The 113,599-nt window shown below is 41.1% G+C and carries 131 protein-coding genes and 2 pseudogenes (1 of these 133 cut by a window edge); 24 read left to right on the forward strand and 109 right to left on the reverse strand.

The window, feature by feature from the left end:
- Positions 1–188: 188 nt before the first annotated feature.
- The 4 genes from HCJ66_RS03930 to HCJ66_RS03945 form a co-directional block, all read right to left on the reverse strand.
- Positions 189–1,460 carry a UDP-N-acetylglucosamine 1-carboxyvinyltransferase gene (locus HCJ66_RS03930; RefSeq protein ID WP_187131990.1) on the reverse strand — a complete coding sequence of 424 codons (1,272 nt, stop codon included), beginning with the start codon at positions 1,458–1,460 and terminating at the stop codon, positions 189–191.
- Between the two features lie 429 nt (positions 1,461–1,889).
- On the reverse strand, positions 1,890–3,044 hold the full coding sequence (locus HCJ66_RS03935; protein WP_187131991.1) for an FAD-dependent monooxygenase: 1,155 nt from the start codon (positions 3,042–3,044) through the stop codon (positions 1,890–1,892).
- Positions 3,045–3,271: 227 nt separating this feature from the next.
- A complete protein-coding gene (gene fba, locus HCJ66_RS03940) occupies positions 3,272–4,126 on the reverse strand; it encodes a class II fructose-1,6-bisphosphate aldolase (protein WP_181676354.1) in 855 nt (284 codons plus the stop codon).
- A gap of 282 nt (positions 4,127–4,408) precedes the next feature.
- Complete coding sequence (locus tag HCJ66_RS03945; RefSeq protein ID WP_187131992.1) at positions 4,409–5,326, reverse strand: diacylglycerol kinase; 918 nt, start codon at positions 5,324–5,326, stop codon at positions 4,409–4,411.
- Positions 5,327–5,781: 455 nt separating this feature from the next.
- Between HCJ66_RS03945 and HCJ66_RS03950 the strand changes: the two genes are divergently transcribed.
- Positions 5,782–8,082 (forward strand): GW domain-containing glycosaminoglycan-binding protein, encoded by a 2,301-nt coding sequence (locus tag HCJ66_RS03950; protein WP_187131993.1) that lies wholly within the window; start codon positions 5,782–5,784, stop codon positions 8,080–8,082.
- 54 nt (positions 8,083–8,136) lie between these two features.
- Here HCJ66_RS03950 and HCJ66_RS03955 read toward each other — a convergent pair whose 3' ends face one another.
- The 14 genes from HCJ66_RS03955 to HCJ66_RS04020 form a co-directional block, all read right to left on the reverse strand.
- Positions 8,137–8,961, reverse strand: a complete 825-nt coding sequence (locus tag HCJ66_RS03955) for an aldo/keto reductase (protein ID WP_187131994.1) — start codon at positions 8,959–8,961, stop codon at positions 8,137–8,139.
- 273 nt (positions 8,962–9,234) lie between these two features.
- Positions 9,235–9,879: an ABC-2 transporter permease gene (locus tag HCJ66_RS03960; protein WP_187131995.1), complete on the reverse strand. Its 645-nt coding sequence runs from the start codon at positions 9,877–9,879 to the stop codon at positions 9,235–9,237.
- 13 nt (positions 9,880–9,892) lie between these two features.
- Entirely contained in the window at positions 9,893–10,528 is a 636-nt protein-coding gene (locus HCJ66_RS03965; protein WP_187131996.1) for an ABC-2 transporter permease, read from the reverse strand.
- A complete protein-coding gene (locus tag HCJ66_RS03970) occupies positions 10,529–11,401 on the reverse strand; it encodes an ATP-binding cassette domain-containing protein (protein WP_187132106.1) in 873 nt (290 codons plus the stop codon). It lies immediately after the preceding gene.
- A 12-nt stretch (positions 11,402–11,413) separates the two neighbouring features.
- Positions 11,414–11,788 (reverse strand): GntR family transcriptional regulator, encoded by a 375-nt coding sequence (locus tag HCJ66_RS03975; RefSeq protein WP_187131997.1) that lies wholly within the window; start codon positions 11,786–11,788, stop codon positions 11,414–11,416.
- A gap of 246 nt (positions 11,789–12,034) precedes the next feature.
- The gene (locus HCJ66_RS03980; RefSeq protein WP_187131998.1) at positions 12,035–12,844 is read right to left on the reverse strand and encodes an ABC transporter permease; all 810 of its coding nucleotides are present in this window, start codon (positions 12,842–12,844) and stop codon (positions 12,035–12,037) included.
- Positions 12,841–13,755, reverse strand: a complete 915-nt coding sequence (locus HCJ66_RS03985) for an ABC transporter ATP-binding protein (protein WP_246438548.1) — start codon at positions 13,753–13,755, stop codon at positions 12,841–12,843. Before HCJ66_RS03985 ends, HCJ66_RS03980 begins: the two co-directional genes overlap by 4 nt.
- Positions 13,752–13,946, reverse strand: a complete 195-nt coding sequence (locus HCJ66_RS03990; protein ID WP_425489610.1) for a PLDc N-terminal domain-containing protein — start codon at positions 13,944–13,946, stop codon at positions 13,752–13,754. Before HCJ66_RS03990 ends, HCJ66_RS03985 begins: the two co-directional genes overlap by 4 nt.
- A 112-nt stretch (positions 13,947–14,058) precedes the next feature.
- Entirely contained in the window at positions 14,059–15,654 is a 1,596-nt protein-coding gene (gene pyrG, locus HCJ66_RS03995) for a CTP synthase (RefSeq protein WP_187132000.1), read from the reverse strand.
- A 389-nt stretch (positions 15,655–16,043) separates the two neighbouring features.
- Complete coding sequence (gene rpoE, locus HCJ66_RS04000; protein ID WP_187132001.1) at positions 16,044–16,586, reverse strand: DNA-directed RNA polymerase subunit delta; 543 nt, start codon at positions 16,584–16,586, stop codon at positions 16,044–16,046.
- Between the two features lie 138 nt (positions 16,587–16,724).
- Positions 16,725–16,874 (reverse strand): hypothetical protein, encoded by a 150-nt coding sequence (locus HCJ66_RS04005; RefSeq protein ID WP_187132002.1) that lies wholly within the window; start codon positions 16,872–16,874, stop codon positions 16,725–16,727.
- 61 nt (positions 16,875–16,935) lie between these two features.
- Positions 16,936–18,606 (reverse strand): arginine--tRNA ligase, encoded by a 1,671-nt coding sequence (argS, locus tag HCJ66_RS04010; RefSeq protein ID WP_187132003.1) that lies wholly within the window; start codon positions 18,604–18,606, stop codon positions 16,936–16,938.
- Entirely contained in the window at positions 18,603–19,052 is a 450-nt protein-coding gene (locus HCJ66_RS04015) for a YwiB family protein (RefSeq protein WP_425489611.1), read from the reverse strand. The genes argS and HCJ66_RS04015 overlap by 4 nt, the downstream gene beginning before the upstream one ends.
- A 68-nt stretch (positions 19,053–19,120) precedes the next feature.
- Positions 19,121–19,774 carry a site-2 protease family protein gene (locus tag HCJ66_RS04020; protein ID WP_187132004.1) on the reverse strand — a complete coding sequence of 218 codons (654 nt, stop codon included), beginning with the start codon at positions 19,772–19,774 and terminating at the stop codon, positions 19,121–19,123.
- Between the two features lie 78 nt (positions 19,775–19,852).
- Between HCJ66_RS04020 and HCJ66_RS04025 the strand changes: the two genes are divergently transcribed.
- Entirely contained in the window at positions 19,853–20,038 is a 186-nt protein-coding gene (locus tag HCJ66_RS04025) for a 2-hydroxymuconate tautomerase (protein ID WP_036094230.1), read from the forward strand.
- A 75-nt stretch (positions 20,039–20,113) separates the two neighbouring features.
- Here the strand turns inward: HCJ66_RS04025 and HCJ66_RS04030 are convergent, their stop codons facing one another.
- From HCJ66_RS04030 to HCJ66_RS16305, 19 genes are all read right to left on the reverse strand, one after another.
- Entirely contained in the window at positions 20,114–21,442 is a 1,329-nt protein-coding gene (locus HCJ66_RS04030; protein WP_187132005.1) for an HD domain-containing protein, read from the reverse strand.
- 21 nt (positions 21,443–21,463) lie between these two features.
- Entirely contained in the window at positions 21,464–22,309 is an 846-nt protein-coding gene (gene lipL, locus HCJ66_RS04035; RefSeq protein ID WP_187132006.1) for a lipoyl-[GcvH]:protein N-lipoyltransferase, read from the reverse strand.
- Between the two features lie 238 nt (positions 22,310–22,547).
- On the reverse strand, positions 22,548–22,874 hold the full coding sequence (locus tag HCJ66_RS04040; RefSeq protein WP_187132007.1) for a hypothetical protein: 327 nt from the start codon (positions 22,872–22,874) through the stop codon (positions 22,548–22,550).
- A gap of 6 nt (positions 22,875–22,880) precedes the next feature.
- Positions 22,881–23,210: an Imm59 family immunity protein gene (locus HCJ66_RS04045; RefSeq protein ID WP_187132008.1), complete on the reverse strand. Its 330-nt coding sequence runs from the start codon at positions 23,208–23,210 to the stop codon at positions 22,881–22,883.
- A gap of 4 nt (positions 23,211–23,214) precedes the next feature.
- Positions 23,215–23,538, reverse strand: coding sequence for an Imm59 family immunity protein (locus HCJ66_RS04050; protein ID WP_187132009.1), 324 nt, complete (start codon positions 23,536–23,538; stop codon positions 23,215–23,217).
- Positions 23,538–25,046 carry a TNT domain-containing protein gene (locus HCJ66_RS16085; protein ID WP_246438550.1) on the reverse strand — a complete coding sequence of 503 codons (1,509 nt, stop codon included), beginning with the start codon at positions 25,044–25,046 and terminating at the stop codon, positions 23,538–23,540. Before HCJ66_RS16085 ends, HCJ66_RS04050 begins: the two co-directional genes overlap by 1 nt.
- Positions 25,046–25,336, reverse strand: coding sequence for a hypothetical protein (locus HCJ66_RS04060; RefSeq protein WP_187132010.1), 291 nt, complete (start codon positions 25,334–25,336; stop codon positions 25,046–25,048). Before HCJ66_RS04060 ends, HCJ66_RS16085 begins: the two co-directional genes overlap by 1 nt.
- A gap of 1 nt (position 25,337) precedes the next feature.
- On the reverse strand, positions 25,338–25,556 hold the full coding sequence (locus HCJ66_RS04065) for a hypothetical protein (RefSeq protein WP_187132011.1): 219 nt from the start codon (positions 25,554–25,556) through the stop codon (positions 25,338–25,340).
- A 196-nt stretch (positions 25,557–25,752) separates the two neighbouring features.
- Positions 25,753–26,583: a TIM barrel protein gene (locus HCJ66_RS04070; protein ID WP_187132012.1), complete on the reverse strand. Its 831-nt coding sequence runs from the start codon at positions 26,581–26,583 to the stop codon at positions 25,753–25,755.
- Positions 26,584–26,607: 24 nt separating this feature from the next.
- Positions 26,608–27,714, reverse strand: coding sequence for a beta-galactosidase BglB (gene bglB / locus HCJ66_RS04075; RefSeq protein ID WP_187132013.1), 1,107 nt, complete (start codon positions 27,712–27,714; stop codon positions 26,608–26,610).
- 25 nt (positions 27,715–27,739) lie between these two features.
- Positions 27,740–27,979 (reverse strand): hypothetical protein, encoded by a 240-nt coding sequence (locus tag HCJ66_RS04080; protein WP_187132014.1) that lies wholly within the window; start codon positions 27,977–27,979, stop codon positions 27,740–27,742.
- A gap of 23 nt (positions 27,980–28,002) precedes the next feature.
- Positions 28,003–29,445 (reverse strand): MFS transporter, encoded by a 1,443-nt coding sequence (locus HCJ66_RS04085; protein WP_246438552.1) that lies wholly within the window; start codon positions 29,443–29,445, stop codon positions 28,003–28,005.
- A 267-nt stretch (positions 29,446–29,712) separates the two neighbouring features.
- Positions 29,713–30,522 carry a gluconate 5-dehydrogenase gene (locus HCJ66_RS04090; protein WP_222717405.1) on the reverse strand — a complete coding sequence of 270 codons (810 nt, stop codon included), beginning with the start codon at positions 30,520–30,522 and terminating at the stop codon, positions 29,713–29,715.
- Positions 30,523–30,541: 19 nt separating this feature from the next.
- Positions 30,542–31,372 carry a 5-dehydro-4-deoxy-D-glucuronate isomerase gene (gene kduI / locus HCJ66_RS04095; RefSeq protein ID WP_222717408.1) on the reverse strand — a complete coding sequence of 277 codons (831 nt, stop codon included), beginning with the start codon at positions 31,370–31,372 and terminating at the stop codon, positions 30,542–30,544.
- A gap of 21 nt (positions 31,373–31,393) precedes the next feature.
- Positions 31,394–32,398 carry a sugar kinase gene (locus HCJ66_RS04100; protein WP_187132016.1) on the reverse strand — a complete coding sequence of 335 codons (1,005 nt, stop codon included), beginning with the start codon at positions 32,396–32,398 and terminating at the stop codon, positions 31,394–31,396.
- Between the two features lie 2 nt (positions 32,399–32,400).
- Entirely contained in the window at positions 32,401–33,048 is a 648-nt protein-coding gene (locus HCJ66_RS04105; protein WP_187132017.1) for a bifunctional 2-keto-4-hydroxyglutarate aldolase/2-keto-3-deoxy-6-phosphogluconate aldolase, read from the reverse strand.
- Between the two features lie 209 nt (positions 33,049–33,257).
- Complete coding sequence (locus tag HCJ66_RS04110; RefSeq protein WP_187132018.1) at positions 33,258–34,010, reverse strand: IclR family transcriptional regulator; 753 nt, start codon at positions 34,008–34,010, stop codon at positions 33,258–33,260.
- A 319-nt stretch (positions 34,011–34,329) separates the two neighbouring features.
- Positions 34,330–34,536 carry a hypothetical protein gene (locus HCJ66_RS04115; RefSeq protein ID WP_181676378.1) on the reverse strand — a complete coding sequence of 69 codons (207 nt, stop codon included), beginning with the start codon at positions 34,534–34,536 and terminating at the stop codon, positions 34,330–34,332.
- A gap of 82 nt (positions 34,537–34,618) precedes the next feature.
- A complete protein-coding gene (locus HCJ66_RS16305) occupies positions 34,619–34,753 on the reverse strand; it encodes a hypothetical protein (protein WP_281384385.1) in 135 nt (44 codons plus the stop codon).
- A 421-nt stretch (positions 34,754–35,174) separates the two neighbouring features.
- On the opposite strand from HCJ66_RS16305, the gene HCJ66_RS04125 reads away from it, so the two are divergent.
- Positions 35,175–35,840 (forward strand): CPBP family intramembrane glutamic endopeptidase, encoded by a 666-nt coding sequence (locus HCJ66_RS04125; protein ID WP_187132020.1) that lies wholly within the window; start codon positions 35,175–35,177, stop codon positions 35,838–35,840.
- Positions 35,841–35,882: 42 nt separating this feature from the next.
- Here the strand turns inward: HCJ66_RS04125 and HCJ66_RS04130 are convergent, their stop codons facing one another.
- The 9 genes from HCJ66_RS04130 to HCJ66_RS04170 all read right to left on the reverse strand — a co-directional run bounded on the left by HCJ66_RS04130 (position 35,883) and on the right by HCJ66_RS04170 (position 44,624).
- Positions 35,883–37,790 (reverse strand): beta-glucoside-specific PTS transporter subunit IIABC, encoded by a 1,908-nt coding sequence (locus HCJ66_RS04130; RefSeq protein ID WP_187132021.1) that lies wholly within the window; start codon positions 37,788–37,790, stop codon positions 35,883–35,885.
- 214 nt (positions 37,791–38,004) lie between these two features.
- Positions 38,005–38,376, reverse strand: a complete 372-nt coding sequence (locus tag HCJ66_RS04135) for a hypothetical protein (protein WP_187132022.1) — start codon at positions 38,374–38,376, stop codon at positions 38,005–38,007.
- Between the two features lie 5 nt (positions 38,377–38,381).
- On the reverse strand, positions 38,382–39,494 hold the full coding sequence (locus HCJ66_RS04140) for a right-handed parallel beta-helix repeat-containing protein (RefSeq protein ID WP_187132023.1): 1,113 nt from the start codon (positions 39,492–39,494) through the stop codon (positions 38,382–38,384).
- 107 nt (positions 39,495–39,601) lie between these two features.
- On the reverse strand, positions 39,602–41,239 hold the full coding sequence (locus tag HCJ66_RS04145) for a peptide ABC transporter substrate-binding protein (protein ID WP_425489616.1): 1,638 nt from the start codon (positions 41,237–41,239) through the stop codon (positions 39,602–39,604).
- Between the two features lie 131 nt (positions 41,240–41,370).
- Positions 41,371–41,985 (reverse strand): DUF1648 domain-containing protein, encoded by a 615-nt coding sequence (locus HCJ66_RS04150; RefSeq protein WP_187132024.1) that lies wholly within the window; start codon positions 41,983–41,985, stop codon positions 41,371–41,373.
- 22 nt (positions 41,986–42,007) lie between these two features.
- Positions 42,008–42,643 carry an isochorismatase family protein gene (locus HCJ66_RS04155; protein ID WP_187132025.1) on the reverse strand — a complete coding sequence of 212 codons (636 nt, stop codon included), beginning with the start codon at positions 42,641–42,643 and terminating at the stop codon, positions 42,008–42,010.
- 6 nt (positions 42,644–42,649) lie between these two features.
- Complete coding sequence (locus tag HCJ66_RS04160; RefSeq protein ID WP_187132026.1) at positions 42,650–43,168, reverse strand: dihydrofolate reductase family protein; 519 nt, start codon at positions 43,166–43,168, stop codon at positions 42,650–42,652.
- Between the two features lies 1 nt (position 43,169).
- Positions 43,170–44,183, reverse strand: coding sequence for a zinc-binding alcohol dehydrogenase family protein (locus HCJ66_RS04165; protein WP_187132027.1), 1,014 nt, complete (start codon positions 44,181–44,183; stop codon positions 43,170–43,172).
- Positions 44,184–44,354: 171 nt separating this feature from the next.
- Positions 44,355–44,624 carry a type IV toxin-antitoxin system AbiEi family antitoxin domain-containing protein gene (locus tag HCJ66_RS04170; RefSeq protein ID WP_187132028.1) on the reverse strand — a complete coding sequence of 90 codons (270 nt, stop codon included), beginning with the start codon at positions 44,622–44,624 and terminating at the stop codon, positions 44,355–44,357.
- A 221-nt stretch (positions 44,625–44,845) separates the two neighbouring features.
- Between HCJ66_RS04170 and ygjK the strand changes: the two genes are divergently transcribed.
- Positions 44,846–47,206 carry an alpha-glucosidase gene (gene ygjK, locus HCJ66_RS04175; RefSeq protein ID WP_187132029.1) on the forward strand — a complete coding sequence of 787 codons (2,361 nt, stop codon included), beginning with the start codon at positions 44,846–44,848 and terminating at the stop codon, positions 47,204–47,206.
- A 102-nt stretch (positions 47,207–47,308) separates the two neighbouring features.
- Here ygjK and msrA read toward each other — a convergent pair whose 3' ends face one another.
- From msrA to HCJ66_RS04190, 4 genes and pseudogenes are all read right to left on the reverse strand, one after another.
- Positions 47,309–47,911 carry a peptide-methionine (S)-S-oxide reductase MsrA gene (gene msrA / locus HCJ66_RS16310; RefSeq protein ID WP_343068959.1) on the reverse strand — a complete coding sequence of 201 codons (603 nt, stop codon included), beginning with the start codon at positions 47,909–47,911 and terminating at the stop codon, positions 47,309–47,311.
- A gap of 15 nt (positions 47,912–47,926) precedes the next feature.
- Positions 47,927–48,142, reverse strand: a pseudogene (locus HCJ66_RS16405) (bacteriocin immunity family protein); the annotation flags it as partial.
- Positions 48,143–48,610: 468 nt separating this feature from the next.
- A complete protein-coding gene (locus HCJ66_RS04185; protein ID WP_187132031.1) occupies positions 48,611–49,045 on the reverse strand; it encodes a hypothetical protein in 435 nt (144 codons plus the stop codon).
- A gap of 21 nt (positions 49,046–49,066) precedes the next feature.
- Positions 49,067–49,219: a hypothetical protein gene (locus HCJ66_RS04190; protein ID WP_187132032.1), complete on the reverse strand. Its 153-nt coding sequence runs from the start codon at positions 49,217–49,219 to the stop codon at positions 49,067–49,069.
- 413 nt (positions 49,220–49,632) lie between these two features.
- On the opposite strand from HCJ66_RS04190, the gene HCJ66_RS04195 reads away from it, so the two are divergent.
- The gene (locus tag HCJ66_RS04195; RefSeq protein ID WP_187132033.1) at positions 49,633–50,505 is read left to right on the forward strand and encodes a helix-turn-helix domain-containing protein; all 873 of its coding nucleotides are present in this window, start codon (positions 49,633–49,635) and stop codon (positions 50,503–50,505) included.
- Between the two features lie 105 nt (positions 50,506–50,610).
- Here the strand turns inward: HCJ66_RS04195 and HCJ66_RS04200 are convergent, their stop codons facing one another.
- Together HCJ66_RS04200 and HCJ66_RS04205 are read right to left on the reverse strand one after the other, a co-directional pair.
- Positions 50,611–51,168, reverse strand: coding sequence for a hypothetical protein (locus HCJ66_RS04200; RefSeq protein ID WP_187132034.1), 558 nt, complete (start codon positions 51,166–51,168; stop codon positions 50,611–50,613).
- A 3-nt stretch (positions 51,169–51,171) separates the two neighbouring features.
- The gene (locus tag HCJ66_RS04205; RefSeq protein WP_187132035.1) at positions 51,172–51,792 is read right to left on the reverse strand and encodes a hypothetical protein; all 621 of its coding nucleotides are present in this window, start codon (positions 51,790–51,792) and stop codon (positions 51,172–51,174) included.
- A 368-nt stretch (positions 51,793–52,160) separates the two neighbouring features.
- On the opposite strand from HCJ66_RS04205, the gene HCJ66_RS04210 reads away from it, so the two are divergent.
- Positions 52,161–53,033: a helix-turn-helix domain-containing protein gene (locus HCJ66_RS04210; protein ID WP_187132036.1), complete on the forward strand. Its 873-nt coding sequence runs from the start codon at positions 52,161–52,163 to the stop codon at positions 53,031–53,033.
- 449 nt (positions 53,034–53,482) lie between these two features.
- Here the strand turns inward: HCJ66_RS04210 and HCJ66_RS04215 are convergent, their stop codons facing one another.
- The 5 genes from HCJ66_RS04215 to HCJ66_RS04235 all read right to left on the reverse strand — a co-directional run bounded on the left by HCJ66_RS04215 (position 53,483) and on the right by HCJ66_RS04235 (position 56,398).
- A complete protein-coding gene (locus HCJ66_RS04215) occupies positions 53,483–55,084 on the reverse strand; it encodes a recombinase family protein (protein ID WP_187132037.1) in 1,602 nt (533 codons plus the stop codon).
- Positions 55,085–55,129: 45 nt separating this feature from the next.
- Positions 55,130–55,315: a hypothetical protein gene (locus HCJ66_RS04220; protein ID WP_187132038.1), complete on the reverse strand. Its 186-nt coding sequence runs from the start codon at positions 55,313–55,315 to the stop codon at positions 55,130–55,132.
- Between the two features lie 273 nt (positions 55,316–55,588).
- Positions 55,589–55,849 (reverse strand): hypothetical protein, encoded by a 261-nt coding sequence (locus HCJ66_RS04225; RefSeq protein WP_187132039.1) that lies wholly within the window; start codon positions 55,847–55,849, stop codon positions 55,589–55,591.
- On the reverse strand, positions 55,849–56,181 hold the full coding sequence (locus tag HCJ66_RS04230) for a hypothetical protein (RefSeq protein WP_246438554.1): 333 nt from the start codon (positions 56,179–56,181) through the stop codon (positions 55,849–55,851). Before HCJ66_RS04230 ends, HCJ66_RS04225 begins: the two co-directional genes overlap by 1 nt.
- Positions 56,135–56,398, reverse strand: a complete 264-nt coding sequence (locus tag HCJ66_RS04235) for a hypothetical protein (protein WP_187132119.1) — start codon at positions 56,396–56,398, stop codon at positions 56,135–56,137. Before HCJ66_RS04235 ends, HCJ66_RS04230 begins: the two co-directional genes overlap by 47 nt.
- A gap of 103 nt (positions 56,399–56,501) precedes the next feature.
- Between HCJ66_RS04235 and HCJ66_RS04240 the strand changes: the two genes are divergently transcribed.
- The 3 genes from HCJ66_RS04240 to HCJ66_RS04250 all read left to right on the forward strand — a co-directional run bounded on the left by HCJ66_RS04240 (position 56,502) and on the right by HCJ66_RS04250 (position 58,707).
- Positions 56,502–56,717 carry a helix-turn-helix domain-containing protein gene (locus HCJ66_RS04240; protein WP_425489614.1) on the forward strand — a complete coding sequence of 72 codons (216 nt, stop codon included), beginning with the start codon at positions 56,502–56,504 and terminating at the stop codon, positions 56,715–56,717.
- Positions 56,718–57,082: 365 nt separating this feature from the next.
- Positions 57,083–57,424, forward strand: a complete 342-nt coding sequence (locus HCJ66_RS04245; RefSeq protein WP_187132040.1) for a plasmid mobilization protein — start codon at positions 57,083–57,085, stop codon at positions 57,422–57,424.
- Positions 57,373–58,707 carry a relaxase/mobilization nuclease domain-containing protein gene (locus tag HCJ66_RS04250; RefSeq protein ID WP_187132041.1) on the forward strand — a complete coding sequence of 445 codons (1,335 nt, stop codon included), beginning with the start codon at positions 57,373–57,375 and terminating at the stop codon, positions 58,705–58,707. Before HCJ66_RS04245 ends, HCJ66_RS04250 begins: the two co-directional genes overlap by 52 nt.
- A gap of 186 nt (positions 58,708–58,893) precedes the next feature.
- Here HCJ66_RS04250 and HCJ66_RS04255 read toward each other — a convergent pair whose 3' ends face one another.
- Positions 58,894–59,295, reverse strand: a complete 402-nt coding sequence (locus HCJ66_RS04255; RefSeq protein ID WP_187132042.1) for a hypothetical protein — start codon at positions 59,293–59,295, stop codon at positions 58,894–58,896.
- Positions 59,296–59,558: 263 nt separating this feature from the next.
- On the opposite strand from HCJ66_RS04255, the gene HCJ66_RS04260 reads away from it, so the two are divergent.
- Genes HCJ66_RS04260 through HCJ66_RS04285 form a run of 6 tightly spaced genes read left to right on the forward strand, consistent with a single transcriptional unit; the run spans position 59,559 to position 62,990 of the window.
- On the forward strand, positions 59,559–59,891 hold the full coding sequence (locus HCJ66_RS04260) for a hypothetical protein (protein WP_187132043.1): 333 nt from the start codon (positions 59,559–59,561) through the stop codon (positions 59,889–59,891).
- Entirely contained in the window at positions 59,881–60,192 is a 312-nt protein-coding gene (locus HCJ66_RS04265; RefSeq protein ID WP_187132044.1) for a hypothetical protein, read from the forward strand. Before HCJ66_RS04260 ends, HCJ66_RS04265 begins: the two co-directional genes overlap by 11 nt.
- Positions 60,182–60,835 (forward strand): DUF5081 family protein, encoded by a 654-nt coding sequence (locus HCJ66_RS04270; RefSeq protein WP_187132045.1) that lies wholly within the window; start codon positions 60,182–60,184, stop codon positions 60,833–60,835. The genes HCJ66_RS04265 and HCJ66_RS04270 overlap by 11 nt, the downstream gene beginning before the upstream one ends.
- Entirely contained in the window at positions 60,832–61,191 is a 360-nt protein-coding gene (locus HCJ66_RS04275) for a hypothetical protein (RefSeq protein WP_185427703.1), read from the forward strand. The genes HCJ66_RS04270 and HCJ66_RS04275 overlap by 4 nt, the downstream gene beginning before the upstream one ends.
- The gene (locus tag HCJ66_RS04280) at positions 61,191–62,543 is read left to right on the forward strand and encodes an EndoU domain-containing protein (protein WP_187132046.1); all 1,353 of its coding nucleotides are present in this window, start codon (positions 61,191–61,193) and stop codon (positions 62,541–62,543) included. The genes HCJ66_RS04275 and HCJ66_RS04280 overlap by 1 nt, the downstream gene beginning before the upstream one ends.
- A 15-nt stretch (positions 62,544–62,558) precedes the next feature.
- Positions 62,559–62,990 carry a hypothetical protein gene (locus HCJ66_RS04285; protein ID WP_187132047.1) on the forward strand — a complete coding sequence of 144 codons (432 nt, stop codon included), beginning with the start codon at positions 62,559–62,561 and terminating at the stop codon, positions 62,988–62,990.
- Positions 62,991–63,133: 143 nt separating this feature from the next.
- On the opposite strand, the gene HCJ66_RS04290 is transcribed toward HCJ66_RS04285, so the two are convergent.
- From HCJ66_RS04290 to HCJ66_RS04305, 4 genes are all read right to left on the reverse strand, one after another.
- Entirely contained in the window at positions 63,134–65,584 is a 2,451-nt protein-coding gene (locus HCJ66_RS04290) for an AAA family ATPase (protein WP_187132048.1), read from the reverse strand.
- Between the two features lie 322 nt (positions 65,585–65,906).
- Positions 65,907–67,565: a sugar phosphorylase gene (locus HCJ66_RS04295; protein ID WP_187132049.1), complete on the reverse strand. Its 1,659-nt coding sequence runs from the start codon at positions 67,563–67,565 to the stop codon at positions 65,907–65,909.
- Positions 67,566–67,569: 4 nt separating this feature from the next.
- Entirely contained in the window at positions 67,570–70,146 is a 2,577-nt protein-coding gene (locus tag HCJ66_RS04300; RefSeq protein WP_187132050.1) for a glycoside hydrolase family 38 N-terminal domain-containing protein, read from the reverse strand.
- Between the two features lie 69 nt (positions 70,147–70,215).
- On the reverse strand, positions 70,216–72,219 hold the full coding sequence (locus HCJ66_RS04305) for a fructose-specific PTS transporter subunit EIIC (protein WP_187132051.1): 2,004 nt from the start codon (positions 72,217–72,219) through the stop codon (positions 70,216–70,218).
- A gap of 181 nt (positions 72,220–72,400) precedes the next feature.
- On the opposite strand from HCJ66_RS04305, the gene HCJ66_RS04310 reads away from it, so the two are divergent.
- Positions 72,401–73,156: a MurR/RpiR family transcriptional regulator gene (locus HCJ66_RS04310; protein WP_187132052.1), complete on the forward strand. Its 756-nt coding sequence runs from the start codon at positions 72,401–72,403 to the stop codon at positions 73,154–73,156.
- Positions 73,157–73,165: 9 nt separating this feature from the next.
- On the opposite strand, the gene HCJ66_RS04315 is transcribed toward HCJ66_RS04310, so the two are convergent.
- Complete coding sequence (locus HCJ66_RS04315; RefSeq protein WP_246438556.1) at positions 73,166–73,999, reverse strand: methyltransferase domain-containing protein; 834 nt, start codon at positions 73,997–73,999, stop codon at positions 73,166–73,168.
- 118 nt (positions 74,000–74,117) lie between these two features.
- Here HCJ66_RS04315 and HCJ66_RS04320 point away from each other — a divergent pair, with 118 nt between their 5' ends.
- Positions 74,118–75,011, forward strand: a complete 894-nt coding sequence (locus HCJ66_RS04320) for a tyrosine-protein phosphatase (RefSeq protein WP_187132053.1) — start codon at positions 74,118–74,120, stop codon at positions 75,009–75,011.
- A 62-nt stretch (positions 75,012–75,073) separates the two neighbouring features.
- Here the strand turns inward: HCJ66_RS04320 and HCJ66_RS04325 are convergent, their stop codons facing one another.
- The 4 genes from HCJ66_RS04325 to HCJ66_RS04340 all read right to left on the reverse strand — a co-directional run bounded on the left by HCJ66_RS04325 (position 75,074) and on the right by HCJ66_RS04340 (position 76,967).
- Positions 75,074–75,331, reverse strand: coding sequence for a hypothetical protein (locus HCJ66_RS04325; protein ID WP_187132054.1), 258 nt, complete (start codon positions 75,329–75,331; stop codon positions 75,074–75,076).
- 49 nt (positions 75,332–75,380) lie between these two features.
- On the reverse strand, positions 75,381–76,196 hold the full coding sequence (locus tag HCJ66_RS04330; RefSeq protein ID WP_246438559.1) for a Cof-type HAD-IIB family hydrolase: 816 nt from the start codon (positions 76,194–76,196) through the stop codon (positions 75,381–75,383).
- 193 nt (positions 76,197–76,389) lie between these two features.
- Entirely contained in the window at positions 76,390–76,731 is a 342-nt protein-coding gene (locus HCJ66_RS04335; RefSeq protein ID WP_187132056.1) for a type II toxin-antitoxin system PemK/MazF family toxin, read from the reverse strand.
- A complete protein-coding gene (locus tag HCJ66_RS04340) occupies positions 76,725–76,967 on the reverse strand; it encodes an AbrB/MazE/SpoVT family DNA-binding domain-containing protein (RefSeq protein WP_185424846.1) in 243 nt (80 codons plus the stop codon). Before HCJ66_RS04340 ends, HCJ66_RS04335 begins: the two co-directional genes overlap by 7 nt.
- A gap of 508 nt (positions 76,968–77,475) precedes the next feature.
- Between HCJ66_RS04340 and HCJ66_RS04345 the strand changes: the two genes are divergently transcribed.
- On the forward strand, positions 77,476–79,011 hold the full coding sequence (locus HCJ66_RS04345; RefSeq protein ID WP_187132114.1) for an LPXTG cell wall anchor domain-containing protein: 1,536 nt from the start codon (positions 77,476–77,478) through the stop codon (positions 79,009–79,011).
- Positions 79,012–79,059: 48 nt separating this feature from the next.
- Here the strand turns inward: HCJ66_RS04345 and HCJ66_RS04350 are convergent, their stop codons facing one another.
- Complete coding sequence (locus HCJ66_RS04350) at positions 79,060–79,563, reverse strand: hypothetical protein (RefSeq protein WP_187132057.1); 504 nt, start codon at positions 79,561–79,563, stop codon at positions 79,060–79,062.
- 167 nt (positions 79,564–79,730) lie between these two features.
- Between HCJ66_RS04350 and HCJ66_RS04355 the strand changes: the two genes are divergently transcribed.
- A complete protein-coding gene (locus HCJ66_RS04355; RefSeq protein ID WP_187132058.1) occupies positions 79,731–80,459 on the forward strand; it encodes a sunset domain-containing protein in 729 nt (242 codons plus the stop codon).
- Positions 80,460–80,551: 92 nt separating this feature from the next.
- Here the strand turns inward: HCJ66_RS04355 and fdhD are convergent, their stop codons facing one another.
- The 5 genes from fdhD to HCJ66_RS04380 form a co-directional block, all read right to left on the reverse strand.
- Positions 80,552–81,343, reverse strand: coding sequence for a formate dehydrogenase accessory sulfurtransferase FdhD (gene fdhD / locus HCJ66_RS04360; protein ID WP_187132059.1), 792 nt, complete (start codon positions 81,341–81,343; stop codon positions 80,552–80,554).
- A 300-nt stretch (positions 81,344–81,643) separates the two neighbouring features.
- Positions 81,644–82,120: a helical membrane plugin domain-containing protein gene (locus HCJ66_RS04365; RefSeq protein WP_187132060.1), complete on the reverse strand. Its 477-nt coding sequence runs from the start codon at positions 82,118–82,120 to the stop codon at positions 81,644–81,646.
- Entirely contained in the window at positions 82,120–85,107 is a 2,988-nt protein-coding gene (fdhF, locus tag HCJ66_RS04370) for a formate dehydrogenase subunit alpha (protein WP_187132061.1), read from the reverse strand. Before fdhF ends, HCJ66_RS04365 begins: the two co-directional genes overlap by 1 nt.
- Positions 85,108–85,487: 380 nt before the next feature.
- Positions 85,488–86,060 carry an NAD(P)H-dependent oxidoreductase gene (locus HCJ66_RS04375; protein ID WP_246438561.1) on the reverse strand — a complete coding sequence of 191 codons (573 nt, stop codon included), beginning with the start codon at positions 86,058–86,060 and terminating at the stop codon, positions 85,488–85,490.
- A gap of 145 nt (positions 86,061–86,205) precedes the next feature.
- Positions 86,206–86,718 (reverse strand): hypothetical protein, encoded by a 513-nt coding sequence (locus tag HCJ66_RS04380; protein WP_187132062.1) that lies wholly within the window; start codon positions 86,716–86,718, stop codon positions 86,206–86,208.
- A 338-nt stretch (positions 86,719–87,056) separates the two neighbouring features.
- Here HCJ66_RS04380 and HCJ66_RS16460 point away from each other — a divergent pair.
- A pseudogene (locus HCJ66_RS16460) lies at positions 87,057–87,197 on the forward strand (FtsW/RodA/SpoVE family cell cycle protein); the annotation flags it as partial.
- A 3-nt stretch (positions 87,198–87,200) separates the two neighbouring features.
- On the opposite strand, the gene HCJ66_RS04390 reads toward HCJ66_RS16460, so the two are convergent.
- The 36 genes from HCJ66_RS04390 to pplA all read right to left on the reverse strand — a co-directional run bounded on the left by HCJ66_RS04390 (position 87,201) and on the right by pplA (position 109,342).
- Positions 87,201–88,517: an MFS transporter gene (locus tag HCJ66_RS04390; RefSeq protein WP_187132064.1), complete on the reverse strand. Its 1,317-nt coding sequence runs from the start codon at positions 88,515–88,517 to the stop codon at positions 87,201–87,203.
- 69 nt (positions 88,518–88,586) lie between these two features.
- A complete protein-coding gene (aroD, locus tag HCJ66_RS04395; RefSeq protein ID WP_187132065.1) occupies positions 88,587–89,354 on the reverse strand; it encodes a type I 3-dehydroquinate dehydratase in 768 nt (255 codons plus the stop codon).
- 14 nt (positions 89,355–89,368) lie between these two features.
- Positions 89,369–90,232 carry a shikimate dehydrogenase gene (locus tag HCJ66_RS04400; protein ID WP_187132066.1) on the reverse strand — a complete coding sequence of 288 codons (864 nt, stop codon included), beginning with the start codon at positions 90,230–90,232 and terminating at the stop codon, positions 89,369–89,371.
- Positions 90,233–90,724: 492 nt separating this feature from the next.
- Complete coding sequence (gene rplQ, locus HCJ66_RS04405; protein ID WP_036060310.1) at positions 90,725–91,132, reverse strand: 50S ribosomal protein L17; 408 nt, start codon at positions 91,130–91,132, stop codon at positions 90,725–90,727.
- Between the two features lie 27 nt (positions 91,133–91,159).
- A complete protein-coding gene (locus HCJ66_RS04410) occupies positions 91,160–92,104 on the reverse strand; it encodes a DNA-directed RNA polymerase subunit alpha (RefSeq protein WP_036071402.1) in 945 nt (314 codons plus the stop codon).
- 94 nt (positions 92,105–92,198) lie between these two features.
- Positions 92,199–92,588 (reverse strand): 30S ribosomal protein S11, encoded by a 390-nt coding sequence (gene rpsK / locus HCJ66_RS04415; protein ID WP_036060306.1) that lies wholly within the window; start codon positions 92,586–92,588, stop codon positions 92,199–92,201.
- 30 nt (positions 92,589–92,618) lie between these two features.
- Positions 92,619–92,984 carry a 30S ribosomal protein S13 gene (gene rpsM, locus HCJ66_RS04420; protein WP_036060303.1) on the reverse strand — a complete coding sequence of 122 codons (366 nt, stop codon included), beginning with the start codon at positions 92,982–92,984 and terminating at the stop codon, positions 92,619–92,621.
- A gap of 18 nt (positions 92,985–93,002) precedes the next feature.
- Complete coding sequence (gene rpmJ / locus HCJ66_RS04425; protein WP_003156543.1) at positions 93,003–93,116, reverse strand: 50S ribosomal protein L36; 114 nt, start codon at positions 93,114–93,116, stop codon at positions 93,003–93,005.
- A gap of 101 nt (positions 93,117–93,217) precedes the next feature.
- A complete protein-coding gene (gene infA, locus HCJ66_RS04430) occupies positions 93,218–93,436 on the reverse strand; it encodes a translation initiation factor IF-1 (protein ID WP_036060296.1) in 219 nt (72 codons plus the stop codon).
- Positions 93,437–93,818: 382 nt separating this feature from the next.
- On the reverse strand, positions 93,819–94,466 hold the full coding sequence (locus HCJ66_RS04435; protein ID WP_187132067.1) for an adenylate kinase: 648 nt from the start codon (positions 94,464–94,466) through the stop codon (positions 93,819–93,821).
- A 67-nt stretch (positions 94,467–94,533) separates the two neighbouring features.
- Positions 94,534–95,835 (reverse strand): preprotein translocase subunit SecY, encoded by a 1,302-nt coding sequence (gene secY / locus HCJ66_RS04440; RefSeq protein WP_187132068.1) that lies wholly within the window; start codon positions 95,833–95,835, stop codon positions 94,534–94,536.
- Positions 95,835–96,275, reverse strand: a complete 441-nt coding sequence (rplO, locus tag HCJ66_RS04445) for a 50S ribosomal protein L15 (protein ID WP_036060290.1) — start codon at positions 96,273–96,275, stop codon at positions 95,835–95,837. The genes secY and rplO overlap by 1 nt, the downstream gene beginning before the upstream one ends.
- Before the next feature lie 51 nt (positions 96,276–96,326).
- On the reverse strand, positions 96,327–96,506 hold the full coding sequence (gene rpmD, locus HCJ66_RS04450; protein WP_003720933.1) for a 50S ribosomal protein L30: 180 nt from the start codon (positions 96,504–96,506) through the stop codon (positions 96,327–96,329).
- Between the two features lie 16 nt (positions 96,507–96,522).
- Entirely contained in the window at positions 96,523–97,026 is a 504-nt protein-coding gene (gene rpsE, locus HCJ66_RS04455) for a 30S ribosomal protein S5 (RefSeq protein WP_036060286.1), read from the reverse strand.
- 21 nt (positions 97,027–97,047) lie between these two features.
- Positions 97,048–97,407 (reverse strand): 50S ribosomal protein L18, encoded by a 360-nt coding sequence (rplR, locus tag HCJ66_RS04460; RefSeq protein WP_036065516.1) that lies wholly within the window; start codon positions 97,405–97,407, stop codon positions 97,048–97,050.
- Positions 97,408–97,440: 33 nt separating this feature from the next.
- Positions 97,441–97,977 carry a 50S ribosomal protein L6 gene (gene rplF / locus HCJ66_RS04465; protein WP_181676463.1) on the reverse strand — a complete coding sequence of 179 codons (537 nt, stop codon included), beginning with the start codon at positions 97,975–97,977 and terminating at the stop codon, positions 97,441–97,443.
- Between the two features lie 29 nt (positions 97,978–98,006).
- Positions 98,007–98,405 (reverse strand): 30S ribosomal protein S8, encoded by a 399-nt coding sequence (rpsH, locus tag HCJ66_RS04470; protein ID WP_036065514.1) that lies wholly within the window; start codon positions 98,403–98,405, stop codon positions 98,007–98,009.
- A 32-nt stretch (positions 98,406–98,437) separates the two neighbouring features.
- Entirely contained in the window at positions 98,438–98,623 is a 186-nt protein-coding gene (locus HCJ66_RS04475) for a type Z 30S ribosomal protein S14 (RefSeq protein ID WP_077912491.1), read from the reverse strand.
- A 39-nt stretch (positions 98,624–98,662) separates the two neighbouring features.
- Positions 98,663–99,202, reverse strand: coding sequence for a 50S ribosomal protein L5 (rplE, locus tag HCJ66_RS04480; protein WP_036065509.1), 540 nt, complete (start codon positions 99,200–99,202; stop codon positions 98,663–98,665).
- A gap of 28 nt (positions 99,203–99,230) precedes the next feature.
- Positions 99,231–99,551, reverse strand: a complete 321-nt coding sequence (gene rplX / locus HCJ66_RS04485) for a 50S ribosomal protein L24 (protein ID WP_036080307.1) — start codon at positions 99,549–99,551, stop codon at positions 99,231–99,233.
- Positions 99,552–99,588: 37 nt separating this feature from the next.
- The gene (gene rplN / locus HCJ66_RS04490) at positions 99,589–99,957 is read right to left on the reverse strand and encodes a 50S ribosomal protein L14 (protein WP_036071388.1); all 369 of its coding nucleotides are present in this window, start codon (positions 99,955–99,957) and stop codon (positions 99,589–99,591) included.
- Positions 99,958–100,031: 74 nt separating this feature from the next.
- Positions 100,032–100,295 (reverse strand): 30S ribosomal protein S17, encoded by a 264-nt coding sequence (gene rpsQ, locus HCJ66_RS04495; protein WP_036080303.1) that lies wholly within the window; start codon positions 100,293–100,295, stop codon positions 100,032–100,034.
- A gap of 27 nt (positions 100,296–100,322) precedes the next feature.
- Entirely contained in the window at positions 100,323–100,514 is a 192-nt protein-coding gene (gene rpmC / locus HCJ66_RS04500) for a 50S ribosomal protein L29 (RefSeq protein WP_036060270.1), read from the reverse strand.
- A complete protein-coding gene (rplP, locus tag HCJ66_RS04505; protein ID WP_036060267.1) occupies positions 100,501–100,938 on the reverse strand; it encodes a 50S ribosomal protein L16 in 438 nt (145 codons plus the stop codon). The genes rpmC and rplP overlap by 14 nt, the downstream gene beginning before the upstream one ends.
- 2 nt (positions 100,939–100,940) lie before the next feature.
- Positions 100,941–101,597: a 30S ribosomal protein S3 gene (gene rpsC, locus HCJ66_RS04510; RefSeq protein ID WP_036071385.1), complete on the reverse strand. Its 657-nt coding sequence runs from the start codon at positions 101,595–101,597 to the stop codon at positions 100,941–100,943.
- A gap of 3 nt (positions 101,598–101,600) precedes the next feature.
- A complete protein-coding gene (rplV, locus tag HCJ66_RS04515; RefSeq protein WP_181676464.1) occupies positions 101,601–101,945 on the reverse strand; it encodes a 50S ribosomal protein L22 in 345 nt (114 codons plus the stop codon).
- 19 nt (positions 101,946–101,964) lie between these two features.
- Positions 101,965–102,243 carry a 30S ribosomal protein S19 gene (gene rpsS, locus HCJ66_RS04520; RefSeq protein WP_036065502.1) on the reverse strand — a complete coding sequence of 93 codons (279 nt, stop codon included), beginning with the start codon at positions 102,241–102,243 and terminating at the stop codon, positions 101,965–101,967.
- A gap of 90 nt (positions 102,244–102,333) precedes the next feature.
- Entirely contained in the window at positions 102,334–103,167 is an 834-nt protein-coding gene (rplB, locus tag HCJ66_RS04525) for a 50S ribosomal protein L2 (RefSeq protein WP_036060259.1), read from the reverse strand.
- A gap of 38 nt (positions 103,168–103,205) precedes the next feature.
- Complete coding sequence (gene rplW, locus HCJ66_RS04530) at positions 103,206–103,490, reverse strand: 50S ribosomal protein L23 (protein ID WP_036094361.1); 285 nt, start codon at positions 103,488–103,490, stop codon at positions 103,206–103,208.
- Positions 103,490–104,113 carry a 50S ribosomal protein L4 gene (gene rplD / locus HCJ66_RS04535; protein ID WP_036080294.1) on the reverse strand — a complete coding sequence of 208 codons (624 nt, stop codon included), beginning with the start codon at positions 104,111–104,113 and terminating at the stop codon, positions 103,490–103,492. Before rplD ends, rplW begins: the two co-directional genes overlap by 1 nt.
- 26 nt (positions 104,114–104,139) lie before the next feature.
- The gene (gene rplC, locus HCJ66_RS04540; protein WP_181676465.1) at positions 104,140–104,769 is read right to left on the reverse strand and encodes a 50S ribosomal protein L3; all 630 of its coding nucleotides are present in this window, start codon (positions 104,767–104,769) and stop codon (positions 104,140–104,142) included.
- 31 nt (positions 104,770–104,800) lie between these two features.
- Positions 104,801–105,109: a 30S ribosomal protein S10 gene (rpsJ, locus tag HCJ66_RS04545; protein ID WP_036065498.1), complete on the reverse strand. Its 309-nt coding sequence runs from the start codon at positions 105,107–105,109 to the stop codon at positions 104,801–104,803.
- A gap of 306 nt (positions 105,110–105,415) precedes the next feature.
- The gene (gene fmnA, locus HCJ66_RS04550) at positions 105,416–106,216 is read right to left on the reverse strand and encodes an FAD export ECF transporter transmembrane subunit FmnA (RefSeq protein WP_187132069.1); all 801 of its coding nucleotides are present in this window, start codon (positions 106,214–106,216) and stop codon (positions 105,416–105,418) included.
- 21 nt (positions 106,217–106,237) lie between these two features.
- Positions 106,238–107,194, reverse strand: a complete 957-nt coding sequence (menA, locus tag HCJ66_RS04555; protein ID WP_187132070.1) for a 1,4-dihydroxy-2-naphthoate polyprenyltransferase — start codon at positions 107,192–107,194, stop codon at positions 106,238–106,240.
- A gap of 15 nt (positions 107,195–107,209) precedes the next feature.
- Positions 107,210–108,286 (reverse strand): FAD:protein FMN transferase, encoded by a 1,077-nt coding sequence (locus HCJ66_RS04560; protein WP_187132071.1) that lies wholly within the window; start codon positions 108,284–108,286, stop codon positions 107,210–107,212.
- Between the two features lie 153 nt (positions 108,287–108,439).
- Positions 108,440–109,342, reverse strand: coding sequence for an extracellular electron transfer flavoprotein PplA (gene pplA / locus HCJ66_RS04565; RefSeq protein WP_187132072.1), 903 nt, complete (start codon positions 109,340–109,342; stop codon positions 108,440–108,442).
- A gap of 396 nt (positions 109,343–109,738) precedes the next feature.
- On the opposite strand from pplA, the gene HCJ66_RS04570 reads away from it, so the two are divergent.
- The 4 genes from HCJ66_RS04570 to HCJ66_RS04585 all read left to right on the forward strand — a co-directional run.
- Positions 109,739–111,622, forward strand: a complete 1,884-nt coding sequence (locus tag HCJ66_RS04570; RefSeq protein ID WP_187132073.1) for an FAD-dependent oxidoreductase — start codon at positions 109,739–109,741, stop codon at positions 111,620–111,622.
- A 112-nt stretch (positions 111,623–111,734) separates the two neighbouring features.
- On the forward strand, positions 111,735–112,172 hold the full coding sequence (locus tag HCJ66_RS04575; RefSeq protein ID WP_181676471.1) for a NusG domain II-containing protein: 438 nt from the start codon (positions 111,735–111,737) through the stop codon (positions 112,170–112,172).
- A gap of 21 nt (positions 112,173–112,193) precedes the next feature.
- Positions 112,194–112,730, forward strand: a complete 537-nt coding sequence (gene eetB, locus HCJ66_RS04580) for a flavinylation system FAD exporter subunit EetB (protein ID WP_036060247.1) — start codon at positions 112,194–112,196, stop codon at positions 112,728–112,730.
- Between the two features lie 18 nt (positions 112,731–112,748).
- Positions 112,749–113,599 carry the 5' portion of a polyprenyl synthetase family protein gene (locus HCJ66_RS04585; protein WP_187132074.1) on the forward strand. The gene runs 130 nt beyond the window's last position, so 851 of the gene's 981 nt are visible here — the first part of the coding sequence; it begins with the start codon at positions 112,749–112,751; its stop codon lies off the right edge, out of view.

Genomic DNA, 113,599 nt, shown 5'->3' on the forward strand with positions numbered 1-113,599 from the left:
AGGGGAGTGCTTTACCACCCAACTGGTGTTTCAACGCTATCTCACGATTCCCCTCCAAATCTCAGCGGAGCGACAAGCGCTCAGATTCTAGGCAAAGCCGCGCACCGGAGCGGAATGTACTAAAGTACATGAGCACTGGAGCACAGGCTTTAACGACGAAGGTGAGTGCTTGTCGCTCCGCTGAATGACTAGACGATTTCGGAGGCCTGCGACACCTTACAAATATCAGCACCTATACCTTCTAATTTTTCGATAATGCGACCGTAGCCTCGTTCAATATGTTCAACGCCATGGATTTCCGTAACACCATCTGCAGCAAGACCCGCGATAACAAGTGAGGCTCCCGCGCGTAAATCTGATGCGGTTACTGTAGCGCCCCTAAGCTGCGTTGGACCTGTGACTATGGCTGCACGGCTTTGAAGTTTGAAGCGGCCACCCATGCGTTTTAGCTCATCGATATGTTTAAAACGGCTTGGATAAATAGTGTCTGTTACAACGCTACTTCCGTGGGCACCGGCTAATAACGCAGTCATCGGTTGTTGTAAATCGGTTGGAAAACCTGGATAGGCATAGGTTTTGATATCTACTTTTTTCAGGGAACCACTCTTCCCGATGTAGGCAGAATCTTCATCCATTTCAATGGATACGCCGGCTTCGACGAGTTTCGCTTTCACTGCTTCCATATGAGCTGGAATAATGTTTTCGACCTTGATTCCAGAGCCCGCTGCTGCTGCTAAAATCATAAAAGTTCCTGCTTCGATGCGATCAGGAATAATCGTGTGACGGCATCCGTGGAGTGTTTCAACGCCTTCAATACGGATAGTATCTGTGCCAGCACCTTTTATTTTTGCTCCCATGCTAGTAAGGAGAGTCGCGACATCGATAATTTCTGGTTCCTTGGCTGCGTTTTCGATAACTGTTTTTCCGGTCGCTTTTACAGCGGCAAGCATGATATTAATGGTCGCGCCAACGCTAACAACGTCTAGATAGATCCGGGCACCTTTTAGTTCATCCGCACGTAAATAGATGGCTCCTTGCTCATTTGTGACCGTAGCTCCCAATGCCTCGAATCCTTTAATATGTTGATCGATTGGACGCGGGCCTAAATAACACCCACCAGGAAGCCCGATAACCGCTTTTTTGAAACGGCCTAGCATCGCACCCATGAGATAATAGGAAGCGCGTAATTTTTTTACATTGCCGTTTGGTAGTGGCATATCCATTAAATGAGACGGGTCAATTGTGACTGCATCTGTGTCAGCATGAATCGTTCCGCCAAGTTCTTCTAAAATTGCATATAATGTGTGTACATCGGATATATCGGGTAAGCCTTCAATGGTAACATCTGAATCAGCCAGAATTGTAGCAGGAATAAGCGCCACAGCACTATTCTTAGCACCATCCACACGCAACGTCCCAGATAATTCTCTTCCACCTTTTATTACTAATTTCTCAATCATACCGTTCCTTCTTTCTAATTAAAAAGATTTCACTTGTTGCTAATTATCCCTGATATTGAGGAAATTTGCAAATATTGAAAAGCTGAAGAAGCCCGTTAGACCCGAAAAAGCTTGGAGCGACCGCAATGAAAACCCACTCTTGGTTTTTATGGAGGGCGCGAAAGCTTCGAGGGGCTGGCTTCTGAAGCTGGATCCGGAAGCGCTGGTCTTGACGCAGCACATGGATTACATGCTCACTTTCGTTCTCATGCATATTGGGCTTCTAATTCAGCTCAATACGCTTCTTAAGAATCCCAACAAAGCTGAAACGGCCCGTTCAGCTCCGACAAAAACTGGAGCGGCTACCAGAAAAAGCTGGTCTTGACGCAGCGCATGGATTACATGCTCACTTTCGTTCTCATGCATATTGGGGTTCTAATTCTCCATTCCTCAAACCCCTCCACTATCCAAATCCACATCATATATATAATCCAATTGTTTCCGCTGTGCTGAGACTGGTGCTAAGCGCATCCCCATATTCCGCACCTTACATACAAACGGCGCCTCCAATTGCGCAACTTTTCCGATCAGCCGTGAGCGCTCTGTGATTTTCTTTATTCTGCCGACCCTCGCTTGGCTGAATGCCTCGAAAGCTAGCTCCACATTATCGATTTTTTTCAAATAATTGCGCAAAATAATCGCGTCTTCCATCGCCTGACAGCCACCCTGTCCCAAATTAGGTGTCATCGCATGTGCCGCGTCTCCAATCAAAACTACACGCCCTTTTGCAAAACTTTTCATAGGCTCCAAATCAAAAATATCTCCACGTATCAGCTTATCTGGATTTGTAGCTTCCAGTATGTCCCGAATCGGCTGATGATAGGAACCAAAACGCTCTACGAGATGCGATAATTCATATGCTTGATGCGCAATGCTGTTCTCAGAAGCCCCAACTACCGCAAACCAATATGTTTCCTGGTTTGCCAGAGGGACAATTCCTACGCGTCCTTTTGTACCCCAAGTTTCTGTGAATAGCTTTGTATCTGCATCTTTCGGCCAGGTTTTAGCAACGCCGCGCCAACAGGTGTAGCCCGCATAACGAAGCGGCTGTTTGCCAAAAATACGACTCCTCGCAACAGAATGAATCCCGTCTGCAACGATTGCGTAATCCCCGCGAACCTCAGAGCCATCTTCCATTTGTAACGCAACTCCTGAAGCGTTCTGCACCAAATCTCGACATCTGCTCCCTAATCTTAGCGTACCTTCTTTCAAAGCATGTAACAAAATTCCCTGCAAATCGCCTCTATGTATCGCATAAATCGAGAAAGCAGACTTCTCATCATCTAATTTCGTAATAGCTTTTCCAGCCTCATCCACAATTGCTATTCCTTTCGAGCTGACATTTCCCATCGCCTTTACTTGGTCGGCCAAGCCTAGTATCTCTAACGCTGACATCCCATTTGGCGCCATTGTGATACCTGCCCCAACTCGTTTTATTTCCTCAGCCTGCTCATAAATTTCTACAGAAAAACCGGATTGTTGTAGTGCTATACCTGTCATCAAACCGGCAATTCCACCACCTATAATTAAAAATTTATCTGCCATTTCTCGCACTCCATTCTTTGTATGCGTTCTCTTTTTAAGTGTATCAAGCTTTGGGAAAATTGGATATCCGACTTTTGGTATATGTATTTGGGTTCGGCTGTCTTGACTTGGTGCATAAAAGGATTACTTACTCTCATGCATATTGGTACTGTCATTCACTTCATTTAAACAGTACCCACAAAAATAACGAGCCGAAATTTGGCTCGTTATCATCATTTAGTATAAAATTATGCTTTGCCGTTTGAACCAAATTCTTGGATCTTAGCAACAACCGTTTTAACAATCGCAGCTTGGCCAGGTCCGATAACTTTACGTGGATCGTAAACTTTATCGTCTGTAGCTAATTTTTCGCGAACAGCGGCTGTCCAAACAATTTGGCATTCCGTGTTAACGTTGATTTTGCTGTGACCGTGTTCGATTGCTTGTTTGATTTGGTGTTCAGGAATTCCAGAACCACCGTGTAGTACTAGAGGAGCACCAGTTAATTTCGAGATTTCTTCCATTTCTTTGAATCCTAGAACTGGTTCGCCGTGGTAAGGACCGTGTACAGAACCTAGTGCTGCAGCAAGTGCATCAATGTTAGCTTCTTTAACAACACGTAAACATTCAGCAGGATCAGCGTAGTTGATTCCACCTGTTACGCCGTCTTCTTCGCCACCAACAGTTCCAACTTCGGCTTCAACAGAAACGCCTTTTGGATGTGCGTAGTCAACAACTTTTTTAGTCATTTCAACGTTTTCATCGATTGGGTGATGAGAACCATCGATCATAACTGATGAGAATCCTGCATCGATTGCAGCTTTACAAGAATCAAAAGATGAACCATGATCCAAGTGAATTGCAACTGGTACAGTGATTTTTAGGTCATGCATAAGTCCTTCAGTCATTTTAACTACTGTAGTAAATCCGCCCATGTATTTTGCTGCTCCTTCAGAAACACCAAGGATTACAGGGGATTTTTCTTGTTCTGCAGCTTCTAAAATAGCGCGAGTCCATTCAAGGTTGTTGATATTGAATTGACCAACAGCATATTTACCAGCTAACGCTTTGTTCAACATTTCAGTCATACTAACGATAGGCATAATACATTTTCCTCCTCAGGAATATAAGAGGTCTCGAGCATACATCGGGTAAATCGGCGGAATACAAACGCTTTCGCTCGATTTGTGTAAAGCCACGTTTACGTCCTACCCAATTTCCATGGTTTGGCGGTCTTCGGCTTTATTCGAGTTTGCTTTAGACTCTTACAAAATTTGATTTTCTGCTGTGAAAAATAACGGTTGCTATTTTTCCTAACACTGTAATAATACCAGATTTGTGAGTAGTTTACCATAGTGAAGGTCGATATTTTTGATGTAATCGTTTTATTTCTGTAAGCGATGCTCGATTCGGGTTGCATCTGCCAAAATTGCCAATTTTTCTGGTAAAACTTCCAAGCTGTATGGCGTTTCGCCTCCGTATACCCCGTCATAACTTATATTCAAACTCGTATCGCATTCGATTTCTACGTGTTTTGTTTTAACGTATACCACATCTTCGCTTTCGAGATGGGAACCGTTCTTAATAGAAGCAAGCAACTTGAGTAGTTTTATTGGTGAAACCTTTTCCAAAATTAGTAAATCCAGATATCCGTCGTTCAATAAGGCTGGTGGGCACAGTTTTTCCATGCCTCCAACACTGTTTGTTAGCGCGCCAAATAACAACAGGATTTCGCCTTCGAATACGCCTTTATCGTGTGTTATTTTTACTTGTTTTGGTGCTAATTTCGGTAATAGTGATATTCCGCTTACTAGGTAGGCTAGGCGTCCGATTTTATTTTTCATCGATTCTTTGACAGCATACGTGATTTCGGTGATTTTCCCGCCGGCTGCATTATTGATGAAATACTGATCGTTTGCTTGCCCCACATCCACTTTTATCGTCGCACCGGCTGCAATAATATGCAAAGCTTCCACTGGGTCTTTCGCCATCCCAAGTGCGCGCGCGAAATCATTTGTTGTTCCCACTGGTAAAACGCCAAAAACAGGTTGCGTCGGCGCTTGCATTAGCCCATTAACAACATCGTTTACCGTGCCATCTCCACCCGCCGCAACAATAAATGCAAAACCGTCTAATACACCTTGCTTCGCGATTTTAGTCGCACTTTTTGCTTGTTCTGTTGTTGGAATCAAGGTGACGTCGAACCCCGCCGCTTCCAAAACTTGTTCTGCAACTGGCATCAGCTTGTGAAACTTGCGCTGCCCAGCAACTGGATTATAAATAATTAACATCCGCTTTAACATCTGTTTTCCCCTTCTCCCATGCAGTGATAGTCTTAGTTTCTTATTTTCCTTCTTTCTTGTCAAACTGGGCGCCTCGAAGAAATATTTTTCATGTAAAAAATTTGACGCAATATGTTCCATTTTTTTATATTTAAGAGCATATTGGTCACTATTAATGCAATATATTTTTCTAAATGACTTTTTTGACGTTATTTCGACATGAAATTGTAGGTAATTTGTCAATTTTTGAGTTGGATCTCCTAAAACTGTTGGTATCACTCGCCATTACGGTCCTAATCAGTAGTTACATTCGCTCAAATTGGACACAAGATAGGGAAACTCTATTGACTCTCTTCTTGATTTTCTACATAATAGGAGTATTCTTTGTATACGTGGGGAATATACTGAAAGCATCCAAGTTTATGCTGTATAGTTTTTATTACCAAAGGGGACTTTTTTAGAATGGAGATGGACAATTGAAGACTTTATTAAAATCAGTTATTGTGACTGTCGGGCTGACAACTGTTGTTTTACCGATATCAGTCCTAGCTGATGAACAACAACCTGCTGATAATAGCGCGGTCACTGCAAAAGATGGATCACAAACGATTCAAGATGATTCAATCTATGTACCAAAAGCAGAACGAGAAGGCACGTTCACCGGAGATTTACATGCCGATGAGGAGCAGGAAGCACCAATCCCTGATCGTAGCCGAGTTTTAAACGCAAAAGCTGCCTATCCAAATGTGAACAACTATATCAAATCAAATAATTTTGCAAACGCAAAGTTAAGTAGCCAGATTCAATCGCAGTTCACGAAATTCAACTATCGCAATGGTTACGGTAAGCCAGAAGGTGTTGTCTTGCATGAAACGGCTAATCCGAATTCAACGATTCAGAACGAAGTTGACTACATGAGTCATAACTGGGAGAACGCTTTTGTGCATAGTTTTGTCGATAAAGGCAATATTATTCAAATTCACCCAACCGATTATGGTGTTTGGGGCGCAGGACGTTTTGCCAATGCTCGCTTTGTTCAGTACGAACTGGTGGAGCACAATACATTTGATGAATTTGCACGTTCGATTAATAATTATGCCTATTACACGGCCTACATCCTAGATAAATATAAATTACCGATTGATAGCGCTGAAACAGATGGTGTTGGAACGGTTTGGACGCATAATGCTGTCAGTAAATATCTTGGTGGCACAACGCATACCGATCCAATTGGCTATTTCAACAAATGGGGCTACAGCTACAATGAGTTCCTGGCACTTGTAACTGAGAAATCCAAAACGTTTAGTAAAGATACCATTCTTTCTAACGTTCCTTTTGCAGCGACAACTTACGCCAATGTCAAATCTGCGGCTGGAAACACGGTTTGGTCGGCACCTTTTAATACAGCAGGAGCCAAAGAAGTAAATCCACTTTCCACTTATACTGGCAAAAATTTAAAACTGTTACGCACAGCAAAAACGCAAAGTGGTACGTGGTATCAATTTAGCATTGACGGTCGGACAATCGGCTGGGTGGAAGATAAAGCGGTAACTGCTTTTTACACACCTAGTATGGAAAAAACCGCGAATCTAACGCGCTATGTCAACGTTCCTACAGAATCCATTTATTACTTCCCAGTTATAGATAGCTCGATGCGTAAAGGAACATTAGCTTCTTATACGAATAAACCGTTGCTTGCAAATAAGCAAATCACACTAAACGGCACATTATGGTATCGCCTAATGAATGGATCCGAAGCAGTCGGCTGGGTTCGCGCTTCAAGCCTGACAACAACCACTTTCGATCAAATTGCTTACGATAAAGTAATGGGTGCTACGACTTATGCGAGCGTTAAAACAGCGACCGGCAATAATGTCTGGACCGTACCAAACGGAACACTTGGAGCTAAAGTTGTCAATCCACTTTCTAGCTACAACGGTAAAAACCTAAAACTTGTTCGTGAAGCCAAAACAAGCAAAGGTATCTGGTACCAATTTGCCATCGATGGTAAGACAATTGGTTGGGTAGACAGCAAAGCCGTATCTATTTTCTACACACCAAGTATGGAACAAACGGCTAATCTACCGCGTTATGTCGCACTTCCGAAAGATTCTATTTATTACTTCCCAGTAGTTGATAGTTCCATGCGAAAAGGTGATTTGACGAAATATCTGAACTTGAAGCTAACGGTTCATAAACAAATCAAGGTTAACGGTACGCTCTGGTATCGCCTAATAAATGGCTCCGAGTCGATTGGTTGGGTTCGCGCAATGAGCGTTACGCCGACTAATTACGACCAACCCGTTTACAACAAAACGTTGACCGCTTACGGTAAAATGAAAACAACAGCCGGTCAGTATATTTGGAAACTAGTTCCGAACACATACGGTATAAATTCTAAAATTGCACCACTTTCCAATTACAGCGGTAAAAAGCTCCGCATCTTGCGTGAAGCTAAAACAACTGGCGGTCTATACTACCAAATCAGTTCAAACGGTCAACTTCTTGGCTGGGTCAATGCAAGTGCCCTGACGAAATTTTATGATGGTGCGATTGCCGAAAGACCAGTAAATCTAACGAAAAAAGTCGCCAATACAGCTGGTGTACTGTATTCGTTCCCAGTTGATGATCCTCCGATTAAAGTTGGAACACTAGCTAAATTTGCTGGTAAAACTTTAACTGCAGATCGTCAAGCTAACATCGAAGGAAAAGTATGGTACCGCCTCAAGAACGGCAATGTCGTTATCGGTTGGACGTTAATGGCAAATATTAAATAACATGAAAAAGCAGTAAATCCACGTTAAAAAATGGATTTACTGCTTTTTTCTCGTCTAGAAATTAAAATTGTCAGGATCCGGGCCTGTGCGTTCATTCTGATTCAAACTATCAATCAGCTTCATTTCCGAATCTTTCAACTCAAAGTCAAAAATATTCGCATTTTCAATAATACGGTTTTGGTGAACTGATTTTGGAATCGTTACGATACCATGTTGCAAATCCCAGCGTAAAATGACTTGCGCGACTGACTTCTCATAGATTTTAGCGATGGAATTAATGACGCTATTATCAAGGATTTTGCCACTGCCAAGCGGACTCCATGCTTCTACTATGATATTTTTATCCGCACAATATTTACGCAACGGTTCTTGAGATAAGAACGGATGCAACTCAATTTGATTCACCATTGGAGCAATTTTTGCTTCTTTTAATAATTCATCCAAATGGTGCTCATGGAAATTACAAACACCAATCGCGCGTACTTTTTTATCTGCATATAATTTTTCAAAGGCACGCCATGTATCGACAAACTTGCCTTCTACTGGCCAATGAATTAAGTATAAATCGATATAATCTAAGCCTAATTTCTCCAGACTCGTGTCAAAAGCAGCTAATGTTGATTCATAACCTTGATCCGCATTCCATAACTTCGTCGTTACAAAAAGGCTATCGCGCGCCACGCCAGATTCCTTGATTGCGCGTCCCACGCCTTCCTCATTTTTGTAAGCAGCTGCCGTATCAATGCTCTTATATCCCGTTTCGATCGCCCACTTCACGGAATTCACTGCCTCTTCTCCATCATTCACACGCCAAACGCCAAAACCAAACTGCGGCATCTCCACGCCATTTGCAAGTGTTACCGTATCATTAATGTTCATTTTACCAGCCTCCCGATTTCTATTTACCTCTCTACTATACACCTAATGCCCCCCAGAGATGCAAGCCTTAAGCCTCCTAATTCTGGACACAAAAAAACCACCGCGGAAAAAGGGGGAAACCGCGATGGTTAAAAAGGGAGTTTTGTCGGATAAACAACTACTAAAAAGGGGGAAAAGTAATTGCTATCCTCTTTACATTCTCTATAATACAAGTCGTACATGATAACCCATCAAGAATTAGATGAGAAATTCATGAAAAATTTATTTCGGTGTTTATAAATCTTTTTTTGCAAAAATACGTAAAGAACAGAATAGCGATATCGTATAGGCTAAAATAGAAATAATCAGAAAGAGACCTGCAAGCACATTGTTCGATATATGCATCAAATACTGTAGCAGCCAATGACCAAATTCAGATTGATACATAGCCACTAGCAGCACGCCTAAAAGAACAACTAGAGCTGTATACATATAACTCAATCGCTGAAACCCAAGCCAGTAGTAACAAGGCAGAACAATAGCAAAAAAGAAACATAGTCCAGCAAAAACAAAACCTATCGAAATAAAATGTTCCGTTATCCCGCCTCTATTTCCAATAAATAAACCAATAGTTAATGTGACTATAAAAATGAAAAGCATAGCAAAAATCATATATGCCAAACTAGATACATATTTCGAGATAACTACCTTTGCCCTTGAAATCGGCCAACTTACTATCAACCCACCGCCACTTTTATCATCATAGCTAAGTGCTGCAAAAATAGGAGCCATTGAGATCATAGTCGCCCCTAAAGCATAGAGCACCCATGTTACAAAATCTTGGCTCATCCATAAAGTTAATAGCGCCACTACAAAAATAAGATAGTATGCCACTACTTTTGTCTGAACACGAAAATCTTTTCTTATTAATGCATACAATATAATTCCCCCCTTATAAATCTGTGAATCCTAAAACTCGAATGGAGAGGCGCATTGATACCAGATAAAGTATCATCATCAATCCAAGCAGTAGCATTAGTATCGAGCTATATCCCCATTCTGCAATCCATTTTATAACTCTCTGCACACTCGGGAGACTTGTTAGGAATGTCAATAAAACATAAAAAATAATCAATCCGCTCAATACATATTTCATCGAGTCGTAGCCAAGCCAGAAATATATTGGAAAAAGGAGCGCTGTTACACCGAGTACTATCACCAAAGCAGTCCCCGTGCTCACAAAAAAATCCGCTATCGGAATAAGTGTCCACATGACAATACTTGTTACGATGTACAGAAATACTATCGCTGTAAGCATACTAATTATCGTACCGATGTAACGCGCCATCACAACATCTTTTCTACTAACTGGCAAAGAAGTCACAAATAACAATGTATGGTTATCTTCATCTCTACTGATCGATTTGGCTATAAAACTTCCACCTGCAACCAAAACTCCCAACAACAAGAAAATAAACGCTGGCATTCCGATATTAGCGCCAAACATCACAATAAATAATAACAATACCGCAAGTAATATAATCGAACCTCGTTGAATCATCACATCTTTCCAAATCAATTGCCACATCTACATTACCCCTTGTCGTCTCTTCTTAGTAGCTTGGACTGTGTAGTACATAATGTCCTCTATGGTCGGTTTTTCAAAAATAACTTCATCACCAAAATAGAATCTAGCTTCCTCCACTTGTTTGGACAATCCTTGGAATCCCAACGTTCCAATTTCCACATCAACAAATAAACTTTTAGCCTCACTATCCAATAAATCTTGATCGCCCTTAACAATTACATATTGCTCCAATAAACTATCTTTCTCCTCGCTGAAAAATACTCGTCCTTCATGTATATAGGTAATAAAATCAGCCACTCTTTCTAAATCGGCGGTTACATGCGTGGAAAAAATCACAGATACTTCTTCCCTCATCACAACGGTTTGCAAAACACTAAGCAACTCGCGCCGCACAATTGGATCAAGTCCCGCAGTAGGTTCATCCATAATAATCAACTTCGCATGATGACTGAGAGCAATCGCAATACTGTATTTCATTTTCATTCCTTTAGAAAGCACTTTTATTTTCTTGTTGCTTGGAAGTTCGAACATCTTCATGTAATTCTGATATGCTGCCTCATCCCAATTCTGATAAAAAGGCGCAATAATCCGTTTCATTTGCTCACAGGTCAAATGCTCATAGAAATGGTTCTCATCGAAAACAAAACCAATGTCTTGCTTTATTTCTTCCATCGCATCTTTCGTATTCTTCCCAAAAATAACAACATCCCCATTATTTTTCTGCACTAAATCCATAATTATTTTTAATATCGTACTTTTTCCCGCACCGTTCACACCAATCAGCCCCATAATGTAGCCTTTTGGTAATTGGAAAGAAATATTTCGCAAGGTAAAATCTTTATATTTTTTCGAAACACGCTTTACTTCTAAAATATTATCCATACTCTACTCCTCCTCTGCCAACGAATCCATCATGTCACGAACATCCTTATATGTTAGTCCCAAATCCTCTGCTAACTGCAATATTTGAATTATCTTTTTTTCCAAGTCCTTTACCTTATATTCCCGAATTAGTGCCATATTTTGATTAGAGACATAGGTACCTTTCCCAGCGACAGTCTGAATAAAGCCATCATGTTCCAGCTCCTCGTATGCGCGCTTCGTTGTAATAACACTGACCTGTAACTCCTTCGCCAATGCTCTAATTGAAGGTAATTGGTAATCCCCAACTAATTCGCCATTGATAATCTGGTTGCGAATCTGTGAAGCAATTTGCTCATAAATCGGCAATCTGGACGTATTCGTAATGATTATCTTCATACGCACCTCCACATAATTGTATATATAACATATATACAGTATACACGGATAAGCTACATATTGCAATCCTAAGAACGCAAAAAAAAACAAGCTGGCGGGGGAACCAACTTGGGAAAAAGGAGTTTAGATATCCTATTACTAAAAAGGGGGAAAAAGTAATAGCTACCTTGTTTACATTTACTATATTACATGAACCGTCTAACATTGTGAGGAAAAACACATGAGATTTCCATTAGAGTTTATATTCTATTCATGCGAACTACCAATATGGAATTTCTTCTTCGTCAATAAGAAAATCGATAGCCCAAGCAACACAACGATAAAGCACAGCGTAACCATTAAATTCCCTACAAAATAATTCTTTACGCCGCCCATCATAATCATGTTAGTCGCATTCGCACTCAAATAAGCAGGATTGAAGATTTGTGCCCATCCCGAAGCTCCACTCACCAATTCTAGAATAATCGCGACACCAGCTCCTATCATCGCGACAACCGCTGTGCTACGAAATACGATTCCTAAAATGAGCACTACCGAGACTATAAATAACAACCATACAAAATAAATGCCAAATCCGGCAAAAATGCTTGCCATCTGAATTCCACCGTACAATAAGTAAACATAATAATATGCCGCAAAATATCCTAACCCTAGCGAAATAAACACTAATAAGGCTTGAGAAAAACATTTTGCTAAAATATACTGCCATGCTTTTACAGGCCTTGTTAAAATAAACGCCAGCATCCCATTATTTTTTTCAGAAATAATCGCGCCCATCAATGCCACAATCAAAATAATAATTCCAAGCTGATCGAACTGCGAAGAAAGCGTTCCAGCCATCACTTGTTGCGCATTCACAACTCCCATCAAATCAGCAATTGCCGCCCCCTGCTCACCGCCATCGCCACCCATTGCCCCCATAATTTCAGGCAAATAATACATCATCAGCGGTTGCATCATACCAAGAATCGCAAACACAATCGGCAACCAAATCCATTTCAAACTCCGCCACTGTTCCATCTGCTCTTTTAGAAAAAGCGTCATCACATTGTTCATTTGCCCACCATCCTTAAAAAGACGTCTTCAAGCGTCTCCTCGGCTTGACTCACACTCGTCCAAGCAATTCCAGTCGCCATAAGCACACGCAAAATAGCTTCGCGCGCCGCATCCGCATCTTCCTGATAGTACAAGTATAACGCGCCATGCTTATGCTCTACTCGACTAATCGCTGCCTCGTCCATAATCAAGCGCTCAAATTTCGACGTCCCTATCTCACCTTTTAAAACGAAAACAGGCGTCGCATTCGCTTGAACTAGACGAACAATCCTATCATCTGCCACAATCTCGCCATCTCGAATAATGCACACACGTTCACATACTTCTTCAACATCCGCTAATATATGCGTAGAAAACAAGAGCGTCGTCTCACCTTTCAAAGACTGAATCAACTCAATAATTTCACGACGCCCAATCGGGTCAAGCGCTGAAACAGGTTCATCCATAATCAATAACGCCGGTCGGTGCAAAATCGCCTGCGCAATCCCCAATCGCTGCCTCATTCCTCCTGAAAAAGTAGCAATTTTCTGCTTCGGCGCCGCATCCAGTCCAACTTGCATCAAAACCTCGGGTATCCGTTCCGCCAAAGCCGCCTTGTCCATACCAGAAAGTTTCCCCATGAACTGCAAAGCATCCGTTGCTGTCATCCAACCATAAAAATTAGGATACTGCGGCAAAAAACCAATTTGCGCTTTCATCTTCGTATTTTCTCCGCCACAAATATGAATCGTCCCGCTATCCGGATTTATCATATCCACAATCATCTTCAAAATCGTTGTTTTCCCAGCCCCGTTAGGTCCAAGCAAAGCCACACATTCCCCAGCCTCTAACTGAAAAGCAACATCCTTTACAGCCTGATATGCATCAAATCGCTTCGATAAATTCGTAATCTCCAATATTTTCTCCATCATCGATAATCCTTCCTACCAAAAATAAAGTAAATAATCGATCCAATTGTAGTAACAAACAAAATAACCACCAACCAAATAACTGGATTTTGCCGGCTGTTCCAATGACGAATTAAATCTACCAAAGCTGTTACTAATAATATTACGTACAAAATAAAAATTGGTGCTAATAGGGCTAACGTATTTGACATCATGCTCATCCTTTCCAAAATCATCTGTTATACAAATGATATAACAGATGCATATAAAAGTCAATACAAAAAAGCCGAGGATACACATCACGCATATCGCTCGGCTTCAAAAAACTTATTCTTTCAATGATGCCGCAATAAAATCATGGAATAGACGCTGCGGACGAGTTGGACGTGAGATGAATTCTGGATGATATTGACAAGCCACGAACCACGGGTGATCCGTAATCTCCACAACCTCAACAAGACGACCATCTGGACTCGTTGCTGATACTGTCATTCCTGCATTTTCTAACTGTTCGCGGTACTCATTATTGAACTCATAACGGTGACGGTGACGCTCTTCAACCAACGTCGCGCCATAGGCTTCCGCTGTTCTTGTACCCTCTTTAATTCGTGCTGGATAAAGACCTAGACGCAATGTTCCACCCATATCCTCCACATGTTTTTGCTCTGGCAATAAATCAATAATCGCATGCGGTGTTTTCGGATTGATTTCCGCAGAATTTGCATCTTCCAAGCCCATCACATTACGTGCATATTCAATCGTTGCCAACTGCATACCCAAACAAATACCGAAATACGGCACTTTATTCTCACGTGCAAATTTAATCGCAGTAATTTTGCCTTCGATGCCGCGATCTCCGAAACCACCAGGAACTAGGATACCATCCGCATGACCAATTTTTTCTTGGACATTCTCAGGCGTAATTTCCTCTGAGTCAACCCAGTCAATTTGAAGCTCAGCATCGTTCGCATAACCCGCATGACGCAGTGCTTCTGCTACAGAAAGATACGCATCCGGTAACGCAACATACTTACCAACCAGCGCGATACGAACTTTTTTCGTCAAATTCTTCACTTTATGGACAAGCTCTTCCCATTCAGACATGTCAGCAACAGGTGCCTCCAACTGCAAGTGATCCAATACAATCTGGTCCATTTTTTGCGCTTGTAAAGAAAGGGGGACATTGTATAACGTGTCCTCATCACGCGCCTCGATAACTTCTGACGCTCTCACATCACAAAATAGCGCGATTTTCTCTTTCATTTCTTGAGAAACAGGTTGCTCCGTCCGAACAACAATAATATTCGGCTGAATACCATAGCTACGAAGTTCCTTCACACTATGTTGCGTCGGCTTCGTTTTCATTTCGCCAGCAGCCTTAATATAAGGAATTAACGTTGTATGAATGTACAGCACGTTTTCTGCACCAACATCGCTCTTAATTTGGCGAATCGCCTCAATAAACGGTAACGACTCAATATCTCCAACCGTTCCGCCGATTTCCGTGATAATAATGTCAGAATTAGTCATACGAGCCGCACGGAAAACACGATCTTTCAGTTCATTCGTGATATGCGGGATAACTTGCACCGTTCCGCCAAGATAATCACCGCGACGCTCTTTCTTAATAACCTCGGAATACACTTTCCCCGTCGTTACATTGCTGTACTTGTTCAAATTAATATCGATAAAACGCTCATAATGACCTAAATCCAAGTCAGTTTCCGCACCATCATCCGTGACAAAAACCTCTCCATGTTGATATGGGCTCATCGTCCCAGGATCGACGTTAATATAAGGATCAAATTTTTGAATCGTTACACTAAGTCCTCGGTTTTTAAGTAGTCTACCAAGTGAAGCAGCCGTAATCCCTTTACCAATCGATGAAACGACGCCACCTGTCACAAAAATATACTTTGTCATTGTTCTAAAATCTACTCCTTTCGCCTTATCGAAATTTATTTTCGGGGTGGAGAACCTTTGCTTGCAAAATTTCATTGCTAAAAAAAGAAAATCACCAATAGCATCTCTATACTTTTGGCTCATACTTCTAACGTGCGGCAAGTTTCACCACACAAAAAGAAAACGCCCACTTACTCGTCTTGCAAAGTAAGGGAGCGCAATATTTATATCCGTCCTTATAAAAAGGAGCCCAAATAAAATATTACATAGATAGCGCAAATAAGTCAACCCTTTATTTCATGAAAACGCCCTCAAGCATTGCAACCAGAGGCTAAAAATATTTTTCAATCGATTTTCATTTCTTCACACAAAAAACCTGCCTCTTGATTCAGAAGCAGGTATGCATTTTTTTACTTTTCGAATTCATCTTCAAATTCACTATCGTCTTCAACAATAGTTGTCAGATCTCCTTCGATACCATCTGGTAAGTGACCTTCTTCTGGATCATCGTCATCACTAACAAGACCATCTGTAAGAACTACTTCTTCTTCTCCAAGTTCCTCTACCACATCGTCTTCTTCGTAATCGACATCATCGTCAAGAATGTCCTCATCGATTTCTTCGTCATCATCGTCGTCATCGTCTGATTTACGTTTCTTCTTAGGTTTTGTCTGCGTTTGAACTTCTTCGTCAATCGCATCGATCGGATACCACGCACGTAGTCCCCAAGTATTATTACCAAGAGAAATAAAATTACCCTCAATATTCATATCCGTGTAAAATTGAACAAGTCTCTCTCTTACTTCGCCTTCGCTTAAATCAAGAAACTTCGTAATCTCATCCACAATCGCTTGGAATGGCATTACTTCTCTTCTTTTTTCAAGAACATAGTGCGCCACTTCAATCAAAGATAACTCTTTACGTTCTTCTTTTGTCAATTGGCTTAAATCCAAAGCTGGCACGCCCCTTCTATAATAAAAAATAATTTCCTAAACTGCATTTTTCTGACTCTATCTATTCTACATGTAAATGACGCTGAACACAATAAAATTATAACATACTCTGAAATAATCCTTATATCACTTCCATATTCATAACTTTGTCAGGGCACAATAACCAATGTAAAACAGCAAAATCGCGAGCAATAGTATCGGGATAGAGCCTAATTGCATGCTATATAAAATCGCCGTCGCAATGACAAGCATCAAAAAAATAATACACATGAAAATGATATAGCGCATAATTCGCAAAACCCCGATCTAAAATTTTTCTAGTGCTCGTCTTGTCAAAATAACTTTCTAATTACATTTTTTCTGGTGCAGAAACACCAAGTAATGTAAGTCCATTACGCAACGTGATTTGAGTTGCTTTAATCAAAGCAAGGCGTGCTTCTGAAACCTCTTTATTCTCCATATCCAACACCTTATTAGAGTTATAAAAACGATGGAAGGCAGACGCTAAATCATTCAAATAGCGAACGATACGGTGTGGAATTCTTTTCTCTGCAGCCTCCGCCACAACATCTGGAAATTCACCTAATACTTTCAATAAGTTGTAATCCATCTCAGAATTCAACAAAGCAATATTTGCATCCTTACTCAAAGCAAAGCCTTGCTCCACCCCTGAGCGTAAAATACTCGAAATCCGAGCATGTGCATATTGTACGTAATAAACTGGATTTTCAGTAGACGTCGATTTGGCAAGACCCATATCAAAGTTCATATGTGTATCTGAACTACGCATCGCAAAGAAATAACGCGTCGCATCCAAGCCAACTTCTTCAATCAAATCGCGCATCGTTACTGACTTACCTGTACGTTTGCTCATCTTCACTTGCTTACCATCCTCGTAAAGGTGAACCAATTGGATAATCTCTACCTCAAGGTGATCTGGGCTGTATCCCAAACTCTCGATAGCAGCACGCATCCTAGGAATATAACCATGGTGATCCGCTCCCCAAACATCAATCAGAACATCAAATCCACGCTCTAACTTATCTAAGTGGTACGCAATATCTGGTAAGAAATACGTGTAACTGCCATCCGATTTAATAAGCACGCGGTCTTTATCATCACCAAATTCTGTTGTCCGAAGCCAAGTGGCACCTTCCTCTTCAAAAATATAGCCATTATCACGAAGTTTGGCTAACGCAGGCATAATTTTATCGTTCTCATACAGTGTCGTTTCCGAGAACCAACTATCAAAATGAACACGGAATTCCGCCAAATCTTCGCGTAGTTTTGCTGTTTCAAAAGCCAATGCTTCTTTACGGAACAACTCCCGTCTCACATCAACATCTTCATTGACATACTTATCTCCGTATTTTTCAGCTAATTGTTTTCCAAGATTAATGATGTCCGAACCACGATAACCATCTTCGGGGAACTCTGCGTCAATATTTAGCGCCTCTAAATAACGAGCTTCTGTCGACAAAATTAAATTATTAATCTGGTTACCTGCGTCATTGATATAGTATTCACGAGATACACTGTAACCTGCCATCGTCAAAATATTGGCCAATGAATCACCAATCGCCGCGCCCCGTGCATGGCCTAAATGTAGATCTCCTGTTGGATTCGCCGAAACAAACTCAATCTGAAACTTCTTGCCTTTGCCCGTATCACTTGCACCATAAGTATCGTCAGCATCCATAATGACAGGTATTAAAGCCGTCAAGTAAGCATTATCTAAGTAAAAATTAATAAACCCTGGTCCAGCAATCTCTATTTTATTGATTAGCGTATGGGTTTCTCCAATTGCCGCTACAACCGTCTCTGCAATAGCTCGCGGTGCTTTCTTGGCTACGCGCGCCAATTGCATAGCGATATTGGTAGAATAATCTCCATGTTGTTTGTCCTTAGGAACTTCCAATAAAATAGATGGTACCTGCTCTTGCTCAATACCCAATCCTTGTACCACTGCTTCTTTAATAATTGCGATTAACTCTTGTTGACTTTTTTGACTAACATTCATTCTTTATCCTCCTCTAAAATCATCGAGACATCAAAAATTCCAATGTTCACACCTCTGTCTAACAACTCATACTGAAAGTTAATTTTCCCAGAAAAAAGATCTTCCTGTACGTAAACTTCTTCCATATTCAAAAGCTCAGACTCCATCATCAGTTTACCGACACCGTAGTCTACGCTGACCGTGCTACGCTTACGCTCTCTGAAAAAATGCATGCGCATATTCACGGCACCACTTCGCATCAACAGAACTTCTTGATCTGTTATTTTCAAAACGGTCCTAATAGCCCCAGCTTCTTGTTCTTCTTCATAATGAAGGTAACGACTTCCCGTGGTATGATCCAAATAAAACACACCAGATAGCGTTAACTCCGTACGTTCCTCTTCCATTTCCTGCTTAGAAATCGTCTTTAAACGCAACTGTACCGGCGTCTTTTCCTTATTACTCACGCTTTAAAGTCCCCCCATATAATTTCGAATGCACTACATTATAGTGAAAAAAAGGCTAAAATGCAACCTCAAATTTGAAAAACAAAGTAATAGAAACTTGCCATTTCCCCCGTTATCCAAGGAATAAGTGTGTTAAAAATTGGCGATATCGTATACTTCGAAAGCGGTGTGATAACTAAAATCAAGAAAAACAACAACGCGTAATTCTCATAACCCTGTACCTTCAATCGCCATTTCAAAGGTAAAAACTCCGACACAATTTGATATCCGTCTAATGGTGGTAATGGTAATAAATTAAAAATAAATAAGATCACATTCAGCGACACGAACAAATTGAAGAAGGGCAAGATAATCTGTGAATAAGCCACATCCATTTGTAAAAATAAAAAATAAAGTCCTACTCCAATAAAAGCAAGCAACAAATTACTAACTGGACCAGCCAAGCTCACTAACACACTTCCAACTCGTCGATGCTTCATTTTATACGCATTAACAGGTGTCGGTTTGGCCCAACCAAATCCAGCGATAATAACAAAAATAAAACCAATCGGATCAATATGTTTCAACGGATTAAGCGTAATACGTCCCTCATTCTTCGCAGTATCATCGCCAAATAACAAAGCAACCCAAGCGTGCGCCAACTCATGTATCGTAAAAGCAATCAAAAGCGTCACAATGACGTAAGGCAAATCTTGCAACGGATAGGCTAAAAAATTGTCCATGAATAATCTCCTTCTGTATTGTAGTACTTCAATTATGTTATAATACACTCATTAAATCAATACTTAGGAGTGAATTTCATGCCGTTCGTAACAATAAAGTTTCTAGAAGGCAGAACAGATGATCAGAAAAAAGCGGTCGTAGCAGACGTAACAGAAGCTGTTTCGAAAAATTTAGGTGCACCAAAAGAAAACATCCACGTGATTCTAGAAGAAATGAAAAAAACAGATTATGGCGTAGCTGGTGTTCGGAAATCTGACATTTAAGCACTAAACTCTTTTCCACTAAAAGCGTTGCATCACGTTCTGCTTCTGTAGCAAACTATGATACAGCACTTTTTTTCAGCGCTTATATTCTTTCAAAGAATGCGCATGTATCAAACTTACAATTTCCTCCGAAATAGCGGCATTAATGCGTCCGCTCTCTATAAAATCAAGTGGATAGTACAGCTTAATATCCACACGTCTCTTACCAGCAATAGCCTCCACTATAGAAGATTCCGTCGATAGTTCATGCAATTCTCCGTTCGGCATTAATAATTGAATAGGCGACCTCCCAGCGACGTCTCCCGGCTCATATAAGTCATATGGTAAATCTGATGTCGAGTCAATCACCAAATAGTATTCTGGATCAATATCCGCCTGCTCTAGCAACCCCTTCAACTTCAAATAAAGTTCCGCGTCCACTTTTGAATCATAATTAATATATTGCAACAATCTTCTATTTAAAAACCGACTACATAAATCACTCAAAATAGCATCCTCTTCGTACTGCCATACTGAAAAGAAATACATTAATACCGTATCGTCGAGCGTAATATACTCCTCTAACGAAACATCGCGATTCAAAAACGGTAACAACTGCACTGGCGTCTGCGCAAAATGATAGTCTCTTTCATGTAAATTCTGCGCACGCTCTAGTATTTTCCACAGAAGAACCTCCGCACTCCTACTCACCGGATGAAAATAGACCTGTTGATACATCTGGTAACGGCTTACAATATAGTCCTCCACCGCATGCATTCCTGAAGCTTTAATAATAACCCCATTACCATCCGGACTGGGACGCATCACACGCATAATTCGTTCCATATCAAAATTTCCATAACTAACCCCGGTATAATAAGCATCTCGCAACAAATAATCCATCCGATCCGCATCAATTTGACTGGAAATCAACTTAACGAGCGTCTGGTTCTGATAGGTTTTATTGATAACCGCGGCCACTTTCTCTGGAAAATGTATCCCCGCTCGCTCCAAAACAGTTCGCACCTCGGTATTCCCTGTTATAATTGCCATCGTATAATGTTCATGATCCGTGCTAAAAACCTTCTCAAAAGCATGTGAAAACGGGCCATGTCCTAAATCATGTAACAATGCCGCGCACAGGGCTACCAATCGTTCTTCATTATCCCACTGAATCTCATTCGCAAATGTTCCTTCTACAATGTGTCGCGTCACCTCATACACACCTAACGAATGATTAAATCGACTGTGCTCAGCCCCGTGAAAGGTAAGCGAGGTGGTGCCTAACTGATGTATTCTGCGCAATCGTTGAAATTCTTTTGTCGCTATCAAATCCCAAATAATTTGGTCAGAAACATGCACATATCGATGTACAGGATCTTTAAATACTTTTACTTCTGGTAATTTCGTCTCTAAATATGTCACATGTCATCTTCCCTCTCTAAACTATAATAGATTTGCTAAAACTTTCTCATTCCTCAGTATAAGCCGTTCGTAATAAGCTGTATACCAGTCTAATTCTTCTCCCATTAGTCGACTGGACTCCAAACGTCCCGCAAAATGGTACAATGCATTGAGCAACTTCACCATCACATCATTCACTTCAAGCGGCTCTTCAAAAAGCTCCGACAACGTGGTCATAACAGCTGGATCGATATCTGGATACGTATATTTTTCTTGCTTATCTTTCCCACTAATACGATAGAATTCACGGATTAACTCCGCCCGCTTCTGTTGATCTCCATTGACCGCTAAATATATTTGGACCGCAACCCCCTTCGCCATACGACGCTGAGATATACCTGCAAATTTCTTACCATTAATGCTTAAATCATAACTTCCCGGACAATAAGACCCAACTATTTCACGCGCTTCCATCTTGTAAGCAAAGGCTGGAAACATGTGTTTAATAAGCGCGAACATCGTCTCATATCCACGGTCTATCGCAATCCCTCGCTCCACATCTGGAAAAACTAACGAAAGATTGAGCACACCAGAATCGAGTACTACTGCCAAACCACCAGAATTCCGAACAACCGCTCGATATCCTTGCTCACGAAAATAAGCAATGCCCGCTTTTAGATCAGGCAACTTCGTATCTTGAATCCCCATTGAAATCGTATCATGATGCACCCACGCTCTCGTTGTAGGAGGCGATATCTCACTCCCAACCGAGCGGCAAAGCGTATCATCCGTCGCAAACGATTGCAAGGCGTCAAAAGCAATTTGCACCATCGTTTGATCGATAAATCGCCAATTTTCTTGCTTTAATAAATCAAGTCCTTCTTTCATCTTATTGACTCCATTTCCAGTAATCTTTGTTGTTATTGTATCATCTAAATGCCTACGCGGTCACTATAAAAGTGCAATTGTTGATACAATAGCATTTCAACCGTTTTGTAGCTATTTAACATATGATTACATTTGACTATATAAATAAACTATCAGGGGTGGACTAGGGGCAAAGATGGATTATATGAAAAACACCGATCGCGTTCTGATTGGTGTTTTACTTCTATTTTTTTACCCATCATAATTCATACTTTTTTAAAATGGACCAAATATCTTTTAAAATCTTTTCTAATGGCGCATTAAGTTCCCTTCTTTTCTGAAAATCATCGTCCCAAACAAAGAAATCTGATAAACCCTCTCGCGGCGGGTAAAGGCTGCGATGTAACTTTACAACGTGCATAATCTTTGTTTTATCTCCATCAGCGCTATTATTTATATAGTCTATAATAGTCGCAATTGTTGACATTTGTGGCTTAATTTTTGCATTGCCGTATTGCTCTAAAAAAGTTAGTAGCTCCGGAAATAGTATTTTTAATTTCTTTAAATCGCGATTAGTACAAAACAATCCCTACTATTCCCCCCAAAGTGGCGATGGATAGTCTGCTTTATGTCCACCCGCTACGTCGCTTCTACTTATTTCTACTGTTAGAAATAAGTTTCTAAAGAATCTTTCTTTTGCCTCTTCGAAACTGTTAAATTCAAATGATTTTCCAATCACATAGCTTCTCTCATCTCTAGAATTGACTATAAATTTCCCATCATCCCAGAATAAATGAACAGCATATGGGGTCCTATCTTTGTCATTGAATAGCACATAACGAAGGGTTTCATAATGTTTATTTTCAATTTCCGAAATGATAATTGCTTTTAATTTACTAATACTTATACTATCTATACTCATCAAGCTACTTATCCCACAATGAACAGGAATATTCAGGCGGTTCTCCATCCCTTACTCGTCTGCGATTTGTTAAAATTCTACTCTGCATGATGCTTAAAAATTGGTCCATTGCATCAAAAGGACTTTCAAATGTATATTTCCCCATTACACTAGCACGGTCAGCTGTCATATATACTTCAAAGCAATCTTCATTTTTTTCCATTCTTAGTTGGTACTCTTCTCTCCCATTTTCTGCACCTTCAAAAATGGAATATCTCAACGTTTCATATCCTAATAGACGAATATCATCCTCTAATAGCGCTTTTACTTCATTTATATCATAATTCATTATTTGACCTCCTTTAAGAGTCCTAATTTTTCATACCAGTCTACAACTGTTCCCAATTGAATTTGAGATCCGCCGCCTGCTCCAAAAACCTCTGCAATTTTACCTTGTTGTGGACGTGCAATATCTTCAAAAGTGAATTTATAGTCTTTCATGGATTCTAAAAGCTTCCTTTGGTTTCCCATATCCAACTTACTAAAAGCCTCTTTAACATTTTCTAAATTTATGTCTTTCATAACCTTGTACTGGTAATAAGGCTTTACGCTTTCAGGATAGGGTAGGCCCCTAGTATCGTACTCTAATATTTTGCCGTTTTCAACCGGGCTTGTAAATTTACCAAATGGATCGCCATATCTGTCAATAACCTGTCCAGCTTTCAATTTCGCATCAAACGTAATAGCTTTTCCAGTGTTATCAACAACAAAACCATCTGCTTTTGGCCATTTTATATCGCCTGACTCATCTAGGTATTTAGGAGAGCGCACCAAGGCTCCCCATTTTGATTCATATGCTATTTCTCCATTTTCTAAAACGATTTTCTTAGGAGAGAAAGGCTTTACAACCGCTCCAACTTCTTCACTTATATTATTGACTTTAGAGCTAGCACTGACATCTTTCACATTTTTTATCTTGCTGAAATCGTTAATACCTTTCGTAATACCGAACATACTAGCCAAAAAGATAGTGGTACTAGCTAATCCATAGGCATCTCCCTTTTTATAGGGTTCTAGATAGCTAGACACGATACCATTCCAGAACATCCCCATTGTTCCTGATGGGTCAGTACGTAGGTTCTTCATCAGCATAGCCATGCTCTCTAAATGCTTTTCTGGATGTTTCAAACTTTCTATCGCACTTTTCCCAAACCCAAAAATAGAATCTCTCGTAGAAGCACCGATTTGTCGTACTTTATTTCGATCATAATGCCGATAATCTTCCTCAATTTTAGAGGCGTGTGCGTGATCCATTTCCATGAGGCGTCGCATATCTTGGCTAATCCGATGCATCGCTTCGCCTTCATTTTGCTGTAGTTGGGTTAATTTTCGCCTCAAATAGTCATCTAAATCTTCCATTAAACCTTGATTATGGCGCATCACCCATAATTCGTCAGGGTCATCTGGAATAGTACCTATACTTGGTTGTGGCACTCGAAAGACGTCACTTTTAGCATGGTCTAATATATCTCGTTGGGTTTCTGCTAGTTGTTGAAGCCCTCGCGCATCCACTAACATATCTCTATTGCGGTAGGTCGGACTATCTATGTCTTTCAAATCATTCACATAGTTTTCTAAATACGTAAACAGTTTTGTCACCGTTCCTTGTTGCCGAGAAATGTCGTCTCGATGGGCGCCAAATTCCATTGTCAACGCTTCAGCTAATTTCCCTTGTTGTTGAGCGATGGCATTTTGTATGTTGACTAATACACGGTCTAACGTTTTTAAGCTGGCTTTCATTTTATGGAGCGATGTCAATACATCTTCCAATTCTCCCATGTTTAGCTTGAAATCCATCAGCCTTTGCCTCCTAGCTTTGCATCCGTTTTGATAAATGCATGTACCGCCAGTTGACTATCCACAAAAGCCTGTTTTAATTTCGTCAATTGATCCGCTTTTATTTCTGTCACTAATCCCTCTTTCACCTCCATATAACGTGTCATAAAAGCCGGAGAAACTTGCTTATTTAATTTGTCCACGGTGTGTTGAATCTTTGTGGCTTCGGCTTTAAAACCTGATACTGCTTGTTCGCCCTTTTTTAATTGTTTCAAAACCCAAGCTGTGTCTATATCGATTTGCGTTGACATATCATATCTTCCTCCGTAAAGCATTCTCGGTCTGCTCACAGTGAGAAATCATGTCTTTGGCTTCCGCTTTCATTTGATTGAGCCTATGTATCATTTTTTCCTCTGCTTCATGATTTTCATCTTGAATCCCGTTTTTTCTACTCCTAATTCCATCTATGATGCTCTCTAAAGTATGTTTTCTAGCAGATATCGCATGCCGAACTTGTTCGTAATGTGGCATAGGACACTTCCTCTCGTGTTAGTATCTTCCAAAGAGTATTATAGCATACTCCCACCGCGAATTGGAGCACTCTATGCAATTTTGCATTTTAAATGAATACGCGTTTTTTCAACCCCTTACTACCATCATTTAAACAGCAAAGAACAGCAATATAAAATCCAAATTCCAGATTCTACATCACTGTTCCCACGCCTTATTACATGCTAGTCAATCGCTGTACTGCTTTTCCAATCCATTCATCTTTTGTTTCTTCTAACACGACAAAGCTATGCGGTTTATAGCGCGAAATAGTCGATAGTATCTCGTTCACACATATCTGGCCTTCAAATAAAGGAACTGGTTTCACCCCGCCGTTCTCTAGCACAAAATCCTTCAAGTGAACCGCACAGATTTTGTCTCCAAATAACTCAAAAGCCTGCTCAACCATCTTTCCTTGATTCGCATAACTCTCCGCCGTAATTAAATTAGTTGGATCTAAAATAATACCGAGAAAATCAGAATCCACTAATTCAATTAAACGCGCCGTTTTTTCTAGCGAGTGAATAGGATGATTCAGCCCAGGTTCGATACCAATCATCATACCATGCTTCTCTCCAAATGCCACCAGACGCCTAATCACCTGCACCGTTTCTTGAAAAACCTCTTCCGTAAAATTTTCTGTCGTGTAGGATATTTCGGGAAATACGCATCCGGTTTCGGTAGCAACCATTGAGGCACCAAAATATTTCGCGTTCTTCACATACGCTTCGAATTTCTGCAAAAGCCGTTCCCTTGTTGCTAAATCCGGATGAATCATATTGATATAACAACTCAGAATCGCTATGTTAACGCCACGCTCTACTAATCTTGTTTTAAAATAGTTTCCCATCCCTGGATTGATGTTAGAAGTATCCGATGGCATATTCGGAAAAGATAACCCCAGCGCCAACTGCATATTTCGAACACCTGAAAGTTGTGTTTTAATCCCTAAATCTTCAATTGAATTAATATTTGTTAAATCATGTCCACGAATGGCAATTTGCAACACAAGGAACACTCCCTCCGTATTTTTTCAACAAAATGAAACTAGTAATTCCGTCAAACAAAGGATGGTAAGTGACTGGCCATATGGCATTGCTGTCATGTCGATTTCACGATAAAAATCTAAATGATCGCCCATCCCAGTTCCCACCGATACATGCTGCACCTCTCCATTTTCATCAATCTCATTTAAGAGCCCAGCCATAGCCTTGTAAGCGACTTCCTCATATTCGGCGCTGATATAATGTTTATGCACCGCTTTTAAAATACCGTACGCAAAACCAGCTGTAGCGGACGATTCAAGATAGGAATCCTTGTCATTAATGAGCGTATGCCAAAGTCCCGATTCATGCTGATACTTTTTCAATGAAGCTACTTGAGCGTTTAGCGTATGAATCAGGAAAATTCGCAACTCGTCGTTCTCCGCCAATTCAAGAATCTCGATAATCTCCGGAATGGCAATCGTAATCCAACAATTCCCCCGAGCCCACAGCGCCTCAGCATAGTTATGATTTCCTTCAAATGTCCAGCCGTGATACCATAATCCTGTTTTACGATCCTGCAAATACTTCACATGAATCAAAAATTGGTATCTCGCTTCTTCTATATATTCGGGGCGATTCAGGAGCTTTCCAATCTTAGCTAAAGGCAGAACCGTCATCATCAACGTGTCATCCCATAGCTGATTTTTATTTTCAGGGCCATATGTCGCATGCTGCAAACCATCTTCTTCCGTTCTCGGCATGTCGTGCATCACCCACTCTGCCCACTGTTCTAAATAAGGAATATACTTCGAATCGCCAGTATCCTCATAAAGATACGCCATGGTGAGTAGCGGCGCCATCGTGTTCACATTTTTGGGCGGCGCTCCCTCCTTCATCCGGTTTTCGATCCAGTCCTGAACTACCTGCAACGCCTTATCATTCTTCGTAATTCGGTAATTTTTATAGATGCCAAACAAACCAACGCCCTGTGGCCAATTCCAGACAGACCAGCTTTTATCGTCCACTTTCAATCCGTCAAAATCGAGTAGAAACGCACCTTGATCATCGCGAATCGTCGTCAAATTCTCGATTAGCAAATCAATTTTTTCCTCTACAACTTCTTTTTCAATGAATAATTCTCGTTTAATAATCATACTAGTATCCTCATCTCTATATGCATTAATAAAAACCGTTGATATTCTTGTTAATCGCAAGCATCATTTTCTTAAAATCACTATCATTATTCAGCTTGAACTGGCTTGCTTCTAACTGATTAAATTGATTGACCAGCAGATACGACTGCAAGTATAGTGACAAGCTTTCTTTAGCCACTCTTTCCTTATCTGGCCCCTCAATTTGGTGATTTTGTAACACAGCATAGGCGAATTTTTCTGGATCAATCTTGATTTTTTCTGGCATTTTGTTTACTCCTTTTCTGGTTATTATTGTTTGTTAATTTTTCTAAGTGCAGCTCCAACTTCTAGCGTCTTCACTCGGGTTAAGGGATAAGCGAATAATAAGACAATTGCTGAAACGAACAGACAGACTGCTGGTAGTAAATTGGCGAGCGCATAAATTCTATTCTCCACAACTAGCGTTTGGATTGCGCCACCTGTTGTCGAAGATTGGTAGCCAATGAGGGTCAGCATAATTCCTCCGATTAAACCGGCACACGCCTGACCAAATTTTCGAGCAAAAGAGTTCACGCCGTATACCGTTCCATCTTCACGCAAGCCTGTAATGTATTGATGGTAATCGATGACGTCTGTAATAAACGCCCAAACCATTAAGTTGAACAGGCCAGTTCCAAGCGTGGCAACGAAAAGTAATACGAGATATACCCAAGGATTTTCAATATGCATAAAGTACATGGCGAGGTATAGCACCGAAGAAACTAGCAATGCGAATACACTCGCTTCTTTCTTACCAAACCGCTTCGTTAAACGTGTAGCAAAAGGTGCTAAGACAATAACTGTTCCATACGTGAATAACAGAGCAAATGACATGGCTTGTTTATTATGGAAATAGTCATTAAATAGATAAGTCGTATTCGTTCCTGCAAGAATCTGGTTAATAACGATAAAAATGTCGACAATAACTAAAACGACAAGCGCACGATTTGCTAGTAGCCCTTTTATCAGCACTTTTGCTTTTACAGGTTCGTGTTTTTCAACTTGAACTCGCTCTGTTGTCAGACGATACGATATATTATAGCCAACAAACGCGATTCCTGCACAAATAATCGCGATGATAAAAAAGCGCATTCCAGAAACCACTTGCTGACCGTTTGCTAACGTCACATACATAAAAATAGGAATCAAGAAACCCGTTGTTCCGCCACCAATAGCTGAGCCGATACTGCGGAATGTCGAGAGTGATACCCGATCATCTGGATTCGAACTAATCGCCGATGCCATCGATCCGTATGGAATATTAATTGCCGACAAAAGAATGCCAAAAAGAATGTAGGTGGCAAACACATAGCCCAATTTTAGTCCCATCGGAAAGTAGTTTACAAAGGGCAAAAATAGCACAATCGTAATTAAACAAAATGGATATTTCATTCTGCGTATCCACGGTCGAAATCTGCCTTCTTTCGTTAATTTACTGATATCGCATAGGCGGCCAATCGTCACATCTGCAAATGCATCAAGAATCCGAGCTCCAAAAAACAGCATACCAACGACTGCACCGGCAATTCCCAACACGTTTGTATAGTAAATCAGTAAAAAACTATTGACTAATCCTAAAATAAAAGTGTTAGCCAAATCGCCAAACATATAACCAACTCTATCTCTTACTCCAAAAGGCAATTTCTTGCTAGATTCTTCATACGCCTTACCTGCTAATTCTATTTTTGATTCTAAATTTGATTCTTCCATCATTTTCATCTCCTGATCGATACGAATTTTTCTTGATAGATTAATTGTCGAACTCAAATTTTTGATAGAAAGATTTATCTTATCCTCATCGATGTAAGGGCTTACTTTTTACAAATCTATTATTGTATAGTAAAATTCTCTACGTATGCTTTAAAATAGGGTGTACGTGGAATGCTGAATAGACGATACGTTCATGTACACAGCGATTTTCGAGGGGCAATCTCGAATGATTCTCGCTATGTGCATGAATCGTCGCTCAGCATTTTTTATTTAATTCGGTTGCTTGCCGATATAAGCTAAAATACCGCCGTCTACGTAAAGTATGTGTCCATTTATAAAATTAGACGCGTCAGATGCTAGGAAAACGGACGGTCCTGCGAGATCGATGGCTTCCCCCCACCTCGCTGCCGGTGTTTTGGCAATGATGAACTGGTCAAATGGGTGCCTCGAACCATCTGCTTGTGTTTCTCTTAGCGGTGCGGTTTGCGGAGTCGCGATATAGCCAGGGCCAAGACCGTTACATTGGATATTGTGCTCCCCGTACTCTGAGGCAATATTTTTAGTTAGCATTTTCAGTCCGCCTTTTGCAGCGGCGTAAGCACTTACTGTTTCACGGCCTAATTCGCTCATCATCGAACAAATATTAATAATTTTTCCGCCGCCTTTTTGGATCATCGCTGGAATGACTGCCTTTGCCATAATGAATGGTGCATTTAAATCGATATCAATCACTTCGCGGAACGCATCTACCGACATTTCTGTCATCGGCACGCGCTTGATAATTCCAGCATTGTTTACCAAAATATCAATGACGCCAACCTCTTTCTCGATTTGCTTCACCATGCGCTGTACAGCTTCTTCATCCGTCACATCGCAAACGTAGCCTACCGCATCAATTCCAGCTTTTTTGTAACCCTCTAAACCAGCCTCTACACTATCCTGATTCAGGCTATTAAAAACAATCTTTGCTCCCGCCGCAGCGAGCCCACTTGCAATCGCAAAACCAATACCATAAATCGCCCCAGTTACCAGCGCAACTTTTCCATCTAAGCGAAATTGTTCCATCTCAAAATTCATCATTTGACTCCTCCTATCTCGCTCATTTCAATTGATCCATGGAGACCATATCCATATCCGTATATGTAATATTCTCGCCGCACATAGACCAAATAAACGTGTAGTTACTCGTTCCTACACCAGAATGAATCGACCAACTTGGTGAAATAATTGCTTGCTCATTACTAACCACTAGATGCTTGGTCTCGTCTGGCGTTCCCATCATGTGAAATGCACGAGTATCCGCTTCCATATCAAAATATACATACGCTTCCATACGTCGTTCATGCGTATGACAAGGCATCGTATTCCAAGCACTTCCAGGCGCTAGCACCGTATATCCCATCTGCAATTGGCAACTTTCGCATACGTTCGGGTGCACATACTGATAAATTTTCCTTTTGTTCAATGTCAGCGAATCTCCTGTTTCCATCGGCTTAATGCTGTCAATCGCAATCTTCACGTTCGGATATTTATGATGGGCAGGTACACAACTGATATAAAATTTAGCCGGGTTCGCTTGATCCACGCTTGAAAAAACGACGTGTCGAGTCTCCTTCCCAATATAATAACCATCCTGATTCTCCATACTTTCTTTTTCACCATCAATTTCAATAAATCCAGGCCCACCAATGTTAATAACACCTAATTCGCGGCGCTCAAGAAAATAATCCACGCCAAGCTCTTTATCTAGTTTAATCTCGAGCGGCGTCTCAGCTGGCGTCACTCCACCAAAAATCATGCGATCATTATGTGTGTAGATCAAATGAATATTCCCCGGTTCAAACACCTGCTCCATTAAAAATTCTTTCCGTAACTGCTCTGTCGAATAGTGCCGAATATCCTCCGGGCTGTGCGTATAACGATTCTCCATTTTTTGCATAAAATCCAACTCCTATCTCATTATTTTTCCAGACTCCGCTGTCATAAATTCATGTACCTCTTGTTCACTAAACTGATTACAATCACCATAAATTGTATGCTTCAAAACTGCCGCCGCTGTTGCAAAATCAATAATCTCTTGTGGCGTTTTCTGCTCTATAATGCCATGTAACACGCCCCCTGAGAATGCATCACCTCCACCAATACGATCCACAATCGATCTTATTTCATATTTTTTTGACTCGTAATATTGCCCATTTTGCCAGTAAGCACCCGTTATTTTATTAAAGCTCGCAGATAGGACTTCCCGTTTTGTCGCATATAAGACTTGAATATTCGGATATCGTTTTTGTATTTCGGAATAATAGTGAGCAAGCTCCTCCTCACCTCCTTGATATGGCGGAATTCCCAACAAATAAAGCGCATCCAATTTACCCAAAGAACAATAATCAACTAATGGTAAAATCTCTGTCAACATCTCACTTGCCTCTTCTTGCGTCCACAGCTTCGCGCGATAGTTAACATCAAAACTGATTTTACATCCTGCCTTTTTGGCTTGTTGCAAAAGCTCGCAAGTTAAGTTCCGCCAATTAGAAGACAAAGCTGGCGTAATTCCAGAAATATGAAAAAGCTCGATGTCTTTAAAAAGCTGGGCACTATCCCACTCATTTTCAATTATCCTAGCAAATGAGGAATACGCGCGATCATATATGACTTTTGCGCCTCTTTCCCCAACGCCGCCCTCTACGTAATACGTTCCTAATCGCTCTCCTCCACGCAAAAGCGCATCTGTTTTCACCTTGAAATGTTGCAAATGGTTTTTAAATCCGTCACCTAAACTATTGTTGGGGACTTTACTTGCAAAAAAAGTATCATGTCCATAGTTAGCTAGCGATATCGCCACATTCGCCTCGCCGCCGCCATAGTGAAGCGAAACAGTTTCTGTATTGGATAAACGTGTACCTGTCGTTGTTGAAAAGCGAAGCATCCCCTCGCCCAACGTTAGAACTTTTCCCATAACTATTCTCCTTTAATTTGCTGATACTTTGCCATGTAAATCGACGCCATTTTCGTAACTTCGGCAAAATTATTTGTTTTGGCTGAGGCTAATAGATTGCCGCCTACACCAACCGCAACAGCACCTGCTTCAAACCAATCCGCCATATTTTCTACATCAACCCCACCTGTTGGCATCATATTTAAATGCGGAATTGGTGCTTTGAAGGCTTTGATAATAGCTGGGCCGTAAAGGTTTCCTGGGAATAGCTTGATAATATCCACGCCAGCCTTTAAAGCAATTCTAGCCTCACTAATGGTCATACACCCTGGTAAATATGGAATTTGATATAAATTACAAACTTCAGCCGTGTCCAAATCAAATGTCGGACTAACAATGAACTGGGCACCTGCCAAAATAGCAAGCCGCGCTGTGAACGCTTCCAAAACAGTCCCGGCACCAATGATTATTTCTGGATTATCCTGATACTTATTTCTCAGTTCTCGGATAGCTTGATCCGCATCTGGAACGGTAAATGTTAACTCGATTCCTTTCATTCCTCCTGCAATGACAGCCTCACTCGCTTTTATTGCACCCACTTTCGTATCGTGTCTTATAACTGCGATAACCCCTGCCAATTGCAATGATTTTAAAAAATGTAGCTTTTGCATGCCAATCCCTCCGATTTCCTATATAGAAACTATCATTTCCTATACGTAAAATATGTGTTTATTATATACAGATTTAAATGAAAAAGCAAGCCCTTCTGTTGAAGAACTTGGACAGATTATTATTTATACGGGCTATCGAATTAACTGCTGACCACATTATATACAAAAAAAACACCCCATTTTATTTTTTTGGGGAGCTTCTTAAAAATCTATAAAACAGCTTCAATTTCTTGTTTTGCACGTATAATTGCTGTTGTAATTTCTTTTTTATAGGAATCTGTGATGCGATATTTGGGAACACTAATACTAAATGCCCCAATAATTTCTTGCTCTTTTATCAATGCTACACCTACACAGATGATGTCGTTCTCTACCTCCTCATTATCATAGGCGATGTTTGTTTCACGTACCTCTTCAATTTCCTTCTCTATTTCAGCTGTATCCGTGAGTGTATGTATTGTATATTTCATCAAATCCGTTGTCCTCAAATATTTCTGATACGCTTCTATACTAAATTTGGCCAATACTGCCTTGCCCATCGCTGAACAATAAAGAGGTCTTGTAATCCCAATCTTAGATGACATTCGGATCACCTGATTTTTAGGATCTAATTTGTTAATATACAAAATCTCGTTCATATTTAAAACACCTAGATGTATCGTTTCATCAATTTGATTTTGTAATTTTTCCAGATAGGGAAGCGTTGTTGCCACTAATTCCGCTTGTTTACTATCTTGGTTCGAATACTTCATAAATTTAGCACCAATCCGATAATTTTTTCTATCATCACGGCTAACATAGGACACAAGTAAAAGCGTATCTAAAATTTTCAGTACGGTTGAATTCGTCATTTTCAGCCCATCCGATATTTCTTTCAAAGAACTGTTTGGATGTTCGAATAAAAAATCTAGAATATCAACGGCTTTCAGCAGAACCGATCCATATGGTTTTTGATTCGTCATTGTTCCCCCTCATTCCTTCCTTTTAAAATTATATTTACATCTGTGAGCATCTCTTATTTCACACGACGCTTTTTACTTGTCAAAATCAATTTGGCTACTAGTGCAGCTACAGCTAACTTCCCTACATTATTCCAACTTTTCTTTTTCACGATAACCGCCCCCTCTATACTAGTGTAAGTTTTTTTCAAGCATTGCACAAATGAAGCCACTTATTTTTTGTGTTTTATTTGTCGAATGCCATAAAAAAAGCCTGAACACATAGCTCAGGCAAAATTTAAAACCTAGGGAGTTTTAAATGAGTATATAGTTTAAAGCAATTTTACCATTCGTAGCGATCGTTCTTGCTTGCGTTACGACGGTGACAGTTACGCGGGTTGCCCCAAATGCGATATAGCAGATACACAACAAGCGCTAAGCCTAGAAGTGGGAATAGGAAGTGCATCGTGATACCAATAACTTTGAATAGGATATTAAGCCCAATAATAGCTAGAATAACAGTGAATAAGTATTTGAAAAAATTGTTCATTTTAATAACCTCCAAATTTTATTATATCAACTTTTAACGTTAGCATGATTAAAATCTATGTGAAATCGCTTAAGTGCCACGATTAGTTTTTAACGTCTAGAATTTGAGCTGTTGATGGCTCGGCTGGAATGATGGTATGTAGTTTTACCGTTTTCGCTGGTACGATAATTGGCTGTGTCTGTGTTCCAACTAGCAACATAATCATTAATGCTGACATTAGACCGAAAATCCCATTTTTCACGTCGTTCACGCCCTTTTGTTTGGTTGATAGGTTTATTATAGCTGGATTTATTTTTTAAAACGATAGGCTCTGGGCTGAAAATTCGTACGCCCCAAGTCGGATTTGTTGGGAGCCTTTGAAATGAAATGAATTAGGCTCCCAATATGCATGCGAACGAAGTGAGCAGGTAATCCTTCGTGAGCCTTTGAAATGAAATGAATTAGGCTCCCAATATGCATGCGAACGAAGTGAGCAGGTAATCCTTCGTGAGCCTTCGAGGACGCCACTCCAAACATAAAACCAACCTCCCAAACCCAACTCCTTTCATCGCACCCATAGTCCAAACCATCTTCCCCTTGGAACCCCACCCCATTTAATGCTATGATAAAGAACATATCAAACACTTGGAGGGAACAAAATGCTAGAACAAAATCAACCGCGGATTTGGACAATTATTTGGGTTTTCGGTGTTTATTTATTACTATCGCTTATATTCCAGATTGCGAGCATTGTTTGGGATGTGTTTGCTGGGAATGACGCTTTGGATATGGTCGTCACGTGGCACAGTGAACTGCTCAGTTTAGCCGCGATGCTCATTGCATTAATATTTGCGAGATGGCAACGCATTCGTTTTTTCAGTCGTGCTCGAATTAGTTGGAAAGGATTTCTGTTCGCAGCTGTTGTGATGCTTGCCGCGATTGGTATTAGTTCCCTTGTGGATTATCTCGGTCAGAATTTCTCTTCCTATACGAATACGCAAAACGAGATTCTATTGGAGGATGTTTATTCGCACGCTTCTTGGTTGCTTAGTTTTATGTCAATTGTTATTATTGCGCCATTTGTGGAGGAAATTATTTTCCGCGGATTTCTGATGCAGCAACTTTTCCGAAATCGGCTATGGCTGGGTTGGATTGTTAGTAGCTTGCTTTTCTGCGCGGCGCATGTCCCGACAGATTTCGTTAGTTTTCTGCTTTATTTGATTCCAGGCATTGCGCTTGGTGGGATTTTATACAAAACAAAACGGCTTGAGCTAACGATTTTTGCTCATTTTTTGAATAATTTTATTGCGTTTATTTGGACGTGAAAAAGCAGCGATTCTGGACTCGAATCGCTGCTTTTCTCTATATTAAATAACTAATGTGATAACGCGGTCTCCTGGTTTTACGGTTTCTTCATCGACTACCATAACGTCTAAATATTGATTCGTGTTTGTTACGATAATTGGTGTCGTGATGTCGTAGCCTTCACTTCTGATGCCATCAATGTCGAACTCTGTCAGTAATTGACCGGCTGTGATTTTATCGCCTTGTTTTGCGTGAACGGTGAAGTATTTTCCTTCTAATTGAACTGTGTCCATTCCGATATGCATTAGGATTTCAGCACCTGAATCGGTTGTGATTCCTACTGCATGACCTGTTGGAAACACCATTGTTACGGTTCCATTTGCTGGTGAATATAGTTTGCCTTCTGTTGGTACAATTCCCAAGCCTTTGCCGAGTGCGCCGGATGAGAATGCTTCGTCTTTAACGTTTACAAGCGGGATAAGTTCACCTGCAAGTGGAGATACTAAAACTTCTTGTTCGATTAGTGTTTCGCTTTGTGTTACGACTGGCGTTACCGATGCCGCTGTTTCTACTGGGTCTTTGAAACCGAAGATATATGTCAAAATTAAGCCTACAAGGAAGCTGACAATCATAGCTACAATAATCATATAGAAGGCTGAATCAATGGCACTTCCTGGTTTGATAAAGTTGGGAAGACCGAAGATTCCAAGTCCGCCCATAATGTATCCTTGTGCGCCAGACCAACCGATGATTCCACCGCCGACTGCACCACCGATACAACTCATGATAAATGGTTTTTTAAGTGGTAATGTAATACCATAAATCGCGGGCTCAGTGACACCGAAGATTCCTGAGATAAATGCTGGATAACCCAATGTTTTGATTTTTTGATTTTTCGTTTTCAATATAACAGCTAGGACAGCACCGATTTGTGCGAAAGATGCGCCAAATGTCATTGCTAAAACTGGATCTGCTCCAAGTGTTGTCAAGTTGTTGATTGCAACTGGGATGAGGCCCCAGTGAAGTCCAAAGATAACGAATACTTGCCAGAACCCACCAAGTAAAAGACCTGCAATAATTGGACTTAAATTGTAAACCCATAGTGTTCCTTGACCTAGTAAGTCGCCTGCCCATACTGCAATTGGACCGATGACGATGAATGTTAGTGGAACAACGATTAGTAATGTAAAGAATGGCACTAAGAAAGTTTTGACTACATCTGGAATGATATTTTTGAGTCCTTTTTCAACTTTTGAAGCGAAGAATGTTGCTAAAATAATTGGAATAACGGATGATGCGTAACTCATTAGAATGACTGGTATTCCAAGGAATGTAACGTGAATTGGTGATTCAAAAAGCGTTCCTGCAAATAATGTGTACAAGGGTTTTCCGGCTGTTAATCCTGATATTGCTGGATAGACGAGCGCGCCACCAATGGCCATCCCGACGAATATGTTACCGCCGAATTTCTTGATGGCTGTGTAACCAAGGAAAATTGGGAAGAAGTAGAAGAGTGCGTCCCCAATCGCGTACAAGATTTGGTAGGTTCCTGATGTTTGTGTCACCCAGCCGAACGCTAGGAACATCGATGCGAAACCTTTAATCATACCGGTTGCGGCTAAAACGCCTAGAACTGGTGTAAATACGCCTGAAATCATGTCGATAAATTTATTGAAAAGGTTGCCGCCGCCGTCATTGGCTGATCCTTCTGCGCCTTCTGCAGAGATCCCGCCAACAGCAAGTACTGCCGCATATACGTCTGGAACATGGTTTCCGATAACAACTTGATATTGGCCGCCGCTTCTAAGTACGGAGATGACGCCATCCATTTTTTCTAATTCTTCTGTTTTCGCAATACTCTCATCTTTCAGTTTAAAACGCAATCGCGTGATACAATGGAATACACTATTGATGTTGTCTGTTCCGCCGACTTTTTCGAGAATGTCTTTAGCAAGTTGTTCATATTTCATAATATAAACCTTCCTTCTTACCTTATTTTTGCACAAAGAAAAACCCAAACCGTTTCATGGGAGAATACATGCGTATCCCACGAATCAGCTTAGGTAATGCCCGTAGATTGGTAACAATCCTTTGCGATGTCTATAATATATCACAGGTTGAAAACGATTACAAGTAGTTTTTTAAAATTTTTATTTTTTATTTATCGCTTCAAAATTTGTGCGTTTATTTGATTTGATAGATAATTGTGGAATTATTTATATAGTTTCCTTTTAGTTCTGATATTTGTAATTTGATTTGGTTACCGCGAACGAGTTTGATTGGAATACTGAAGTTTGTTGCATTACTTTTGATTAGTTTTTGTTCGGATGTTAGTGCTTTGCCTGCTAGATTTGTGATTCGGATGTATTTTGTTTTTGTTTCATCGGCGTTCCAGATGACTGTTCCTCTTATTGCTTTATTCGAGTAAATAACGGATTTCAGCGTTGTGCCAATGTAATTTCTAGCTGTTTGATGGAGTTTACCGTTATTTTTGTTGTTATTTAGAAATAGGAGTTGCAGAGCGTCCTTTTTACTTGTGGAAGAACCATCGACCATACTTCCTAGATTGGTACTGCAAATAGTATTGTTAGAAGCGCTGTATCACTTATTCCTGCAAAAATTCGGATAGGATAATCGATGTTTCTGGATGTGAAGCTGTTGCCTGTGAGGACGATTGCTTTGGGTCTGGTCAGGGTATTGCTTTTACGCATATTGGTTGTGAAAAATGCGAATGTGTCTGGGCTATCAATATTAATTGTGTTGCCTTGATATAAGGCGTATTGGGCACCGCTTGCTCGGAGCGCCGTATATCTCGTATAATTTGGAACCGTTTTGAGACGCCATTTTTTTGCGATCAGTGGATTATTAGGGTTTACCTTATTTGCCCCAGCGGATAGATTGATTAGATTATTTTTTACAGTGATGTACTGGTTTGCTGGACCGTAGCTGTCGATTGCTGCATCTTGCATGCTGTCTAAGGTTTCACCGCTTTTTTTAACGGCATCGTAGTGGTAACTGCCATAACGCTGCATCCAATCGATGACTTGATTGTTGGAAATAGTGATACCGCTGTTTCCATAATACATCACAATGCCGATTCTACCAAGGTTTTTCAGACGATTATTTGCGAGAGTGACATTATCTGAATAGGTTAGCGAAATACCGCTTTGTAGACCTGAATTTAAGAGTTGCGTCTTTTGAATGCTGATATTTTTTGCTTTGGCGATGTTGATAATACTCGTACCAACATTGTTCGCGTTGAATGTCATATTGGAAATTTTGATATTTGTTTTTAACGCTTTCTTGGTGGCGGCTTTGTATCCTGCCGAGGTCTCTGTTTTTGTAATCATCCCAATATTCAGGAGATTATCTTGATAAAAGTTAGTTGGATTCAATAGATAGTTGAATTTAGATAGCGTGGGATTATATTGCAGTGTAAAATTTTGAAGAGTTATATCTGTAGCAGATTCTTGACTTATTTGTGTAGAATCTGTGGTCATCAGGGCATTGTTAGCGTTGTCGGAGATGTGGTTGGGCCGGTTAGGAAAATATGCGATTTCTGGTGTTGTGCCTTTTGTTAATGGTACAATTTCAGCCTTAGCTATTTGGGGAATAAGGAAGAGTAGAACTAGGCTAAAAATAATTCCTGCGCTATACGTGATGGTTTGCTTCATGTGAACCACCTCTTTCTTTAAATGTGTCGAAATTGTGACTTTTTATTAATATACTGCAAAAAAATACATTTCAAACGCATAATTCTGCGTTTGAAATGTATTTTTATTTACTTATTCGTTTTTGAGATCCATTTGTAATTCTCTGAACCGATGGGATATGCGATGTAATCTTGTAACTCTGCTTTTTGGAGATATGCGCGTCCGCCTTGGTATAGCGGCACCAATGTAGCGTTATCTTTGAGTAAAATTTGCTCGGCTTTTAGAAGTGCTTCCCATCGTTTTTCTGGGTCATTGGATAGTGATCCTTTTGCGCCTAGTACTAGCTTGTCATACTCTGCATTAGAAAAACCGGTGTGATTTCCTGGGCTGTCTGTTAGGAATAGGTTGAGATACGTTAATGGATCTGAGTAGTCTCCGCCCCATCCGCCTAGTAGCATTTCATAGTCTTGGCTAATATCGGCTACGAAACTTGCTTTTTGTGTGACTGTTTTAATGTTGACAGTTAAGCCTGGCAGATTTTTTTGAAGCTGGTCTTGCATGAACTCTGTTTGTTGTTTTTGCAGGGATGAATCGCCGGCTGTTAAGGCAATGATTAAACTTGATTTACCGATTTCTTTTAACCCTGATTCCCAGTATTTCTTAGCTTCTGTTGGATTATAGCTTAAAAGATCGCCATTTTGTTCGCGGAAATCTTCTTTTGTTTTTGGATCAAACATGATTTTAGCAGGTACATTTCCGTTTAGTACAGCTGAACCGTTAGCAAGTAAACGGTCTACCATGGATTGTTTATCGATCGCCATGGCCAGTGCGCGGCGGATATTGACGTTTGCTAGGTCCGTTTTCTGGCCGTCTTTGCCTTGATTCATTTTAAGGTAGACGGAGCGCCCTGTGAATGTTTTATTGAAATCGGGATCATCTTTGTATTTGGAAACGAATTCGCCGTCAAGTTCGATACGATCTAGTTTCTCTGTTGTGTATAGATTTAATGCCTGATTCGTATCTTTTACAACCTGAACGTGGATTTTATTCGCTTTCACGTTCTTTTTGTCCCAATATTTATTATTCTTAACGTAATCCCATGTTTTTTTCGTGCCGTCCCAATTCTCTAGTTTGAATGGGCCGTTGGAAATGAGGTTTTCGCTGGATAGAGCGTAGCGGTCGCCTTGGCTCTCAATGTACGCTTGGTTTTGCGGGAAAAATGTGCCAGTCGTCAGCAAGTCTTTGAAAATTGGTACTGGGTTTTCAAGCTCCACTTGTAGCGTTTTATCGTCCAATGCTTTGACACCAAGCTGATCTGGGTCCATGTCACCTTTCAAAATTTGCGTCGCGTTCTTCACGATTTCTTCCATCTGCGGGCCATATGCGGCAGCTGATTTCGGATCGACGACTTTTTTCCATGCGTATTCGAAATCGGCGGCGGTCACTGGTGTTCCATTCGACCACTCGGCATCTTCACGAATTTTGAAAATCAGCGTTTTACCGCCATCTTTTTCTTCTGGTTCTGCGGCAGCCATGGCGAGTGCTGGTTTGCCATCTTTATCTAAACGGTATAATCCTTCATATACTTGATTAATGGCTCTAAAACTGACGCTATTGTCTGCCGTCGTTGGATTCACGCCCGGTATTTCGCCTGTTTCCATGATGTTAATCGTGCTGGTTTCTTTTTTCTCCGTGTCTTTCACTGCATCTTTTGACTGACAAGCGGCAAGTAATAAAAGTCCTAACAGCATTAGGATGCCTAACATTTTTTTGCGCAAAATCATGTCCCCCTTTGTATTTTGGCCGAAAAAAAAGACCAAAGATTTGCCTCCTATTCGAAGACATCTCTTAGGTCTCATTAAACCATAAACTGTATCTATTGTAAACTGGAACTGTACTATTTTTTATTTAAGTAGACGCCTGATCCGACAATAACAATTGTCATCGATAATAGCGCTGCGAGCATGAAAATAGAGGGATCGTTAAACATGAAAATGCCGAATAATAAGAAGGTGAATCCAACTACCGATAACGTTATAACAGTTATTTTTCTCAAAATATTTCGTGATCTTGCGTCTATCTTTTTAAAGCCGATAAGTGTGAGCCATAAGAATATCTTTTTGGAATTTGACAGGTAGAGTGCCGTTAAGACTAGAAGGGCTCCAACAAGTAGTAGACTGTAGCGGCCTGTTGGGATTTCGTAGCCTAGACTGAACAGGATAATCGTCACCTGGATGATGGCTAGTAAGATTAGTAATGCGTAGAACATGTACTCAAATTCCAACCGATTATCTGGTTTTACTTTCTCTTTCCCGTAGTATTCTGTGCCGGTAAACATCACCATAAGGAAAGGAATTAAAATTAAGCCAAGCCATTTTTGGACGAACATATCAGGTGAAAAATCCGTTCCAAAATGTACCGCTACCTCGCTTGGGAGTAGTGGGTACGTTGCTAAGGTTAAAACTAGTGTCGAAAAAATAACCATGCTTGGAAACATTCCAATTCTTTTCATTCGTCTCGCCTCTTTCCTACATTTAAATTTGGCGATACGTGGCTAATTCAGCTCGGTCCTTGGCTATCCTGACGTTTTTTAAAGTTCCCAGATACGCTGCTGTGTCGTGATAACCGCGCTCTGTCAAAGCACGCGTCGCAGGCAAATATACAACAACCGAGAAACCTGCTCTTGAAAGCTGTTCCACCGTCGTTTTTACACAAAAATCAAAGGCTAATCCTCCAACAATAACTAGGTCTATGTCTCGCTCTCTCAGAAATTCAATCACGCCTGTCGACAAGTTCTCGCGAATATCGTGATAGCAGGCGCCATATGGATGCAAATCTGGCTCCATTCCTTTCCAAACAAAGAGATCGTATTCGGATGGGTGTGGCATGTCATCGAGTAGCTCAAAGCCTGGTGTGCCCGGAACGCAATGTTTCACCCATGTGAGATCAGCATCTGGAAAATCGAGTGACGCCAACATTTCTTCGGGCGCCTCGACGGTCCAAACGGCTTGTTCGGGATGCGCGTCTTTACTACCAATGCGAATGCTGCCCATCGTCGCCATAAATTGGAGTTCCGGCACGATGAGATGGCCTTCAGGAATGGGTAGTTCTTCTGGGCAAAGTGGCGTGAAACCTTTTTGTACGTCGACATCAAAAGTTGCTATTTTCATGATTCATTACTCCTTTTTGCGATACGTCATCTGTGTAAACTGGCCAAATTTCACGACTTCTTCAAGATGTAAAAGTTCTCGTGCTCCTTTTTCAAAAAGGGGTGTGCCGTCTCCGAGAATAATCGAGGCAACCGTGATGATGAAGCGGTCGATTTGATTTTCCTCCAAGAATTTTTTCACTAGTTGAGCGCCGCCGACAAGCCAAATACTCTTACCTTCTGTTGTTTCGAGCCAATTTTTAACAGAGCCATTTACGAATGCTGCGTTTTCGTCTTTTGTACCCGCTTTTTCATTGGAAAAAACATAAACGTGCTTCTTGCTGTATGGAAATGTGTCCGTGAGCGTGAATAATTGTTTGTAGGTTGTGTGCCCCATTACGACGGTATCGATCTCATCTAGAAACGTTGTGTAGCCGTTATCACCCTTGCCTTCAATCTCTTCTAACCAGCCTACACTGCCAGTTACGTCCGCTATATATCCGTCTAAACTCATGGCTATGAATAGGTCAATTCGTTTTTCTGTCATCCTAATCAAATCCCTTCACTACTAGTTTTCCGATTGATTTTCCGGATTCTAAAATTCGGTGTGCTTCTTTTATCGTTGTCGCATTTATCGGCGTTAATGTCTGGTTTAAGGTTGATTTTAAAAAGCCAGCTTCGAATAATTGCGCGGCCTTTGTTAGAATATCGTGTTGGCGTACTTTGTCTATCGTATTATATTTGGATCTGGTGAACATGAATTCGTAGCTCACCGTTACGCTTTTATCTTTGATGAGGCTCATGGAAACCGGATTTTGAAGCTCTACGATGGAGCAAATATGACCTTGTGGCAAAATAATTTCTTGCATCGCATCCCAGTAAGCATCTGTATTATGTAGGCATAAAATATAATCTACACCGTCAAAACCGAGTCCTTTTAACTGTGGCAAAAGTGGCTCGCGATGATTGATGACATGCGTCGCGCCTTGCTGTTTGGCCCATGCAACCGTCTCGTCTCTTGAGGCCGTCGTGATAACTTCAAGACCCGCCCACGCGGCAAGTTGTGTGGCAATCGAACCGACACCGCCTGAACCATTGATGATAAGGAGTGATTTTCCAGCATCGGCGTCAGGGTTGATCCGGATTCGGTCGAACAATGCTTCCCATGCGGTGATTAGCGTAAGTGGCATGGCTGCGGCTTCTTCGATGGATAAATTAGCTGGTTTCGCGCCAACGAGATGTTCATCGACAAGCTGGAACTCGGCGTAACTTCCTGGTCGTGTCACGTCCCCTGCATAATAAACGGCATCCCCAACTTGGAACAATTCGACAGCGTCACCGATTTCCGTCACGATTCCGACCGCGTCCCAACCGAGAATTCGTGGGGTTTCTTCCACAGTATCTTTTGGTGCGCGTAGTTTGGTATCGACGGGATTGACTGATATCGCTTGAATTTGGACGAGTAAATCGTGTCCGCTAGCTTTTGGTGTTTCGCATGTGAGATCTAAGAAGCTTTCTTCGGCTTCGATTGGTAAATATTTGTATAGTCCTACAATTTTCATTTTTCAACACCTCGCTTTTTATTATTCCCCGTCTCCTTGGAAATAATGCATGGATTGGGAATATTTTTGTGGCAAACGAAAAACGCGAACTGGAATGTCCGCGTGGTCCTTAGATTTGTAGGTTTTTATGAACGCTTGCCATAACGAGTGTACGCAGCTTATCTTGGTTGATCATAAAAGTACCTCCATGTAGTTTCTTAGAATTTTGTCTACTTTTAGTAATTTGGCATAGATCATTAATGTGTTTAGGTCTTTGTCCGATCTTGTAAAATAGCTTTTTAAGGCAGTGGATAGGATTTGGATATCGGTGTTGTTGCGATTAGCAAGGATGTCACAGATGGTTTTTTCTTTATCGTATACGTCAATCGGGTTGCCGTATGGACTGTTCATTTGGATTATTCCTGCGTTGTATCTTTCTTCCACCGCTCTTTTTACCGTCATTTGTTCCTTTTCTTTGAGGTAGTAGGATGTCGACGCCTGATTTTTTGGCTAATTTTGCGGTTTCTTGGTTGATGCCATTTAATCCACAAATAGCCTTACACCAAAACTAGATAGTCACCCAAGTTAACCATCTGAACTAGCATTATCACAAAAAATCAGTTATACTTATATCGCTATCTGAAAGCGTTAACAATAATATTGTAATAATCAGGAGGTATGAAATGAAGAAGAGTTATTGGTTCATTGGTTTAGGTGTTATCCTGCTTATCGTGGCTGGAATCGCCGGTTTTAATGTGTGGGGTAAAGATAAAAAACAGGAGCAGGCGTCAGAATTAGTCGAAAAGGCCCCAAATTCGGAAGTCTCGAATTTCAAGAATGTGATTGATATCTCTGCCAATCCTACCGAAAATATGTATGGAAATTATGATACGAATCACTTTAACAATTTTTCCGATTTAGGCGCTTGGCATGGTTATTATTTGCCTGATGGGAATACATCCGAAATACTAGGCGGTTTCGCTGGTCCGGTCATTCTTGCTGAGGAATATCCGTCGAATTTAGCGAAAACGTTTGATAAAATCCAAATGACGAATGATGATACGAAGTCGGTGTACGATTTGAGTAAAGCTAGTACCGATTTTGCATACTATCCAGGCAAATTAGTCCAAACGTATGAGCTCGAGGATTTGACGTTGAAATTAGACTTGATTTTTGCTAGCAATCGTACGGCACTTGTCAAAACGAAAATCACGAATAAAACAGATAAACCGCTGCATTTATCGCTTTCGTGGCAAGGGACTTTGCTTAATAAATTGAATGACGGTAGTGACCAAATCGACTTGAAGCAAACGCTTGAATCCACGCCAAATGGTATCCAAGTGAATTTTCCGAATATAAGAGAAATGTGGACGTTCTTCTCGACGACCCAGACGAAATATTCGATTTATCATGATATGCCGGTTACAAACGATGTTGCTGCGAATACATATACATCGAAGGCGAAAAGTCCGATTACAATCGCTCCCAGCAAGGATTTCGCGACATATGCCGTGGAAAGTTACACCTTCACTGACAAGGAATTGCAGGCTGAAAAAGCGAATTGGGATTCCTATATCACGGATCAGGATCAGCTTTTCCAGGATAACAACAAGCGCTGGCAAGGCTATTTAGACAAAACTTTTGCCGATAAAAAAAGCAAGAGCCATCCAGAATATAAAAATGCAGCTGTGAAAACGATTGAGACGCTGACAACAAATTGGCGTAGTCCGGCTGGTGCGATCAAGCATGATGGTATTGTGCCGTCGATGTCTTATAAATGGTTTATTGGGTTGTGGTCATGGGATTCATGGAAAGAAGCCGTCGCGACGGTGAATTTCAATCCAGAACTGGCCAAAAATAGCGTACGTGCCTTATTCGATTATCAAATTCAAAAAGACGATCCGAACTTGCCACAAGATTCTGGCGCGATTATTGATGCCATTTTCTACAATAAAACACCAGAGCGTGGCGGAGACGGTGGAAACTGGAACGAGCGCAATTCGAAGCCACCACTTTCCGCTTGGGCAGTTTGGAATATTTATACAGAGACAAAAGATAAAGACTTCCTCAAAGAAATGTATCCGAAGCTCGTCGCTTATCACGATTGGTGGTACACGAACCGCGACCACAACAAAAACGGCATCGCGGAGTACGGCAGTATGGTCAGTGCCGCCAACTGGAAAAAAGACGCGAACGACAAGAATATCAAGGATGCGAATGGTAATTTTGAGCTGAATGACGAAGCTGTTATCGAGGCCGCTGCATGGGAAAGTGGTATGGATAATGCCGTCCGTTTTGACAAAGATGGCGTTGGGAAAAATGATCCCGGCGTGCTCGTTTTTGAAAATAAAGATAGCGCAGATAAAGTCATCGGTTACTCGATCAATCAAGAATCCGTCGATTTAAACGCCTACCTTTACGCCGAAAAAGGCTTCCTAGTTTCCATGGCAAAAGAGCTCGGCAAAGATGACGATGCTGATAAATACAAAAAAGAAGCCGAAAAAGTCCAAACCTACATCGAAAAAAATATGTACGACAAAGACACCGGTTTCTATTACGACCTGCAGATAAATGACGATAATTCTAAAACAAAACTGCTTGTCAATCGCGGCAAAGGAACAGAAGGCTGGATTCCACTTTGGGCGAAGCTTTCCGATGAAGACAAAGCAGCGAGCGTACGTGAAAACATGCTTTCGCCAAATAAATTCAATACCTATGTGCCGTTCCCAACCGCATCAAAAGACAATTCACGATTCAGCGCAACAGAATACTGGCGCGGACCAGTGTGGCTCGATCAAGCATTGTTTGGCGTCGAAGCCTTACAAAATTACGGCTACAAATCAGACGCAACCTTCCTATCGAAAAACCTATTTAACCACGCGAATGGCTTAATGGGCAACGGACCGATTCACGAAAACTATGATCCGCTTACCGGAGATGGCCTGAGTACGAAAAACTTCAGCTGGTCCTCCGCCGCGTATTATTTAATGTACCAAAATACGATTGTAGGAGACAAAACGACCAGTCAAACTGGGATAAAATAAGACAAAAAAAGAAGCAGGAAGTCCTGTATAGCGCCATTATAAAAAATGGGGTATACGAGATTCCTGCTCCTTTTCCGTTCTAAATATCCTTTTATCCAAGTCTCACTCTTTTTTTCTACCAACGCGTCTCCGGATTTTGTTTTGAACCCGCTGAAATGCCAAAAACTGTCCACGCGAACGTTTGAGTTTCTTGTACCTTTTCGGGTTTTTCTGATAAAACTGTTGATGGAAATTTTCAGCTGGCCAAAAGGTCGTTGCGGATTCAATGGCGGTCACGATAGGATGCTTGTACTTCCCAGATGCCGCTAAATCTCGCTTTGACTGTTCGGCAATTTGCCGCTGCTCCCCGTTTGCCACAAAAATAACTGGCCTGTAGCTACTGCCACGATCCGCCATTTGACCATATGCATCCGTCGGGTCAGTCAGCTGCCAGTAAAGCTCGACTAACTCTTTATAATTCCAAACGCGCGTATCGAAAATAATCTCAACAGCCTCCACATGCCCAGTATAGCCGCCAAGCACCTGCTCATATGTTGGATTATCCATATGCCCGCCAGTGTAACCCGATATAACCGAGATAATCCCCGGTTGCGTCTCAAACGGCTCAACCATACACCAAAAACAACCACCAGCAAAAATCGCGCGCGCCTGATGTGGCCCGTCTTTCGCGTAATGTATCGCTAAGTCGAATGAACTGCCAGCCATTGGATCATCTGTTATTTTTAAATAAAAATCCGTAACGTCGGGCGTCAAGTTATTTCTTAGAGCCAGTGGACGCAATTCGGCTTCTAGTTTCGCAATCTGATCGTCAAAATTTGCTCCGCTGTCGATTTCCAGTTTGGCCGCCCGTAATAGAGTTCGTTCCCAATCTCGGGTAGCTGGATTGAGCAGTAAATTGTAGAGGTCAGCGATAATTTCGGTTTGGTTGGTTTTCATTTTCGGAGCCACCTTTGCGATTTGTTTGCCGTTTTATTGGACATAAAGGTATAGTTGGCGTCAGCTTGCGATAGCTACAGCAATTTTCGCATCCTGAAAATGCGCTGCTAAACCTTGTGAGAGCGCTTGGTCTGTCACAAAGCGTTCGATATCTTCAAAAGCCCTAGCCGCAGAGACGTTTAGCTACTCACTAAGTTCGTTGACGGACACTGTTTTTTGTTCTTAAACCCTATGTAAAATCACACTTTCATTCTACCACATGCCTGCCACTAATTGTAGTATCTGGCAACCAAAAGAGAGTCTAAGCAAGTTCTGTGCCCAATCCTGATTTTCTGAATGTGTCGATGGCGATGATTTCACCTTTGTCTTTCGTTCGTTATCGATTATCGCTAAAAAACGACAAAAAAAGCCGAAACAGTCATCGATTTTTAAGTCGATAGCCTGTTTCAGCTTTCTACATTGCTATTTTCAGAGCACATTCATCAGCCAAATAATAAAGAAGACGAGGGAAAACGTTGCTGTTCTCCAAATAAACTTAGAACCCTTCCAAACCAGCTGACCATTGGCCCCCTGTTGCTGTTCCCGATACGTTTCCACATCTAAGCTAGCCGTCCCGTCCGTCAAGATATTAACGACGATCGGCGCATGATTCCGCGTATCTATTTTTTCACGCAACGGAAAGCTATACTCCACCCCACAAATCGTGAAATTCAGCTCGCACACCGTTGACTTCGAAGCTGGAAGATACAGACTACGCCTCTCCCCAATTCGGAAAACATTCCCCCGCTGACGCTGATTCCCACTTACCAAATATGTATCAAAAAGTGTATGCCTTGTCTTATTCTCTATTTTTATCTCATGAGCAATCACCGGCCCAGCAAACAAATCCGTCAAATGAGACATGCTTTTCACCCCTTCAATCATTTACCCTTTTTTATTCCCGTACGATTTATCACCATGATGCGGACATCTCATATGGTACCGAATGAATAATCCCAACCAAGACATAACTTCCCGACATAGCACAATAGCCGTTGCGACCAACTCCCGCAAGGCTCCCCATAAACTTCCTCGCATACGCTTCATCCCTTTTTGATTTTAGAATCATTTATAACAAAAGGACTCGAAGCAAGTTCACTATATAACATAGAAAACTACCTGAATCCTCGTCACGAAACCCTATCACATTCATCTCAAAAATTAGTGATTTTGTCTTTATCTAACAAATAAGACCCAAATATATCATTTTTATTTACTTAAGTGCTAGCCGAAGTAAGTTGTATGTTATATAATGGATTTAAGCCTTATTTTTCACTCAATGATTACTTATTATAGTTAACCTACAATTAGCCAGATTAAAGTCTCTGCCATGTGCCTCTCACTCCTCTGTTATCTTTCGCTGTTATCACAATAATATAGCTAATCTGTGTAAGTTTGTTATTTCTGTTCCTTATTTCCATCAAATAAACTATATGTTTGGAGGCGCTATCTTGAATTTTGGAGAAACCATTAAGAAAATTAGAAAAGATAAAAACTTCACGCAAAAGGAGCTATCAGAAGGGATTCTAACTAGATCTCACCTTTCTCAAATTGAGACAAATAATTATTACCCTTCCTATGATAAGTTTTTCTTACTCCTAAACAGGTTAAATATTGTTTTTGAGGAATTTCTATTTGTTCAAAACGATCAAAAAATGCTTTTCAATCAGCATATAAGGTCACAAATTAGTGAAGCGGCAAATATGGATGATACAGAGAAACTTAAGAATCTAGCCGTTACAGCAAAAGACTTGTATGAAAAAACCGAAAATATAACATACTATCACTATATGTTGATTTGTAAAGCTTTAATATCATACAGTATTAGCCATACGGTGAACGACGATATGATTCAATTTGTCACACCAATCAAAGACTACTTATTTGGAATGGATAATTGGTATTTGTATGAACTAAAATTATTTAACAATATCATCTATGCCCTAACAGTAGATGAAGCTCTATTATTTGCACGTACATCATTGAGACGGCTAGCAAACTTCCAATATTTTCTAGAATTCCAACATATTGAACAGAATATTTATACGAATTTATCAACACTTTGTCTAGAGCATAAGAATTTCCAAGCTGCAAAAGATTTTGCAGAAATTGCGATAGAAAAAGCAAAGAAATATATGTTGGTTTATGAAAAAGTTTGTTCCGAAGTAAATCACGCTATTGCCCGCATTAAGCTTGGCGAAAATGGAAACGCATACGAAGTCATTGAGAAAAATATGCTTATTCTTGAATACTTAGAATTTGATAGCTTACATGGGCATTTTTCAGAGTTCTTGAAGAAATTTGAGATTAGCATAGAAGCTTGAGTTTGAAGAATCTAACATTTTCATAAAAAAAGAAGCAGAATATCACGAATCCCATTTTTTCGGGCATTACGTGAATTCTGCTTTACATTATCTATAATTAACCTTCTACTCTGCCATCCCAATATCCAAAACATGAAAAACGTTCGTAGTTTCCTTATCATGGTTCATAAATACTAAAGCAAAGTTAACACCATCTATTAATTCTTTTTTCTCTAATTCTGTAGGTTTACTTTTTAAGGGTAGTATGACTTTATATTCATACCCAAAATTCCCAGTTTTCATAGAGGTCAAATCGTTAGAATAGATTGGTGGATTTTCCTTATCTAGTAAGTTATTGAACTTATCATGACCCTCTGCCTCAATAACGCTATAATATGACGGTTGCTTTGTATTGCGAAACTTGGTATCTAACGCTTCTGTATACTTTACTTCGAAACTAATCTCGAGGTTGTTGCCAATAAGTTCAAATACAGGTTTATTCATCTGCATATTCGCCGGTATTTCTTTTTGATAATCTTCAATAGATGCATATTGTTTCTCTTTTACATCAACTACATTATTCGGTTTTGGTGTTTTATCTGTTTTTGTTTCATCAGGTGATGTACATCCTGAAATAGTCAATGCAAAAACAAGTCCGATTAACCCAACTGTTAAGTACCTCAAAACTTATAACCCTTTGGATGTTTTATTGGAGTACTCTGCTGTAGAATAGCTAGAGCTTACATAGGTCTTACTAGTAAGATTTCCTCTACTGTACCTAGCCATATAACCTGTAGTCGCATAGGTTTTTGATCCGTATTTGATTGTTGTCTTGGTTTTAGCTGGTATCGACCAAGCATAAGTAACTGTGACTTTAGATGTTTTACCAAAGCTTCCTTCTGCTTTGACACCTACTTTTGCTGTTAGAATACCGAACTCTGCCGATGTTGAAACCCCAGCCTTCACGAATTTTTCACGAGTAACAGAACGTGATACTTTATCTGCTGTTGAACTATTATTAGTAACCTCTGCTGTATAACTTATTTTGGTGCCCGCGCTTTTGGTAGAAGGCATATATACCGTTTCATCGTAAGCCACATAGCGTAAAAGGGGCTTACTCTCCTCAAAAACTTCTTCTCCATCAATAGCATCTTCGTAGTGTATTTCTGTTCCAACTTGCCCATCTTCAGTAACAAAAGTATCTTCCAAATCACTTGCTTTAACGTTTTGTGCTGCAACCGGGCTCAATGTTGACAATAATAGAGCCGAAGCAATAACAACCGTCCCCATCTTCTTTTTTGTTGACATGTACTACACTCCCTTTAAAATTATAATGTATTTCTTCATTCTTTTTATAACGTTAAATTACATATATTCATCCATTTCTTAACCACAAAACCTGAGTATACAAACCATTTAATAAATCAAAACATGCTAAGCCTATTTGATTCAATTTCACGGCATTCACCTCACAGTTAATTGTATTTAGATTTCTGTTTTATATAATTCATATAAAAAGTTGATATTATTCTTAATATTTAGTATAATTATTAATTAGTAGTTTACTAAATGCTAAGTTGGTATCTAATCTATACTTTCATATTAATTGTTTTATTTATAGAATAGTAATTGTGTTATCTATATCTATCAAGAATTTATTACGGAGGTACAAAACTATGAATTTTGGAGAAACAATCAAAAAAATCCGCACAGATAAAAAAATAACACAAGCCCAATTATCAGAAGGTATCATGGCTAGAAACCATTTATCACAAGTTGAAAATAACAACTATTTCCCAGCTTATGATAAATTTTTCTCACTGATTGATAGATTAAATATCAATTTTGAAGAATTTCTTTATATCCAAGATGATCAAAAAATCTTATTCAGTAGGAAAATACCCTCTCAGATTAGTCAGGCTGCGAGCTTAAATAATAATGCGCAGTTGGATTCTTTGGCTAATGAAGCAAATGAATTATACAAGCAGACTGGTAACATTACATACTATCACTCTATGCTGATCTGCAAAGCATTAATTGCGTATAATCTTAATCTTACTATTAGTCAAGAAATGATTGACTATGTTACACCTATTAAAGACTATTTATTTAAGATGGATAACTGGTATCTCTACGAACTTAAATTATTTAATAATATAATCTACGCGCTAACATTGGAGGAAGCATTATTATTTTCACGCACCTCATTGAAACGACTAGATATTTTCCAACATTTTTTAGAATCTCAACATATCGAACAATGTATTTATACAAATCTATCTACTCTTTGCTTAGAATACGGAGATTTTAAAGCCGCTAAAAAATTGGCAGTTACTGCTGTTGATACAGCAATGAAATTTACATTAGTTTATGAGATGGTTTGTTCAAAATTAAATCATGCCATTGCGTGTATTAAACTTGGAGAGGATGGAAATGCATATGAAGTAATCAAGAAAAATATGCGTATCCTTGAATACCTGGAACTTGATACTGCACATGAACATTTTTTAAATTTTTTGAAGAAATTTGATATTGATATACCAGTATGAATTGATTCAACTTTCAAGTACTTCTTCGCATATATAAAGAAGCAGAATATCTCGAGCCCCATTTTTTGTCAGGCATATATTTTATTTTGGAAGGTGATCTTATGAATCTTAAGCAATTTGTGAAATCCAACTGGTTCCTCATTCTGGGATTAATCTTTTTTATCGCAATATTTTCTTACGTTAGCTTTACTAGCCGATTTTTTTATTATCTATTAGTGAGTGGCGCAGGTGTATTAACTTTCATATTAATGATGTTAATAGACTACTGGAAGAATAAAGGCAAGTATAGAAGAATTACTTGAAATCTGGTTTTATCATAGATTAAAGAAGCCCTATCAGCGATTCCTCCATTCCTAATAAGAGCAAAAAACTAGGTATCCTAAAGAAAGCACCCGATAAGGAAGTATTATTGAATAGTGGTAGAGGCATATTTTGAATGCCTCTATTTTTTATGCAATCTGGTCTACGAGTGATGCTAGGTCACCTAATCCAAATTTATAGTGTACTTCAATTTGTTTGCCTTCATGAATAATTATCTTATCGATCAGTTCATGTAGTAATTCTGGAGTGAGCGTCTTAAAGTTGATATGCTTTCGTACAAACTTCCGAAGTTCTCGAATATATGCATTTACATCAAGCTCAGTTTGTATTTCTTGTGTTGCGTCCATTACTTGTTGTTTCAGTAATGCCTGCTCATCTTCATAGGTACTTGATAATTTATCAAATCGTTCGGCATTGATGCGACCATTTACCATATCTTCATACAGCTGTGGAAAAATAGCATCTAATTCAGCCATTCGCTTTTGTGCGATGTTCAGCTGTTTTTGCTCTTTTTCAGCTTGCTTTCGTCGTGCTTGTTGGTCACCTTTAAATACTGCCTGAAAAAAAGCTTGTTCGTTCGCTTGAATCGTTGCCATCGTTTTTCTTAGATTCGTCGCAACAAGCTCCTCTAGCACAACCGAGCGAATGTAATGTGCGCTACAAGTGACTGTTCGACGGCGATACGAAGAACATATATAATTTTCCTGATTTCGACTGACACTTTTACCACGACAAAAGTATAATTTCTGACCACAGTCAGCACAATATAGAAGTCCTGAAAAAAGTGGTAATTCGTTTTGTTTCGTTGGTCGGCGTTTATGCTGACGTAATGATTGCACCGTATCAAAGACACTTTGTTCAACGATTGCCTCATGTGTATTTTCGAATATCACCCAGTCTTTTTTATCACGGTGTATTGATCGTTTATCTTTAAACGATTTCACTTGGGTACGAAAATTGACTGTGTGTCCAATGTATTCCTGTTTTTCAAGGGTATCTGCAACAGCGTGATAATTCCAATGATAAGGGTCATGTGAAAGCTTGCTTCTTGGTTTCCTTCCTTGACTATGCGCATAATGCGTTGGTGTCAATACACGGTCTTCTCTCAGGATTCGGGCAATTTGTGATGGACCGTATCCATCAATACACAGTTGGAACATCCGTTTGACAATATTCCCCGCAATTTCATCTACGAGCCATTTGTTAGGGTTTTCTGGGTCTTTCACATAGCCATACGGTGGAATTGTTGCTAGTGGTATACCCGACATACCTTTTGCTTTAAAAACAGCCCGTATTTTCTTACTGGTATCTCTTGAATAAAACTCATTGAATAAGTTTCTAATAGGGGTTAATTCGTTTTCACCTTTTTCACTATCTACGCCGTCATTGATCGCAATAAAATGAATGCTATGTTCAGGAAACATAATATCGGTGTATAAACCGACTTGTAAATAATCTCGTCCAAACCTTGACATATCTTTGACGATAACCGTGCCAACAAGTCCTGCTTCAATGTCAGTTAGCATGGCTTGAAATCCTTTGCGTTTGAATGTTGTCCCACTGATACCATCATCAATATAGAATTTGGTATTTCGCATACTATGTGTCTTGGCATATTCACTTAACATTTTCTTTTGATTCACAATACTATTACTTTCGCCTTCACGCTCATCATCATTTGATAAACGTACATAAAGAGCGGTTATTTTGTTTGTTGATTCTTGTCTCATAATTCCTCCTTCTGACAATCAAACAAACAGGATAATGTATAACTATTATACGTTGTTTTTCCCGTTTGTTCCAATACATTCAGCAGTAGGTAGTTCACTCAAATGATTCATCAAAATACGTGTCATCTTTTGGTGCAACGTTTCTGTTGGCTGTGTTGGAAAAACGGAAATAATTTGATAGGTATGTTTACCAATCAGTTGTTCTGAAAACAGTTTATTTTCTTCGCTCAATATTGACCTCCTCTCATTACTATTACAAGTGAAACTCGTATTTTGGCAAGAAAATCAAAAAATAATTTAATTTCCCAGAGTAATACTTTTCGTTTCAACTATCCAATTTGGACAGAATAGTGACTATAAAGGTTTTTTATACCCCTACACTAATACTACAATTCAAAAACCTGATTTGGTCAGTTAAGTAGCAAAAAAGAGTATAAAAATAGATCCCTTACACGAATACTACGATTGAGTAGTGAAGTTTGGTCATGAACGAGCGAAAAAAGTTTATTTCGTTTTTATAAATTGAAGTCCTTCTTCAAAAGCGACACGATAAATATAAAGAAATGCCTCCACTTGATATTTTTCTAAAGCATCAAGATAGGTATTTATTTCGGGTTGTCGCAGTAATTCCAGTTGGTCGCGTACCTGATAAAAGTGATTACTTCTTTTTTGAAAGTCTTCATGGTTCGTATCAGCTTCAAAAATGGCTTGTATACGCGCTAAACAGAACTGGTCAAAATCATGCGCTATGGTTTGGCTATGCATCAGCTATTCACCTCCATCGTTGTAAAATCAAGATAGCAGGTATTGTCTTGGATACTGAAATTCTTTGTTACTAACTGCAAATTATAAGTAGCTAGTACCGCTTGTATTTCCGTATGCAGGATGGGCAGTAACGCACATAGTTTTGCGGTATCTTGAATATCAATGGAGTAGTGACAAAACTTGGTTTGAATCACGAATGCTACTTTATCAGCTGTTCCGCTTATTTTTTGAAGGTGAACGGATAAATCAGGTTTAACCAGTAATGAAAAGGTGTCTGTGTTAAAATCAAAATTCATATTCTTCTTCACCTTCCTTTCTGTTTGTGATGGCATCAAAAGCCACCTGCATACCCATTCTGAATCCTTGCATATATGTTGTTGCCGACTTTGCCAATTGCGCTTCTGATTTCTGGTCGTTCATACGGTCGTAGGTTACTTTCATTTCATCATCTAATAACGAATAGAAAGTTTGTTCTAATTCAGGATCACACCGATGCTTACTATCATGTTGTTTTGGATTCTTGTGTAATTGTTCTATTTTTTCGGTCATTATATCACCTCCCATTAAGTATGTATCAACATTATATCCTAATTAAGGATATAAAACAATATCCATAATACGGATGAAATATAATATGAGCAAAGGAGGCGGAATGATGGCTTATAAAAATATCCGTGCGATTCGGGAAGATAATGATATTACTCAGGCACAAATGGCAACCTACCTCAGTATTTCGCAACATACATATAGTCGATACGAAACTGGTGAAATTGAATGGACGGCGGGAACACTAATTAAAGTAGCAGACTATTTTGGTGTGAGCATCGATTATTTACTTGATCGTACAACTACAAAAGAATTAGCTTGATAGATAAGATATACATTTCAAAAAAGTATTAACCAAATTGAGGTTGATGCTTTTTTTATTGCAAAAAACACAATTCCTTTGACTAAATTAACTCTTATAATCGTAGTATTAGTGAGGAAAATTTATATTAATTGTTGTATTTAGTATAGGAGCTTTTCAACTAAATTCACTCAACTATGACCAAATCGAAAGTTTCAATTGTAGTATTAGTATAGAGAGCTATAGAATAGCAAGCACTGGATATGGTGCCCCATATCCAAATTTCACCCCGTTCCGCTATCGCGGTTCGTGTTTGAAATTGCTTGTTGGGGAAATCCCCAAACCCCTATTTTTACAATCATATACAGAAAGGATGGAAATCTAACATGACAAACAGAAAAAGAAATAACGAACTCAAATTCCGAGTAACCGAGGAAGAGAAGGCATTTATTGAAATGAAAATGAAAGAAGCAGGAATAACAAACAGAGAAGCTTATTTACGAAAGATGGCGATTGATGGTGCAATCGTTATTTCAAATCATACTGAAACCAAAAGGCTTATTTTAGAACTCAATAAAATTGGCAACAACATCAATCAAATAACACATGTTGCGAACAATAACAAAACCATTTCCCAAGAAGATATAGAAATAATAAAGGAGCTGATGCAAAACATATGGCAGTTACAAAGATATGGGCTATCAAAAAAACACTCGGCAAAGCAATAAAGTATATTTTAAATCCTGAAAAGACGCAATATGTTTCTAGTTATGCGTGTGCACCAGAGACCGCAGATTTAGAATTCGAATTGACACTGGATGAAAATAGTCGTTCAGGTGGTGTGAATAAAGCCTATCATATGATTCAATCATTCAAACCTGAGGAAATTACACCGATACTTGCGCATGAGATTGGGAAACAGCTTTTAGAACAACATCTACAAGGAAAATATGAATATGTTCTAACGACGCATGTCGATAAAGACCACATCCACAATCATGTTATTTTCTGCGCCTCAAGCTTTGTGACGCACACCAAATATAACGATTGCGATAAGACCTATTACCAATTGCGCGAAACAAGTGATACCTTGTGCGCCGAACATGGTTTATCGGTGATTCCACCGAACCAAAATAAAGGAAAAAGTTATCATGAATGGCAAAAGGATCAGCAAGGCGATAGTTGGAAAACACAGTTAAAAGAAATGATAGACACGTGTATTCAAACAAGTAAAGATTTTGAAACATTTACAGCGAGCATGCAAGCGCAAGGCTATGAACTCAAATATGGGAAACACCTAGCATTTCGTGCTGAAAAACAGAAACGATTTACCAGAGGGAAAACATTAGGTGAAGCATATACCGAAGAAAATATCAAAGCTCGTATTGCAGACAGTTGCACGCTGCCAGTGAAAAAGAACAAAAAAATAAACCTAACGAATCAGCCGTTGAGTGTGATGCTTGCATTAGATAAAAATAAGAAAGTACTTGAAAGTAAAGGTTACGAGCAATGGGCAAAGATTCATAATCTCAAGCATGGCGCAAAGACACTCAATCTTTTACAAGCATACGGTATCCACTCATTAGCGGAATGGGAAGAAAAGAAAATCAGTCATCAAGAAGTAATGAATACGTGTACAAGTGAAATAAAAACAATCGAAAAGGAACTCGCTCATGTACAAGCGATACTAAAACAGCTCACTATCTATGCGGATACCAAAACAAGCATGTCTAAAACACCAAAAAATAAGCGAAAGACACCCGAATATGAATCCGCTACGCTCTTAAACAAAACAGCTAAAAAAGCGCTCCAAGAGGATCATATTACACCGAGTAAGCAAATAAAGACTGAACTACAACATCAAGTCCAAATACTACAAAAGAAACAACAACAATTATACAAAGAACATAAAGCGCTCAAACAAACACAAAAGCAATATCATATTATTGAACAAAATCTAATGCAACTCCTCAAGCCAACTATCAAAAAATCATTTGACAGAGAACAATAAAGTCAGGAAGCTAACGCCTTCCACTTCGTTGCAGTTGTTCCCACACCAAAACCGAAGTGGTTGTCACCAACCCTTTCTATTTTGGTATGTTCGCAGGGTATAGATGCAATACTGGATTGGGGTGCATTTCACGGGTGAAAAACGCACTAAATCATGGGGTTACACCAAGACTTAGCGCATTATTTGTTACTCGTTCATGTCATTGTTCAACTTATCTTGGCGAGCTTTTTCTTCGCCTTCATCTTGTTGTGCTTTTAAATTATACAGAACCGATATGATCCCTGCAAAAATATACAAAAATCCAACGGTAGGGTTAACATATACAACTTCTATTAAATTGGCGCATAACAAAAGAATACCACTTAAAAGAAGAAAGATAATTTGTTTGGCAGAAATATACCAAGTCATAAATGAGGCAACCACTAAGCCACAAATACCATGAATAACTAATCCAAGTCCTATCAAACCAAGGATAGAGAGTTCCTGTTCTGTTCCGTCTCCCGTGAAAGAGATGATAAAGGCAATAAGCGCAAAAACAAATTCTACAACACAAACAATTCGTACTAAAATTCTAGCTGTTAATAGCATGTTTTTCGTTCCCTTCTCAGAAATGTAAGCTGATTTATTTTAATACATGTTTTGAAAAATGAACGCTCTTACGTCTATACGCTCGAGAGTTCACAAATCTATAATTTCATTGTAGTATACCTTTTTTTGTTGCAAGTATGACAGTAATTTCTATAGTCATATCAATTGTTAAATTTAGGTTGTGTCAGAATAAAAGTTAGATTATAATGGATTTAGGAACATTTTGTGATAAAAAGTGCAAATAAAAACGGGGGGAAGATACTATGTTTGATAGTGAGGAATTAACTAGTGCTAAAAGAAAACATCAGAAATACGAAGACTTGATCACAAAAGCCAACTATTTACAAGCTCAAATTGAAAACGCTCGCATGTGCGCTGTTGATTTAGATTCTGTGGGATGGCTAGATGCCAACTATGCACCTCATGTGCTCATAGATGACAAAACACGCCTTGTGCTCGAAATGGCTCGAGAAATGCGTAAAAAGCATAATGACCAAATGGAAGATTTGTACGCTTTGAAAAAATCAGCGCAAAACAAGCTATATTCGTGCGCATTAGAAATCAATCAGTTGGAGGCGAAAGCAAATGAGTCGTGAGCAATTATACAATGATAATTGGTATAAAGCATGGACAGAACTAGCGCACGTAAAAACGATGTTGGATGATACACTATCGCAAGCCAAAGCATTGCAAGCAAATGTAGATAGTATGCAATGGAGTGGCGAACACTATAACCATATCCGTGCATTGCTTGAAATGGTGGTTGCTTATCATGGCGCATTACTAAATAGTGCTGTGGAATTAAATGAAACACTGTATCAGTTTGGACAAACCTATAAAGCATTTGAAAACATGGATGCCTATCTTGGGATTAAAGGTGTTACATATGACTGGTAAAACATTATATGCAGATGAACTATATTACTTGGCAGAATATCAAGATATTTCCATGCTTTTTGGTATTCCATATGAGGCACCAAGTCCCGCATCGATGGAAGGCTTAATAAAAAAAGAAATATTAACCTCTACTGGAGGGTTATCACAAGTAACGGTAAACTATGTAGAATTAATTAGAAAATATACACAAGCTGACCGCTATGTGCATATTCAGCAATATATCTTCGCTCTTTTTGATGATGGACTTTGTATTATTTTAAAACAAGTCACCATCAAGGATACGATTCAATTTGAACTACTTGTTGGCGATGCTTTACTTATGCTTCAAATCGCGCTCAACCACCCAATATTGAAACACGCCGCAAATAAGTATTTTGAAGAAATAACCGCAAAACCATTAGAAAATATGACACTTCGCTTTTCCTTTGCAGTGCCAACCTTAGTGATAGAAATATTTGATCATGTGGGGCAATTAGAAGCACAGCTAGCCATTGGACTAGAGAATAATCAATACTATCAATTAGATGAGCAGAACAAATTGACAACCATTATGGATATTGACCCATTTGAATGGTTTGTCAGTAAAGTGCCACAAATTACAACGATTGCCGAAGAAAGAATCAAGGAGGCTCAACAATTATGAGTGAAATTGTTATAAATCCAGACGAATTAGAACAAGTCACTGCAACCTTAAATCAACTCATGGAATCGATTATTCATACAGCTATGCCTGCATTTAATAATGTGAAAAACAGTGCCTTTTATATAGAGGGAGAAGCAAAAGAAGAAGTTGAACGTATCTTGAATAAAAGTATGACCGAAGTCAATGGGATGGATGTCATGCAAATGGGTGCGGATTTTGCAGGTAAAGTACAAATGCTTGCGACCTACTATAATCTTATCAATGAGTATTGTATTGATGCTATGATCACATTCAAAGAAACAGATGAAAAAATGGCTAAGCTTTGGGAGAAAACCTGCGAGGAGGCTCTGGGATAATGGCAGAACAAATCTATATGAAACTTGACGACCTAGAAAATTATAAACAAGACCTATTCAAGCGCTTAGATGAAGCTGTCAATCAATTTTATAACGTTGACCGTTTGTTCAAGCAAATGGACGATTATTTATATGATGAAGGTTTATCCAATGAGTTCTATTTCAGCTATACGTCACAACATCAGAAAATTGATAACCTCCACGGAAAGCTATGGACTTTGACAAACAATATTGTTAAAATTTATCATGAGGCAAGTGAAACGATTGATAAGCCGTTTAAGAAGAATATGGAGCAGTTTGCGGAGCGCTTAAGTTTAGTGGATATTAATGAGTACAGCGTAAAAACAAGCGGTATATCCGTTCAAGGTGAATCATGGCAAGCTGGTGATAGCATTTCTGCCCCTTCTACTGCCTACGCTACATTTACAACGAAAAACAGTGTCGACTTTATGGATCTGATGAACAGTGATTTCACACGTAAAATGAAGCAAAAACAATATCAAGAGTTCTTAGAAATGACAGGACAATTAGATTTTCAGGTCAACTACGAAACCTTTGTAAATACACTCTATCGCCAGACAGATTTTAATTATGAAACTGGTATAGAAAAAGTAACGAACATTATTTCAACGGGTCTTGTTATCGTTTGTGTGGGTGGTCTGGTTGTCATGAGTGGTGGTGCACTCGTTGGTGTTGCAGTTCCAGGTTGGCTTGGTACAACAACAATGGTCGCTGGTGGTGTCCTGAGTGCACAAAATTTAGGGCATGCGATAACTGGACTTGATATTAACGGGAATCCTCTCAGTCAAAAAGAACGTGAAGCTTATATACTCAGTGCAGGAACAGATATTGCTTTTATGGTTGCAGGATTTGGTTTGAATAAGATTTTAGGTAAGCAGGCTAATATGCGCTTCATCAATAACCTTGATGAAACAGATAATATATATCAAAACTCAAAATATATAAATGGAGAATTTCGTCAAGGTGGTGCGGGACATACCTACCGTGGTTTTGCGAAGGCAAAAGGTGGTGTTGCTGGGGGACATGTAGAAAACACACTGGGCGACCAAATTAAAGTATTTGATCGCATTCCCAACCCACCTATCAATAATCAACCCTATCAAAGTGTTCATCAAAATATAATTTCTGGATTCGTTGAAGAACCTAAAACCATGTTCCCTAAAAATTGGACTGTAACACAAGTTGATACAGCAATTCAAGAAGCTTACCAAACGAAATATTATACGAATTTTAAAAATAGATGGGTTGGTAAAACAAGTTCTGGAATGAAAATAATGTTTTTCATTGATAAAGAGGGCAATATTTCTAGTGCGTTTCCGATAATAGATTAGAGAGAAGGATTAGTGATGAAATATAAAATTACACAAAAACAACATACATTTCCAGACGGGGAGGAATATTTTTTTCTTTCAGTTGATATTTTAGATGAAAATAATGAACGTATTGAAGAACTCAGTTCAAATGTAGATACATTAATTAGCGTTGAATATTTAAGCTATTATTATTTGGAAAAAGGTATTAATCAGGAGGACGGTTATCCTACAGATGATGAAGGTTCTACTTTACATGATACTGGCTCTGGAGTATACTGGCGTATTTATTCTGATAGAACTCTTATTTGGAACAGAATTGATGAGGAAGATAATCTGCCTGTTGAAAAAACATGGATAGACAATAATAAATTACTAAGTATAGGAAAAAAATATTATGAAGTTAAAAAGACTTATGTAAAAGATGAAGGTTACTTAGGCGTCACTGATGAAATATTTGTGATTTAAATATAATAAATAAAAAGCGTAGTATGACGGATTTTAATTCCGTCATACTACGCTTTTTATTTATTCGTTGTTGCGCTTCAACAAGCCTATTACCTCACCAGGGGAAGTATTGTTAAATCGTGAGAGAGATATTTTGCACTCCCTCAATATAAGATTCCAGTTTGCTTTTCTACTATGTTATCTGTCACTAATGAGATACTTTCATTTGCTGTCAGAATGTCATTACACCAATTTTCTATCATTGGTATTGGGGTTTCTTTACTATCATATTTCTTGAAATGAGCCTTAAGGTGCTGAGAATTAAGTACGTATATCAAGCATAAAATATCCTTAGCAGTTCTTTGCTTCTCCGCTGAAGATACTGTACTATAAAAATTTAAATCTTGTAAACTTTTTATATGTTCCTCAGAGTGGCTTTCACCATGCAAAATCAAGCGATACATAAGATTTTCAAAATAATCACTATACTTTTGATTATTCATTGAACTCAATATAGTTTGATCATAAGATATTTCAGCTATTCCCATTCTATATTCAAAGGTTGCAAATGCTTCCAAAGTTCGTCGCATGATATTTCCAATAACTAATTCATATTCATCGCTATTTTGTTGCATTGCATATTGATATATTATCTCCAATAAACTAGTGTATTCATTTCTATAAGGGAGAAATTCTGCTAGTTTAAAATTACTTAATTCTTGTATAGTAGAGAATGTACGTTTTGGGAGATAATTGAATTTGATCTTTTCGGCTTTACTGATTTCTTCAAACTGTTTTTCCAAGTCATAAATTGTCGCTAACTCATGAGAAAAAATAATTATCTTACTTTTTTCATTACCAAGAATAATCTTCAAGAATTCTGACTTTAGATATGATAGAATGCCCACTTTACTTTCTAAATCAAAACTAGATACAGGATCATCTATTATAATGAGTGATTCACTTTGATAAACATCCTTCTCATTTACATCACTCATCATAGATGTAAAAAAATAGCATAAGGCAAGGATATTTCTCTCACCACAAGATATATTGATGGGTTTAACAGCTCTATCGTTTGAATGCAACATATATTTATCATCTTTGGCAATAATAGATAATCTCTTATTTGAAAAAAATACATATTGTAAGCCACGATTAATAAAATCAACAGCGATATGCACACTTTTTTGCTTTTGAATGAGTTCTTCTAGTTGTCCCTTTTTTTCTATTCCTGTCAATCGTAATTGCTCAAGTTTCTGATCATCGCTCCTCTGCTCAAGGCGGAAAGTTTGATATAGTGAATTTTCGTCTTTCAAATCATAGTGTGCTATTTCATCATTTAATTTTAACAAGGATTCTTTAATTAAATCTTTTTTATCAAACTTACCGTTGTACGTAGTGCGCAGTTCTTCTAGCGTACTCATACTTAAATTAAAATCCGAGATGGCCTTAGTGATTTTCAGTGGTTGAGCTTCAACAGACTGATAAACATTACTAATTTTCGAATCAATTAATTTGTTATACTTTTCTACTATGCTATTGATTTTTTCTTTTTTATCTTTACAGGTTTGAAGTATCGCTGCATCTAAATTATTAAATAATGAAAAGTCTGTATCTATAGGAGATATCTTTGCTTTTTTAAGACTTTCAATATGCTCATCTACCGCTTCGTTCAGTACTTTTTCTACACTTATAAGGAGGCTTTCTTTATAACTATTACTCAACTCTTGTAAACAGTATGGGCATTCTGTAAGGAGTGGATTTTTAAACTCTTCTCGTATTTCAATAAAATGGTCTTGCTTTCCGTTTGTACTTAAATCTAAAATTACTTTATCGCGATCAGTTAATTTGGGTTGTTCGATTTTCTCGCTTAATAAATTTAATATCTGTTCTTCATCAAAATGTATTTCTGGCTTTATAACTGGTGTAGTTATTTTTTCCCAATCACCACTTATATGTATTAGCTCTGAAAATTTTCTGTCATATTCAGATTGAAGCTCTTCTCTTGTTTTTGAAGGAGTCAAAGAAATAATTTTCTTCACCACTGAATCATTTACTGGAAGATTTGTTTTTGATGTTTTAATTTTACTTCCTCTTTCAGCCCAATTATTCGCTTCTCTAAGTTTTTTTTGCATGTTATCCCAATATAATTGAGGAGACTTTACATTTCTAATATCTTTATACTCTTTACAAATATTCTCTTGCCCATTATAAATTTCTCTTTCTTTTGCTAATTCTGTTTCAAGAGTCTTGATTTGCGATGCTAAATTTGCCTGCTCCCCGAACATAACAATCGTTTCTAAACCACTGCTTTGCAATCTCACATTTTTCTCAATATACTCTTCATTAAAAATGAAAATTTGATTCTTCATTTCCTCAGTTACTAGTATTGTTTTCCCGCTATTATCATATAGTTCGGCACTTGATATATTTTCAATATTAGAATCAATGATTTTTGAAAATGCTTTTGTAATTGTGCTTTTCCCAGAACCATTTTTTCCATATATAGCAGTCATCCTAACCAAGCTTTTTTTCCCATCTAATAAATTAAATTTAATGTTTGTGTCAAACAATGCATTACTGAACTTTATTCCTCTTAATAATTCAAACATAAAAAAGCTCCTTCCTTTTTGTAACAAAATTTTCTATCCTATAAACATAGTATATCTAGTAAAAAAAGGATATGCAACAAATACATAGAATAGTTGCATGCTACATAAATATTTGTACTTCAAATTAATACTTGTAGAGTATTAAAAAGCATTAAGTTCAGGATAAAAATCCATAACTTAATGCTTCTATACATTATCTGTTTGTTCGTTGTCACTCTCAATAAGTTTATTTACTTCCTTATGAGCTACTACCTAAGTGATGCCTAGTTTTTGCTATTGCCTATTCACGTCTATACTATCAAGATAAGGAATCAGTGACTAACTATTTTATCCAAGCATAACCATACGGCGGCACATCATATTTCCCATCGCGAATCTGTTCACCTGTTAAAAGATTTTCCGTTCCCGCCGTCTCAATCGTAACTACCTGGTCGCTCACATTCGTGTAGCAATAAACATCGCCTCTTTTCAGTGCGAAAACACGGCTATCACTCGGGATAACTTCTTGTGGTTGATATGGATTGAACGAGGCTTCTCCTTGTCGAACTTTCGCCAATTTCTCAAGCCCTGTAAAAATAGCGTGGCGGTACGGGTTCGTTTCTAGTTCGCTTTGTAGTGTCGCCAAATCTAGTTTTTCGCGGTTGATTCGTCTTGGGATTCCGGACGTTTCGGCGGCTTTTTTGTCGTTTCTTGAGCCGAATAGGGAATGATAGTAAATCGCTGGGACGCCCATGACGGAGAATAGGATGTGATGGGCGGCGAGCATTTTTTGAATTGCTAGTTCGTCGGATTCGCCGGTGTTGCGTAGGGCATCGCTGTAATTGATGTTTAGTTCGTAGATGGATTTGCTGCCGTCTGGATTGTTTTTATAGGAAATTTGACCGCCGTTTTGGATGACTTTTTCAGCTAGTTTTTCGCGGTCGGTGTCGGTTAGAATGCCTTCTGTTGGGCGCATGCCGATGCCATCATGGGACGCTAGGAAATTGAAATAGGTCGCCGTTTTGCTCATCGGAGTGATTGTTTTTGCCCAGTTTGTTAGGTGGGTCGCGTCGTGTGTTGTGAAAGCGTGTAATGTGAGTGGCGGCAACGGGAATTGGTAGACTTGATGGGCTTCGTTGTTGCCATCGCCGAAATAGCTGATATTTTCTTTGTGCGGCACGTTGGTTTCTGTAATGATTTGTATATTTGGTGCGAAATAGTCTGTCAGCAAACGCCAAATTTGGATAACGGTATGGGTTTGTGGCAGATGGATGCAAGTCGTGCCGGATTCTTTCCAGAGAAAACCGATGGCGTCTAATCGAATGGATGTGGCGCCACGCGTGATATAGGTGAGTAGCGTTTCGGTTAGGCGGATGAACATTGCTGGGTCTTGGATGTTGACGTCGACTTGGTCTTTGCTGAATGTGGACCAGACTTGTTTTTCGGATGCACCATACGTGTGAAAAAGTGGACTCGTTCTTGGTCGGACAACGTTTGTGGCGTCGAATCCGGATTCTTTTTCCACGAAAGCATGCTCAAATCCTGGTTTTCCTTGTAGGAATTGTTGGAACCAGTCGCTTGATTCGGACATGTGGTTCGCTACGAAATCGTACATGAGTCGGTAATTTCCAGCGAGGTCGTCGATGTCAGACCAGTCGCCGAGTTCTGGGTTGATTTTCAGGTAATCGGTCACGGAAAAACCGTCGTCGGATGTGTAGGGGAACATTGGTAGTAAATGGACGTCCGTGATGATATCGGCGACGGTCTCGTCAAGCATGGTGCGCAAGGCTTGTAGCGGTTTTTGATTGGGTGACTGAATGCTGTCGCCGTACGTGATCAGGTAGATATTTTGCTCATTGAGCGCGGTGGCTTGTGGAATCGTTTGTTGTTCTTGCGTGTCGATGAGTTTTGCTAATCGATTGTTGATATCACTGCGTTTTGGCTCGTCGAAAAGTGTAGCTATGTGGTCGTTTAGCTGCTTATTTAAATCGGATCGCTTCATCGTGTTAGAGCTCCTTTATTTTTAGGGTTAAATGGCTTTGTGGTGCGATTTCTGCTGGGCTATTGATTGGTAATTCGGCCATATTTACGGTGACGTTTGCCCGGCTTGCTTCGATGTTGATTGGCTCGTCCGTTGGGTTGAAAGCGCGTAATATGATACCGTCGCCGTCTTCTGCTTGTTTTAATGTGCTGAAAAAGGCGTTTTCGCTGATTGTGAGTAGGCTCGCGGATGTTGGTAAATTATGCATCGCGGCTGGTTGTGGCAGTTCGAAACGTTCCACTCGTTCTTCAAAACTGTTCAGCGCTTGAAGGTGATAGCTGAGTTGGTGCGTGCGGACGCGTTCGGTTGCGCGGAACCAATCGGCGGTCGTGAAGCTTGCTGTGAAGCGATAATGGTAGCTGAATTCTAGGTCGCCGAGCATCTGCGCGTCTGGTGTTTCCACGACTTTATTGTTGATACCAGAGGCGCGGCCGGGACGCCAAGCGATATTGTCTTTGCCGAGCAGCCCGACACTCCGGAAAAGCGTGAGGGCAAGGTAATTCGTGGTCGCCTCGTATTCTTTCAGGCCTTGTGTCACAACGCCAATCGCGCCTTTATCACTGAGGCTTACGGCAAAATTTTCAAACGGATAAATCGGGACTGGTGCTTCGGCAAAACGGTTTTCGCGCCAGTTTGCAAAATGTGGATTCAGGTTGGCGCGTTTGATGGCGGTGAACGCTTGATCGGCGTAACTTGCCTCGCTATTCGGCGCTTCGAACCTGACGCGGATGCGATGGTTTTTCGTGTTATTTGTAAGGCGATGCTTGATGCCAAGCGTGTCTTCGCCCTTTTTGAGTGTGAACGTGGTCTCAATCTCCGTCCCTTCACCGCGCGTCAATGTATGGCGAATCGTCATTTCCGAAACGAGATCCGACTGCTTCACCGCGATGCATTCCGCCGCACTCGAAAGCTCCGCAATGTCCCCCGCCAGTGGAGAAAAATCATACGAATCGCCGTCATCTGCTACGTCTTCAAATTGCATGAAATTGGACAGTTGCTCGCCGAAATTCGTCGTTAATTGTAATTTCCCAGCGACAACCTCGATCGTATAAAATTCGTTCGCAATTTTGGCGTCAGCTGTTGGCACTACGAGATTCACCGTGCCTTCGATAATTTGCAAAACCTGATAGCTAAGTGGCTCCATCGCGATTTCGGCGCTTACAACCGTGCGATAGTACCCCGGAATTTCGACTTCCTGTTCCCCATTTGCCGTCACTACCACTTTTTTCCCGCCAGAAATGTAATCTTGTAACAGAATCGTTTGCGGTACGACAACGCCTGACATATCCGCCAAACATACCGCTTTTCCTTTCGTGAAAATGACCGTCTCGACTTGTTTTGTCATCGCTTTTGGCAGCAAGTGAAAAACAAGAACGGCGCCGTGTTCCAATTCCGTCCCAATGCCGCGTGCGATTTGCTTTTTCAAAACGTTGATAAGGCTATCACAAATACTCTCGACCTGCTCCAACCGATGCATAATCGCGCGGTTCGTCTCGTCCGAATTGCAACCACCGATAGAATCATGCGCGTGTACATCAAATAACAGTTTAAAAACCTTATCCAGCCAGCGTTTCGGGTACGGCGCGCCATATTTATTCGCCATCACCGCCAATGGTTCCAGCTGATGATATATTTTATCCTCGATTCGGCTATTCGCCAATTTAATATCCACACGCTGCGACCGAATCGTATTGTGAATCCGCGATTTCTGTGACGCAAGCAATTCTCCCTCGATCACCGTCTCGAATTCCTCATTCTCCCACGCGGCTTCCATAAACGTCTCATAATCCGACAACACGAAGCAATAATCCGATTGCTCGGCATTCAACGCCTCCACCGTCTCTGGAAAATGTTCACGCACCAACACCTGATCGCCGCCCGCCGGAAGCAACATGTGCGCCGTCGATGCATTCATTTCCCGCAACGTATCCAAAATCGGCGTCAACGTCCCCGCCACATACGCCGCATCCGTCGCCAAAAATTTCCCCGGTCCATAACCAAAATACATATAGTTCGTCTTCGCCATCACGCCATCCGGAGCAACCCAACGAAAATTCAAATCCGTCGCTACATCCTCGGTGTACAGACCACGCTGCAAAATCGCATATTCCATCCCAAAAGACTGAAATATCGACGGCAAATACGCATTTTGTCCAAATATATCTGGCAAATAACCGATTTTCATACTATGCCCCATTTTCTTCGCAGCACGCGATCCGTATAGCAAATTCCGTACAATCGACTCTTTATGCACAAGTAACGTGTCCGTCTGCGTATACCAAGGCCCAACAAAAAGCCGTTTTTGCGTAATTAATTCCTGCAATTGTTCCTTTTTCTCCGGTAAAATCGCGAGAAAATCCTCGATTACCGACATCTGCGCATCAAAAACGAACGACTTATACGCCTCGTCTTGCTCCAAAACATCGATTAAATGACGCAAATTTTCGATCAGCATCACGTTTGAATCTTCTATTGTAAAATACCATTCACGATCCCAATGCGCATGTGGCACGACGTGAACTATTTTTTGCTCGTTTATCATTTTTAAAACCTCACAATCTCTATAAAAAACGGATTGGGACCCCAAATTTCTGAGTCCCAACATGTCTATTTAATAATCAATTTTTTCGCCGTTACGTTCTTTGCGTTTAATAATCGCGTATCGAATGAAAATATTACCGAATGCGATGATGGCGACACCGACTAGCATGCCGACGAGATAAGCTGGTAAATTCTCAACGAGCGGCCAACCCCAGATTGCTGGAAGTGGTAACCATTGAACCGCGCCAAGTGCCACACCTGTACATGCACCAGCGATTGCGCCGATTATGTTTAACGGAATCGTGATCAGCGGGTTACGAAGCATGAACGGAATCGCACCTTCTGAAATCGCGAGAAAACCGAGCAGGAATGACGTGTTTCCAAGTAATCGCAAGTCTTGTGAAAAGACGCGACGGCCAACGACGAAACGGTCAATAATTGTCGCCAAACCAATGCCTAGCGGTGGAATCACGATCGCCAACACACGCGGTGTCAACGGGAAAATATGATCTGCCGACAAGCCAATCGCAATCGCGCCCGCCGCTTTATTTACCGGTCCACCAAGGTCAAACGCCGTCGCAGCAGCGATCACAGCGGATAAGCTAAGTGTTTCTGATGTGCCCATACTCGCAATCGTGTCCGCAATCCATTTATTCAGATGTCCGAATACCGGATCAATCACGTATAAATTCAGGATAAAAATAACCAAAACACTGATTCCCGGCACGATTAGCATTGGCTTCATCGCCGCCAGATTTTTCGATAATTTGACGCGTTGATTCAAGAATTTTGCAACGTAACCTGCTGTTAGGCCTAGGATTAGCGCTCCTAAGAAACCGCTCGGAATGCCGCCTTCGATGCCCCAAAACGTGTAATGCAAACCGCCTGCGAACAAACCTCCCGCAAAACCTGCGATAAGTCCAACGCGGTCTGCAATCGCATACGCCACGAACATCCCGAACACCGGATAAATGAACTTGAAGAGCATATTGCCAAAACCGTCAAGGTAATGTAGGAATTCCTGCAAACCGCCGACGCTATTGTAGGTCGGGTCGCCAATCATGCCGATATCAAGGCCCAGCGCGTAAACCCACGTCAGCTTCGCGATTCCGAGCATTAAACCTGCCGCAACAATGAGTGGAATCATGTAAGAAATCCCAGTCATGATGGCTGCCGTCATATCTGCGCCGACTTTTTTCCAGCCTGTTTTCTGATTTTTGCTCGCGACAACGCCTTCAGATTCTGCGCTCGCCTCCACTGTTCCATCTGGATCGGATAGGGAGCGAATCAGGATTTCCTTGGCGTGACGCAATGGATCCGCGACTTTGACTTCGACGTAATTTTTTCCAGCAAAGCGTTCTTTCTCTTTGACTTTCGTATCTACGGCAAAAAGAATCGCGTCTGCGCCAGCAATTGCCACCGCATCGTGTGTATCTTCCATCCCGTTCGCGCCTTGTTTTTCAACACGAACATCGATTCCTAGCTCCTTACCGGCCTGTTCCAACGCTTCCGCCGCCATGTAAGTGTGGGCGATGCCTGTCGCGCAAGCCGTGACCGCCAACACCGATTTCCCAGCATATGCCGAATCGCCAGCCACCATTTCCGTCACCGCCGCACCACCAAGCGCCTCAAAAAGTGCTTCTTTACTCGGCGCTGCAAGCAATCCGTCCAAATACGATGCATTCATCAGTCGTCCGCTCAGTTCCGCCAACAATTTCAAATGCGTCGTGCCGGCTTCCTCATCTGGAATCGCTAACAAAAATACGAGCGAAACTTGATTCGTCGGGTCAACAGACTCCCAAACGTTCGCCGCTAATGGTGTTTTCAGTTTTGCCACAGTAAAAATGGCTTTGTTCACGACGCTCGATTTGCCGTGTGGAATTGCCAAACCGCGCTCCATTCCAGTTGCCGAATGCGCCTCACGCTCCAAAACGGCCTTTTGAAACGCCGCTTTATCTGATATATAGCCTTCCTTGTCTAAATGATCCACTAAAAATGAGATTACTTCTTCCTTTGACGTAGCTTCGATGTCGTAGAAAACTAAATTTTGCGTCGTCATCTCTTTTAAATTCATTGTCAATCCTCTTTTCTAAGTTCATGAATTCGCTTACAGATTACCTTTCGAAAGTATAATCGAAGTATAGCATAAAGCAGAAAACCTTTTCATACAGAATTCGTATAATTGTACGGCGCCCACTATGATTCTCTTTTAAATCGTGATAAAGTAGGAAATGAAGCGATTGGAGGTTTTTTGAATGGGAAAAGTAGCAGAGCGTTTCGTCGAGGATATTGCAAATTTGAGCGACTCGGAGAAATACGTTTTTTATTACGCAGATAATCATATCGAACAGGTGAAAAACATCACGCTAACCAATCTGGCCGAAATACTAAATACATCCAACACCACGATTATCCGGATGTGCCACAAGCTGGGTTTGCAAGGCTTTTCGGAATTCAAGTTTATTTTAGCTAGTTTCAGCAATCAAAAAAAGACTCGCGAAAACGGGAGTCTCAAAGAAGATTATTTGGCCCAGCTGACCCAGACCATTCACGCCATCGACCTGCCGAAAATGGATTACATCGCCACGAAAATTCTGAACGCGAGCACCGTGATTGTGGTTTCTGTTGGCTTGACGAAGATGATTGGGGAATATATCGGGAAACGGCTGATTCAGGTTCAGAAACCGACGATGTACGCGTATGAATCCCATATCATTGACCTTTTGCCGAGTTTTATTAAGCCGAATGATGTTATTTTATTCGTTTCAATGAGTGGCGATACGAAGACGCTTGTTCAGGCCGCGCAGAAATTAGAGTACAGTGGTTGTTTTATGTTCGCGATTACAAACCGCGGGGATAGTGCTCTGGCGCAGCTGATGGACACGAATTTGAGCAGTGATATCCCCACGGTTTCTTATGCGGGGTATGATATTACATCGCGTTCTGGACTCATGATTCAAGCGGATATTTTGCTGGAAGTATACTTAAAAAAAATGCTGGAACGCGGGTAAATGATGTTTTTACCCCTCTATCACGCAACAATACGAACTCATCGGCAAAACAGTATCGACCTGAATCAAGTTCGCCTGCGTCAACAGCAACTCCTTAAATTTCGACGGTAACGCGTCTTGTTTTGCGATTTCCTCCGCGATATGATGGACGACAAATGACGCCTCCCAACCTGCATCTTGCATTTCCCGCGTCCAAATATCACCTTCACTCGTCACCTGCCAACCTTGGCTCTGCGCCATTTCCACGATGTCATCCGGCGTGATAAACGTCCGCACATTCGATTCTGTTTCGGACTTAAACGCCTCATATTGCGCCTGCACCAACACCGCCAACAAATGCGATTCCTGCCGCGAATCCGTAAGATGTGGATTCCATTCCGCAAAACAAATCCGCTTCGCCCACTTTTTCAGGACGCGCAGCATTTCTAGAAGCTCGGTTTTGGAGCTGAAATACCAGGACGCATGCGAGATGACTGCGACGTCGAACGTTTCGGTTTCAAACGCCAAATCACCACGCAGAATATCCGTTTCCAGCTTAAATTCAATGCGGCTTCCAAGTTCAGACTGCAACAAATAATACGTCGATTGCGCCAATGTAAATGGTGCACCGTAATCCGGGGACGCAATATCCACCGCAAAAACAGAGCCAGTTTCGCCGACATGATATGCCAATACTGCCGTTGTGTCGCCTTGTCCGCAGCCAACCTCCAGCACCTTGTCGCCCTCTTTTATGCCCCAGAATTCCGCAAGCTTGATGCGGTGCCCTGTTTGTACCGTTTGAATCTCATCCGAAGCCGCATCCCGAAGCATACACGCCACAATTTTTTCCATTTTTGCATTCATATGTAACATCCTTTCTAACTTTACATTTCCCGCGCGATTCTTTACCCCCTCTTTACAGAACCTCAAAACGAATCGGCATTTCACTCGCTATAATAAGGCGTATGAGGAGGGGAAAAATTTGAATAAATTCGTAACTATTACTGGTGTTGTCGTTGTTGGAAGCTCTTTACTACTCGCGGGTTGCGGGCCTACGGATGTGAACTCACTTGCTGCTAAAGAAACCCAAACGCAGGTCAAACCGGGTGGTCAAATTAAGCTGGATGGCGCCGTGAACATTCGCGACCTTGGTGGCTATAAAACCACTGATGGCAAAACGATCAAGCCCCACAAACTGATCCGCGCCGCCGAACTTGCCAATCTTTCCAAAAACGATATCAAAAAGCTGACTTCTACATATGGTCTAGCTGAAATTATCGATTTCCGTACCGATTCTGAGGTGAAAGCGAAGCCTGATCCAGTCATCAAAAACGTCGATTACCTGCACGATTCAATTATGAAGGATAACGGTTCGTCGACAAGCGCGCAAGATATGATCGCCAGCCTCGCCAAAATGGACAATCCCGAACAATTCCTAATCAACGCCAACAAAAGTTTTGTCACCGATCAGCAATCGATCGACGGTTATAAACTTTTCTTCCAAGAACTGCTGGCGAATAAAAATGGCTCCGTACTTTGGCATTGCACCGCCGGCAAAGATCGCACTGGTTTTGGGACGGCACTTGTTCTCGCAGCACTTGGCGTCAATCAAAAAACGATTATGAACGACTATCTACTTTCCAATAAATATCGCGAGGCAGAGAATCAAAAAACGCTCGACGCCCTCGCCAAACAAACCGATAATCCAAAAGTTCTGGCAGGCATGAAAGCCGTGCTCGACGTCCGCCCAGCTTATTTAAACGCCGCGTTCGATGAAATCAACGCCAAGTACGGCAGCACCGACGCATTCCTCGAAAAAGGGCTCGGCTTAACAAGCAAAGATATCAAAGCTCTCAAAAAAGCCTATCTACAATAAATATAAAAATGTGATCAGATTTCGCCAAATTTAGTGCGAGTTGCTGATCACATTTTTATATTCTAGTCTATTTTTTCGCTGTAGAATTTCTCTTTTGCTTTACAAATCGGGCATTTTATCTTGTGTTTCTCATGTGTGCACGACTCATCGCCGCTTGATGTCATCATCTTATAGGCTTTTTTCAGTAGTGGAATCGCGATAACGATCCCGATCAGTGTCATCAATGCGATAAAGCCAATGAAAATAAGCCCAGCCGCGATACCAATCACGAAAATTTTCTTCACCGTGTGTCCTAGATCAAAGCGTTCTTCCTCTTCCATTTTGAATCAGCTCCCTAGATAAAATTTCTTCCAATTTCAGCATAACACGTTACTTCTCAAAATCAAGTAAAAACTGGCCGAGTCCGCCGGTATCGTGATGACCAGCGACAAAATCCGCAATCGCCAGCGTCTCTGGAATGCTGTTCTCCATCGCCACACCCATTTTTGCAAGTTCGATCATGCCGATATCATTCTCGTTGTCACCAAACGCAATCGTCGTTTCCAAATCAAGCCAACCAGCTTCGTCCAAATACGCGAGGCCATGCGATTTATCGATGCCAACATTCATAATATCAATCAGCGTCGTGCCAGAAGCCATCACGGAAAGCGGTAGTTTTGCCAAAGCTTCGCGCACTGCTACACGTTTATCCGCGTCATCCGAAAGCACCAGAACCTTCAGTGCAAACGCGCCAGAACGCACGATTTCTCCGACAACATCCGCCGTCACCGTCAACGGCACCTGCTCGTTTTCAGGAAGCGTCTTATTCGCCTCGACAAACCCAGCAATTTTCCCCGTCACCGTCGGCCCAACAATCCGCTCCGTCGTGTACACATGATAATCCACGCCAAAACCGCGCACCAGCTCAATCACCTGTGCCAGTAAATCATACGAAATATCACTTTTCATCAGGATTTCATTCTTCCCAAAATCACGAACAAGCGCGCCGTTACACGAAATAACCGGCATCGTGATCCCAAGTTCATGAATAAAAGGCATAATCGCCAAATCCAGCCGACCTGTTGCCAGCACTAATTTTTTGCCACGTTTCTGCCAATCTAGTAGCACCTCTTTATTTAAAGGTTGAATCACCGCGCCACCTTTTGCAAGCAGCGTTCCATCCATATCCGTTACAACCGTTTCCATTATCAAATCACCCTTCCACACTCGTTTGAAACGCCTCATCAGTGGACGTCATTACTACTCGAATTATAAAGGAGTTTACGTAACTTGTCACGCCTTCCCATCATTTTATCTGGGCTTTTTTTGATGTTAAATAAGTGTTTCTTATCCTCCTTGTATACATGTTACTTATATATTAAAAAGCCAACTAACTACTTCAGTTAGCCGGCTTTTCATTCTTTTGAAAAATAACTTTTACCGTTTCTAAGAGTTTTGTGAGCAAAGAAGCTGGTACGGTTTCTACATAATTATATTTGCGAGCATTATAATCTATTGTGACCAGTTGATCTAGCAATACTTTCCCTGTAGTTTCTGTACCACTTAGGGAAACATACAAAGGATAGGATCTCGACGTATTACTTATTGGAGCAAAGACAGCAATATTGGCATAGTCACTTACTAATCGATGGCTGAGGCAAATATAGGGCCGATAACCTTGTTGTTCATGACCTTGTTTGGGATTTAGGTTAATCTTGATGATATCACCTTGTCTTACCATTTTTCATCCCCCATTGGTTCAAATTCTTGTAGCTTTGTTTGGAAAGTCTCACCCTCGTAATTTGCGAATAAATCTTCAATAGTCAACTCAGCCACTGTTTTGGTAAGAATCATTTGATTATCAACAACTTCAATATTTAGACTGTCATTCTCATGTATATTTAGAGCATTTAAAATATTATTGGGGAGACGTACAGCCTTGCTATTCCCCCACTTTTTAATACTGACGGTGGTCATGAAAATCCCTCCTTCACTTATAAATTTATTATAGCATAATGTGTCTACATTGTATATACTTATCAGCGCTTTATTATTTCTAAAAATTCCCGATTTTACCTTTAATCAGTATCTGTTGTTCAACCCCCGAGACATTTAATATCTCATCATTCGGCAACTTTGTATTTGGAAAAGTATCACCGCTTGGAGTCAAAGTCAATTTTCACATATAATCTATTTAAAACAATGTGTCGTATATTTCCCCAGTTTCCCCTCGATGTTACCGGAAATAAGCCTATCCTATACCCCCAACTCAAAGGAAAAACGTATAAAAGTATTGATATGTCTCGGTTTTTACCCTTTCAAACGCGCCCGTTGCTTCATCTAATCCCAGTTCCAACATTAAAATAAGATGTGAACAAACTGTGAACTCGATAAATTTTGTCGTCAAATGTACATTTTTTCGCTAGCCAAAGAAATTGATACCTTGTACAATGGAAAGTAAGCATATTAAAAAGGGGAGACACTCATGTACCTAAAAGAAAAATCGATTAGCATCGCGCTTGTATTTGGACTGACTTTTTCAACTGTAAGTCCTGTTTTCGCCGAGGAAATGACATCCCAACAAGATTCACAGCAACAACGTGATTGGGAAGTCACTGAAGTAGCAGCAAAACCTAATGTTCACGTAACACAAGGTTATTACATTATTCCAGCTGATTTTGTGCAAATTTTTAGCCAAGATCGCGCTCCAGTCTTAACTTACAAGGATGGTGTAGTAGCAAAGAACGACACAGTGGGAACTTTTGACACAACGATTGTCGTTACTTTCAATGACGGAACATCGAAGGAAATCACGGTCAACTATACAGTGGACGCAGATCCGAGCGTAACACCTACGCCCGATCCAGACCCTGTAAAACCTGATCCTGACAAACCGGTTACGCCAGATCCTGATCCAGTAGAACCTGTGAAGCCTGATCCGGAGAAACCTGTGGATCCTGTAAAACCTGATCCAGAGAAGCCTGTAGATCCTGAAAAACCTGTAACTCCTGATCCAGAGAAACCGGTAGATCCTGAAAAGCCTGTAACTCCTGATCCTGAAAAACCTGTGAAACCAGAAACAACTGAGTTTGCGACAGCGAAAAACAACGTTACATTGGAACTAAACGATGCAACAGCAACTCCAAGTACTTTTGTAACGAAAGATGCTGCTAACGTGACACTTTCATTCAAAACACAACTAGTAACTAACAAACTTGGCGCACAGTCTGTACAAATTTTGGCAACAAATGGTTCAGATTCAAAAACAATCACGGTTAATTACACAGTCGTAGACACAACGAAACCTGCTATCAGTCAAGATGGCGATGTTTTCTACGTGTGGCCGGGTGAAGAATGGACTGCCGAAGAATTAGTAAACGCGACGGATAACTCTGGTTATGTGAAAGTTTACTTCCAAAACGGCGCTACGCACTTAGACACATCAAACGTTGGCGCATCAAGCACAGTGATTGTAGCTGAAGACGCTAGCGGTAACATTTCTACACTTAATTTCCAATACCAAGTAATCTCTGTGACGGGCATCATGCTTTATTCTGCGCCATCTGTCAACTTTGATATGAGTACAGATACAGATATTTACGGTGGTACAGAGCCAGATACAACGCTTTTCGTTATTACAGAGGAGAGCGAAGAAGTTCTTGCTGAAACACGCGTGGACTACTCTGGTAGCTATCATGCCGTTCTTGATCGCGCACTACAACCTGGTGAAACAGCTTACCTGATTGCAGTCGATGATAACGGTGGTGTCAGTGACGTAACGCACTACACGTACGGTACGAAACAAGTGCAAGAAGTGAAATCAGCATCGATTTCTAAAGCTCCGGCGAACGAAAGCGTACAAACAGAGCAACAGCAAACACAAACACAAGCTGCTGGATCTGAAATTGTACCGGCAAGAGTAGAAGAGTTACCAAAAACAGGAGATTCCAACACAAACGGATTTGTTATCTTCGGTCTACTACTTTCTGCAACAGCTTTATTCTACATGAGAAAACGCTAAATATAAAAAAGACGCAAAATCCAATTTTGCGTCTTTTTTTTTGCGCGTTCAGCTAAAGCTAATCAACTTTTGCGCCCACTGTTCCCCGACTCCGACCGCGTGCGTCTTACTCCCATCCTGATTGAAAAACAACAACAAATCATCATTTCCCAGCTCAATAACTAGCTGCGCCTTCTTCTTTTTTCGCATCAAAATCACCGTCATGATCTCCGCTTCCATCCAACGATACTTCAAATCATCTGTTAAAAAAACGTACATCTCCAATCCTGAATTCTTATAAATCTCCATCAAATGCAGCATCTTCGGGTAATTGGACGGTACATTTTTCACGAGTATGTATTTCTTTTTCAGCGATATCTCCTCACACGCAAGCTCCGGAAACTCCATCTCAAAATCGGCAAGCTTCCAAATCTTCGTCGTGAATAGAATTGATACATTGCTTTCATGGAAATCCTGGTGTTGCAGTTTTTTCAGAATGTGTGGTTCTGTCGAGATCTTATGAAATTGGATTTCCTCGATTCTAAATGGAAAATAATTCACTAAAGAACTCATTTCTCAGCCTCCTAAAAGATATATTCATAACCAAAAAACAGCTTGATTTTCGCGTTCACGAACGAAAAAGCTACATTCACGACTAAAAAAAGCTTTTTCTACATATGTGTATTATAATACAAATGGGAACAATAAAAAAATATTTTAAAAGGGAGCGAAACATTTTTATGGGCACATTTCTGTCTTTGATTGGATTTTTAGGTTTTTTCTATGCTATTGTTATGTTAATTCTGGGTATCTTTATCCGCGGGAAACAACTATTTAGACGAAAGCTTAATTTTATTATTTTGGGGAGCTCGCTGGTTTTAGCTATAATCGGCGGTAGTTTAATGCCCACAACACAAACAGCGTCTGAGCCTAAACCGGAAGTAAAAAGCGCAGAGGTTCAGGCGAAAAAGCAAGAAGATGCAAAACAAGCGTTGAAGGAAAAACAGGATAAGCTAGCCGTAGCAAAGGTCGAACAACAGAAAAAAGAGCAAGCGCAAATCGCCAAGGACAAAGCAATCGCTGACCAAAAGGCGCAAGATTTAAAAATTCAGCAAGAGCAACAAGCCAAATTAGCAGCCGATCAAAAAGCTGCCCAAGCCGCAGAGAAAGAAATGCAAGCGGAAGAAGCACAGAAAGCGAAAGAAAAACAGGAGCAACAACAGCAAGAACAACAACAGCGTGAGAAACAAGAAGCGCAAGCCAAACAAGCAGCTCCTTCTACTGGCGGTAACAGCAGTGGCGGGACTCAATACGTTGATGCCAATGGTCAAGGGACGATTAAGGGTAGCGTTAATCACATTTACCACGTACCTGGTGGAACTTACTATAATCGTACGAAAAATGTTGTTGCTTGGTTTAAAACAACAGCAGAAGCGGAGGCTGCAGGATATCGCGCCTCAGAACGCTAAAACAAGGTAAAAAACTGCGTAAATAATGAACCTAAGATTCATTATTTACGCAGTTTTTTTACGCTCCCTTTTGCCTAAGTTTTCATATTTATTCAATCCTCTAAAATCCTATTTTGCCCGCTGTATACGCTAAACTCATCGCCGCGTATAAAACCAACCGCCGTAATATTGAGTTCCAGCGCCATTTCTATCGCAAGTTCCGTCGGTGCCGAGCGCGATAATATGATACCGCAACCGATTTTCGCAGTTTTCACTAAAATCTCCGAGGATATCCGACCGCTGAAAATGATCGCCTTGTCCGTCATCGGGATTTCAGATTTCAAGCAATGACCGTAAATTTTATCAAGCGCGTTATGCCGCCCAATGTCCATCCGCACGCAAATCACCTCATCACGACTGCAAAGCGCGGCGTTATGCACACCGCCTGTTTTACGGAATGTGTCGGAATCTGCTTCAAATCGTGACATCAAATCAAAAATTTCAGCTGGGCGTAACGCTAAATCCGTCTCATTCCGCGTCTCGACAAGTGATGCGTCCGACTGGAAATAGAAATTCTCGCGCGATTTCCCGCAACAAGACGTGATATAGCGCTTCGCACGATATTTGGCATTAAATTTATTCACAAAGTTCGCGCTAACTTTCGCGTGCCCCGTCGCCTCAATGATTTCGACGCGATCAATATCCGCAACACCGCGCACAATCCCCTCCGAAGTCAGAAATCCAATCACCAAATCCTCCGCATATTCCGGCGTGCAGACAATCGTCACCAGCTCCTCCTCGTTCACATAAATCGTCAACGGATACTCCACGGCTACCGTCGCCACGTCATCAAACATATGTCCCTCTTTAAAACGCCGAATCCCAAGTCCCGCAGTCGTTTCCATCCTCGTCCCCACCTAACGAAATTAAAATTTATACAAAACAAGCAGAAGCCGCCTATCCATTATTTCAGGGTAAGACGTACATTCTGCTTTAAACAAATCGAGCGAAAGCGTTTGTATCCTACTAGTTTGGTGGAAGCCGGAAGCGGAGCATACTGGTGTATGTGATGACTGAAAACAGGGAGAGGGTAGTTTCCTCGACCATGTAAGAAGTTAAGCGTAGCAAGTATTGCGTAGCCGAACCGGAAGTCCGCCAAACTAGTAGGATGCGAGCGCTTGCCGCCGATTTATCTCTACTATGCTCTATTTAAGCTCCTGTCCGACACCCTTTAAAAATGCCAAACCATATCGTAACGCCCGATTCACATCAGGGTCCTTCATCGCTCGTGCCAGTCCAAAAAGTCCCAGCGTCGTGTCCTCTTTCAAGCTCTCATTCGCCTTCGCCTGCGCGTTCGCAAGTCCAGCCAACATTTTCTCCGTCTGCTCTGGCTTCGTATCCGTCAATAATTTACTCGTCATCATCAAATTATTAATCGCATTCGTCGCCGGTTCTTTCCGAGCCTCATTCAAAAATGTCGTCGCGATATCCTCTTTCGCCTTCAAAGCACTGTTCAACATATCCAGCGCACCAGAGTCATGCAACGCCTTCACCAGCTCCAAAACTTCCATGAAAGCCGCGTCATCCGTCGCAATCTGGTCCTTAATCGCCGTCATTTTATCCTGTTTTATCTGATCATCCGTTTTTTCCACACGGCGAATTTTTGAAATTGGTTCTGCCATCAAGATTCACTCCCTTTTTTGCATCCACAGTTGCCACCACAAGCACAGTTATGTTTCGAAATCGGTTGGTAATCTGCACGCGCCCACTTGCGTTCAATCTCCACACCATTTTGCGGGAATCTCGCCGCATTTCGTGGATTATGTTTCGGTAGCGGATTCTCACCACATTTTTGCAATACCTCCAAGTTGACCTTCGTTTGTTTGTAGGCCGGCGTCTTCGTCCGCACATCGCCCGCGCTAGACGTCAATAAGTTGACCGCCGTTTCGTGGCTGGTCGAGTGCATCGGCAAGTAAACCTCATTTTCGCGAACCCGATCCGTCACGACCGCATGCACCTTAATGTGACCGTACGGCGACGTCAAACGCACCAGCGAACCGTCTTCGATACCACGTTTTTGCGCCAATTCCTTCGATACCTCTACAAAAACTTCTGGTAATTTGTAATCCAAGCCTTTCGTTTTATGCGTCAAATTCCCTTCATGGAACTGCTCCAACAAACGGCCATTGTTCAGCGTTAGATCGAACTCTTTCGGGAATTCAATCGGCGCAATGTACGGCAAGACAGAGAATTTCGCTTTGCCATCTGGGAAGTTGAAACGTTCTTCATAAAGTAGCGGCATATCCACACCATCCGCCGAAACTGGCCAAACGAGGCTATCAAAACCTTGCATCCGGTCATAACTCACACCTGCAAAGAATGGTGCCAGACTCGCAACTTCATCCATAATCTCGCTCGGATGCGTGAAGTTCCAGTTGCCACCACACGCGTTCGCCACTTCTTGAATGATCCACCAGTCCGGTTTCGAATCACCAAGCGGCTCCAATACTTCATATAAGCGCTGCACACGGCGCTCCGTATTCGTAAACGTGCCATCTTTTTCAAGCGAAGGCGATGCCGGTAAAACGACATCAGCAAATTGCGCCGTCTTCGATAAAAAGACATCCTGAACCACGAAGAAATCGAGTTTTGCGAGCGTATCTTGGACATGGTTCGTATTCGAATCCACCCAAGCCATCTCTTCCCCAATCAAGTACATCGCTTTAAGCGTCCCAGCCTCGATTGCATCTAACATTTCATTATTTTTCAGTCCCGGTACTTCCGAAATTTCCACGCCATACGCTTCCGAGAAACGCGCGCGAACTTCTGGATTTAGAAGCGACTGCACGCCTGGCAATACGTTTGGCAAGGATCCCATATCACAAGCCCCTTGTACGTTATTGTGCCCACGAAGCGGATACGCACCCGCGCCATGACGACCAAAGTTCCCCGTCACGAGCAGCAAGTTCGAAATCGCCGCCGACGTATGCGAGCCCGCAATATTTTGCGTCACACCCATACCCCAACAAATCGCCGTGCCATCAGCCTCGTGTACCATTTGCGCCACATTTTTCAGCGTCTCAATCGAAAGCCCCGTCTCTTTTTCCGCATACTCTAACGTAAACGGCGCGAGGAACGTCATGTAATCCGCCACATTCGAAATCCGCGCTTCCATAAACGGCGCATCATGCCAGCCCATATCAATCATGTACTTCGCAACCGCCGTCAACCACACGAAATCCGTGCCCTGTTTCGGACGAATAAACAAGTCCGCGCGCTCCGCCATCTCATGTTTCCGAAGATCCGAAACCATCAATTTCTGGCCGTTCAATTTCTGCGCCCGCTTCATCCGACTTGCAAGAACCGGATGCCCATCCGCTGGCGAACAACCGACCAAAATCACAAGTCCCGCCGTCTCAATATCTTCCGCAGTCCCTGAATCCGCCCCAATTCCGACCGTATTCGTCAAACCATCCGACGCCGGCGCCTGGCAATAACGCGAACAATTATCCACATTATTCGTCTCAAACACTTGGCGAGACAATTTTTGCATTAAATAATTCTCCTCATTTGTCGTTTTAGAAGAAGAAATAAAGCCAAGCGAATCATTGCCGAACTCATCACGCAAACTACCCAAACGCTCCGCAATCAAAGCAATCGCTTCTTCCCACGTAGCCTCCACAAACTCATCACCTTGACGAATCAGCGGTGACGTCAAACGCTGGTCACTATTCACAAAGTCCCAACCAAATTTACCCTTCACACACGTCGCAAACTTGTTCACAGGACCTTCACCAGTCGGCTCCACTTTCAAGATTTGGCGACCTTTCGTCCAAACCTCAAACGTACACCCAACTCCGCAGAACGTACAAACTGTTTTCGTTTTCTTCGTCCGCGTATCCCGCATCGATTTTTCCATTTCCGACAACGCGAAAACCGTTTGGTACGGCGGCTCCACTTTTTTAACCATATCGATCATTGGCTCCAGAACTTCCTCGCCAATTCCTGTCATAAACCCAGCTTGGCCGAGCATCGATTTCTCCATCATCGCATTACAAGGACAAACCGTCGAACAAAGCCCACACGACACGCACGACGACATATTCGCCGGACGATCATCATCCCAAATAACCCGAGGCTGCGGTCGATCCCAGTCAATCGAAAGCGTTTCATTCACCTGCACACTCTGACACGCCTCAACACAGCGCCCACAAAGAATACACTGATCCGGATCATAACGATAGAACGGATGCGAGAAGTCATTGATATAACCCTTCTCACGGAATGGCCGTTCCTGCGTATCCACCTCAAGCAATTCCGCCGTATTATGTACCCGACAGTTCCCATTATTATTATCACAAACCGTACAATACAACATATGATTCTCCAAAATCCGGTCCATCGCCTCAAGCTGCGCCTCTTTCGCCTTTTCCGAATCCAACTTAATCTCCATCGCATCCTTGAAATCCGTACTACAAGCCCGCATCAGTTCACCATCGACTTCACACATACACGTATCACACGACTGAATCGCGCCCATCTGCTTACTATAACAAATATGCGGATGATGCACACCCTCGTCATTCAAATAATCTAAAATCCGCGTACCTTCCTCCACATCATGCGCCTTGCCGTTAATCTTCACCGTGACTTTTACCTTCGCACCCATCCAAAAATCCCTCCTTGAAAACTAAGAACTCATGCCAATTAGTTAGAAACACTTGCCCCCCCTCACAAACAAGCCGAAAAATACCAAAACCCTCATCTTCAGGTAAGACGTACACCTCGCTTGCCGCCGATTTATTACGGCTAGGATCTCATTCGTTAGGAAGCGTTTCCATTCACTGTTTATTATATCAGTTATTGTGAAAATTGGACAGTATAAAGTTAACTGATAACCGTTCTCACTAACGTGCTGGCGCCCTTTCCGAGCTATCCTATAGATTGTGAAACCCGTACTAAATAAGACTTCATTAGCATAACATAAATCCATCTAAATTTTGCATCGAATTTCGCCTTAAAGCAAACGCCCTGAACGCATTCCAACTATTAAATAGTACTACTAATCTTCGCAACTTTTTGAAGAAATTTATTTATTTTGCCCTCATTAGAACCTTTTACATAAGATAACGACGTATGTTTGTAAGTAGAAACACCACACATTTTCAGAATCTGCTTACTTAGAATTCTGCCATAATCCTTTTGAATAAAATTCGCATAAACCGCCGGCGTATCGTGCGTATTAATAATCCAAGCCCGCTTCCCTTTCAGCAGCCCAATCGGCCGAATCCCCTTATATTTATAAGCAAAATCCTTCGCGAAAACCTTATCAATGAATCCCTTCAAAATCGCCGGCGTACTGCTCCACCAAATCGGATAAATAAAAATCAAAAAATCCGCCCAGAGAACATGATCTCTGTATTCCTTCGTGCCCGCATCTTTATGTAAATCTCGACGCTTATTCATACTATCAAAACGCAAAACAGGATCAAATTCCTCTTTATAAAGATCAATTTCTCTGACAACATTTTGCTTGCCTAGCTCTTTTTCCACGGTCTTCTTGATAGTGTAATTTAAGCCTTCATGATTTGGATATGTATAAATTAGTAGCACATTCATCATTGATCGCTCTCCTTATTTGTGAGTTAAGACACACTCTTTATACATGCTACTCTACTCCATAACGCCCTCAGATGCAACACAAGTATTATAAAAATGACTTGCGATAATCTGGACTCTGCCTTTCATTCAGTCATCCACAGGTGTATCACTTTCCCTGCCACTGCAAACCATCCCAATCCATCAAAATAACCTCCTCATGCTCCCCAACATTCGTGACAAACAACAACGACTGAATCCGTTCATCTGATGAAAAACGATGATTATCCGGGTACTCTGATTCAATCGTATTATCGTACTTAACATCATCCAAACTCGCTATTTTATAAGAAAACTGTTCCGAAATAATAACCCCCTTTCCATCATAATTCGCCCTCACACCATTATCATTCTCACGCAACAACGCCGATTTTTGCAGTTTGGTATCATATAGATAAAGCTCCTGCCCCCTAAAATAAGCCATTAAATTATCACCAACCGGCTTCAAATTACTATACTCCACCCCTAAATCATGTATTTCATAATTCCCATTTCTCAAATCATACACCTTTAAATATCCACTTCCTCGCCGAATATCCCGATACCACATTTTATGCTCCGAGAAAGCCAAAACCGTTCGCGTCGGATTTCTAATCAGCGCCGAACGCCAAATAACCCTCACAGAAAGAAGGAATATCCATGCACATGCAAACCAACAATAGACTCCGTGAAAGCCTAGTCGTCCTCATCTGCCTCCTATCCATGATCGGCTGCCTAGCAATCTTTATAGCCCAACAAACCAACCAATACGACACCAACTTCTTTCGCATGCAAATCATCTTCATCATCGTTGGCTTCACCGCTGTATTCCTCCTATCAAAACTCGACATGACCTTCGTCCGCGCCAACATTCTCTGGGTATACGTCGCGATGATGATCCTGCTCGCCGGTGTTGTCCTCCTTTTAATCATGAAACAACCCGATCTCGGCACGACGATTGTCTATTTCGTTAGAGCCTTCACGATTGGCCTCATGCCGCTGACCGGGATTCCGTTGCCGTTTATTAGTTATAGTGATAGTTCGACGCTTGGTAATATGATTGCGCTTGGTATTATTCTCGCCGTCATCAAGTGCGATGATGCGAGTCTTAGCCGAACCTAACAATCAGTCCAAAATCACCTTTTTCTCTTCATCTGGAATTTTTTCAATACGACCTAAGAAAACCGTAATCGATAAAATCCCAATCAGCATCACGACTCCCGCCACAACAAACGCAATCGAAAAACTGCCCGTCGCGCCGACGATAAACCCAGTCACAATCGGAGCTGCAATCGCCGTCAAATTCCCAATAAAGTTCATAAATCCGCCCACAGTCCCAACCGAGCCATTCGGCGCCAAAATCGACGGCATCGACCAGTTGATCGTAGACGCAATACAAATTCCCGACACCGCGATGCTAAAATATATAATCGCCGTCTGCGTATCCTTCGTCGTTGCAACTCCAATCACTGCGAGCCCGAGCAACATCCCAATCGTCAAAAATAACTTCCGAACCTTCGACGGATCAAATCCCCGCTTAATCAGAAAATCAACGAGAAGCCCTCCAATCAGGATACTAGATAACGCACCGCAAGCCCATGGAATCGCCGTATATAATCCCGATTTCATGATATCCAAATGAAGCTCCCGCATCAAATAGTTCGGCAACCACGTTAAAAACAAAAAGAACGAATAATTATACGCCGCCGCCCCAATCGCCAATGCCCACAACTTCCGCTGCTTCATCAAGTACACCAAGCCACTTCCCTCACCCGGCGCGACCTGTTTTTGCACATCGCCCGCCTGAATATAATCTAGTTCCTCCTTCGAAAGCCGCGGATGCTCCTCAGGGTCCCGATACAACATCCAAAACCAGACACAGTACACAATACTAATCAGCGCTGTCACAAGAAAAGCCTCACGCCAGCCCCATTTTGCAATAATAAACGCCACCATCGGCACACCAATCACATTCGATAACTTCGAGGACATATCAAACATCGCCGTCGCAAAACCACGTTCCTTCAGCGGAAACCAGTATCCAGTCGCCTTGGAAGCCGCACTAAACGCCGGAGCCTCCGCCACACCAAGCGACAATCTCAAAATAAATAATGGCAATAACCCACTAATAAAAGCCGTCAATCCCGTCGCAAAAATCCAAACAATCGAGCAAACCCGATTCAGCCACTTCACGCCAATCCGGTCCAGCACAACCCCCATCGGAATCTGCATCAACGCATACGTCCAAGAAAAAGACGACAACAAAATACCAAACATCGCCGGCGAAATGCTAAGTTCATCCATCAAAACCTGCCCTGCAACCGTCAAATTAATCCGATCAAAATAGTTCACCAAACACCCAAATCCAAGTAATAAGCCAATCCAATATCTAAATCTTTTCTTTGTTGTGATAACTTTCCCCAATTCTATCTGCTTCTCCATCTTTTTCCCTCCAAGTCTCACTAATGAAGTCAAACCTCTCGCGAAAAAATCTTCCCAAGAGGCACTTATCTATCCATTCAAACTTTTATGCAGTAATGTCAATACTTGGCGCAACTCATCCACCGGAACTTGTCCAGGCGCAGAAACCTTTTTCGCAGCTCCAAACGTCAGTGCCGATCCAAAAATCTCTCCAGCCAAGCGCGAAATAACACCCGTTCCCGCCATTGACATCGTAATAATCGGCCGATCCGCATACTTTTCACGCATCGTATTCGTCGCACCAAGTAACGTAAGCACGTCAGCCGCCGATTGTGGCATCACCGCAATTTTAGGCAAATCCGCGCCTATTTCCTGCATCTTCACGAGCCGCGACACAATCTCATCCTCACTCGGCGTCTTATCGAAATCATGATTCGACATAATCACTTTCGCACCAGCTTGATGTACAGCCGACACAAGTTGCGCAACTTCCCACTCACCCGTAAACAGCTCCACATCCACGATATCCGCCATACCTGTCGCCGCAATTTCCCGATTCAGCGCCACATAACTCGCCACCGAAAAATCACGCTCACCGCCCTCTTTCGCACTCCTGAACGTAAAAATCAGCGGTATATCCTTCAAAATCCCCCGAATCTCACGCAACATCTCCTTCACTTTCACCGTATCCGCGACATCCTCGTAAAAATCCACACGCCATTCCACGACATCCAAGTCAACAGCCATCAACATCCGCGCTTCCTCCACTAATTGCGCCGCCGTCACGCCAACCATAGGAACGCAAATACTTGGCGCACCCTCACCAATCACGACATCTCTCACTGTAACTGTCCTCATATCCGTTCCCCCTTTCAAAAAAGTAACGCCTTGATATCCTCGACCGGCATTTCTTCCCCAGTCCAAATTTCAAAAGCCTTCGCGCCTTGCCACAACATCATTCCAAGGCCATTCACCGCCCTGCATCCAACCTCATCCGCCATCTCTAACAAACGCGTTTTCGCAGGCACATACACAACATCCGACACAATCAAATCAGGACGCAAATACGACACATCCGGCACAACACTCTGCCCCACAAGCGGTTTCATCCCAACCGAGGTCGCATTGACAAAAATAACACTAGCCTGGATTTCATTCCGAAGCGCCTCCAAATCCGCCAAATCAAAAAGCCGCGCCTGACAATCCGTCTTCGCATTAATATCACGTACCATCTGCTCCCCACGCTCGTAAAACTCATCCCGCCGATTAAAAATCGAGATCTCCTTCACACCATCAAGCGCCGCCTGAATACAAATCGCCGTTGCAGCACCACCAGCGCCCACAATCGTCATTTTTTCCCCAATAATATCAATCTTATCCTCCGCTAGTGCCCGCATATATCCCGTTCCATCCGTAATATGCCCCGTCAAAACGCCATCATCGTTCACAACCGTATTCACCGCGCCCGCAAGTTCCGCAGCAGGAGACAACTTATCCAAATACTTCTTCACCAGCACTTTATTAGGCATCGTCACATTACACCCACGAACCCCCATTGCCCGAAATCCCTTCACAACATCCGCCAACTGCTCCGTCCCAACATCAAATGCCAAATACACATAATCCAATCCCAATTTTGCAAATGCCTCATTATGCATTTTTGGTGATAAACTGTGAGAAATCGGCGTACCCAATAACCCAATCAACTGCGTCTTCCCAGAAATCCGTTCCGTCATACTAAAAAACACCCTTCCTACTCTATGTATCTTTGTCAGCAAAATCAGTAAATTCATCCAACTCCATAATCATACCAGAAACAGCCACCCTTTTTCCAGTCACTTTATCTAGTTTTTCCTATTAAACACCAACAACCATGTAACCCATACAATCCCATCATTCGCGCCAAGCACACCCGCACGCAAAATATTTAACTTCTGACTCACCGTCGAGTTCTTCAAAACCCCATCCTCTAAATTATTATATCGAACTAGCGTCATTTAAACAAGAAAGCATAGCAGCTAGATTCTGGACGCACAAAAAAGACTTACCAGATAACCCGATAAGTCTTTTTTGCATATGTAAAATCGTGAATAAGGGGCTCCCCTTGATTCACAACAAAAAAAAGCCTGCGCTTCTCTCCACGCTATTTGCGAGAGAGAAGACACACAGAGCTAGACAAAGACGGCGAACCGCTCTATCATAACACTCCACTTGCTTTAACACATGAATTATACTAATTCAATGATAACCATTGGTGCGCCATCACCGCGACGAGGACCTTTTTTCATGATACGAGTGTATCCGCCTTGACGTTCCGCGTAACGTGGAGCAACATCATCAAATAATTTTTGTAAAGCGTAAACTGGACGATTTTTTGTCACAGTGTTACCATCTTTATCTTTCACTTCTTTTTGTACCACGTTAACAACTTCGTGACGTACAAAAGCAGCTGCTTGACGACGAGAATGCAAGTCTCCTTTTTTACCAGAAGTGATCAATTTTTCAACGACAGAACGAATCTCTTTAGCTTTCGCTTCAGTTGTTTCGATACGTTCGAAAACGATTAAATCAGTCGCTAGATCACGTAGCAATGCTTTACGTTGCGATTTAGTACGACCTAATTTTCTGTAACCCATGGATTTCCCTCCTTCACAAAGTAAAAATTAATTTTCGTTTCGTAAACCTAAGCCAAGATCAGACAGTTTCACTTTCACTTCTTCTAAAGATTTACGACCCAAGTTACGAACTTTCATCATATCATCCTCAGATTTGTCAGCTAATTCCTGTACTGTATTGATTCCAGCGCGTTTCAAACAGTTGTAAGAACGAACAGATAAGTCCAATTCTTCAATTGTCATTTCAAGCACTTTCTCTTTATGGCTTTCTTCTTTTTCAATCATGATTTCCGCTTTTTGGGCTTCATCTGTTAAATCAACAAAAATATTCAAATGCTCTGTAAGAATTTTTGCTCCCAAGGAAACAGCTTCTTCAGGGCTAATACTTCCGTCCGTTAAAACGTCAAAAGTTAGCTTATCATAATTCGTGGATTGTCCAACACGCGTTGTTTCCACTTGATAGTTAACACGGATAACCGGGCTAAAAATCGAATCAACTGGCAACACACCGATTGGCATATTTTCACGTTTATTTTGATCCGCAGGCGTATAACCACGACCACGTGCCGCATTAAGGCGAACATGGAATTTCGCGTTATCACTAAGCGTACAAATGTGAAGATCTGGATTCAGAATCTCAACATCACTATCATAGTTAATATCGCCAGCAGTCACTACCCCAGGACCTTGCATATCAATTTCCAAAGTCTTATCGTCTTCAGCATACACTTTAAGTGCAAGTTTCTTGATATTCAAAATCATGCTTGTTACATCTTCTACTACACCTTCGATTACAGAAAACTCATGTAACGCTCCATCGATTTGGATAGATGTCACTGCAGCACCAGGAAGAGAAGATAACAGAATACGACGTAAGGAGTTACCCAAAGTTGTACCATATCCACGCTCTAGTGGCTCTACAACAAACTTTCCATACTTGGCATCATCGCTGATCTCAATCGTCTCGATTTTCGGTTTTTCAATTTCGATCATTCAAATTTACCCTCCTTCAAAACGTCTCTTTGGCTAAGATCCTTATGAAGAATCTCGTGACAATAGTTCAAAGTTGCAAACAAAATACGACTACTTAGACACGACGACGTTTTGGAGGACGACATCCGTTATGAGGAACTGGAGTCACATCTTTAATAGCAGTTACATCAAGACCTGCAGCTTGAAGAGCACGAATCGCTGCTTCACGACCTGAACCTGGTCCTTTAACTGTTACTTCCAAAGTTTTCAAACCATGTTCTTGTGCAGCTTTTGCACACGTTTCAGCCGCTAATTGCGCCGCGAAAGGTGTTGATTTACGAGCGCCTTTAAAGCCTAAAGCTCCAGCACTTGACCATGCTACTGCATTACCGTGCATGTCAGTAATCGTTACAATTGTATTATTGAATGTAGAACGAATGTGTGCAATACCAGCTTCGATATTCTTTTTCACACGACGTTTACGAGTATTAGTTTTACGTACCATTCACAAACTACCTCCTTTACTTACTAATAATTATTTCTTCTTACCTGCGACCGTTTTTAATGGGCCTTTACGAGTACGTGCGTTATTCTTCGTGTTTTGTCCACGAACTGGTAGACCACGACGATGACGCATGCCACGATAAGAACCGATTTCGATCAAACGTTTGATATTCAAGTTCACTTCACGACGAAGATCACCCTCAACCTTAATTTTATCAACTAGTTCACGGATTTTACCAAGTTCTTCTTCAGTCAAATCACGAGTACGAGTATTTTCAGAAACACCTGCTTCTTTTAGTACATCTTTAGCCGTTTGGTTACCGATACCATAGATGTAAGTCAAAGATATTACGATACGCTTTTCGCGCGGAACATCAACACCTGCAATACGTGCCATTTATAAAAGCACCTCCTCTTATCCTTGTTTTTGTTTATGTTTCGGATTTTCACAAATTACCATTACTTTACCTTTTCTGCGAATAACTTTACATTTCTCACAGATTGGTTTTACTGATGGTCTTACTTTCATGTAGATATACCTCCTTGTTTACTAGAGAAAATGTCTCTATAAACCGATTGAAAAATAGCTGGCGAACCAGACCGGTATATAATTTCATTTCCGATAATTTCTTATTTAAAACGGTAAGTGATTCTGCCACGTGTCAAGTCATACGGGGAAAGTTCCACCGTTACTTTATCACCTGGTAAAATGCGAATATAGTGCATACGGATTTTGCCAGAAACTGTAGCTAAAACAGTATGACCATTTTCTAGTACAACTTTGAACATCGCGTTAGGCAATGTGTCTTCCACTGTACCTTCCACTTCGATTACATCTTCTTTTGCCATAAGTTGCTACCTCCTTACTCTTTTTAACTGGACCATTTACAGGTCTGCCATTTCTTTTCGCGTAAAATTTTATTACATGAAAAAACGCTAGACATACCAAAATTGTTCCCCACGACAAGGAATTAATTTTATACATCTTCAGACAATCGGTAAAAGTACGGTCCCGCAAAAATGGAAGTACAAGTGCATCTGGCTCGAGTTCGAACGCCTTCATATCACTATTTCCAGTAGCATTCCTATTTATCCAGATGATCTTCAGACAATCTCTCGTTCATCATGTTTCGCATAGTTGTTACTCATTGCACTGCCAATTACCCATTATACTACAAAACAAAACATTTTGCACTACATAGGTACCGACTGTGAAATAAGCGATGATTTCTTAAAATGAAGCTAGAATCTTATCTACGTCTTCGAACACAACATCAATGTCTTGCTCTCCGTTAACCGCAAATAATGTTCCTTTTTCACCGTAAAAATCTAACAATGGTTGCGTTTGTTTGATATTAACATTTAAGCGATTTTCCACAGTTTCTGCTTTATCATCTTCACGTTGGTAAAGAGTAGCACCATCGACGTCACAAATCCCCGCTTGTTTCGGAGGATTAAAAACTTCATGATACGTTTTACCACATGTTGGGCAGATCCAGCGACCAGTCAGACGTTTCATCAGGCTGCTTTTATCTACTTGAATATTAACAACAGCATCAAGCTTTGTTCCAAGGTCCGAAAGAATACTTTCTAATTCCTCGGCTTGCTCAACAGTACGTGGAAACCCATCAAGCAAGAAACCATTCTTAGCATCATCTTCAGCTAAGCGCTCACGAACGATACCGTTTGTCACATCGTCAGGAACCAAATTGCCGCTATCCATAAAGGATTTAGCTTTCAGACCTAATTCTGTGCCATTTTTTATTGCTGCGCGGAACATATCCCCAGTTGAAATGTGAGGAATATTGTATTTCGCTACAATTTTTTCAGCTTGTGTACCCTTACCGGCACCGGGCAGTCCCATTAACACTAGTTTCAACTGTATCGCCCCTTTATTTAGTAGCACGTCGGGGCATGAGGTTTAACACTCCTGCCGACCCACGTGTTTATTTGATAAATCCTCGGTAATTTCGTTTCACAAGTTGTCCTTCTAATTGTTTTGTTGTATCAAGGGCTACCCCGATAACGATCAGCAAGCTCGTACCACCAATGGCGATAGATTGCGGAAGATCGAATACAGCTGCACCAATTGTAGGCATGATTGCTACTACAGAAAGGAAAATCGCACCAACAAAAGTTAGACGGTAAAGCACACTAGTAAGATACTCTTGTGTTTCACGGCCAGGACGTTTACTTGGAATGTATCCACCTTGTTTCTTCAAGTTATCTGCTACTTTCTCAGGATTTACTTGAATGAACGCATAGAAGTAAGTAAATGCGATGATTAAGGCAACATACAGACACATACCAATCGGCTGCGTATAGTCAAAAATTTGTTTTAAGACTTTTACAACTTGACTAGTTGAGTCAACGAAGGCAAAACTCAAAATAGTTTGCGGTGTAATGATAAAGGCACTTGCAAAGATTACCGGTATAACCCCAGCAGAGTTAAGTTTAAGTGGTAAATGTGTTGCTTGCGCTCCACCAGTTTTTGCACCAGCGACACGTTTTGAGTATTGAATTGGAATCTTACGCAATGCTTGTTGGAAGTAAATAACGAGCACAATGATCGCTAAAACTGCCACCGCGATTGCAACAAGAATCATAACGTGCATGAACAGCTGATCACCAGCGTCTTCAATTTGCGAAGCATAGAGAGAGCGTATGCCATCAGGAATACGAGCTACGATACCAGCAAAGATAATAATGGAAATACCATTACCAACGCCACTCACAGTAATTTGTTCACCTAACCACATCAGGAACATTGTACCAGTTGTAAGAACAACCGCAATTGCTAAGTATTGAGGGATAGAAGGATCAATAATAAAGCCAGAACCCGCCAATCTATTGAAACCAAAAGCCATACCGAATGCTTCGACAAGCCCTAGTCCAATCGTTAAGTAACGCGTCAATTGGTTGGATTTCTTACGTCCCATCTCACCTTGTTTTGACCACTCAGTAAGTTTGGGTACAACATCCATTTGTAATAGTTGCACGATAATCGATGCGGTAATGTAAGGCATAACACCCATCGCGAAGATCGAGAAGTTCTTCAGCGCACCACCATTGAAAGTGTTCAAGAATCCTAGAATCCCTGTTTCCATCGATTTTTGAATTGTAGCTGCGTCCACTCCCGGTACCGGAATAAAAGTCCCGATACGGAAAATGACAAGCATAGCTAACGTAAACATGATTTTCTTACGAATGTCTGCAACTCTGAAAAAATTGATCAACGTCGAAAACATTAGATCACCTCAGTTTTTCCACCAGCAGCCTCGATAGCCTCTTTAGCAGCTGATGAGAATTTGTTAGCTTTCACTGTAAGTTTTTTCTCGATTGCACCGTCAGACAAAATCTTAATTCCAGATTTTGCATTACGAACGATTCCTGTTTCAATTAATAATTCAGGTGTTACTTCTGTACCATCTTCAAAGCGATTTAAAACATCAATGTTCACAACAGCGTACTCTTTGCGGTTGATGTTTGTAAAACCACGTTTTGGAATACGACGGAACAATGGTAATTGTCCACCTTCAAAGCCAAGGCGTACACCGCCACCTGAACGTGCTTTTTGACCTTTGTGACCGCGTCCTGATGTTTTACCGTTACCAGAACTCATACCACGACCAACACGATTACGCTCTTTACGAGAACCTTCTGCAGGTTTAAGTTCGTGAAGTTTCATGTCAAGCACCTCCTCCTATTTACGATTTTATTCATTTTAATAATTAATAGCTTAAACTTCTTTAACGTCCACTAAATGACTAACTTTAGTGATCATCCCACGAATTGCAGGATTATCTTCTTTTACAACAACAGAATTAGTTTTTCCCAAGCCTAGAGCTTGAACTGTTTTGCGTTGTGGTTGAGGGCGTCCGATTAAGCTACGTTTTAGAGTGATTTCTAATTTCGCCATAACGTTTATTCCCTCCTTATCCTAGTAATTCTTCAACTGTTTTGCCGCGTAATTTCGCAACATCTTCAGCTTTTTTAAGTTGTTTGATACCGTCGAATGTAGCGCGAACCATGTTGATTGGTGTGTTAGATCCTAGTGATTTACTAGACACATCAGCAACACCAGCAAGCTCAAGGACAGCACGAACTGGACCACCAGCAGTTACACCAGAACCGGCGCTTGCAGGTTTTAGGAGAATTTCTCCACCACCAAAATGACCGATTGCTGTGTGTGGGATTGTAGTGTCAACAGTTGGTACGAAGATCATATTCTTCTTAGCATCGTCAATTGCTTTACGGATAGCATCTGGAACTTCTTGTGCTTTACCAGTACCGAATCCAACATGACCGTTTTTATCGCCAACGACTACGAGCGCTGAAAAACGGAAACGACGACCACCCTTAACTACTTTCGCAACACGGTTGATAGTAACTACGCGTTCTTCTAATTCTAATTTGTTTCCATCGATTTGTTGAGGCATGTAAGTTGTCCCTCCTTCTTTTTAAAATTCCAATCCATTTTCACGAGCAGATTCAGCTAGAGCTTTTACACGACCATGATATAAATAACCACCGCGGTCAAATACAACAGCTTTAACGCCTTTTTCTGTAGCGCGTTTTGCAACGATTTCGCCTACTTTTGTAGCAGCGTCAACTTTTGACTCAGCTTTAGGGAAATCTTTATCTACGTTAGATGCGCTAGCGATTGTTACACCGTTAACATCATCGATAAGTTGAGCATAAATGTTCTTGTTTGAACGGAATACGTTCAAGCGTGGACGAGCTGCTGTTCCAGAAATCTTAGAACGAACACGACCATGTCTTTTTTTACGCACTTTATTTTTGTCGATTTTGGTAATCACACGACTCACCTCTTCTCTTAGCTTTATGCGGCATTATTTACCGGTTTTACCTTCTTTACGACGTACAAATTCGCCTTCGTAACGGATACCTTTACCTTTGTAAGGCTCTGGTGGACGTACGGAACGGATATTTGCAGCCAATTCGCCAACGTGTTCTTTGTTAATACCGCGAACGATAACTTTCGTATTCGCTGGTACTTCAACTTCAACACCTGGACGAGCTTCGAATTCTACTGGATGTGAATAACCTACGTTTAAAACAAGAGTAGTACCTTGTTTCGCTGCACGGTAACCGACACCAATAAGCTCAAGAGTTTTTTCGTAGCCTTCAGATACACCGACAACCATGTTATTTAGAATAGCACGTGTCGTACCATGAAGCGCACGGTGTGTTTTATTGTCAGAAGGACGAGCTACATTGATCTCGTTGCCTTCGATATTGATTGTAATATCAGGGTTAAAAGTCTTAACTAGCTCGCCTTTAGGACCCTTAACAGTTGCTGTTGAACCATCTAATGTTACTGTAACACCAGCTGGGATAACAATTGTTTTTTTACCTATACGGGACATTTATTACACCTCCTTGTGATTTTCTTGTCTTACCAAACGTATGCTAGAACTTCTCCGCCCACTTGTTTCGCGCGAGCTTCTTTGTCAGTTAACAAACCTTGAGAAGTAGATACAATTGCAATACCTAAACCGTTAAGTACTTTTGGTACCTCATCAGCTTTAGCGTAAACACGAAGACCTGGCTTACTGATACGCTTAAGTCCAGTAATTACACGCTCGTTAGCTGCACCATATTTAAGGAAAACACGGATTGTACCTTGTTTGTCGTCTTGAATATACTCAACATCACGTACGAATCCTTCTCTTTTAAGGATTTCAGCGACTTCTTTTTTAATTTTTGAAGCAGGAACTTCTAATTTATCGTGACGTACCATATTAGCGTTACGAATACGAGTTAGAAAATCTGCGATAGGATCTGTCATCACCATGAAAAATTTACCTCCTTCCCATTATTGGGTTTTTACCAGCTTGCTTTTCTGACGCCGGGAATTTGTCCTTTATAGGCAAGTTCACGGAAGCAGATACGGCATAGTCTAAATTTGCGAATAACGGAATGTGGACGACCACAACGTTCACAACGAGTGTAAGCTTGAACAGGATGTTTCGGTGTGCGTTTTTGCTTCGCGATCATTGATTTTTTAGCCACGTTTGCGCCTCCCTACTTATTTATTGATTACTATTTGGATTACTTTTGAAACGGCATTCCAACATGTGTCAGTAATTCTTTTGATTCTTCGTCAGATTTAGCAGTAGTAACGATTACTACGTCCATTCCGCGAACTTTACTTACTTTATCGTAATCAATTTCAGGGAAAATTAATTGCTCTCTAACACCTAGCGTGTAGTTACCGCGACCGTCGAAGGCTTTTTTAGAAACCCCACGGAAGTCACGAACACGTGGTAAGGAAACAGTAATTAATTTGTCTAAGAAATCATACATGCGGTCTCCACGTAGCGTTACTTTCGCACCGATTGGCATTCCTTCACGAAGACGGAAACCAGCGATTGAATTTTTCGCTTTTGTGATTACAGGTTTTTGACCAGTGATTAGAGCTAACTCTTCCACTGCACTATCCAAAACTTTCGCATTTGCTGTTGCGTCACCAACACCAGTGTTGATTACGATTTTGTCGATTTTTGGTACCTCCATTACGGAGTCATAATTGAATTTGCTCATTAAAGCAGGAACAATTTCCTTAAGATATCTATCTTTAAGGCGATTCATGTAATATTCCCTCCTTCCTCAAATACTTTTATTTAGTTGCGTCTTTTATAACTTCACCGGATTTTTTAGCTACGCGTACTTTTTTACCATCCTTGATTTCACGGTTCACACGAGTTGGTTCACCAGTCTTCGGATCGATAAGCATTACGTTAGATACGTGAATCGGTGCTTCAACATTTAAAATTCCACCTTGCGGGTTAACGTTTGATGGTTTTGTATGTTTTTTAACCATGTTAAGTCCTTCAACGATCACGCGATCTTTTTTAGGGAACGCAGCGATAATTTTGCCGGATTTACCTTTATCTTTACCAGTAATAACTTGAACTTTATCACCTTTTTTGACATGCATTGGGTCTAGCACCTCCTTGAGATTGAAACTACATATTTTAAAGAACTTCTGGAGCTAAAGAAACGATCTTCATAAAGTTGCTATCACGAAGTTCGCGAGCAACAGGTCCAAAAATACGTGTTCCACGAGGACTTTTATCATCACGGATTATAACACATGCATTTTCATCAAATTTGATGTAAGAACCATCTTGACGACGTGCTCCACTCTTAGTACGAACGATTACCGCTCTAACTACTTCACCTTTTTTGACAACGCCACCTGGTGTTGCTTGTTTAACAGTACACACGATTACGTCACCAATGTTCGCAGTTTTGCGTCCTGATCCGCCTAGTACTTTAATTGTTAATACTTCACGAGCACCAGAGTTATCAGCTACTTTCAAACGACTTTCTTGTTGAATCATTAGGATACCCTCCTTCCAGACATACAATCAGGAAATTTATTTTTCCTAGTAAAACTATTATTACGAATCACGATTTAAACTAATACAGCTTTCTCAACAACATCTAGTAAGCGGAAACGTTTAGTCGCCGACAATGGACGAGTTTCAGCAATGCGTACTAGATCGCCTGTTTTAGCTACATTATTTTCATCATGCGCTTTGAATTTTTTAGAATACTTCACTCGCTTGCCATAAAGCGTGTGTTTCTTATACGTTTCAACAACGACAGTGATTGTTTTATCCATTTTGTCGGATACAACACGTCCTGTATATACTTTACGTTGGTTACGTTCAGACATGTATTAAAACCTCCTCCTGAATTAATTTTAGGCAAGTTCTCTTTCACGAACGATTGTTTTCATACGAGCAATCGCTTTGCGTACTTCACGGATGCGTGCAGTGTTTTCCAATTGGCCAGTAGCTAATTGAAAGCGCAGATTGAAGAGCTCTTCTTTTAGAGATTTCTCTTTATCTTGAATTTCAGTAGTTGACAATTCACGGATATCAGTTGCTTTCATTTGCTTCACCACCAATTTCTTCGCGTTTCACGATTTTTGTTTTAACAGGTAGTTTATGTGCTGCAAGACGTAATGCTTCGCGCGCTACTTCTTCAGGTACACCTGCGATTTCGAACATGATTTTGCCACGTTTAACTGGGCTTACCCAACCTTCCGGAGCACCTTTACCTTTACCCATCCGAACGCCGATTGGCTTAGATGTGTAAGATTTATGAGGGAAAATTTTAATCCAAACTTTACCGCCACGTTTCATGTAACGAGTCATTGCAATACGGGCAGCTTCGATTTGACGGTTAGTGATCCATGAAGCATCAACTGCTTGAAGACCAAACTCACCAAATGCTACTTCTGTTCCGCCTTTTGCGCGTCCACGCATGTTACCACGGAACTCACGACGGTATTTAACACGTTTTGGAACTAACATTATTATTTTCCTCCTTCCACATTTGTTTTCTTCGTAGGAAGGACTTCACCACGGTAGATCCAGACTTTAACGCCTAGTTTACCATAAGTTGTGTCAGCTTCTTCCCATGCGTAGTCGATATCGGCACGCAATGTATGAAGAGGAACTGTTCCTTCACTGTAATGTTCCGCACGAGCGATATCCGCTCCACCTAGACGGCCGGAAACTTGAGTTTTAATACCACGAGCACCCGCACGCATAGTACGTTGGATTGCTTGTTTTTGTGCACGACGGAACGATACACGGCTTTCTAATTGACGAGCGATACCTTCAGCAACTAATTTAGCATCAAGATCAGCTCTTTTGATTTCTACGATATTGATATGAACTCGTTTACCTGTAAGTTCATTTAGGTTTTTACGTAATGATTCAACCTCAGATCCACCTTTACCGATAACCATTCCTGGTTTAGCAGTGTGGATTGTGATGTTTACACGGCTTGCAGCGCGTTCGATTTCGATACGAGATACAGAAGCATCTGATAAGTTTTTCGCGATATAATCACGGATACGTATATCTTCATGTAAGAAGTTCGCGTATTCTTTACCAGCATACCATTTTGAATCCCAATCACGAATGATACCGACACGCATACCAATTGGATGTATTTTTTGGCCCACGAATTATCCCTCCTCGACTTCAGATACCACGACTGTGATGTGGCTTGTACGTTTATTTATTGCGCTTGCGCGTCCCATTGCACGTGGACGGAAACGTTTCAATGTTGGGCCTTCGTCAACGAATGCCTCAGAAATTACTAAGTTATTTACATCTAAATCATAATTGTGCTCAGCGTTTGCGATTGCTGATTTTAAAACTTTTTCGATAACCGGAGAAGCGGCTTTCGGCGTAAGTTTTAGAATAGCGATTGCTTCGCCGACTTGCTTACCACGTACTAGATCGATTACGAGTCTAACTTTACGAGGAGCAATACGAACAGTTTTTGCAACGGCTTTTGCAGTTGTCATCAGGATATCCTCCTCTCAATTAACGTCTTGTTTTTTTATCGTCGCCCGCGTGACCACGGTACGTACGAGTTGGTGCGAATTCACCTAATTTATGTCCAACCATATCTTCTTGGATATAGACTGGAACGTGTTTGCGACCATCATATACAGCAATCGTTTGTCCAACGAATACTGGGAAAATTGTTGAACGACGAGACCAAGTTTTAATAACTTGTTTCTTTTCGCTTGCATCAGCTGCCTCAACTTTTTTCATCAAATGATCATCTACAAAAGGTCCTTTTTTCAAGCTACGACCCATGTCGGAACCTCCCTTCGCATAGTCAGGAATCGGAAAGCTTGAGCTTGCCCGTTCCTGCTACCTATAAATTCGTTTAAATGACAAATCCAATTATTTTTTCTTACGACGACGTACGATAAATTTATCGGAGTTATTGTTTTTCTTACGAGTTTTATAACCAAGTGTTGGTTTACCCCAAGGAGACATTGGTGATTTACGTCCGATTGGTGCTTTACCTTCACCACCACCATGTGGGTGATCGTTCGGGTTCATTACAGATCCACGAACTGTTGGGCGTTTACCCATCCAACGTGAACGACCTGCTTTACCAATGTTGATAAGTTCGTGTTGTTCGTTACCAACTTGGCCGATAGTAGCACGACAAGTAGAAAGAATCATACGAACCTCACCAGAGTTAAGACGGATCAATACGTATTTGCCTTCTTTACCAAGCACTTGAGCACTTGTTCCAGCTGAACGTACTAATTGTCCACCTTTACCAGGTTTCATTTCGATATTGTGGATAACAGTACCCACTGGAATATCTTTAAGTTCTAGCGCGTTACCAACTTTGATATCCGCCTCTGAACCTGAATAAATTGTTTGGCCTACTTCTAAGCCTTTCGCTGCGATGATGTAGCGTTTTTCTCCATCAACGTAGTGAATTAATGCGATGTTAGCAGAACGGTTAGGATCATATTCGATCGTAGCAACGCGTCCTGGAATACCATCTTTATTACGTTTAAAATCGATCACGCGGTATTGACGTTTATGTCCTCCACCGTGATGACGAACAGTTAACTTACCTTGGTTATTACGACCAGCCTTCTTTTTCAGAGGACGTAGTAAAGCTTTTTCTGGAGTACTTGTAGTAATCTCAGCAAAATCTGAACTCGTCATGTGACGACGGCCGTTTGTGGTAGGTTTATACTTTTTAATCGCCATTGTATTCCCTCCTCTATTAGTTCAATTCTATAGAAGTATTAAACTTCGAAAAATTGGATTTCTTTGCTATCGCCAGTAAGTGTCACGATAGCTTTACGACGCTTGTTTGTATAGCCAGCGTAACGGCCCATGCGTTTCATTTTACCTTTGTAGTTCATTACGTTTACTTTCGCAACTTTCACTTCGAAAATTTCTTCGATAGCTTTTTTTACGTGCGTTTTAGTAGCGCGTGTATCAACTTCAAATGTATATTTCTTGTCGTCTAAAACACTTGTTGATTGCTCAGTGATAATTGGGCGCTTAATGATGTCGCGTGCATCCATTATGCAAGCACCTCCTCTACTTGTTCAAGAGCTGCTTTCGTGATAATTAACTTATCATGTTTAGCAACATCTAGTACTGAGATACTTTGAGCTGGAATAACTTTAATGCCTTGTAAGTTACGTGCAGATAGTTCTACATTTTCACTTTCATCGGCTACTACTACCAATGCTTTTGTATCTACAGAGATATTTTTAAGGAAAGCCGTGAATTCTTTAGTCTTAGGAGCAGAGAAAGTTAAACCTTCTAGTACTACTAGGCTCTCTTCTTTTACTTTAGAAGAAAGGATCGATTTGATCGCTAAACGACGAACTTTCTTAGGTAATTTGTAAGCATAGCTACGTGGTGTTGGGCCGAATACGACTCCACCTCCACGCCATTGTGGGGAACGAATCGAACCTTGACGGGCACGACCAGTACCTTTTTGACGCCATGGTTTACGTCCACCGCCGCGTACTTCTGAGCGGCCTTTTACTTTATGAGTTCCTTGACGTAAGGAAGCTCTTTGACTCAAAATTACATCAACAACCACTTTTTCATTTGGTTCAATACCGAAAATAGTATCGTTAAGTGTAATTTCGCCAGCTTTTGTTCCATCTTGTTTCAATAAAGCTACGTTGGGCATTTTGTTAGTCCTCCTTTCCAATTAAATTATCTTGCTTTGTTCGCTGTTTTGATTTGGATAAGTGCTTTTTTAGCTCCTGGAACATTTCCTTTAACTAAAAGAACATTTTTCTCAACATCAACTTTTACGATTTCTAGGTTTTGGATAGTGATTTGATCTCCACCCATACGACCTGGAAGTAATTTATTTTTGAATACACGGTTAGGTGCTACGGGACCCATTGAACCTGGGCGACGATGGTAACGCGAACCATGGGACATTGGGCCACGGGATTGTCCGTGACGTTTAATAACACCTTGGAAGCCTTTACCTTTCGATACGCCTGTCGCGTCAACGATGTCACCTTCTGCGAATACGTCTACTTTAATTTCTGCACCAATCTCATACTCGTCTAAGTTTACATCGCGTAATTCGCGAATGAAGCGCTTAGGAGTAGTATTGGCTTTTTCTACATGACCTTTTTCGGGTTTGTTTGACAATTTTTCGCGTTTATCCTCGAAACCGATTTGAATTGCTTCATATCCGTCCGTATCAACAGTTTTCTTTTGAAGTACTACGTTAGCACCTGCTTCGATAACTGTTACTGGAATAAGTTCGCCGTTTTCAGTGAAAACTTGTGTCATCCCTACTTTTCTACCTAAGATTCCTTTGGTCATGAGTCACACCTCCTGTTATTTTGGATTTTTATTATAGTTTGATTTCGATGTCCACACCGCTTGGTAAGTCTAAACGCATAAGGCTATCAACAGTTTGTGGTGTTGGATTAACGATATCGATTAAACGTTTGTGTGTACGCATTTCGAATTGCTCACGTGAATCTTTGTATTTATGAACCGCACGCAAGATTGTGTAGATTGACTTCTCTGTTGGAAGTGGAATCGGACCAGATACAGAAGCACCAGAACGTTTCGCAGTTTCTACAATTTTCTCAGCCGATTGATCCAAGATACGGTGATCATACGCTTTTAAACGAATACGAATTTTTTGTTTTGCCATTATTTTCCCTCCTTCTCGCCTACTTTTAAAATAGACATTCTCCGTGAAAATCTCCTGGACACTCGCCATGGCAAAGCGGCCGGGTGTGTCAGCAACCTCTCACTTCATCACATCTACAGCCCCAACTAGTGGGGGTATTGCACGAAATAGACAGAGCAATGCCTGTTCATTTGCACTTTATCTATTATACACGTCTGCCCTAGTAATTTCAACGATTTTGTGAAAAAACTTTTTTATTGCTGATTTTATGATTTTCGGTCATGCAAAAAGGCTACAAATCGGCGGAATGATTTGTAGCCTTTTTAATTACGAGATTCTTAAAGTCACAAGTGCTGTTGTTAGTGCCACCAATACGAGAGCTGCTACCAAATCACACCAATGCCAATGCAGAATTCGGAACCTGGTTCTTTTTTTATCGCCTTGGTATCCTCTTGCTTCCATCGCGTCGGCAAGGTCTTCTGCTCGGTTGAAGGAGCTGACGAATAGCGGGATAAATATCGGCACGACGACTTTCATTTGTTCGAATAGGTTTCCTTCGCCAAAATCGACGCCTCTTGCTCGCTGGGCTTTCATGATTTTATCGGTTTCCTCCATTAAGGTTGGGATGAATCGTAGCGCAACGGAGATCATTAGTGCAATATCTTGAACTGGCATTTTGAAAATTTTAAATGGCCGTAGTATGTAAGCAATGGCGTCTGTCAGGTCCATAGGCGTCGTTGTCAGCGTGATTACCGTCGAGATGAAGATTATCAGCACGAAGCGAACGAACACGAATACGCCGTTGATGATGCCGAATGAGGAGATGGCGAATGGTCCCCAGCTAAAATAAATGGTTCCGCCGCTCGTGAATAGGGCTTGTAGCAGCACCGTGAAGAGGATTAGCCAGATGAGTGGTTTTACTCCTTTAATGAAAAAACGATACGATATCCCCGTCATGAAAATGACTCCAAACGAGAAGAGTGTTAGCAAGGCGTATGTTTGCCAATTGTTTGCGAGGAATAGAATACCGATGAAGTAAAATCCGGCAATTAATTTTGTTCTTGCGTCCAAACGATGAATAAGGGATTCCCCAGGCATAAAGCGCCCAAATATTAATTTATCTAGCATCAGAAATCCCCTCTTTTCTCATTATATATACTTAAAGATTAAACTTGCGGCGAGACAGACGACAATCGCGCTGTTCATGATAACGAAATTTTTGATGGAGATTACGAATGTTTTCGCCTTGACTTGCTCGGCGTTGAATTTCTGTAAATTTTTAAACACTGGGATAATCGCGATGAGCGTTACGAGCATGATTGGGCTAAGGAATCCGATGATGACGGAAACGATGATGGCCGCAAAAGATGCGTAGTACAGCGCGTTGAAGAGGACTACCGCGTATTTTTTGCTGATGTAATATGGCAAGGTGTAGCGGTGGTTCCGGATATCTTCCTCTAAGTCGCAAATGTTATTGGCAAGCATAATATTCGCAATCGTGAAAATGCACGGCAAGGAGACGACGGCTATTCGGATAACTTCTATTATATTCACTTTCACAGTAACCCATTCGCCCGACCAAATCAAGTTTGCAATTCCTGCGTCATAAGCGTTCACGTAAATCGCTAGGAACACGATGCCAAATCCCATCGTCACACCGGAAAAAATTTCGCCAAGCGGCATGCGTGACAACGGAACTGGACCGAACGTGTATAGAATCCCGATACAAAAGCAGACAAATCCGACGAGCAAAACTAACAAATCCGTTTCTACAACAAGCCAAACGCCCAGTCCTGTCGCGATCAAAAACATAACAAAAATCGTGATGATGACCGTTTTCTCCGATATTTGTTCTTGACCGATGACATTACTCGTTGTTCGATAGTCGTAATCATGATTATTTGTCGCTTTCCGGTAATCCATGTAATTATTGATAGCAGTCGTCGTCAAGTCGAAAATCAACATCGAGCCAAAGAAAATCAGCGTGTTTTCCCAATTAAATAAATCATATTGATATACCGCGAATAGTGTACCAATGATAAATGGAAAAACACTCGCAATTTTCGTCTGGATTTCTACCAATTTAAAAAAGGCTGGTATCGACACGTTATTACACCCCTTTTAGTCCGCCATTTGGAAATTCTTATCGGTTAGCTTGAACTTCCCTTTCAAACCGGATGTGATATATACTTTCTTCTCTTTACTTACAAAAATCGCTTCCACGCCTTTGTAGGTCTCAATAAATTTCATGCCACCTTCAATGCCTTTCGAGAAAGTCGCTGTAGATAATCCATCACCATCAATTGATTTTTCGGAGACAATGGATACACCTGCAATATCATTGGTGAACGGATAACCTGTTTTCGGATCGAGTATATGATGATATTTCACGCCATCCACTTCTAGGAAACGTTCATAAATTCCCGATGTGACAATCGATTTGTTCGCTTCCGGAATCGTACCAATGATCGTACCACGTGATTCAAATGGATCTTGAATGCCCACAACCCAATCGCCGCCTTTAGGACTATCACCTTTCACGATGATATTGCCGCCTAAATCGATAATCGCTGTCGTTACTTTATTTTCATCTAAAACTTTGGCTACTTCATCCGCAATGTAGCCTTTAGCAATCGCACCTAGATCCAGCTCCATGCCCTTTTCTTCTAGATAAACCGTCTTTTTAGCATCGTCTAGTTTCACTTTTTTGTAATCGATTAACGGAAGAACTGCATCGATTTCCGCTTGGCTCGGTTTTCTCGCGTCATCAAAGCCGATGTGCCATAGAGAAGTCAGCGGGCCGATAGTGATATCGAAACTACCACCCGAACTCGCGCTATACTTCAAGCCTTCTTTAATAAGGTAGTAAACATCATCGTTCACCTTCACAGGATTTTTACCTGCCGCCAAATTAACCTTATCTACTTCTGATGTTTTACCGCTATCACTCGTCGTAATTTGCTTATCTAATTCCTTGATTCGGTCAAAAGCTTTGAGAAGAACGTCCTCTTTTCCTTTGTCGTAAATTTTAATGACATTGATTGTCCCCATTAGAAAATCCGTTTTTGTATATGGTTGGGAAAGAATTTCTGAGTCATTATCCTCTGATGCGCTACTTTTCTTCGTATCATCCTTACCACAAGCCGTGACAACTAGCGCCAAAAGCATCAGCGTGATTAAAATATAAAATTTCTTCATTTAGATTGCACCTTTCAAATTGGAATGGAGTATGGCTATATCGCTATTTTAATGTATCGGTGATTAGAGTCCTTGTCAAGAAAGTCGAGTAGCCCAACAAAAAAGACTCCAGAGTTTTCGCTCTGAAGCCCTTCTACGTTACTTACTATTTACTTACTCAGAGTCTACTTTGTTGTAAACTTTAATCATATCTGTGTTACCAGATTGAGCTGCATTATAAAGTTGCGCTGCATAGATTTTGAATGCGTCAGATGAATGTGTCGCACCAGTTACTACTGCAACGTCTGCAGGATTTTGTTTGTCAACAAGCGCTTTGTTAAGTGTTGGAATGTATTCTTGTGGACCTACGCCAGTTTTTGCTTTCATGTTTTTCTCGTAGTCAGCGTCGTCTGTTTTCAACTTGCCATCTTTGTCTACATAGTTGTAATCAGATGTCGTAATTTTCCCATCTTTTACTTCCATTTTGAATACTAGACGGTAGTTGTTTGCATAGTTTTGCTCTTCTAGAGAATATGAACCATCTTGTAACGCTGCACCATTGTTGATTTCAATTGTCGCAGTGTCTGCACGTTGCGCCGCTTGAATCAGTTGGTTTGAGTAGTTGATGAATGAATCAGAAGAATGTGTTGCTCCTGTTACTACTTCTACGTCTGTCGCTGATTGCTTAGCTACTAGAGAATCATTCAAAGCTGGGATGTATTCTTGTGGACCTACACCAGTTTTTGCTTTCATGTTTTTCTCGTAGTCAGCGTCGTCTGTTTTTAACTTGCCGTCTTTATCTTTATAGTTATAATCAGATTCTGTGATTTTATTGTCTTTAACTGTGATTGTCATGAAACCTTTCCAACCTTTGTCGTCAAAGTTCTTTTCTTGCAATTTGTAAGTACCATCCGTCATTGTACCGTCTGTTTTAGCATCCGCTTTCTTCGTATCCGTCTGCTTCGTGTCGCTTGATTTGCTGTCACTGTCGCTACTATTGTCATTTCCACACGCTACTAACAACATGCTTGAAGCCATTACTGCCGTCAGGGCCATTACCAACTTTTTCTTCTTCATAAAATTTGCTCCCACCTTTTAAAATATTACTTGTGATGACATGAACAATGAAATTGACACGAAACCAACAAGCTCACCTTAATTCCACTTAAATATAACATTATTGTCTCAATTTGTCTACACACAGTATGCATGATTCGAAAACCAAGAATTTTCAGAAAGCGATTCTGTTCTTATTTTGCAATGATTTTTTTAAATTTTTCCCACTCAAATGGAGTTTGTTGCCCTGTGAAGCTTTTCACCTATAAATTCGCGTTTGCTTCACGTTTTTTGAGGGTAAAGACCCTAGACAGCCTTTGTTCTATCTGTTAAACTAGGTTAGGTTATCACTATAATGTTTTGGAACGCAGGACTTATAATTTTTGTGAATATACTTACAAGGAGTTGAGAAAGCATATGCCTGAAAAGAATATTGTTTTAATAGGGGCGGGATATGCAGGTGTACATGCGGCTAAGAAATTAGCGAAAAAGTACAAGAGAGACGAATCAGTAACCATCACGTTGATTGACAGACATTCTTACCACACGATGATGACTGAGTTGCACGAAGTAGCTGGGGGACGTGTTGAACCAACAGCGATACAGTATGATTTGCGTCATTTATTTAATCGTACGAAAGTGAAATTAGTGACGGACAACGTAACGCACGTTGATCACGAAACGAAAACGGTGACGACGGAAAATGGTAGCTATCCGTTTGATTACCTCGTTCTTGGCATGGGCGGCGAGCCGAATGACTTTGGAACGCCCGGTGTTAGCGAACATGGATTCACGCTTTGGTCTTGGGAAAACGCGGTTAAATTACGTGAGCATATCGAAACGGTTGTTCATGACGCTTCCGAGGAACAAGATGTAGCGAAACGCAAAGCCATGCTTACTTTTGCGATTTGTGGTTCTGGTTTTACCGGGATCGAAATGGTCGGGGAATTGCTTGACTGGAAAACGCGTCTTGCGAAAGATAACAAGGTCGATGTTTCTGAGATTGAATTGATTGTTGTCGAAGCGGCACCAACGATTCTGAACATGCTTGATCGTAAGGATGCTCAAAAAGCGGAAGACTTCATGGTTAAAAAAGGTATCAAGATTATGAAAGATGCTGCGATCGTTGAAGTTAAAGCGGAAAGCATCGTTTTGAAATCTGGCGACGAAATTCCAACGCATACATTAATTTGGACTGCTGGTGTTCGTGCGAATTCTGATACGAAAGATTACGGTATGGAAACAGCGCGTGCTGGTCGTTTGAAAGTCAATGAATACATGGAAGCTGAGAAGTTCGAAAACACGTACGTTATCGGTGACTTAGCTTACTATGAAGAGGAAGAAGGCAAACCGACTCCTCAAATCGTTGAAGCTGCCGAACAAACTGGGATGACTGCTGCGAAAAGCATCATTTCCGAAATCAGCGGAACGGAAAAAGAAGCCTACAAAGGGAAATATCACGGTGTCATGGTTTCGATTGGCTCCAAGTACGGTGTCGCTAACCTCGGCGGATTACGCTTGCACGGTTGGTTCGCGATTTTCATGAAACACATGGTTAACCTTTACTACTTCTTCGGAATCCGTAGTGGCTATTATATGGCGCAATACGTTTCCCATGAATTTTTCCATATTCGGGATAACCGGAATATTTTCCGTGGTTGGACGTCGCGTTACGGTAACGTGCTTTGGACATTGCCGCTTCGTATTTATGTCGGTTGGTTCTGGGTTGACGAGGCTCTTTCTAAGATTTACGGTGAAACAACGTGGGATAAAGTTAGCCTGACGAACTTGAAACCGTTATTCCAAGGACTCGGACCTGATTCATGGTTAACTGCGACAACTTCAAAAATGCCATTCGAATGGTTGCAAACAGACGCAACATCTGGTGCGTCACAAGCGGCCGGCGATGCTGCTGGAGCTGCTGCAACGAACGTAACAACACCAATTTTTGCGCATATGCCTGGTTGGTTTGAGTGGATTATGAAACTTATCATGCCAAACCTCGATGTTGCCCTTTTCATGCAAAAAGTCGTTCCGTTTGTAGAACTTGCTATCGGTCTTGCACTTGTGGTTGGTTTGTTCACTTGGTTAGCTAGTATCGGAAGCGCTGGATTCCTAGTAATGTTCACCCTTTGCGCTATGCTTGGTTGGGACAAATTCTGGGCGTTACCAGCTTCGATTGCTTTACTAAATGGCGCTGGACGTACATTTGGTTTAGACTATTGGGCTATGCCTTGGTTCCAAAAACATCTCGGGCGCTGGTGGTACGGCAAGGAAAGTTCCATCTACCGCGACAAATAATTTTATACGATTCAATCATAGCGAAAGGCAGCCGAAAAACTGCCTTTCGCTATATATTTTTGCGTGAGTGTATTACAATGAAGATAAAGCTAGTTAGAGGGGGAAAAGAAACGTGAAGGAATATTTACATATGGTGAAGCGTTGGGATGTCATTATTGTTGTGCTTTTGACCGTGCTTTCTTTTTTGCCTCTAGCTATTTTTACGTATGCGAAATCACAAGAACCCGCCCCACCTGCTGGATCGGAGTCGAAGCTGGTCGCGGTCATTAAGGTCGATGGCAAGGAGTATAAACGCGTCGATTTAACTGGTCACACGGGCGTTGATACGTTTAAAGTGACGGCGGATGATGGTGATTATAATGAGATTGAAGTAAAAGATGAGCGGATTCGGATTAGCGCTGCAAACTGTAATGATCAGGTCTGCGTTCGTGTCGGCGCGATTGGAAAACTTGGCGAGACGATTGTTTGTTTGCCACATAAAGTCGTGATTGAAGTGCAGTCGACAACTGGGGAGACAGAACCTGATGACGGGATTGTTATTCCGTCTTAGGGACAAGGGAGGTGTGTGTACATGACGAAGAATAAGCGTTTAGTTTATATTGCTTTACTGGCGGCTCAGGCGGTTGTCATTAGTTTGCTGGAACGCGCGATACCGTTCCCATTCGCCTTCGCACCTGGCGCTAAGCTTGGTTTGGCGAATATTATTACGTGTATTTCCTTGTACACGCTATCCACGAAAGACGCTTTTATGATTGTATGCATTCGGCTCGTGTTGGCTACCTTACTCGGCGGAACGATTTCAACGTTTATGTATAGCGCGGCCGGAGCGATTTTGAGTTTTGGCGGTATGTGGTTAGTGAAGAAGCTGGGACCTAAGCGCGTAAGTATTATTGGGGTCAGCACGACTGGCGGGATTCTACATAATGTTGGTCAGCTCGTGATTGCGAGTTGGATTGCTGGTAGTTGGAACGTTATGCTCTACTTGCCTGTCCTCTCGTTTATCGGTATACTATCAGGGATTGCAGTCGGAATCGCGGCCAATTATTTAATTAAAAATGTGCAAACGCTACGTGCTTTTAATAAAACGAATGAACCTATCCAAAACTAAGCGAAATGAGGATGAATTATGCAACTTCACCCGATGTGGGACGCCTATCCAAATCTGCAAACCGATTTGAAAGATGTACTCACAACTATCGAAAAAAGTATTCAAATTAGAGATAAGCAAGTCGAGAAAAACGTGAAAGACTTGATTCATGCTGGCGGTAAACTTTTGCGCCCGGCGTATGCGATGTTGGCCGCCCAAATCGGCCCTGATTGGGATCGCGATCGTGCCATTGCGGTTGCCGGTGCTTTAGAGGTATTACATATGGCGACGCTGATCCATGATGATGTTGTGGATGACGCTCCGACAAGACGCGGCATTCCGACGATTCACTCGAAATACGGGCGTAATTACGCGGTTTACACTGGCGACTATCTATTCTGCATCTGTTTTAAAATTTTATCGAGTCATGCGAGTTCCGTTGAGAATATCGAATTTAACAGCAAAAACATCGAGAAAATCCTGATGGGCGAACTCGATCAAATGCGGATGCGCTATGATATTAACGTGACGGTGCGTCAATATTTATCCCGCATATCCGGAAAAACAGCGCAACTTTTTGCCCTAAGTACTTTTTCTGGTGCGTCTCAAAGTAAGGCGACACGTTTTCAGGTACGTAACGCTTGGAATATCGGTCATTATCTCGGAATGGCTTTTCAAATTATCGATGATGTGCTGGATTATACAAGCTCCGATGATGGACTTGGAAAACCAGTTTTGAATGATGTCAAACAAGGCGTCTACACACTTCCACTTATCTACGCGATGCAAAAACATCCATCTGAATTCCAGCCACTACTCGAAAAGCAGCTCGACATGTCAGATAAAGATTTAGAGCAACTGCTCGCACTTATAGCCAAATATAAAGGCGT

Source organism: Paenilisteria portnoyi, from assembly GCF_014322795.1.
Taxonomy (GTDB): Bacteria; Bacillota; Bacilli; order Lactobacillales; family Listeriaceae; genus Listeria_A; species Listeria_A portnoyi.

Excerpts from the sequence above, each read along its gene's own strand:
- HCJ66_RS03930 (WP_187131990.1), bottom strand. The coding sequence starts at position 1,460 with ATGATTGAGAAATTAGTAATAAAAGGTGGAAGAGAATTATCTGGGACG.
- HCJ66_RS03935 (WP_187131991.1), bottom strand. The coding sequence starts at position 3,044 with ATGGCAGATAAATTTTTAATTATAGGTGGTGGAATTGCCGGTTTGATG.
- fba (WP_181676354.1), bottom strand. The coding sequence starts at position 4,126 with ATGCCTATCGTTAGTATGACTGAAATGTTGAACAAAGCGTTAGCTGGT.
- HCJ66_RS03945 (WP_187131992.1), bottom strand. The coding sequence starts at position 5,326 with ATGTTAAAGCGGATGTTAATTATTTATAATCCAGTTGCTGGGCAGCGC.
- HCJ66_RS03955 (WP_187131994.1), bottom strand. The coding sequence starts at position 8,961 with ATGAACATTAATGATACGGTAACACTTGCAAATGGCGTGGAGATGCCG.
- HCJ66_RS03965 (WP_187131996.1), bottom strand. The coding sequence starts at position 10,528 with ATGTGGCAATTGATTTGGAAAGATGTGATGATTCAACGAGGTTCGATT.
- HCJ66_RS03975 (WP_187131997.1), bottom strand. The coding sequence starts at position 11,788 with ATGAAGATAATCATTACGAATACGTCCAGATTGCCGATTTATGAGCAA.
- HCJ66_RS03980 (WP_187131998.1), bottom strand. The coding sequence starts at position 12,844 with ATGAACAATGTGATGACGCTTTTTCTAAAAGAGCAGATGGAACAGTGG.
- HCJ66_RS03985 (WP_246438548.1), bottom strand. The coding sequence starts at position 13,755 with ATGATGGAGAAAATATTGGAGATTACGAATTTATCGAAGCGATTTGAT.
- HCJ66_RS03990 (WP_425489610.1), bottom strand. The coding sequence starts at position 13,946 with ATGATGTCAAATACGTTAGCCCTATTAGCACCAATTTTTATTTTGTAC.
- pyrG (WP_187132000.1), bottom strand. The coding sequence starts at position 15,654 with ATGACAAAGTATATTTTTGTGACAGGTGGCGTCGTTTCATCGATTGGT.
- HCJ66_RS04005 (WP_187132002.1), bottom strand. The coding sequence starts at position 16,874 with ATGCGCTATATCATTTTCATGTGTATTATTTTTTTGATGCTTGTCATT.
- argS (WP_187132003.1), bottom strand. The coding sequence starts at position 18,606 with ATGAATGTTAGTCAAAAAAGTCAACAAGAGTTAATCGCAATTATTAAA.
- HCJ66_RS04020 (WP_187132004.1), bottom strand. The coding sequence starts at position 19,774 with ATGGACAATTTTTTAGCCTATCCGTTGCAAGATTTGCCTTACGTCATT.
- HCJ66_RS04025 (WP_036094230.1), top strand. The coding sequence starts at position 19,853 with ATGCCGTTCGTAACAATAAAGTTTCTAGAAGGCAGAACAGATGATCAG.
- lipL (WP_187132006.1), bottom strand. The coding sequence starts at position 22,309 with ATGAAAGAAGGACTTGATTTATTAAAGCAAGAAAATTGGCGATTTATC.
- HCJ66_RS04045 (WP_187132008.1), bottom strand. The coding sequence starts at position 23,210 with ATGAGTATAGATAGTATAAGTATTAGTAAATTAAAAGCAATTATCATT.
- HCJ66_RS04050 (WP_187132009.1), bottom strand. The coding sequence starts at position 23,538 with ATGAATTATGATATAAATGAAGTAAAAGCGCTATTAGAGGATGATATT.
- HCJ66_RS16085 (WP_246438550.1), bottom strand. The coding sequence starts at position 25,046 with ATGGATTTCAAGCTAAACATGGGAGAATTGGAAGATGTATTGACATCG.
- HCJ66_RS04060 (WP_187132010.1), bottom strand. The coding sequence starts at position 25,336 with ATGTCAACGCAAATCGATATAGACACAGCTTGGGTTTTGAAACAATTA.
- HCJ66_RS04065 (WP_187132011.1), bottom strand. The coding sequence starts at position 25,556 with ATGCCACATTACGAACAAGTTCGGCATGCGATATCTGCTAGAAAACAT.
- bglB (WP_187132013.1), bottom strand. The coding sequence starts at position 27,714 with ATGATTATTAAACGAGAATTATTCATTGAAAAAGAAGTTGTAGAGGAA.
- HCJ66_RS04080 (WP_187132014.1), bottom strand. The coding sequence starts at position 27,979 with ATGCCAGAAAAAATCAAGATTGATCCAGAAAAATTCGCCTATGCTGTG.
- HCJ66_RS04085 (WP_246438552.1), bottom strand. The coding sequence starts at position 29,445 with ATGATGGAAGAATCAAATTTAGAATCAAAAATAGAATTAGCAGGTAAG.
- HCJ66_RS04090 (WP_222717405.1), bottom strand. The coding sequence starts at position 30,522 with ATGATGAATTTTGAGATGGAACAATTTCGCTTAGATGGAAAAGTTGCG.
- kduI (WP_222717408.1), bottom strand. The coding sequence starts at position 31,372 with ATGGAGAATCGTTATACGCACAGCCCGGAGGATATTCGGCACTATTCG.
- HCJ66_RS04100 (WP_187132016.1), bottom strand. The coding sequence starts at position 32,398 with ATGGGAAAAGTTCTAACGTTGGGCGAGGGGATGCTTCGCTTTTCAACA.
- HCJ66_RS04105 (WP_187132017.1), bottom strand. The coding sequence starts at position 33,048 with ATGCAAAAGCTACATTTTTTAAAATCATTGCAATTGGCAGGGGTTATC.
- HCJ66_RS04110 (WP_187132018.1), bottom strand. The coding sequence starts at position 34,010 with ATGACGAATCAAAAACCATATGGATCGGTTCTGCTGAAAGCCGTTGAT.
- HCJ66_RS04115 (WP_181676378.1), bottom strand. The coding sequence starts at position 34,536 with ATGAACAATTTTTTCAAATACTTATTCACTGTTATTCTAGCTATTATT.
- HCJ66_RS16305 (WP_281384385.1), bottom strand. The coding sequence starts at position 34,753 with ATGTCAGCATTAATGATTATGTTGCTAGTTGGAACACAGACACAGCCA.
- HCJ66_RS04125 (WP_187132020.1), top strand. The coding sequence starts at position 35,175 with ATGCTAGAACAAAATCAACCGCGGATTTGGACAATTATTTGGGTTTTC.
- HCJ66_RS04130 (WP_187132021.1), bottom strand. The coding sequence starts at position 37,790 with ATGAAATATGAACAACTTGCTAAAGACATTCTCGAAAAAGTCGGCGGA.
- HCJ66_RS04135 (WP_187132022.1), bottom strand. The coding sequence starts at position 38,376 with ATGGTCGATGGTTCTTCCACAAGTAAAAAGGACGCTCTGCAACTCCTA.
- HCJ66_RS04140 (WP_187132023.1), bottom strand. The coding sequence starts at position 39,494 with ATGAAGCAAACCATCACGTATAGCGCAGGAATTATTTTTAGCCTAGTT.
- HCJ66_RS04145 (WP_425489616.1), bottom strand. The coding sequence starts at position 41,239 with ATGTTAGGCATCCTAATGCTGTTAGGACTTTTATTACTTGCCGCTTGT.
- HCJ66_RS04150 (WP_187132024.1), bottom strand. The coding sequence starts at position 41,985 with ATGAAAAGAATTGGAATGTTTCCAAGCATGGTTATTTTTTCGACACTA.
- HCJ66_RS04155 (WP_187132025.1), bottom strand. The coding sequence starts at position 42,643 with ATGAAAATAGCAACTTTTGATGTCGACGTACAAAAAGGTTTCACGCCA.
- HCJ66_RS04160 (WP_187132026.1), bottom strand. The coding sequence starts at position 43,168 with ATGACAGAAAAACGAATTGACCTATTCATAGCCATGAGTTTAGACGGA.
- HCJ66_RS04165 (WP_187132027.1), bottom strand. The coding sequence starts at position 44,183 with ATGAAAATTGTAGGACTATACAAATATTTACCAATCGAAGCCGAAGAA.
- HCJ66_RS04170 (WP_187132028.1), bottom strand. The coding sequence starts at position 44,624 with ATGACGGTAAAAAGAGCGGTGGAAGAAAGATACAACGCAGGAATAATC.
- ygjK (WP_187132029.1), top strand. The coding sequence starts at position 44,846 with ATGAAGAAGAGTTATTGGTTCATTGGTTTAGGTGTTATCCTGCTTATC.
- msrA (WP_343068959.1), bottom strand. The coding sequence starts at position 47,911 with ATGGCTGGCAGTTCATTCGACTTAGCGATACATTACGCGAAAGACGGG.
- HCJ66_RS04185 (WP_187132031.1), bottom strand. The coding sequence starts at position 49,045 with ATGTCTCATTTGACGGATTTGTTTGCTGGGCCGGTGATTGCTCATGAG.
- HCJ66_RS04190 (WP_187132032.1), bottom strand. The coding sequence starts at position 49,219 with ATGCGAGGAAGTTTATGGGGAGCCTTGCGGGAGTTGGTCGCAACGGCT.
- HCJ66_RS04205 (WP_187132035.1), bottom strand. The coding sequence starts at position 51,792 with ATGTCAACAAAAAAGAAGATGGGGACGGTTGTTATTGCTTCGGCTCTA.
- HCJ66_RS04210 (WP_187132036.1), top strand. The coding sequence starts at position 52,161 with ATGAATTTTGGAGAAACAATCAAAAAAATCCGCACAGATAAAAAAATA.
- HCJ66_RS04215 (WP_187132037.1), bottom strand. The coding sequence starts at position 55,084 with ATGAGACAAGAATCAACAAACAAAATAACCGCTCTTTATGTACGTTTA.
- HCJ66_RS04225 (WP_187132039.1), bottom strand. The coding sequence starts at position 55,849 with ATGCATAGCCAAACCATAGCGCATGATTTTGACCAGTTCTGTTTAGCG.
- HCJ66_RS04230 (WP_246438554.1), bottom strand. The coding sequence starts at position 56,181 with ATGCCATCACAAACAGAAAGGAAGGTGAAGAAGAATATGAATTTTGAT.
- HCJ66_RS04235 (WP_187132119.1), bottom strand. The coding sequence starts at position 56,398 with ATGACCGAAAAAATAGAACAATTACACAAGAATCCAAAACAACATGAT.
- HCJ66_RS04240 (WP_425489614.1), top strand. The coding sequence starts at position 56,502 with ATGATGGCTTATAAAAATATCCGTGCGATTCGGGAAGATAATGATATT.
- HCJ66_RS04245 (WP_187132040.1), top strand. The coding sequence starts at position 57,083 with ATGACAAACAGAAAAAGAAATAACGAACTCAAATTCCGAGTAACCGAG.
- HCJ66_RS04250 (WP_187132041.1), top strand. The coding sequence starts at position 57,373 with ATGGCAGTTACAAAGATATGGGCTATCAAAAAAACACTCGGCAAAGCA.
- HCJ66_RS04255 (WP_187132042.1), bottom strand. The coding sequence starts at position 59,295 with ATGCTATTAACAGCTAGAATTTTAGTACGAATTGTTTGTGTTGTAGAA.
- HCJ66_RS04260 (WP_187132043.1), top strand. The coding sequence starts at position 59,559 with ATGTTTGATAGTGAGGAATTAACTAGTGCTAAAAGAAAACATCAGAAA.
- HCJ66_RS04265 (WP_187132044.1), top strand. The coding sequence starts at position 59,881 with ATGAGTCGTGAGCAATTATACAATGATAATTGGTATAAAGCATGGACA.
- HCJ66_RS04270 (WP_187132045.1), top strand. The coding sequence starts at position 60,182 with ATGACTGGTAAAACATTATATGCAGATGAACTATATTACTTGGCAGAA.
- HCJ66_RS04275 (WP_185427703.1), top strand. The coding sequence starts at position 60,832 with ATGAGTGAAATTGTTATAAATCCAGACGAATTAGAACAAGTCACTGCA.
- HCJ66_RS04280 (WP_187132046.1), top strand. The coding sequence starts at position 61,191 with ATGGCAGAACAAATCTATATGAAACTTGACGACCTAGAAAATTATAAA.
- HCJ66_RS04285 (WP_187132047.1), top strand. The coding sequence starts at position 62,559 with ATGAAATATAAAATTACACAAAAACAACATACATTTCCAGACGGGGAG.
- HCJ66_RS04290 (WP_187132048.1), bottom strand. The coding sequence starts at position 65,584 with ATGTTTGAATTATTAAGAGGAATAAAGTTCAGTAATGCATTGTTTGAC.
- HCJ66_RS04295 (WP_187132049.1), bottom strand. The coding sequence starts at position 67,565 with ATGAAGCGATCCGATTTAAATAAGCAGCTAAACGACCACATAGCTACA.
- HCJ66_RS04300 (WP_187132050.1), bottom strand. The coding sequence starts at position 70,146 with ATGATAAACGAGCAAAAAATAGTTCACGTCGTGCCACATGCGCATTGG.
- HCJ66_RS04305 (WP_187132051.1), bottom strand. The coding sequence starts at position 72,219 with ATGAATTTAAAAGAGATGACGACGCAAAATTTAGTTTTCTACGACATC.
- HCJ66_RS04310 (WP_187132052.1), top strand. The coding sequence starts at position 72,401 with ATGGGAAAAGTAGCAGAGCGTTTCGTCGAGGATATTGCAAATTTGAGC.
- HCJ66_RS04315 (WP_246438556.1), bottom strand. The coding sequence starts at position 73,999 with ATGAATGCAAAAATGGAAAAAATTGTGGCGTGTATGCTTCGGGATGCG.
- HCJ66_RS04325 (WP_187132054.1), bottom strand. The coding sequence starts at position 75,331 with ATGGAAGAGGAAGAACGCTTTGATCTAGGACACACGGTGAAGAAAATT.
- HCJ66_RS04330 (WP_246438559.1), bottom strand. The coding sequence starts at position 76,196 with ATGGAAACGGTTGTAACGGATATGGATGGAACGCTGCTTGCAAAAGGT.
- HCJ66_RS04335 (WP_187132056.1), bottom strand. The coding sequence starts at position 76,731 with ATGGTAAGACAAGGTGATATCATCAAGATTAACCTAAATCCCAAACAA.
- HCJ66_RS04340 (WP_185424846.1), bottom strand. The coding sequence starts at position 76,967 with ATGACCACCGTCAGTATTAAAAAGTGGGGGAATAGCAAGGCTGTACGT.
- HCJ66_RS04345 (WP_187132114.1), top strand. The coding sequence starts at position 77,476 with ATGTACCTAAAAGAAAAATCGATTAGCATCGCGCTTGTATTTGGACTG.
- HCJ66_RS04350 (WP_187132057.1), bottom strand. The coding sequence starts at position 79,563 with ATGAGTTCTTTAGTGAATTATTTTCCATTTAGAATCGAGGAAATCCAA.
- HCJ66_RS04355 (WP_187132058.1), top strand. The coding sequence starts at position 79,731 with ATGGGCACATTTCTGTCTTTGATTGGATTTTTAGGTTTTTTCTATGCT.
- fdhD (WP_187132059.1), bottom strand. The coding sequence starts at position 81,343 with ATGGAAACGACTGCGGGACTTGGGATTCGGCGTTTTAAAGAGGGACAT.
- HCJ66_RS04365 (WP_187132060.1), bottom strand. The coding sequence starts at position 82,120 with ATGGCAGAACCAATTTCAAAAATTCGCCGTGTGGAAAAAACGGATGAT.
- fdhF (WP_187132061.1), bottom strand. The coding sequence starts at position 85,107 with ATGGGTGCGAAGGTAAAAGTCACGGTGAAGATTAACGGCAAGGCGCAT.
- HCJ66_RS04375 (WP_246438561.1), bottom strand. The coding sequence starts at position 86,060 with ATGATGAATGTGCTACTAATTTATACATATCCAAATCATGAAGGCTTA.
- HCJ66_RS04390 (WP_187132064.1), bottom strand. The coding sequence starts at position 88,517 with ATGGAGAAGCAGATAGAATTGGGGAAAGTTATCACAACAAAGAAAAGA.
- aroD (WP_187132065.1), bottom strand. The coding sequence starts at position 89,354 with ATGAGGACAGTTACAGTGAGAGATGTCGTGATTGGTGAGGGTGCGCCA.
- HCJ66_RS04400 (WP_187132066.1), bottom strand. The coding sequence starts at position 90,232 with ATGACGGAACGGATTTCTGGGAAGACGCAGTTGATTGGGTTATTGGGT.
- rplQ (WP_036060310.1), bottom strand. The coding sequence starts at position 91,132 with ATGGGTTACAGAAAATTAGGTCGTACTAAATCGCAACGTAAAGCATTG.
- HCJ66_RS04410 (WP_036071402.1), bottom strand. The coding sequence starts at position 92,104 with ATGATCGAAATTGAAAAACCGAAAATCGAGACGATTGAGATCAGCGAT.
- rpsK (WP_036060306.1), bottom strand. The coding sequence starts at position 92,588 with ATGGTACGTAAAACTAATACTCGTAAACGTCGTGTGAAAAAGAATATC.
- rpsM (WP_036060303.1), bottom strand. The coding sequence starts at position 92,984 with ATGGCACGTATTGCAGGTGTTGATGTTCCGCGCGAAAAGCGTATCGTA.
- rpmJ (WP_003156543.1), bottom strand. The coding sequence starts at position 93,116 with ATGAAAGTAAGACCATCAGTAAAACCAATCTGTGAGAAATGTAAAGTT.
- infA (WP_036060296.1), bottom strand. The coding sequence starts at position 93,436 with ATGGCAAAAGAAGATGTAATCGAAGTGGAAGGTACAGTGGAAGACACA.
- secY (WP_187132068.1), bottom strand. The coding sequence starts at position 95,835 with ATGTTTTCGACGTTGATCAATTTTTTCAGAGTTGCAGACATTCGTAAG.
- rplO (WP_036060290.1), bottom strand. The coding sequence starts at position 96,275 with ATGAAACTTCACGAACTTAAACCTGCAGAAGGTTCTCGTAAAGAGCGT.
- rpmD (WP_003720933.1), bottom strand. The coding sequence starts at position 96,506 with ATGGCGAAATTAGAAATCACTCTAAAACGTAGCTTAATCGGACGCCCT.
- rpsE (WP_036060286.1), bottom strand. The coding sequence starts at position 97,026 with ATGCCTCAACAAATCGATGGAAACAAATTAGAATTAGAAGAACGCGTA.
- rplF (WP_181676463.1), bottom strand. The coding sequence starts at position 97,977 with ATGTCCCGTATAGGTAAAAAAACAATTGTTATCCCAGCTGGTGTTACA.
- rpsH (WP_036065514.1), bottom strand. The coding sequence starts at position 98,405 with ATGGTGATGACAGATCCTATCGCAGATTTTCTAACTCGTATTCGTAAC.
- rplE (WP_036065509.1), bottom strand. The coding sequence starts at position 99,202 with ATGAATCGCCTTAAAGATAGATATCTTAAGGAAATTGTTCCTGCTTTA.
- rplX (WP_036080307.1), bottom strand. The coding sequence starts at position 99,551 with ATGCATGTCAAAAAAGGTGATAAAGTTCAAGTTATTACTGGTAAAGAT.
- rplN (WP_036071388.1), bottom strand. The coding sequence starts at position 99,957 with ATGATTCAACAAGAAAGTCGTTTGAAAGTAGCTGATAACTCTGGTGCT.
- rpsQ (WP_036080303.1), bottom strand. The coding sequence starts at position 100,295 with ATGTCTGAACGTAACCAACGTAAAGTATATACAGGACGTGTTGTATCC.
- rpmC (WP_036060270.1), bottom strand. The coding sequence starts at position 100,514 with ATGAAAGCAACTGATATCCGTGAATTGTCAACTACTGAAATTCAAGAT.
- rplP (WP_036060267.1), bottom strand. The coding sequence starts at position 100,938 with ATGTTAGTTCCAAAACGTGTTAAATACCGTCGTGAGTTCCGTGGTAAC.
- rplV (WP_181676464.1), bottom strand. The coding sequence starts at position 101,945 with ATGACAACTGCAAAAGCCGTTGCAAAAACTGTTCGTATTGCTCCTCGT.
- rpsS (WP_036065502.1), bottom strand. The coding sequence starts at position 102,243 with ATGGGTCGTAGCTTGAAAAAAGGACCTTTTGTAGATGATCATTTGATG.
- rplB (WP_036060259.1), bottom strand. The coding sequence starts at position 103,167 with ATGGCGATTAAAAAGTATAAACCTACCACAAACGGCCGTCGTCACATG.
- rplW (WP_036094361.1), bottom strand. The coding sequence starts at position 103,490 with ATGGATGCACGCGACATCATTAAGCGCCCAATTATCACTGAGCAATCA.
- rplD (WP_036080294.1), bottom strand. The coding sequence starts at position 104,113 with ATGCCCAACGTAGCTTTATTGAAACAAGATGGAACAAAAGCTGGCGAA.
- rplC (WP_181676465.1), bottom strand. The coding sequence starts at position 104,769 with ATGACCAAAGGAATCTTAGGTAGAAAAGTAGGGATGACACAAGTTTTC.
- rpsJ (WP_036065498.1), bottom strand. The coding sequence starts at position 105,109 with ATGGCAAAACAAAAAATTCGTATTCGTTTAAAAGCGTATGATCACCGT.
- fmnA (WP_187132069.1), bottom strand. The coding sequence starts at position 106,216 with ATGCTAGATAAATTAATATTTGGGCGCTTTATGCCTGGGGAATCCCTT.
- HCJ66_RS04560 (WP_187132071.1), bottom strand. The coding sequence starts at position 108,286 with ATGAAGAAATTTTATATTTTAATCACGCTGATGCTTTTGGCGCTAGTT.
- pplA (WP_187132072.1), bottom strand. The coding sequence starts at position 109,342 with ATGAAGAAGAAAAAGTTGGTAATGGCCCTGACGGCAGTAATGGCTTCA.
- HCJ66_RS04570 (WP_187132073.1), top strand. The coding sequence starts at position 109,739 with ATGCCTGAAAAGAATATTGTTTTAATAGGGGCGGGATATGCAGGTGTA.
- eetB (WP_036060247.1), top strand. The coding sequence starts at position 112,194 with ATGACGAAGAATAAGCGTTTAGTTTATATTGCTTTACTGGCGGCTCAG.